Genomic DNA, 112,149 nt, shown 5'->3' with positions numbered 1-112,149 from the left:
CAGAGGCCGAACAGCTTTACGGCAAGATTCTCGACGCCAGTTGGGAGGTTTTGCTCGACAGCGGGCTGGATACCTTCACGTTCGATCGCGTTGCGCGCCATGCCCATATCGGCAAGGCCACGATCTATTCCCGCTTTGCCGGCAAGCGCGAACTGCTGGAAGCACTGGTGCATCACGCCGTGGCCAAGCGCCGCGATGCCATCGCCGCGCTGCAAAGCGACCGTTCTCTGGCAGAAACGTTTCGCCTGCGCGCCGTGGAAACGCTGGAACTGCTCCATTCCCCCGATGGCAAGCTGATGGAACGGCTGATCGACTGGCTCGATACCGAAGCCGGCAGCCCGCAGGGCGGCTATCGCGCGATGGTCTATCGCAACGCGGTCGACAAGATTCGCAGCCTGTTCGAAATGGCGCAGCAGCGGGGCGAGATCGTCATCGACGATTGCGAGAACGCCGCACGGTTCTGGCTCGAAGGCCTGTTGGGCCACTACAAGATGGCCAGTTCCGAAGGAGGCCAGGATCGCGCGCAGCACATGCGCTGGGCCGATCGCTATGTCAGCTTCTTCTTTGCCGGGGTGCGCCAGCAAGGATCGCCCGGCGCGCCGCCGCGCTGACCGATCGCATCCCGCCCTCGCCCGGCATCGGCCAGGCGCGGGCGGGAACGCGGATCAGGACTGGCGCTTGGCCTTGAGCGCGAAATCGACTGTCACACCATCGAGCAGCGTATCGGTGCCACCCCATTCACCGGTGCCGACGCCAAACGCCGTGCGTGACAGCGTGGCGGTGCCGTGCGCGGTGGCCCGATCGCCATCGATCGTCAGCACAAAGGCCAGCGGCACCGGGCGAATCTTGCCGGCCAGCGACAGCGTACCTTCGGCGACATAGTGCCCGGGCGACTGCGCGCGGAAACGCGATGCAGTATAGATCGCTTGCGGGTGAGCGGCGGCGCGGAAGAAATTGTCGCCCTTGAGCATGTCGTCGCGCTGCGCATCGCCGGTGCCGACCGAAGCCAGATCGATCGTGGCGCGCAGCGTGGAATGGGCAAGATCATCGGGCGAGAACACGATCTTGGCGTCCCAGCGGCCAAAGCTGCCGTTGATCGCGTCACCCGAATAGGTGGCGTGGAAGCCAAGCTTGCCACCGGGCGCGAGTTGCCAGGCAACCGCCTTGGCAGCAGCCTCAGCGCCGGCGGATGCATCGGCCACGGGCGCCGCCGCGCTGGCCGGCGCCTGAACCGCGGCATCGCTGGCCATATCGGTGGCCGCTTCTGACTCATCGCCATCGGGATCAGCCGACGCGGCTGCAACCGGCGCCACCGCCGGGCCACCAAACGGCCAGACCTTGGCAAGCGCCATCGCGCCGGCCGAGCAAATCAGCGCCACAGCCACACCAATGGTCAGCCCGCGGCGGGTATTGGCCGGGATCATCCGCCCCAACAGATCATCGCCCATGAAGTGATGGCGCAGCGCGCCAGCGACGTGCAGCGCGAACAGACCCAGCGTCACCAGGCCAAGTGCGCCGTGAATGGTTTCGGCCGGTTCGTGCCAGGCATGGCCCACCGGCAGATTGGGCATCGGCAGCTTGCCGAACACCATGGTCTGCATGCGGATCTTGGAAGTGGACACCATGATCCAGCCCGACAGCGGGCCCACGATCATCACTGCATAGAGCAGGACGTGCACGACCTTGACCAGCAGCTTTACCGCCGGCGCGCCTTCGGCCGGTGCCGGGCGCCGCGCCACCAGACGCACGCCCAGGCGCGCGAGGCTGAGTGCCAGGATCAGGAAGCCGACCGACTTGTGAAACTGGTAGCCGGCAAAGCTGGCCGTGCCCTTGGGCAGGTCTTCCAGCCGCCAGCCGAGCGACACCTGAAACAGCAGCAACGCCGCGATCGACCAGTGGAGGATGATCGCACTCAGGGCATAGCGCTTTGGCGACAGCCCCCGCGAAAACGTGTCATTCATGCCGCGAAAATCTCCTCATCCTCTTGGCCACCCGCGCTGTCTATAACAGGCGATTGTGGCTTTTGATATGCCCAGCCGATCCATGCCGGATCAGGTGCGATCCAACCGGTTCATGTCACCGATCGACCGCCATCGTCATCACGACGAACCAGGCTGGAGCGTGCGCTGCGGCCATGCCATGGTTCGCTGCGTCACCGCGCGTGGGCGCCCTGCCCCGCGCCATCAGGAGACCGCATTTCCCATGAGCAGCAGCCCCTGGAGCCACAGCCGCCGCGCCGGCGTCGCCGATGACGTGGACTTTGCCATTCGCGGCAATGACCTGCAGTTCGTCGAGATCGAACTCGATCCTGGCGAGAGCGCCGTGGCCGAGGCTGGCGCGTTTGTCTGGAAAGATGCCGCGATCGAGATGACCACGGTGTTTGGCGATGGCAGCGACGGCGATGGCGGCGGCTTCATGGGCAAGCTGCTGGGCGCGGGCAAGCGCCTCGTCACCGGGGCCAGCCTGTTCACCACCGTCTTTACCCACCACGGCCATGGCAAGGCGCGCGTTGCGTTTGCAGCCCCTGTGCCGGGCACGCTCCTGCCGCTCAAGCTGTCGGACCTGGGTGGCACGCTGATCTGCCAGAAAGACAGCTTTCTGGCAGCCGCGCGCGGCGTATCGATCGGCATCGCGTTCCAGCGCCGGATCATGACCGGCCTGTTTGGCGGCGAAGGCTTTGTCATGCAGCGGCTGGATGGCGATGGCTGGGTGTTTGTCCAGATGGGCGGCACCCTGGTGGAACGCGAGCTTGGCCCGGGCGAACAGCTCCATGTCGATACCGGGTGCCTGGCCGCCTATACGCCCTCGATCGATTTCGACCTGGTGCGCGCGGGCGGCGTGCGCAGCGTGCTGTTTGGCGGCGAAGGCCTGTTCTTTGCGCGGCTGACCGGGCCGGGCAAAGTGTGGATTCAGTCCCTGCCCTTTGCCCGCCTGGCCGGCCGCGTCGTCGCCGCTGCCATACCCGGCGGGGCAGCAACCGCGGCGAAGGTTCGGTGCTGGGCCCGCTCGGGGATTTCATCGACGGCAATCGCTAAGCGTTTCGGGACAGGCCCTTCGACAGGCTCAGGGCGAACGGAACTTGGGGAAATTCCCTTGGTTTCTGTTCGGGCTGAGCTTGTCGAAGCGCCATCCCACCGCGCCGCTTAGAACTGCGTGCGCACGGTCAGGCCATAGGTGCGCGGATCGCCGACCTGGCCGACGATCAGGCCGGTGTTGCCCGAACCGACTGCGAGCTGTTCGAAATAGTGCGTGTCAAAGGCATTGCGCAGCCAACCATAGATATCGAAGCGGCCCTCGCGGCGCACGCCCAGGCGGAAGTTGGTGAGCGCGTAACCTTCAATCCAGGTATAGGCCGAAGGGGTGGGGTTGGACGAAAAGCGCGAGCGATAGTTGCCATCGACGCCGAGATAGACCTGCCCTTCCCCGCCGAACGCCTGGACCGGCAGGTTGACTTCGCCGCCATAGGAGAACGACCACTTCGACACGCCGGGCAGCACCTGGCCGGAAATGTCGCACGACAGCGGGCTGATCCCCGGCGTGCCCGGCGCGGCCGGCGTGCCGATCAGGTTGCCATTGGCATCGACATTCTGGGTGCCGCCCGAAAGCTCGGGCGCGCAGGGCGCATTCTTGAAGCGGATATATTTGGCATCGGTGTAGGCCGCGTTGGAATAGAGGCTGATCCGCTCGCTCGGCCGCACCGCGAAATCGACTTCGACGCCCTGGGTGCGAACCTTTTCGGCGTTGGCGAGATAGCCGCGCAGCGCGCCCACCGTGTAGTTCGTCACCTGCGCCTGATAGTCGTTGATATCGGTGCGGAACGCCGCAACATTGAACGTGCCCTTGCGGTTCCAGAACTGCGTCTTGATGCCCAGTTCAAAGTGGTTGACGCGTTCCGGCTTGATCGTGGCAAACTGCAGCAGCGGGGTGCCATCGGTGTTGGCCGGCACGCCGTTGAGGTTGATGCCGCCCGATTTGAAGCTGCGCGCATAAGTGCCATAGACATGCACTTCGCTGGTGGGGTCCCAGGCCAGAGTCGCGTCGCCCGACAGGTTCCAATCGCTGAAATTGGCGACGAAATACTGCGGCGCGAGCACGGCCAGCTGGGCCTTTTGGCGCGCGGTGTTGTTGGTGGCAAACGTGACAAGGGCGCCGTTTCCATCGGTGACGGTGGAATTGTAGATACCGTCCTTCTTGTCATAGTTGAGGCGCACACCCGGCTGGATCGACAGCGTGTCGGTCAGCTTGTAGCCGAACTTGCCATAGATTGCCGCGCTGGTGTTCTTGAGCGTGATGTCGTTCGCGGCGGTCAGGCCGTTGAGCACGCTGGGATCGTTCGACAGCGCATTGCTCGGCGCGATCAGGAACTTGCTCGCCGCCGGGCCCTGCTGCTGAATGCCGGTGGTGTGGATCTTCTGATAGAAGCCGAATGCGCCGACGGTATAGTTGAAGCGGCCGGTTTCGCCGGTCAGGCGCAGTTCCTGGGTATACTGGTCCTGGTGCGAGGGATTGTTGGACTTGGTCGTGATCGGCAGGCCGAGGTAATCGCGGTCGTTCGACGGGTCCCAATCCCAATAGCGCCACGCCGTGATCGAGGTGATCGTGCCCAGCCCGGTCTGAATCTTGGCGCGCAGCGACACGCCGCCCACCTCGTTCTTGGCGCGCAGAGCCACGTCTTCGTCAGTCACGCGATCGAACGGATTGGTGCTGGGCACGGCATAGTTCTGCGCGGCGGCGAGCGCGGCATACTGGCGGTTAAGCGGGCGCTGGGTGGCGCCGGTGCGCACATAGACCAGCGCGCAGCAATTGGGGTTCTGCTTGTTGTAATCCCCCGCCAGCGTCACTTCGACCGTGCTCGACGGGCGCCACAGGAATTGCAGGCGCGCGCCCTTGTTGTCTTGCGAATTGATCCACTGGCGCTGCTTGACGTTATAGACCGTCCCGTCGCGCTCAGTAAACGAGCCGGCCAGGCGCACCGCCAGGGTATCGCTGAGCGGGCCGGACACTGCGCCCTTGAGCTGGACGAAACCAAGGTTGCCGGCGGTCGCCTCCAGCCGGGCCTCGGGCTCGAACGTGGGAGCGCGGGTGGTGATGTTGAGCGCGCCGGCGGTGGTGTTCTTGCCAAACAGCGTGCCCTGCGGCCCGCGCAGCACTTCGATGCGGCTCACGTCGAGAAAGTCGAACGTGGAGGACGCGGCACGGGCATAGAACACGTCATCGATATAGACGCCCACGCCCTGTTCGATGCCGTCGTTGGTCAGGCCGAGCGGCGCGCCCAGCCCGCGAATGTTGACCGAAGTATTGCGCGGGTTGGACGAATAGAACTGCAGCGTGGGCGTCAACTGCGTGAGGCGGCCAACGTTGAACGCACCGGCAGCATCGATGTGGGCGCCGCCCACCACGGTAACGGCCAGCGGCACGGTCTGCACGGTTTCGGCGCGGCGACGGGCGGTGACGACGATACTGTCATCCACCGGCGGCTGGGCAGCGGCTGGCACAGATTTGCTGGCGGCGTCTGCCGGTGCAGGCGCATCGGCGGCATGGGCCGGGGCGGCAAGCGCGAGAGCAAGGCCAACGGAAGCCACCGACGCGGCGAGATGGGCGCGAACGAGCATGCTGATATCCCTTTCGACATGCCGGACCACGCGCGCGGAGGGGTTCCGTGGCGGGTGGCGGCATGGTCTGTTGTTGGTTTTTGCCATGGCCGGCGGCCCTCCCCAGAGCCGTGGTGCCGCCATGGATTGCTTGGCGTGATCGGAAATTCTGGCGGATCAGTGATTGTTGAAGCGGCGCTTCTCGGTCACGTCGATCTGCACGACGCGCCCTTCGTGAACGGTGAGGCCGACATGGCCATAGCGCAGCCCGGCCAGGGCCTCGCGCACGCTGTCGAGCGATTGCTCGATCAGGCGGGCCTGTTCCGGATCGCGGGCGGCCAGATCTGCATTGGCAGGTGTGATGGACATCGGCTCTCTCTTGCAAAGGCTTGGGTCTTGGCCCCGCCGTGGCGAGGTGCCTGTTGCCACCTTCTTATACTCAACTTTTGCGATAGACATTAAACGAGTTGTTGGAGGCCAGATAGCGAAACTTTCGCCACGATGAACGGCGCTACGCCTCACCCGCACACCAGCAGTCTCGGCCCAGCAATGCAGACCAAGCATTTGATAATATTCATTAACAACCAGAGTCCGCAGCGGGCTTGGGCATGCGCGGCCAGCCCGCTGCGGATCGGCCGTGGGCGCGCGCCTGGGCACGCGACTCACCGGGGCCATGCTCGCAATCTAGCGTAACGACGCCCGCTGACGAGCGGGCGGGCGGCGAAGCGGGCATGATTCTCGACAAAACGAGTAGAGATTAATGCGCGGCTTGTAACGTTTCCTGACAGGGCCGCTTTGCACTTGCCAAGGCGCCGCTGCCCGTTTCTAACATCGTGCTTGTCATACAAGAGTAGCAAAGCGGAACGATGGCGCGCGGGACCGCAACAACACCAAGCAGGACAGCAATCGTGGCAGAAACCAGCGCAGCGCCAGGTGGCGTGCTGCCGATGCAGGCCCTATCCGCGTTGACCGAGGGTCCACCGCCGATGCGCTATTTCAACCGCGAGTTGAGCTGGCTGATGTTCAACCGCCGCGTTCTGGCCGAGGCGCAGAACACCAATTATCCGCTGCTGGAGCGGCTGCGCTTCCTGTCGATCTCGGGCAGCAACCTGGATGAATTCATGATGGTGCGCGTGGCCGGGATCGCCGGCCAGGTGCGGCGCGGGATCGACGAGGTTTCGATCGACGGGTTCAGCCCGGTTCAGCAGTTGCAGCAGATCCACGGCGCCGTGGAAGACCTGGTCAGCGCGCAGCGCGTGGTGCTGGGCGAACTGTCAGACCTGCTGGCCGACACCGGCATCCATCTGGTGGGCGACAAGCCCCTGCCCCGCCACCAGGCCGATTGGCTGGCACGCTATTTCACCGAGCATGTCATGCCGGTGCTTACCCCCCAGGCGATCGATCCGGCGCACCCGTTCCCGTTCATCGCCAACCAGGGCACGGGCATCCTGTTTTCGATGGTGCGGGTGGCCGATAATGACCCGGTCACCGAGATGATCCTGGTGCCGCCGGCGCTGCCACGCTTTGTCAAGCTGCCCGACGATGGCGGCTGGATCAGCATCGAGGAACTGGTGCGCCGCAACGCCGCCACGGTGTTTCCCGGCTTTCGCATCCAGGGTTCGGGCACGTTCCGCGTGCTGCGCGACAGCGACATGGAGATCGAGGAAGACGCCGAAGACCTGGTGCGCTATTTCCGCACGGCGATCCAGCGGCGGCGGCGCGGCAAGGTGATCATGCTGCAACTGCAGGATGATTTCGACCCTACGGCCGAACAATTGCTGCGCGACAAGCTGCGCCTGGACTATGCGCTGGTGGTGAAATCGCGCGGCCTGCTGGCGATGAACGGGCTGTCGCAGATCGTCGACATGCCGCGCCCGGAACTGAAATTCGAACCCTATAACCCGCGCTATCCCGAACGCGTGCTGGAACACGATGGCGATTGCTTTGCCGCGATCCGCGAAAAGGACCTGGTGATCCACCACCCGTTCGAAAGTTTCGACGTGGTGGTCGATTTCCTGCGCCAGGCCGCCGAAGACCCGGATGTGGTGGCGATTAAGCAGACGCTCTATCGTGCCGGCAAGCAATCGGCGGTGATCGCCGCGCTGATCGCGGCGGCCGAGGCGGGCAAGTCGGTCACGGCCGTGGTCGAACTCAAGGCGCGGTTCGATGAAGAACAGAACCTGCACTGGGCGAGCCAGTTGGAGCGCGCCGGGGTCCAGGTGATCTATGGCTTCGTCGACTGGAAGACCCACGCCAAGGTTTCGATGGTGGTGCGGCGCGAGGGCGATGGCTATCGCACATACTGCCACTTTGGCACCGGCAACTATCACCCGGTGACCGCGCGCATCTATACCGACCTGTCGTTCTTTACCGCCGATCCCAAGGCGGGCCGCGATGCCGGGCAGCTGTTCAATTTCATCACCGGCTATGTCGAGCCCAAGAACACCGAGTTCCTCTCCATCTCGCCGATCGGCCTGCGTCGCACGCTGTATGATTGCATCGAGCGCGAGATCGCCTTTGCCCGCGCCGGCAAGCGCGCCGCGATCTGGGCCAAGCTCAATGCGCTGACCGACAGCCGCCTGATCGAGCGGCTCTATGCCGCAGCGCAGGCTGGCGTGGACATTTCGCTGGTGGTGCGCGGCATCTGCTGCCTGCGGCCTGGCGTGCCCGGGCTTTCGGAACGGATCACGGTGAAATCGATCATCGGCCGCTTTCTGGAGCACAGCCGCATCTGGGCGTTCGGCAATGGCGCCGCCCTGCCCAACCGGCGCGCGCGGGTGTTCATCTCTTCGGCCGACGGGATGAGCCGCAACCTGGATCGCCGGGTGGAAGTGCTGGTGCCGATCCGCAACCGCACGGTGCACGACCAGATCCTCGACCAGGTGATGCTGGCCAACCTGATCGATACCGAGCAAAGCTGGACTTTGCACGCCGATGGCGATTATCAGCGGGTTTCGTGTCGATCCGATGCCGGCGAGAAACCGTTCAATGTGCACCGCTATTTCATGACCAATCCTTCGCTTTCAGGCCGCGGCGCGGCCCTTACCAAGGGGCGCAAGGTGCCCAAGCTGGCGCTGCGGCGCGGTGGCGCAACGGTCGATTGACGGCGCGATGGCATTTGGCCTGTCCCGTGGCAAAGAAGCGCCCAAGCGCGCCATTATCGATATCGGCTCCAACACCGTGCGCCTGGTCATCTATGGCCAGCCGCTGCGCGCGCCCAAGGTGCTGCACAACGAGAAAGTGACCGCGCGCCTGGGCAAGGGCGTTGCGGAAAGCGGCGATCTTTCGCCCAAGGCCATGGCCCTGGCGCTGGCCTCGCTCGCCCGGTTTAAGGCGATCCTGGCACTGCAGGGGGTGACCGAACTCGACGTGGTGGCCACCGCCGCCAGCCGCGACGCACGCAATGGCGCGGCCTTTCTCGATGCCATCGCCAAGCTGGGCTTTGCCCCGCGCCTGCTCTCGGGCGAGGAAGAGGCGATCACCAGCGCGCACGGCGTGCTGGGCGCCTTTCCCAAGGCCAAGGGCGTGGTGGGCGATCTGGGTGGTGGCAGCCTGGAACTGGTCGATGTGGACGGGCAGCGCTGCACCCATGGGGTCAGCCTGCCGCTGGGCACGCTGCGCCTGCCCGCGCTGCGCGCCGAAGGGCAGCGCGCGTTCGGGCAGAAGATCACCAAGGCGCTGGCCAAGGCGGAATGGAAAGCCACGCCGGGGCAGACGCTCTATCTCGTCGGCGGCTCGCTGCGCGCCTTTGCCCGCCACATGATGGTGGAAACGCGCTTTCCGATCGATGATCCGCACGGCTATGTCGCCGATCCCGCCCTGGCGCTGAAGCTGGCCAAGTCCTTGGCGCGGCGCAAGGGAGAGGCCGTGGCGCCGATCGCCGGGGTTTCCGGCGGGCGCCTTACCAGCCTGCCCGATACCGCCGCGCTGCTCGCCGTGCTGATCGCGCGGCTAAAGCCTGAACGGCTGGTGTTTTCGGCTTGGGGCCTGCGCGAAGGCGTGCTGTGGGAAGCCATGCCCGATGCCGTGCGCGGGCAGGAACCGCTGGTTGCCGGCGCCTCTGCCTTTGCGCAGGAACATGGCATTTCGCCCAACACCGCGAGCATGGTCGCCGGCTGGACCGCCGGCGTGGTGCAGACCGACGGGCCCGACCGGCGCGAGCGCCTACGCTTGGCCGCCACGATGCTGTGCATGGCCTCGGCCACGGTGGAGCCCAACCTGCGCGGCGACCTGGCGCACGAATGGGGCCTGCGCAAACGCTGGATCGGCGCGACCGCGCGCGATCGCGCGATGCTTGCCGCCGCGATGATCGCCAATACCGGCAAGCTGACGCTGCCCGAAGACCTCAACCTTCTCGCCACCCCCGCTTCGCTGCGCGAAGCCCAGGCCTGGGGCCTTGCCACCCGCCTGTGCCGGCGGTTCACCGTGGGCGCGCCCTCCGCGCTCAACGGCAGCACGCTGCGCCGCGAAGGCGAGGTGCTGGTGATGGAAGTGGAAGATCGCCATGCCGTGCTGATCAACGACAGCGTGGGCCGGGACTTGAAAGCGCTTGCCGCGCATCTGGGGCTGAAGGCGGCGATCAGGGAGCGGTAGGGCTCAACCCGGGCGGACGACCATCGCAAACAGGCGGTCGAGATTGAGCTGAATGTCCTGGACCGATGGATTGTCTGCGTATTTGGCCATGCCAAGCGGCAAACTCATGCTCTCGTGCAAGGCCGAAGCCTCGGCGTCGGTCAGAATATTGCGGCCGCGCAGGATATTCGCCAAGCTGACGATGCCGTTGATGGCCGAAATATCAGACGCTTCGTGCGCATCGAGCAACTGGGGGTCGATGAGGCTGGGACTATCCGTCATGAAACTGGCTCCGCCGGTTGGCGATGCCGGCAATCTTGCTGATTTTCCGGCATGCCAACGGCGCGCCGAGCGTTGGCATCGGCGCGGCCAGAGTGGCAAAGCAGGGCAGTTGCCCGCTCGGGCTCACCGCTTGATCGTGACGATCCCGACCGGCGCTGGCTTGGTCGATGGATTGGAGGCGTTAAGCTTGGGCGGCTTGGCCGCCTTGGGCTTGCGGACTTCCTTGTTGGATTTCTTTTGACCCTTGGCCATGCCAATTCCTTTTCACGTTGCGAGCAACGCTCTTTACTTTGAAGCGTATTCGCCCGGCTGTGCGCCAAAGTTGTCGCGCGCGAATGTGCGTGCCCCAGCCATGGTCTTGAACAGTTCGTCTTGCAGTGCCGCCGTGACCAACGGATACCCTTGCGAGTTGTATCGCACACTGCGCACGGTCAGCCGGAAATTGCCTTCCGCATCCTTGTTAATCAGGAACGGGCGATTTTTCGGATCAGACATTTTCGGCCTCCAGCAATGTCAATTTGGCATGTAGCGACAGATGCGGTGTGGTCGCGCGGTTGGATCAACCGCGCGACCCGCATCCATCAGGCAGCCTGGAGATTGACTGCCGAAACCTTGCCACGGCGATCGGTTTCCAACTCGTAGGAAACGCGCTGGTCCTTTTCGAGCGTGCGCATGCCGGCGCGTTCCACGGCCGAGATGTGCACGAAGGCATCGGTGCCGCCGTCATTGGGCGCAATGAAGCCATAGCCCTTGTCGACGTTGAAAAACTTTACGGTTCCGGTCGTCATATGGATAACCCTTTATCCCATGGTTTGACGGGCATGCGCCAACAGCGGCGCATCCCGGCTTCTGTAGTGCTAGAAAAGGATAAAGGGGTGGCATAAAGCTGCCGATTTATCCGTCGCATGCGACGTAAGCACAACCCTAATAACACGCTGCCGAAAAATTGAAAGGCAATTCTCGGTTTTCGCCGCATCGTGGCCGGGATTGATGCGCAATACAGCGCGCCGCGCGCAATACAGCGCGCCGCGCCGGGGGAATGCGGTAGAATTGAGCTGTGGTGCTTACAGGCCCTCCCCCAGCCCCTCCCGCCAGCGGGAGGGGTTAGGGGAGGGAATGTTTGGACTAATCAATCCGCAGCCCACCAACCCGCCGGAACAGCTCCAGGATCAGCGGATCGCGCTCGGCGCTCCTGATCGCCGCTTCGAAGCGCAGTTGCCGCTTGGGCGATGGCAGGACTTGCACCAGTTCCCCGCTCGCCAGTTCGCCGCGCACCATGGTTTCGGGCAACAGCGCGGCGCCGCTGCCCAGGCGGATGATTTCGACCAAGGCGCGGACGTTGTTGCAGGTGCGGATGACTGGCGGCGTGATGCCGTGCTGCGCGAGGGATTCGCGCATGATGCCGTGGATGGGTGAGTGTTCCGGGATCGACCACACCGGCAGCGCTTGCTTGAAGCCGCCGGCCTGCGCCGTGGCCTTGCTGGCCGCCCAGACCAGCGCGACGCTGCCCAATGGCGTGGTGCGCACGCCGGGGCTGGCGACCGGGCCGGCGAGGAACACCATGTCGCTGGTGCCGGCGAGCAGTTGCTGGAGCATGCGGGCGGTTAGGTCGAGCTCGATCTCCAGCGTCACGCCGGGCAGGTCCTGCTCCACCGCCGCGACGAAGGCGGGCAGGCAACTGGCGGCGGCGATCTCGCCGGTGCCGATGCGCACGATGCCGGTGGCGCCGCCAAAGTCGCTCGCCTTGAACAGCGCGCGTTCGAAGCCGGCCCACAGCGGCTCGAAATCGGCGACCAGGGCGCGGCCGCGCGCGGTGAGCACCATGTTGCGCCCTTCGCGGCGGAACAGATCGACGCCCAATTGCTCCTCGATCTCTTTCACGCGGGCGGAAATGGCGGGCTGCGTAGTATTGAGCCGCTCTGCCGCGGCGCGGAACGTGCCCAGGCGGGCAATCCACAGCAGGGTTTCGAGGTGATAGATGGCCAGGCGCTTCATGGGCCTGCGGTATCATATCCAGGTCTTATCATAAAAGATAACAATGTATCGCTAGTTCCGATCGATTGGCTGGCGTAAGACGGGGCATCAATGGAGAGGTGCCGATGGCCAACAAGATCTATCCCTCTGCCACAGCCGCGCTGGACGGGCTGTTGCACGATGGCCTGCTGATCGCCTGCGGGGGCTTTGGCCTTTGCGGAATCCCCGAGCGGCTGCTGGATGCGGTGCGCGAGTCCGGGGTGAGCGGGCTGACCTTTGCCAGCAACAATGCCGGCATCGACAACGAAGGCATCGGCAAGCTGCTGCGCACGCGCCAGGTCAAGAAGATGATCTCGTCCTATGTGGGCGAGAACAAGGAATTCGAACGCCAGTATCTGTCGGGCGAGCTGGAGGTGGAATTCTGCCCCCAAGGCACCCTGGCCGAGCGCATGCGCGCGGGCGGCGCGGGCATTCCCGGCTTCTACACCAAGACGGGCGTGGGCACGCTGGTGGCCGAGGGCAAGGAAGTGAAGAATTTCGACGGCCAGGACTATATCCTGGAACGCGGGATCTTTGCCGACCTGTCGCTGGTCAAGGCGTGGAAGGCGGACGAGAGCGGCAACGTGGTGTTCCGCAAGACGGCGCGCAATTTCAATGTGCCGGCCGCGACCTGCGGCAAGGTCTGCGTGGTGGAAGTGGAAGAGATCGTGCCGACTGGCAGCCTCGATGCCGATGGCATCCACCTGCCGGGCGTCTATGTCCAGCGGCTGGTCCTGGGCGCGCCCTATGACAAGAAGATCGAATTCCGCACCACCCGTGCGCGGGAGAACGCCTGATGCCCTGGACTCGTGATGAAATGGCCGCGCGCGCGGCGCGCGAACTGCAAGATGGGTTCTATGTGAACCTGGGCATCGGCATCCCCACGCTGGTGGCCAACCACATTCCCGCCGGCATGGAAGTGACGCTGCAATCGGAAAACGGGATGCTGGGCATCGGCCCCTTCCCGTTCGACGACGAGGTCGACGCCGACCTGATCAACGCCGGCAAGCAGACCATCAGCGAACTGCCGCAGACCGCCTATTTCGATAGCGCGCAAAGCTTTGCCATGATCCGGGGTGGGCATATCGACCTGACCGTGCTGGGCGCGATGGAAGTGTCGCAGGGCGGCGATATCGCCAACTGGATGGTGCCCGGCAAGATGATCAAGGGCATGGGCGGCGCCATGGACCTGGTCGCGGGGGTGAAGCGCATCATCGTGGTGATGGAGCACTGCGCCAAGGACGGCAGCTCCAAGTTCATTCCTGATTGCACCCTCCCGCTGACTGGCAAGAACGTGGTCGACATGGTGATCACCGACCTCGCCGTGTTCCAGCGCCCGGATCACGACAGCCCGTTCCACCTGGTGGAGCTGGCGCCGGGCGTGACGGCCGAGGAAGTGGCGGCCAAGACCACGGCGCATTACGTGGCGGCCTGAACTATTGCTGCGCCGCCATGGCCGCAGGGCCACTGGCGGCGCAGTGCCCAGACTACCTTTTGAACCAACATGAAAATTTGGTCATTCATCCCGATGTCAGGCCCCAGCCATTAGCCCCTGCCCCGGGACCGATGGGAAAGCGCAATCGGGAATTGACCATGACCTGGAACATCAACTTCCTGCACCCCGGCAAGGCTGTGAAGTGCGTCATCACCTCGCTCGTGCTGTCGATCCCGCTGTGGACCGGATCGCTGGTGGTGGCCAAGCTGGTGATCGTGCCCGAAGTGCGGGCGATTGCCGCACAGTGGAGCGGCGACGCACGCGCACTGGTGCCCGAAAGCGAACGCCGGGCCGAGCAGGACACCCAGCCGCTGCTGATCGCCAGCCAGCATGAGGCCCATGTGATGGCCGACGCGCTGCGCCGGATCTAGACTGCTTTACGCCTGCTGCCCCTCCACCCGGCGCAGGCGCTCTATCTCCAGCTCCACCTGGCTCATCATGCCGGTCTGCTGGCGGGCCATCTGTTCCACCGATCCCAGCAAGTCGCCAATGCGCGAGAACGAGGCGAACATCGCGCCGAGGCTGGCGGTGATGACATCAAAGCCATTGCGGGCATTGCCCAGCTTGGCCTCTGTCTGCGCGACATGGCCGCCCAGCCGGGTCATCGAATTGTCGACCTGGCCCAGCGATTCGCGGCTTTGATCGAGCGTGGTGCGGGTCATCTTGGCCAGGCTGCGCACTTCGTTGGCGACGATGGCAAAGGCGCGCCCGGCCTCGCCAGCGCGTGCCGCCTCGATCCCGGCGTTGAGCGAGAGCAGGTTGGTCTGCATGTTGATCTTGTCGATCACTTCGACGATGTCGCGCAGCTGAGCCATGGCCTGGGCGACATGGCCGAATTCGGTATCGAGCACCCCTTCCCCGTCGCTGTGGGCAAGGCCCGCCAGCCGCTGCTCGATCTCGGTGCGCATCGCATCGACATTGCGGCGCACATCCTCGGTTCCGCTGGCCACCTGGTCCAGCTCGTGCGCGAGGCGCGCGGTCTTCATCACGAAATCGGTAAGCCGGCCTAGCAACTGCTGGCGCAGCCCGTTGATCAGGCGCTGCTGGTTGAGCCGCGTTTCCACGAAATAGCGCGCGAACTGCGCATAGTGGATGGGGAACTGCTCCACGAACGGTTCGGCCAGCACCTCGCCCGGTGCCGGTTTGAAGAAGACCACCGCCGTCAAGGTCTGGTTGACGTTGATGCCCAGCAATTCGCCAAACGTGGAAAAGCCCCCCGCTGGCACATCGCCCCACAGCCCGTCGAGCGCGCCAAGCTGCGCGCCATTGCCCAGGCGGCGCAGGATGCAGTCGTTGAGCAGGGCGCCCACCGGATGCGGCTTGCCCCGCAGGAACGCCTCCAGATCGGCCCTGGTCTGGCCGGCAAAATCGGTGGCCGCCACTAGGTGCAGTTCATCGCCGGGATTGATGTCGCAATAGAAATGCACGGCGCCCGCGGCCACATCGATGCTGGAGATGGAGCGCACGAACAGCTGGTCGTTCAGGCGGATGGCAAACGTGTGCCCTTGCAGGCGCTGTTCCAGGTCGTGCGGCTGGCACCCCATCATGGCGCTGAGTGCATCGACCACCGGCACGATCTCCACCGAGCCGGGCTCCACCACCGAAGTGACGCAGCGGGTTTCGGCCGAAGCCTCCATGATGATCACGCTGCGCCCGGTATCGACGAAGTTCTGCGTCTTGAAGATGCCGAAGCGCGCGCCCTCGCGCATCTTGGCAAAGACGATAACCGCATGGTCCTGCAAGAAGCGTTCGCCGTCGAACAGCCAGGTCGCCTGGAAATCCAGCTTGCCGCCAGCCGATCCACCGATGAACACGCATGGGAAGCGGCCGCAGCGATAGACCGCTTCCATGAAGAAGTTCTCGCTGGCGGAAAGCCCGTCGATCAGGGTGAGTGCCAGCGTATCATGGTGCCGTACCGGGAAGGACACGGACAGGCGCGAGAGGTGATCGGCGATCTCGTCAACGCGGCGTTCCTGCGCCTTGGCCGGCTTGCCGGCGCGGATATCTTCGTTGGCCAGGGGAACGGCGTGGATGCTGGTGGCGGCAAACAGGTCGGGTCCGAAGACCTGCACCACCACGCTGTCCCACGCGCCATCGGCGGGGCAATAGAGCGGCCCCTGGCCATCGCCGCACAGTTCGCCCGCCGTGGTGACCGCCACCACGCGCGACGGCGCGCACAACGGACGCAAACGCTGCACCACCGTTTCGAAATCGATGTGCGGGGACACATAGGCCATGACCAGCGCTGCGGCCATATCGCCAAAACGGAAGGTTTCATGGCCCAGCCCGTGCAGCATGCTGTTGCTGCGCACCACGCGCATCGAGGGCTGCGCCAGCGGGACAAAGCTCTCGACAGGCGGCGGGGAATGGTCCCACGCCACCAGGGCGGGGGGTGGCGTGGGCGTTGCAGGGCTCCCAAAGACTTTGCGCAATCCGAACATGGTCGTCTCCGGCATTTTGGCCGGCTTAGACCCGCCATGGCCAACAAACCGTTGGGCGCCCCTGCGGAAAGTGCGTAGCCGTTCAGAGCAGGAAATCGCCCTTTACCAGCGACAGGCTGCCTTGCAGCAGCAGCGCGAAATCAGCCAGGCCATCGCCGTTGATGTCCCCCTGAATCAGGGTGTTACCGCCGGTGATGGCATAGCGCAACTCCCCCGCCACATGGTGGAAGGCGGCCGTGCCGATGAAGGCAAAGGCATCGTCGGCGCTGGTCAGGCTGTTGGCGTCGATAGGGGTCAGAACGATCAGGTCGCCCTCGGCATGCCTGAAATCGGTGATCACGTCACACGTGGCCGCGGTGGTTCCGGCAAATTCAATGACGCGCTCGAACACGAAGCGATCGGCGCCGCTGCCGCCGGTGAGCCGGTCCTGGCCCGATCCGCCGCGCAAGGTATCGGCGCCGACCATGCCGTTGATCGTGTCGTTGCCGCCGTTGCCCGACAGGATGTTGTCATTGGCATCGCCGAGCAGGGTATCAGCGTGGGCTGAACCGGTAACGCGCTCAACGCCCGAGATCGTGTCTTTGCCCAGGCCGGCGGCGGTCCCATCGCCCACCCCCGTGGCCAGGTTGACCGTGACGCCCGCGGTGGCGCCGGCATAGGTGACAAGATCGAGGCCGGGGCCGCCGACATAGCGATCGTTGCCCAGGTCATCACCAGCCAAGAAGGTATCGTTGCCATCGCCGCCCGAGAGAATATCGTCCCCCTTGCCGCCCGAAAGCTTGTCATTCCCGCCATAGCCATAGAGCCGGTCGTTGCCGGCGTTGCCATAAAGCGCGTTGTTCGCCTCGTTGCCCACCAGCGTATCGTTGCCAGCGCCGCCATAGCAATCCTCGATCGTCACGTTGTAGGCGATGCCCAGGTTGTTGGACACGCTGACATTGGTGAAACCGAGTGTGGAATAAGCGCCAGGGTGGAGATCGACCCAGCAATCGAGCTTGAATGTGCGCAGGTCGATCAGATCCTTGCCGCCGGCATCCCAGATCGTGGCGTAAAACGGGCTGCCGGGCGAATAGGCATAGGTGTTGTCGCCGGCATGATAGCTCATGTTCGCGCCGTAGATCGCCTGGATCGCGGCGATATCGTAAACCATCGGCGTCTGGATGATGTAGTCGAAGTCTTCCTTGGCCGGGTTATAGGCATAGACCCCATAGGGATCGTTGTAGGACATGATCGTGTAGTTGCGATAATCATACCCGGTAGGGATGATATTGCCTTCGGATGGATGCGCCAGGCCCAAGGCGTGGCCGATCTCGTGCATCAGCGCGGTGAAATTGTAGGTATTCACCGCATAGGAATCGCGCCCATAGAGCGGGTTGATCCAGATATCGCCGTGGCTATTGGCCAGGCCGCCAGCCGTGGCCTTGGTATAGCCCCAGGCATCGCCCACGCGCGAGGACAGGCCCAGGCGAATGTCTCCCACCGTGCCACCGGCGGTTTCGGCCACCTGCTTGAACGAAAGGTTGGCCACGTTGGACCATTGCGCAAACGCCAGGGCGACATTGGCATAGTCGCCAGACGGCAAGGCGCCGACCGTGGCTGCGGTCATTTCGGTGCCATAGCCGCTGGCAAAGGCCGAAGCGACGCCGCCGCCCCAGATGAAGCTGTAGCTGACCACCGTCTTGCCGGCAGAGACCGTGGACCACGCCAGGCGATAGGCGGGATCGGCCTGGAGCAAGGCATTGAACCGCGCGTCGGCGGTCAGCGAATAGGTCTTGACCGGCGATGCCTGGGTATAGGTGGCCACGCGTGCATTCCCGTACGGTTGAAGGCCTGCCTTGGTAGGCAAGCCCGCCGCGTTACGGGACGGACGACAGGTTCAAAGTGGAGGCGTGAGCGCTCCTCCCCCTGGCAAGGCGTCCAGGCTAGAGCACGAAATCAGTGGCGGCAAAGGCGATCTTGCCCGCCGCTTTCAGCCAGAAATCAGCCACGCCATCGCCATTGACGTCACCCTGGATCACCGTGGCGCCACCGCTGTACATATAGCGCAATTCGCCCGCCACCTTGTGGAAATTGGCGGTGCCGATGAAAGTGAAGGGATCATCGGCGTTGGCATTGGTGGTGATGGCGTCGATCTGGTTGAGCTTGATCACGTCTTTCTGCGTCTTGTTGAAATCGGTGATCGCATCGCAACTGGCCAGGTCTTGCCCGGCAAAATCGGAAATGGCGGTAAAAACGAAAGCGTCCGCGCCGGCGCCCCCGGTCAACGTGTCCTGCCCTGCCCCGCCGATCAGCGTATCGGCATCGTTGCCGCCCAGCAGCACGTCCTTGCCTGCGCCGCCGTTGAGCATGTCGTTGCCACCATTGCCTGTCAGCGTATCGTCTCCGTCGCGGCCGAACAGGGTGTTGGCGATATCGTTGCCGACCAGCTTGTCAGCCCCGCTGCCGCCGGTGGCATTCTCGATCGTGCAGTTGAAGGCAATGCCCAGATTGTTGGTCAGCGTCTGCAGGTTGTCGAACACCAGGGTGGAATAGGCACCGGCGTGCAGATCGACGCGGCACCCCTTGGAAAAGGCGCTGACATCGATCGTGTCATTGCCGCCGCCGTCCCAGATTGCGGCGAAGAACGGCGCGGTGGCCGAATAGCTATAGGTATCGTCACCGGCGTGAAAGCCGGTGTTGGCGCCATAGATCGCCTGGATCGCGGCGATGTCATAGACCATCGGCGACTTGATGAGGTATTCGGTCTGCCCCGTGCCACTGTTCACCCACCACACCCCCTTGGGATCGGTGTAGGACATGATCGTGTAATTGCGCACGTCAAAGCCCGAGGGCATCTTATTGCCTTCAAACGGGTGATCGAGGCCCAGGGCGTGGCCGACCTCGTGCATCATCGCCATGTAGTTATAGGTGCCCACGGCAAACGAGCCGTTGCCATAATTGGGCGAAATCCAGATATCGCCATGGGCATTGGCCGCGCCGTTGGAAACCAGCTTGCAATAGCCCCAGTATTGTCCGCTCACGCTGGACGATTGCGCGACGCGGATATCGCCGACGCTGCCGCTGTCGGTCTCGCTCACCTGGGTAAAGGTGATGTTGGCCACATCAGACCACGCCTGGAACGCCGCCTTGATGTTGGCGATCTGCGCGCTGGGCATGGCGCCATGGGTGGCCGCGCCCGGTTCGCTGCCATAGCCATTGGCAAACTTGCTGGCGACGCCATCGAGCCACGGGAAGCTATAGGTGATCGCCGTCTTGCCATCGGCAATGGTCGACCACTTGGAGCGGAACATGGCCTTGGAATAGAGCAAGGCGTCAAAGTATTTGTTGCCGGTGAGCGCATAGGTCGAAACGACCGACGCATCGGTATAGCTGGGCATGGGCTGTGGTCCTTGATCGCACAATGCCCGGCTGGCGGGCTTTCCATGGCGAACAGGCCACATAGACCATCAACAGCGGGTATGTTTAAGGGCACGTGCTTGCACCCAATTGGCATTATCCTGCCGTTATCCGGCAGGTTTCTGCCGGTTCAACCCGCGTTTCCCTAGGTATTCCCCCGATCAGGCGGCCATGCCGGCCGCGTGCGCGCTGGCCCAGGCCCACTGGAAATTATACCCGCCCAGCCAGCCGGTCACGTCCACCGCCTCACCGATCGCGAAAAGGCCTGGCACCTTGCGCGCTTCCATCGTGCGCTGAGACAGTTCGGCCGTGCTGATGCCGCCGGCGGTCACTTCGGCCTTGGCAAAGCCTTCGCTGCCATCGGGCATGAAATCCCAGGCATGCAGGCGCGCCTGCGCGGCGCGCAAGGCCTTGTCAGGCAGGTTGCCCATTTCAGCGGCCAGGCCAAGCTGATCGGCCAGGGCGGTGGCCAGGCGTTCGGGCAGCGCCTCGCCCAGCACGCTGCGCAGGCCGGCGCGCGGACGCTGGCGCTTGGCATCGAGCAGCCAATCGCCCTTGCGGCCGGGCAGGAAATCGATGCGCACGACCTCGCCGCGCTTCCAGTACGAGGACACCTGCAGGATCGCCGGGCCGGACAGCCCGCGATGGGTAAACAGCGCCGCTTCGGGAAACCGCGCCTTGCCGCAGCTGGCTTCAACCGGGGCGGCAATGCCGGAAAGCTCACGAAACAAGGCCGCTTCGGCCGGCAGCGTGAGCGGGACCAGCGCGGGGCGCGGTTGCACCACCTTTAGGCCGAATTGCCGCGCCAGGTCATAGGCAAAGCCGGTGGCGCCGATCTTGGGAATGGCCGGGCCGCCGGTGGCGATGACCAGCGACGGCGCGGCAAACGCGCTTTCCCCCGCGCTCACATGGAACAGGCCATCGGCGTGGCGCACCGCGGCGATCGGGCTGTTGCAGCGCACCTGCGCGCCAGCGGCGGCGCACTGGTCCATCAGCATATCCACGATCTGGCGGGCAGAGCCATCGCAAAACAGTTGCCCCAAGGTCTTTTCATGCCAGGCAATGCCATGGGCATCGACCAGGGTAATGAAATCGGCCGGGGTAAACCGGCTGAGCGCAGAGCACGCGAAATGCGGATTTTCGGACAGATAGCGATCGGGCGCGGTGTGCAGATTGGTGAAATTGCACCGTCCGCCGCCCGAGATCAGGATTTTCTTGCCTGGCTTTTCAGCGTGATCGAGCACAACCACGCGGCGTCCGCGCACAGCCGCCGTGGCCGCGCAGAACAGGCCAGCCGCCCCGGCGCCCAGGATGATCACATCGTGCGTCATGTCCGGGGCCGTGGGGGATTGGTGGAGGTTTGGCAAGAGCCTGGGCGGTTGGGGTGCAACATGCCCTCCCCCAGCCCCTCCCGCACGCGGGAGGGGAGTAGATAGGCCTCCCTCCCGCACGCGGGAGGAGGCCGCTTGCCTTAGATGTGCAGGGCGCGGCCGTAGGCGGCGAGCACCGATTCATGCATGGATTCGCTGATGGTCGGGTGCGGGAACACCGTGTGCATCAGTTCGGCCTCGGTGGTTTCCAGCGTCTTGCCCACGACAAAGCCCTGGATCATTTCGGTCACTTCGGCGCCGATCATGTGCGCGCCCAGCAGTTCGCCGGTCTTGGCATCGAACACCGTCTTGACGAAGCCTTCCGGCTCCCCAAGCGCGATGGCCTTGCCGTTGCCGATGAACGGGAACGTGCCGGCCTTGACGGTGTAACCCGCTTCCTTGGCCTTGGCCTCGGTCAGGCCGACGCTGGCGATCTGCGGGTGGCAATAGGTGCAGCCGGGGATGTTGGCGCGGTCCATCGGGTGCGGATGCACGTCCTTGTTGCCGAGTTCGGCCGCAATGGCTTCCGCCGCGATCACGCCTTCATGGCTGGCCTTGTGCGCCAGCCACGGCCCGGGCGTCACGTCGCCGATCGCCCACAGGCCCTTGGCGCCGGTGCGGCCATAGCCGTCGATCTGGATGAAGCCGCGCTCCATCTTCACGCCCTGTGCTTCAAGCCCGATGTTCTCGGTATTGGGCACGATGCCGACCGCCACGATCACATGGCTGTAATCGCCGTCGATCACCTTGCCGTCCTTGGCCTTGATCTTGGCCTTCACGCCATTGGCCGACACCGCCAGGCTTTCCACGCCCGCGCCGGTCATGATCTTCATGCCCTGCTTGGTCAGCGCCTTTTCGAGGAATGCCGAAACATCGGCGTCTTCCACCGGCACGACGCGATCGAGCATTTCGACCACGGTCACGTCAGCGCCCATGTCGTTGTAGAAGCTGGCGAACTCGATACCGATCGCGCCCGAGCCGATGACCAGCAGCTTGCTCGGCAGTTCCTTGGGCGTCATCGCATGGCGATAGGTCCACACGCGGTTGCCATCGGCCTTGGCAAACGGCAGGTCGCGCGCACGGGCACCGGTGGCCACGATCACGTGCTTGGCCGAAATCGTTTCGGTGCCCTGGTCGCCGGTCACTTCGATGCTGGTGGGGCTCTTCAAGACGCCCGTGCCCATGTGCACGGTGATCTTGTTCTTCTTCATCAGGTGCGTCACGCCCTGATTGAGCTGCTTGGCCACGCCGCGCGAACGCTTGACCACCGCGTCCAGATCGGCGCGAATGTTGTCGGCCGCCAGGCCATAGCTGGCCGCGTGCTTCATGTGGTTGAGCACTTCGGCCGAGCGCAGCAGCGCCTTGGTGGGAATGCAGCCCCAGTTGAGGCAGATGCCGCCGAGCAGCTCGCGCTCGACAATGGCGGTCTTGAGACCCAGCTGGGCGCAGCGGATTGCCGCCACATAGCCGCCAGGACCCGAACCGAGGACGATCACGTCATATTGATCAGCCACTTGGAATTCTCCTTATTCGTCAACCGGGCGGGGCCGGCCGGTGCCGTCAACGGCAACAAACGTGAACTTGGCCTGGGTGACCATCGAGGACTGCTCGCGATGGCGTTCGCGGCGCCATGCCTCGATGGCGATGGTCATCGAGGTGCGCCCGGTCTTTTCGATTTCGCCATAGACCGACACCTCGTCACCCACCTTCACCGGATTGAGGAACTGCATGCCGTCGAGCGCGATGGTGACCGCGCGCCCGCGACAACGCCGCGAGGCGATCAGCCCCGCAGCATTGTCCATCAGGCACATCAGCCATCCGCCGAAAATGTCGCCATAGGCGTTGCAATCCGCCGGCATGGCGGTGACGCGGATGGCCGGCTCGCGGCTGCTTACGCTCATGCCACCAGCGCCAACGGATTTTCGACGATCTGCTTGAACGCCTGCATCAGTTCGGCGCCATCGGCCCCGTCAATCGCGCGGTGGTCAAAGCTGCCGGTGGCGCTCATCACCGTCGCCACGCCCAGCGCGCCATCGACGATGTAGGGGCGCTGCTCGCCAGCGCCCACGGCCAGGATCATGCCCTGCGGCGGATTGATCACGGCTTCGAACTGCTTGATGCCGAACATGCCGAGGTTGGACAGCGAGGCGGTGCCGCCCTGGAATTCATGCGGCTGCAGCTTGCCTTCGCGGGCCTTGCCGGCCAGCTGCTTCATCTCGGTGGCGATAGCCGAGATCGACTTGGCCCCGGCATCCTTGATGATCGGCGTGATCAGGCCCGAAGGCGCGGCCACGGCCACCGACACGTCGACACGGGTGAAGCTGCGCAGCTCATCGCCGGCAAAGCTGACGTTGCACTTGGGCACCTGGACCAGGGCCTTGGCCAGCGCCTTGATCAGCAGGTCGTTGACCGAAAGCTTGACGCCCTGCGCTTCGAGCGCGGCGTTCAATTGGCTGCGCAGCTTGAGCAGCGCATCGAGGCGCACGTCGACCGTAAGGTAGATGTGCGGGATGGTCTGCTTGGCTTCGGTCAGGCGGCGCGCAATGGTCTTGCGCACGTTGTTGAGCTTCTGCGCTTCGTAAGGGATCCCGAAATCAGGCACGGCCGCAGGGGTCGGTGCAGCAGCCGGGGCCGGCGTTGCAGCAGCAGGCGCAGCCGGGGCAGCCGCAGCAGCGGGCGCCGCAGCCGCGCCGGGCTTGGCGCCCAGGACATCGGCCTTGGTCACGCGGCCATTCGGGCCACTGCCCTTAACGGCCGACAGGTCGATGCCCTTTTCAGCGGCGATGCGCTTGGCCAGCGGCGTGGCGATGACGCGATCGCCCTTGGCGGCCGGGGCAGCAGCAGCGGCAGGAGCGGCAGCAGGCGCAGCAGGCGCCGGCGCGCTGGCGGCCGGCGTCGGCGCGGCTTCGGCGGCCTTGGCTGGCGCGGGGGCGGCAGGTGCCGGGGCGCTGGCATCTTCGTCTTCGCCGGCAATCATGGCGATCACGGTGCCAACCTTCACGCCTTCGCTGCCTTCGGCCACGTCGATCGACACGATCGTGCCTTCGTCCACCGCTTCGAATTCCATGGTGGCCTTGTCGGTTTCGATTTCGGCCATGATGTCGCCCGAGGAAACCTTGTCACCAACCTTGACGAGCCAGCGGGCCAGCGTGCCCTCTTCCATCGTTGGGGACAGGGCGGGCATCTTGATCGCGATGGGCATGGGCTGTTTTCCGTGTCCTTGCTGACAAAAGTGTCAATTCGGTTTGCAAAACTGGTTTTTTCTCAAAAATTCGGGTTAAATCGAATTTCCGTTTCACCACTCCATTTCACCAGCCTTGCACCTTCGGTCAAGCCTCTAGCGATGCGCGCAGGCGATGATTTTTACGCATCCTGCCGTGCCCGTGCACCTCACCTATTTGCCAGAACCCCGCATTCGCGATACCACCTGCGCGAAACGGGGGCGGATCAAGCACATGCCAGACCAGCAGCGCATCTATCTGGTGATCATGGACGAGACAGAGGAAGCCGCGCGCGCCCTGCGCTTTGCCGCGCGACGCGCCGTGCGTACCAATGGCGGGGTGCATATCCTGGCGCTGGTACCACGCCAGGAATTCGTTGCCTTTGCCGGGGTGCAGGCCACGATCGAGCAGGAAGCCCACGATCGCGCCGAAGTGCTCGCCACCGCCGCGGCCGGCAGCCTCGCCAGTGAATCCGGCCTGGCGCCGCTGATCAGCGTGCGCCAGGGCAACGGCCCGCAGGTGGTACGCGAATACCTCAAGGAGCACCCGGAAGTGTCGGCGCTGGTGCTGGGCGCGGCGCAGGACAATCCTGGCCCGCTGATCACCCACTTTGCCGCAGCCGCGGGCACCCTGCCCTGTGTGCTGATGATCGTGCCGGGCGGCGTGGACGATGAGACGATCGACGCGGTGAGCTAGGTTCGGCCAGATCCTCCCCGATACGGGGAGGGGGACCAGCCGCAGGCTGGTGGAGGGGCGTTGCGGCCTGACACGCCGCTTGAGGCGGCCAATCCCCTCCACCACGCTTCGCGCGGTCCCCCGCCCCGTGCCGGGGAGGAACTTACTTGCGCTTGCCCTGGTGTCGAATGTTGCCGGGCCGGCCGCGCTGGCCGACCATGTGCTTGCCGCGGAACTTGGGCTTGGCGTCAAGCTTGCCGCCGCGCCGCTCGATACGCTGCACGCCTTCGGCCACGTCCACCGGCTCGAACTTGAGCGCGCCGGTCAGCGGGTTGGCTTCGGCCAAGCGCAGCTTGAGGATCATGCCCATGGCAAATTCCTCGCCGCTCAATTCGCCGACCAGGCGCTGCGCCTTTTCATCATAGTTGAAGCGCTCGGCGCCCAGCGTGGAGACCGGCACCAGGCCATCGCCGCCCAAGCCCAGGATCGTGGCGAACAGCCCGAATTTCTGCACGCCACTGATGCGCGTGTCGAACACCTCGCCCACGCGGGTGGACAGCCAGGCGGCGACATAGCGATCGATCGTCTCGCGCTCGGCTTCCATCGCGCGGCGCTCGGCAGCGCTGATAGCGTCAGAGACGCGGGCCAGATCGCCCTTGTCACGATCCGACAGGCCCGAGGTGGCGGGAATGGCGTGGTCACCGGGACGCGGCTGCTCCAGGCCATAGGCATCGACCAGCGCGCGGTGCACGAGCAAGTCGGCATAGCGGCGGATCGGCGAGGTGAAGTGGGCATAGCTGCCCAGCGCCAGACCAAAGTGCCCGGCATTGCGCGGGCCGTAATAGGCCTGGGTCTGGCTGCGCAGCACCGCTTCCATCACCAGCGCCTTTTCCGCCTCGTCGGTCACGTCTTTGAGCATGCGGTTGAACAGGCCCGGCGTGATCACCTGGCCGAGCGACAGCTTGCGATCGAACGTGGCGAGATAGTCCTTGAGCGCCAGCAGCTTTTCCCGGCTCGGCGGCTCGTGGATGCGATAGACCACCGGGGCGGTCTTGGCTTCCAGCGCCTTGGCCGCGGCCACGTTGGCCGCGATCATGAAATCTTCGACCACGCGGTGCGCATCGAGCCGCTCGCGCAGGGCGATCTGGGCAATGCGGCCCTTCTCGTCGAGCATCACGCGGCGTTCTGGCAGTTCCAGTTCCAGCGGATCGCGCGCGGCCCGGGCCTTTTCCAGCAGGCGCCACGCGGCCCACAGGTTCTGCAGGTGCGGCTCGGCTCTATCTTCATCAATACGGGCCTGCGCCTCTTCATAGGCGATGACTTCGTGGATGCGCACCAGCGCGCGGGTAAAGCGGAAATCCTTGATGCGGCCATCGGCGGCAATGTGCAGATGGCAGGCCATGGCCGCGCGATCGGCGCCGGATTTCAGCGAGCAGACATCGGCGCTGAGCACTTCGGGCAGCATCGGCACGACGCGATCGGGGAAATAGACCGAATTGCCGCGCTTGCGCGCATCGCGATCGAGCTGACCGCCGGGGCGCACGTAAAAGCTGACGTCAGCGATGGCGACAAGGGCGCGGAAGCCGCCCTCGCCATCGGGCTCGGCCCAGATGGCATCGTCGTGATCGCGGGCGTCACTGGGATCGATCGCGACGATCGGCAGGGCACGGAGGTCTTCGCGGTGATCGTGGCTGAGCGGCAGCTTGGCAGCGACGTGCGCCTCATCCAGCGCTTCTGGCGCAAAGGCCATCGGGATGCCGTGCTTGTGGATCGCGATCAGGCTGAACGCGCGCGGCGCCAGCGGATCGCCCAGCACTGCCGTTACCCGCATGCCCGAACGCGGGCTGCGTCCCGCCGGCTCTGCCAGCACCAGTTGCCCGGCCTCTGCCCCGCCCAGATCGGAAATCGGCGCGGCGTGGCGCTCGCGCTTGTCGATCGGGGCGAGCCAACCCTTGCCCACGCCATCGAGTTCGACCACGCCCATGACCTGCTCGCTTTGCTGCGGCAGCTTCTTCATCGGGTGGGCCAGCCACTTGCCACTGCCCGGCCCGCCAACCTCTTCGGTGCGGGCGAGTACGCGATCGCCGGGCTTGAGCGCGGCCTGGCGATCACGCGCCTTGCCCTTGGGCTCGATCACGCGCAGGCGCGGCGGCGGGCTGGCATCATCGGGCTGCCAGCTGTCGGGAATGCCCAGGACATGGCCTTCATCAATTTCGACTACGCGCAGCACCGTCACCTTGGGCACGCCGCCCATGGCGTGGAACGCGGTGCGGTTGCCGTCGATCAGGCCCTCTTCGGCCATGTCCTTGAGCAGCGCCTTGAGCGCGATCTTTTCCGTGCCCCTCAGGCCGAATGCCTTGGCAATCTCGCGCTTGCCGGCTGGCTCTGCACTCTGGGCGATGAAATCGAGCACCTGCTGGCGCGTAGGGAGTCCCGCGGGAAAATTGGTCTTGGCCATTCCAGCGCATGTGGGCGTTTGGCGCGCAAAGCGCAACCTTTGCCGCGCGCATCACGCCGGGTGCAGCACCACCACCTTGGTATCGGGGCGATCGGCGGGAATCCAGGTGAACTGCCGAAAGGCCAGGTGCCCGTCCCAGGGATGGTCGAACCGGCGCAGGCCACCTTCGCGGCCCTGCACCACCTGCTCGTCCCACAGGCTGGCGAATTCAGCGCTTTCCCCGCGCAGATCGGCCACGATCCGTTCGCTGACAGGATCGCCATGGCGCCCGGCATGATCGGCGCGGAATTCCGCAATGAGGCGGCGGGCGCGCTCGTGCCAATCGGGCAGCATGGCGCGCGCTTCGGCCCGCAGGAACATGTAGCGCAGCAGGTTGCGCTCTCCCAGATCATCGAGCCAGCCGGGAAACAGCCGCGCGGCGGCCGCATTCCAGCAGGTCGCGCGCCAGGTGCGATCGAGGCCATAGGCCGGGCCAGGCGCGAAATCGACCAGCACACGCACCGAATCGGGCGCCTCTTCCAGCGCCAGGGCGACCGGCGCCTCGGGATCGAGCCGGCCGGCCAGTTCGAACAGATAGGCGCGCTCTGCCACCGACAGCGCCAGCGCCCGCGCCAGGCGGGCGAGCGCATGGGGCGATGGATTGGCCTCGCGCCCCTGCTCCAGCCAGGCCAGCCAGGTGGTGCTGATCCCGGCACGCACCGCCAGTTCCTCGCGCCGGAGGCCGGGGGTGCGGCGGCGGCCGCCAGCCTCGGCCGGGCTGCGTTCGCGCATGGCGCGCAGGAAGCGGCCCAGTTCCAGTCTCGTATCGGTCATGGCAGCACTTATAACAGGATAAACGCCAATCTTGTAACAGGGTAAATCGCGCGCCACACCCCGCCGGGAAAGGACAGACCATGACCCAGCCCAACCACGACAGCCACGCCGACGCCCAATTCGGCAGCCGCGCCGCCGCCTATGTTTCCAGCGCCGTTCACGCCCAGGGTGCCGATCTCGCGCGCATGGCGCAGGCGCTGGCCGAACGCCGCCCCGCCCGGTTGATCGACATCGGCACCGGCGGCGGCCACGTGGCTTATGCCGCTGCGCCGCATTGTGCCGAGGTGATCGCCACCGATCTTTCCCCGCGCATGCTGGACGCTGTCGAGGCCGAAAGCGCGCGCCGTGGCATGGCCAACATCGTCACCTGCGTGAGCGCCGCCGAAACCCTGCCCTTTGCCGATGGCCATGCCGATGCAATCAGCAGCCGCTTTTCCGCGCACCACTGGAACAGCCTGGCCCGCGGGCTGGCACAGGCGCGGCGGGTGTGCCGGCCCGGCGGGCTGGCGCTGTTTGCCGATGTGGTGGCGCCGGTCCAGGCGCTGTGCGACACGCACTTGCAGGTGATGGAACTGCAGCGCGATGCGTCACACGTGCGCGATTACAGCGCCGCCGAATGGGTGGCGGCGCTGGGCCAGGCCGGCTTTGCCGTGACCGCGATCCAGCCTGGGCGCCTGCGCATGGACTTTGCCGAATGGACCGCGCGGATGGGCACGCCCGCCGCCCATGCCGCCGTGATCCGCCAGGTTCAGCAACAGTCCCCGCGCGAGGTGCAGGATCACTTTGCGATCGAGGCGGATGGCAGCTTTACCATCGACACCCTGCTGATCGAGGCGGTCGCAGCCTGATCAGGCGTCCAAATCCACTGGCTCCGGCCCGTAGCGGTTGGTGCCGGGGGTGGACGGCCGCGCCGCCACTGCCACCAGCAAGGCAAGGGCCAGCCAGCCGATCGCGGCAATGCTCCAGTTGGTGGCATGGAGCGCCGCGCCGGGGTGGCCAGGGCCCTGTTGTTGCATGACCGCCATGGTGTGCGCCACTTCGCGCGGGGCGGCCGCCAACGAGATGAGATAGGGCACGCCCGGCAACAGCGCGAACCAACCGGACAGCCCGCTATCGTGCAGGCGGCGCACCAGGCTGGACAGCAGCATGGCTGCGGTGATCAGGCTTATCACGATGCCCAAGATCATGATCTGCGGCAGCGCGGCGGTGATGTTGGCCTGTACGGCAGTGGCCGTGGCGGCAGGATCGGTGCTGTTGCGCGCGGCAGTGAAGGCCGTGTTCATCGTGCTGGCCATCAAGGGCACCGTTGCCACGGTGCTGACCGCCCAGCGCAACAGCAGCAGGAACACCGCATAGAGCCAGAACTGCTTGCGGCCATCGCGGCCGGTAAGCGTGACGAGATTGCGCAAGCCGTGCTTGATGGCGTGAAGCATGAAATTTCCCCTGTGGCCTGGTCTCCACGCAATCGTGTGGTTTAGTGCTGGGCCTGCTGTGGACCGAAACCGCCGCCCGGCACGGCCGAGGCCACCGGGCTACTGCTGCCATCGGCCGCGATCGCGCTGACGCCAAAGAACCAGTCATCGCCGCGCACGCCGGGCAGCGTGACATGGGTATCGCTGGTGGTCTGCACGGGCTTGGCCGGCCAGCCCGGTGCATCGGTGGCGCGCTGCCACACGGCATAGCGCACCGCGCCGGCCACCGGTTGCCAGGCAATATCGGTAAAGGTCTGGACCGCCGCCTTGACAGTGGCGACCGGCGGCATCGGTGCACGGGCCAGCGCCGCCAGCCCGGCAACGTTGAGGCGGGTCACCTTGGCGAGATAAGCGAAATCCATGGCATCGACCGTGTCGCCATAGGGGCGGCCCTGCTCGGTGCGCAGATCCTGGTGCTGGCGATCATAGTTTTCGACCGCGACCGAAAAGCGCACGGCGGGATAGCCCAGCGCCTCGAACGGCAGATGATCGCCGCCCCGGCCCATGCGATCGGCGCGCCAGACCTGACGCACGGCAAGGCCGGTCTTGGCCGGATTGGTCAAGCCGGCGAGCCAGCGCGAAAGATTGCGCGAGGGGCTGTCGTTCTCGCCCCCGATCGCGCGCTGCGCACGGCCGAGCGCGGCATCGCCATCGCCACGCGGCCCTTCGGAAAAGACGCGCACATGGGTATCGTCCACCAGCCCGTCAGACCCGCGCGAATTGCCGACGATATCGTTGTTGAACATGGCCTTCACCGTCCACCCCTGCGCCTTGGCGTAATCGGCCAGCAGCTTGCCGCCATAGAGCCCCTGCTCTTCGCCACTGAGCACGGCATAGACGATGGTGGTGGGAAACTTGCGCGCCGAAAGCACGCGCGCGGCCTCCAGCACCAGAGCCGTGCCCGAGCCATCATCGTTGGCGCCGGGGGCATCGGCGGTGACATTCATCACGTCGCTCACGCGGCTGTCGATATGGCCGGCGACGATGACCACCTCGTTGGGTCGCTCCGTGCCGCGCTGGATGGCCACGACATCAACGATCTTGGTGGGCGTGGGCACGCGTTCGCCGGTCACCGTGGTTTCGGGGGTGACGATGGTGAGGCACTGCCCGCAGGCCGCACTGCTCGCCGCGAACTGCGCCTTGGCCCAGGCCCGCGCCGCGCCGATACCCCGCTTGGGATCGGTGGGAGAGGACATGGTGTGCCGCGTGCCGAAGCCGACCAGGGTTTCGACATCGGCCTTGAGGCGCTGTGGCGAAACCTCTTGCGCATGAAGCGGCACGGCCAGGGCGAGGAGCGGAAGAGCAACGAGAGCGCGGGTCATGTTGCGCAAGGTAAACGAAATTTTGCGGGGCGTAAGGGGGAACATGGGACATGCCCTCCCCCAACCCCCTCACGCAAGCGGGAGGGGGCTATTCGTCGGGCGCCCCTCCGCTTGCGGGAGAGTTTTTCCTTTGCTCCCCTCCCGCTTGCGGGAGGGGTCGGGGGAGGGAATGTTTTACAAAGCGCTCAATAAGCCCGGGCGATATAGATCGTTTCCACCGCCGGCTCGCCCGTGAACGGGCAGGTACCGGTGGGTGCGGGACCATCCAGAGGGCTATTGCGGATGGTAAGCTTCAAAGCCTTGAGCTGCTCCACCACCTTGTCGAGCGCGGCGCCGGTCGGGCGCGACCAGCCCAGTTCCACCCAGCCGGGGAACTTGCGGTCTTCGGCAAAGTAGGCGGCCAGGCCATCGAGATCGGTCACGCCGCGCTCGATCTGCGCATCGCGACGCGCCTCTGCCTGGGCAAACAGCGCAGCCTGGATCGATTCCAGTTCAGCCACGGCGCTAGCGACGAAATCGTCCTTGGCCTGGCCGACGAAATTGACCTTGCCATCCTCGCGCCACAGGCGATCGCGGCGTACCGCCGAAACCTGGCCGTTTTCCGCATCGCGCCCGCCGATTTCCAGGATCAGCGGCACGCCCTTCTTGACCCAGGCCCAACGCTTGGCCGTGGCCTTGCCGGGACGCTTGTCGAGCAGGACACGCACCTTTTCATCGAACACGCTAAGCGCCGCGAGCGCCTTGCGCAGGTCTTCGCAATAGGCGAGCAGCGCTTCATCGCCGTCGTTATCGCGCAGCATCGGCAGGATCACGATCTGGTGCGGCGCCACCTGCGGCGGCGTCTGCAAGCCATCATCATCGCCATGCGTCATGATCACGCCGCCGATCAGGCGGGTGGACACGCCCCACGACGTGGTGTGGCACAGCGCCTGCTGGCCTTCCTTGTCCTGATAGCGGATGCCCGCTGCCTGCGAGAAGGTGGTGCCGAGATAGTGCGAGGTGCCGGCCTGCAGCGCCTTGCCATCCTGCATCATCGCCTCGATCGAATAGGTCGCGACGGCACCGGGGAAGCGTTCGTTTTCAGGCTTGGGCCCGGCGATGACCGGCAGCGCCAGGACGTCCTGGGCAAAGCCGCGGTACATCTCGAGCGCGCGCAGGGTTTCGTCCATGGCGTCGGCCTCGTCCGCATGGGCGGTATGGCCTTCCTGCCAGAGGAATTCGCTGGTGCGCAGGAACATGCGGGTGCGCATTTCCCAGCGCACGACATTGGCCCACTGGTTGGTCAGGAGCGGCAGATCGCGCCACGATTGCACCCAGCGCGCCATGGCCGCGCCGATCACCGTTTCCGAGGTGGGGCGCACAACCAGCGGCTCTTCCAGCTTGGCTTCGGGATCGGGCATCAGCCCGCCCTTGGGATCGGCAATCAGGCGGTGATGCGTGACAACCGCCATTTCCTTGGCAAAGCCTTCCACGTGGTCGGCTTCCTTGGCGAAGTACGACAGCGGAATGAACAGCGGGAAATAGCAGTTTTCGACGCCCGCTTCCTTGATGCGTGCGTCCATAAGCTTCTGGATGCGTTCCCAGATGCCGTACCCCCATGGCTTGATCACCATGCAGCCGCGCACGCCGGATTCCTCGGCAAGCTCGGCCTCGGCGATGACCGCCTGGTACCACTGGGCAAAGTCTTCTTCGCGCTTGATCGGCAGCGCGTGCTTGATCTTGGGCTGGTTCATGCCCTGCCGGTTAGCCGGTGCGGCGGATCGGAGCAACGCCCCAATGCACGCGCACCGGCAAAAATCGGCGGCTTACTTGCCCAGTTGATCGAGCTTCTTCTGCATTTCGGCCATCTGCTTGCGCAGTTCCGAAATTTCGCCCTCACCGCCCGTGGCAGCGCCGGCGGGCTTGTCATCCTCGCGCGGGGTGGCGCCGGGCACGAAGGCGGCGGCGGCTGCCTTAAACATTTCCATGTTGCGCTGCGCGATCTGTGCCAGCGGGTTGGATCCGATCGAATCCTCGATCGCCTTGCGCAGCTTGTTCTGGTTCTCGCGGAAGTGCTCCATCGAGGCTTCCAGATAGCCCGGCAGCAGCGCCTGCATCGAATTGCCATACATCGCGATCAGCTGGCGCAGGAAGTTCGTCGGCAGCATCTGCTCGCCGGCAGCTTCTTCTTCCATGATGATCTGGGTCAGGATCGAATGGGTCAGATCGGCGCCACTCTTGGCGTCGATCACTTTGAACTCGACATTTTCCTTCACCATCTGGGCGAGGTGATCGAGCGTGATGTAGCTGGACGTCCGCGTGTTGTAGAGACGGCGGTTGGCGTACTTCTTGATGATGACGGTATCGCCGTCCTTAGCCTGATTTGCCATTTTTATCGGACCCCCGCTGGGAATGTCTTACACGATTAGCAGATGCAGTATGTGCGGCGCAATATGAGTTAATCAAGGTGTAAGACATGCTTTGTCGCGCAAAAATCGGCGGCCCAGCAGGGTAAGCAGCTCATATTGGGACAACCCGCTGATTTTGGCGGCTTCTGGCAGATTATAAGCCACGTCGAGCCAGTCCCCTTCAACCAGCGCGGGCGCATCTGTTGCGTCCACTATGGTCATATCCATCGAAATCCGGCCAATCACTGGCAAGGTCTTGCCCTGCCACAGAAATTCGCCCTTGCCCGACCATGTGCGCAGATAGCCGTCGGCATATCCCAGCGCGACCACCGCGGCTGCAACAGGGCGATCGGCGGTAAACGTGGCATTATAGCCGACATGATCGCCCGGATGGAGCTGGCGCCGCTGGATCACGGCCGCCTGCGGCCGCGCCACCGGGGCGATGACGCTCGCCAGTTCGCTGCGCACAATGCCGCCGTATAGTGCAATGCCGGGCCGCGTGACATCGGCATGCCAGGCTGCGCCCAGCGCGATGCCGGCGCTGTTGGCAAGGCTGTAGCGCCGCGCCTTGATCTGGGCGCGTACCGCCTGAAAGCGGGCGAGTTGCTGCGCATTCTGCACCACATCCTCGTCCGCGCTGGCCAGATGCGAAATGCAGCAGTCGATATCGAGCGCCGCCAAGCCGGGATCGCCCAGATCGGCCATCGGCAGGCCCAGGCGGTTGATCCCGGTATCGACCATCAGGTCGCAACGCCCGCCGCCCGCGGCCAGCCAGCGCTGCACCTGCGCCAGGGAGTTGAGCACCGGGGTAACGCCGCTCGCCTGGGCATAGGCGACGTCGGCCGCGTTCATCGGCCCATGCAGCACGTGGATCGACGCGGCCGGAACATGGGGCAGCAGATCGGGCACTTCGCACCAGTGCGCCACGAACCAGTCGCGGCAGCCGGCCTGCGCCAGGACCGGCACCACCCGCGCCGCACCCAGGCCATAGGCATCGGCCTTGACCGCAGCGCCGGCACGCGCGGCGCCGCTCAGGCGATCGAGCGCGCGCCAGTTGCTGGCCAGGGCCGTGGCATCAAGGGCAAGCCGCAGCGCGGCAGGGGGCAACGGAACGGAAGAAAAAACAGACAACGTTCGATCAAATCCTGATGGATGAAAGCGTTTCAGGCTGGCTCGTCCTGCGGCAGGCCGCCCTTGAGACCCCACAGCGACACCACCAGGGCCACCAGGACGACAACCCAGGTATACCACAGCCCGGCATAGGGATCGCCAGTCTTGGCGATGATGAGTGTGGAAAGAAACGGCAGGAAGCCGCCGAAATAGCCAGTACCGATGTGATAGGGGATCGACAGCGAGGAATAGCGGATGCGCGGCGGGAACATTTCGCAGAGCGTGGCCGCCACCGGTCCATAGGTGGCGCCCGATAGCGCCATGAGGCCGAACAGCACCAGCACGACCAGGATCGCCCGGCCTGGCGTGGGCGTAATACGCGCCAGATCATAGCCGGCCTTGCCCAGCAGGCCTTCCAGCGCCTTGCCGCGCGCCTTCTTGTCGGCCCAGGGATAGGCTTCCAACGGCAGGCGCGCAGCGCCGGCGTGCAGCGAGAGCGTGGCAGCATGTTCGAGGCGATAGGGCACGCCGGTGGCGGTGAGATCCGACAGCAGCTTGCCGCACTGGCTAGCCTGATCGATGGCAAAGGCTTCATAACGGCAATCGGGGCCGGCCACGACCACGGGCAGCTCACGCGCCTGGCGCGCGAGATGCGGATTGGCGAGGGCGCCGATACCCCAATAGAGCGGGAACAGCAGCACCAGCGTGGCGACATAGCCCCACACGATCGGCGCCTTGCGCCCCACGCGATCGGAAACGTGGCCAAAGAACAGGAACGAGCCGACGCCGAACAACGCGGCGATGCCGACGATGATCTCGGCCGCCGTGTCGTTCATCCGCATGGCGGTTTTCAGGAACGTCAGGCTGCTGAACATGGCGGTGTACCAGATCACCGTCAGCCCGGCGGCAATGCCGAACAGCGCGACGAGCAGCCGCTTGCGGTTGCCCGGTGCGGTCATGCATTCGATAAAAGGATTGCCGGCCAGCTCGTTTTCCGCCTTCATCGCCTGGAATACCGGGCTTTCCGAAAGCTTGAGCCGCATCCACAGCGAGATTGCCAGCAGCGCCAGGCTGAGGATGAACGGCACGCGCCAGCCCCACGCGGCCCACAGTTCCGGGCCGAATGCCGCCTTGCAGCTGAGCACCACGACCAGGCTGAGGATGAAGCCGCCGACCACGCCGGCCTGGATGAAGCTGGTGAAGAAACCGCGCCGTTCGGGCGCGCAATGTTCCGCGACATAGACTGCCGCGCCGCCATATTCCCCGCCCAGGGCAAGGCCCTGCGCCACGCGCAGCAGGATGACCAAGGCTGGCGCGGTATAGCCGATGCTGGCGGCCGAGGGCACCAGACCCACGCCCGCCGTGGCCACGCCCATCAGCGCCACAGTCGCCAGGAACGTGTATTTGCGCCCCAGCCGATCACCCAGGAACCCGAACAGTACAGCGCCCAAGGGGCGAAAGCCAAAGCCCACGGCAAAGACCAGCCAGAACAGCAGCAGTTCGAGCGTGGCATTGCCGGTGGGAAAGAACGCCTTGGACAGGATCGTGCCCAGCGTGCCGTAGATGAAGAAATCGTACCATTCGAACACCGTGCCGGCGGAACTGGCAGCAATCACCAGCCGAATGTCTGCCGCGGTCGGTTCCGCGTGGGTGGTGTTCATGGTGTGCAATTTCCCCCGGGGCACTGTTATCCGGGAATGCCTTAGCCTGCCTTGGCCGGCTCCGCCAGCGCTGCCAGCGCCGCGTCCCACGCCAGCACGATCGCGCCGTGGCGGCCGGGATAGTCGCGCGCGTTGCGCAGCAGGCCGATGCCCGGCCAATCCGGCTCGCCTCCCTCGCCCGCCAGCCATGCGCCCAGTTCGGCGCGCGCCTGCGTCAGGCTTTCGGCCGTGTGCCCAATGGCGGCGGCGGCAAAGACCTGGGCGGCGGCCTGCCCCACGGCGCAGGCATGGGGGCGCAGGCCGATGCGGCTGATCTGGCCGGCGTCGTTACGGGCCAGGCCGATCTGCAGCGTGCTGCCGCAGGCGCGCGAACGCGCCTCGCCCACCAAAGGCAGGCTGTCGTCCCACGGCCATTGCGCCAGCGACATGGCCGCAGCCAGCACCTCGGGCGTGTAGAGAACGGTGGCGCTCATCTCAATTGTCGGCGCTGACCGCATGCTTGCGGTGATGCGCGGCTTTCTTGTGCGCGGCGGTGCTGGGCTTGGGCGTAGCATCGCCATCAGGCGCGTTGGGATCGTCGGCAGCCTGGGCCGCAGCATCGCGCCGCTCGGCAATCATCGCCACCAGTTCCTCGCTCGCGGCATTGAGGAAGGGATAGGTGCGCGCCGCCGTGATCCATTCCGGCCGGCCCTTGACGCCCCAGACGACGTCATAGGCAAAGACCAGCAGCGAAAAGCCCAGGACCATGAGGATTGCGCCTTTGACCGCACCAAACCCGAAGCCGAGCAGCCGATCGATCGGCCCCAGCATCGAATCGCGGCTGGCCGCACCCATCTTGCGCGCGATCAGGCGCATCAGCCCCCAGGGCACGACCATCAACAGCGCATAGGCAAGAACGCCCGCGCCGGTTTCGGTCTTGAGGTGGGGTTTTAGTGCCTCGGTCAGCGGTTCAAGGCCATAATGCACCGCCACCAGGACGATGCACCATGCCGCAAGCGACAGCACCTCCTCCACGAAACCGCGAAAGAAACCGCCGATCGCGCCGACCGCGACGACCAGGAAGACAACATAATCGAAGCCGGTCATATCCCGGCGATTAAGCGCCGGTCATCACCCGGTCAACGAGATTTGGGAGCAGGCGGATCGGGGAATAGCGCAAACCCTCAACCTTTTCCGCCGCGCCATCGGGGCCGTGCAACTGGGTAAAGCCCAGCTTGGCCGCCTCGCGTAGGCGCACGCCGGAATGCGCGACGGGGCGCACTTCACCGGCGAGCGAGACCTCTCCGAACCAGGCGGTGCCGGCAGACAGGGGCCGATCGGCCAGTGCCGAGACCAGCGCGGCGGCCACCGCAAGATCGGCCGCGGGATCGGTCAGGCGATAGCCGCCCGCCACGTTGAGATAGACTTCGGCCGAGGAAAAGCTGAGACCGCAGCGCGATTCGAGCACGGCGAGCAGCATCGCCAGCCGCCCCGAATCCCAGCCGACCACGGCGCGGCGCGGGGTGGCGCCGCTGGCAAGGCGCACGGTGAGCGCCTGGATTTCGACCAGGACCGGCCGCGTACCTTCCAGCGCCGGAAACACGGCGCTGCCCGGCACCGGCTCTTCCCGGCCCGACAGGAACAAAAGCGAGGGATTGCCCACTTCCTCCAGCCCTGCCCCGGCCATGGCGAAAACGCCAATTTCATCCACTGCGCCAAAGCGGTTCTTGATCGCGCGCAGGATGCGATACTGGTGGCTGCGCTCCCCTTCGAAGCTCATCACCACGTCGACCATATGTTCGAGCACGCGCGGGCCCGCGATCGAACCATCCTTGGTGACGTGGCCGACCAGTACAAGGGCCACGCCGTTTTCCTTGGCGTAGCGGATCAGCTCGAACGCGCAGCCGCGCACCTGGCTGACCGTGCCGGGCGCGCCCTCGATCTGATCGGAATGCATGGTCTGGATCGAATCGATCACCAGCAGGGCCGGCGCGTCCATGCTGCCGAGCGTGGTGAGGATGTCGCGCACCGAGGTGGTGGAGGCGAGCCGGATCGGCGCCTTGCCCAGCCCCAGCCGATCGGCGCGCAGGCGGATCTGGTCCGACGCCTCTTCCCCGCTGATATAGACGACCATGCCGCCGCTGTTGGCGATGCTGGCCGCCGTCTGCAGCAGCAGGGTGGACTTGCCGATCCCGGGATCGCCACCCATCAGGATGGCCGAGCCCGGCACCAGCCCGCCGCCCAGGGCGCGATCGAATTCAGCCAGGCCCGTCTTGCGCCGCTGCGGCAGGGCAACCGGGCTATCGAGCGAGACGAACTGCACCGCGCGGCCGCCGCTCGACAGGTCATGCTTGGCGGAAAACACCGTCTGCGGCGCTTCTTCCACCAGGGTGTTCCATTCGGCGCAATCGGGGCACTGCCCCTGCCAGCGCGGAGAGACACTGCCACAGGCCTGGCAGATATAACGACGTTTGGGCTTGGCCATGAGCCCGCGCTAACGCGAACAGAGCAAGAACGCAAGCGCCGGATGCCGCCATTGCGGCATCAATGGGCGGCGCGCATTGCCCGGGCCGAGAGCAGCACGCCCAGCCCGCGACCGACCAACAGCCCCGACAGCGCGCCCCGCACGAGCGTTTCTGCCAGGCGCAGCGCGGGTTGATGCGCCGTGACGGGATCGACCGCATCGAACACCGCCATGCCATAGCGCAGCGCAAAGATGACGAGGATCAGCGCAAAGATCAGCCAGCTCCCGCGCAGATGCAGCCGAACCGGCGGCCCCGGCTCGGCCCGCAACAGCAGGTGATGCCCCAGCGGCCGGCCGACCAGCCCGCCCAGCAGCAACGCGGCCACCCACACGGCCACTTCCAGCGCCGTGGCATGCGCCGCAACCAATCCGACCACGCCGAGGACAACGATCAAGCCCGGCAACACCAATGGCCCGGCCAGGCCGGTCGTGCGCGGACGGGTAGCCTGCCATGCCCGCAACAGCACGAGGCCAAGGACGAACCAGACATAGACCGGGGTATGCGAAGCGATCGCCACTGCGCTTTGCAACATACTCGTGCATCTCCATTTTTCGGACGCGACAGGATGAGCCGTGGGCTATATCCCTGCCCGCGCGCCAGGCGATCGGAAATCTGCCAACGACATTGGCGAAGGGAAAAGCAGCCGCGCCTATTCGCTGAACGTCGAGCGCTGTGCGGCTTCCACTTCTTCGAGATAGCGGCGGCGGGCGTGGCGTTCGGTGATCACCCCCTGCACGACGCCCACGCCATCGACCACAGCGATTTCATCGGCGGCATATTCGTCGAACAGGGCCAGGACCGCCTTGATGTCTGATGCCGGGCCAAGCGTGACGCCGGTCAAGCCGGCCAGGGCGTGCAGGCGCATGTCGGGCGCGAGATCGGGGCGATAGGCCGCTGCCGTGGCCATGATCCCGCGATAGTGCCCCTCATCGTCGACCAGAACCGCCTTGCTTGCCGAGCCGAGCGGCATGCGCGTGCGGAATTCCTCGATCGTCAGGTCTTCGGGCATCGACACCCAGTCGCGGCGCATGATCCGGCCGGCCGACAGGTTGAGCATCCAGCCGATATCGCGCGGGCCGCGAATGTTGCTGCCGCGCACATGCAGGCGCCAGGTGGAGAACGAATAGCCGAACACTTCGCGGGTCAGCGTGCCCGAGACCAGCGAGGCGGTAAGGACCACGCCCATCAATGCGAAATCGTGTGTGATTTCCAGCATGAGCATGGCGAGCGTCATCGGCCCACCGACAATCGACACGCTCAGCGCCGCCATGCCGACCAGCGCCGCGTCGGTGGGATCGAGCGAGAGGCCGGGAAACAGCTGCCCGGCGATGATCGAAAAGGCCTGGCCCACCACCGAACCGAGAAACAGCGAGGCGAAGAACAGCCCGCCGCGAAAGCCGCTGGACAGCGCGACGACACAGGCGGCAATCTTGGCCAAGAGCACCAGGCCGAGGAAATCCAGCCCAGGCCGCAGTGCCAGGTTGAGATGCAGCGCGCCGTGTCCGGCCGACAGCGATTGCGGCGTCAGCAGCGCGAGCGGCACCAGCAGGAAGCCGCCCAGGATCGGCCGCCAGCGCGCCAGCCACTTGAACCGCGCCAGCGTCAGTTCGGCCGCCGTGACCAGGCGCATGACGATGATGCCGACCACCGCTGCCGCCAGCCCCAGCACGCCATAGGCCAAGTAATGCTCGAACGTGAGGCTGCGGCCCACGGCCGTGGTAGCGATCAGCCAGGGTTCGCTGCCCATCAGGCGCGACATGCCAGCCGCGGCCAGCGCCGCCGCCATGACCGGCGCCACCGCGCCGGGCACGAACGAACCAATCACGATCTCGAACGCATAGAACGCGCCGGCGAGCGGCGCATTGAACGCCGCGCCTACCGCCGCGCCGGCCCCGGCACCCACCAGCGTGCGCAGATCGTTGCGGCGCAGCTTCATCGCCTGGCCCAGCACCGATGCCATGCCACCGCCCATCTGGGCATAGGCCGCCTCGAGCCCGACCGAAGCGCCGACGCCGTTGGAAATCACCGTCTGCCCGGCAATGATCAGGTTGTCGGCGGGCGGAATGCGCCCACCATGCAGCGCATTGGCTTCGACCACGTCGATCAGCGGGCGATTGCGACGGCGCAGCCAGCGCGCCCATAGCGCGAGGACGAGGCCGCCGAGCGGCAGAGCGAGCAGTCGCCAGGGATGGCGGATTTCCGCCAGCGCGCTCAGCCGGTTGCCCTCCAGGCCATAGAACACCTGCTGCATGGCATGGGCGATGAAACTGAGCAGGTTGGTCGAAAGGCCGGCCAATGCCCCGGCAATCGCCGCCAGGACGATGAAGGCGGCTTCCCGCTCGCGCAGCAGACGGCGCAGGCGCACGACCAGCTTGATCAGCGTGTTGGACAATGTGTGGGAAATGCTGCGCCGGGGCGAGGAAGAGCCGGAATGGGGCATCGGTCAACCCGCGATCGAGAGCCGGAACAGCATGGCCGGAAAATGGTGCCCCTGGCCCGACTCGAACGGGCACGTCTTTCGACAACCGATTTTGAGTCGGTCGCGTCTACCATTCCACCACAGGGGCACTGCGGCTTGCCGGGGCGCTTTAACCGCCCCGGCAAAAAGGTTCAACCAACTTTCAAGCCTTGATGGCAGTTGCCACCAGCTTGTGCAGCTTGGAATGCATCGCATCGTTGGCGGCCAGCACGGTTGCGTCGCAGATCGGCTGCGAACGGCCGCGATAGTCCGACACGAAGCCACCGGCTTCACGCACCAGAAGGCACCCGGCGGCCGTGTCCCACGGCTTGAGGTTGCTTTCCCAGAACCCATCATAGCGGCCAGCGGCAACCCAGGCGAGATCGAGCGACGCGGCGCCAAAGCGGCGGATGCCCGCCACGCGCATGCCGATTTCGTGATAGATGCGCGTCCATTCGCCCATGTCGCCATAACCCAGGAAGGGAATGCCGGTGGCAACGACCGCATCTTCGAGATTGCGGCGGGCCGAAACGCGCAGGCGGCGATCCTGCAACCAGGCGCCACGGGTCTTTTCGGCCCAGAAGCTTTCGTCGGTCATCGGCTGATAGACGATGCCGGCAATGACATCGCCCCAACCCGAACCATCCAATGCCGGTTCCTGCACCGCGATCGAGATCGCGAAATGCGGGATGCCGTGGAGGAAATTGGTGGTGCCATCGAGCGGATCGATGATCCAGCGCGGCTTGGAGGCATCGCCTTCGACGACGCCACCTTCTTCCATCAGGAAGCCCCAATCGGGGCGCGCGGCGCGCAGTTCCTCGTAGATCGTCTGCTCGGCAGCGCGATCGGCCTTGGACACGAAATCGGCCGGGCCCTTGCGGCTCACCTGCAGGTGCTCGACTTCGCCAAAGTCGCGGCGCAGGCGCGTGCCAGCCTTGCGGGCGGCACGCTCCATCACCCGGACGAGACCGGAAATCGCCATGAGATCAGCCCGCCTTGCCGACGTAGGAACGCTCGTACACGTCCACCACGATGCGCGTGCCGCTTTCGATGTGCGGCGGCACCAGGATGCGCACGCCATTGTCGAGCACGGCCGGCTTGTACGACGAAGAGGCGGTCTGGCCCTTCACCACGGCATCGGCTTCGACGATCGTGGCTTCGACGGTTTCGGGCAGTTCGACCGAAATCGGGCGCTCGTCATACATTTCGAGCAGCACGGTCATGCCGTCCTGCAGGAACGCAGCGGCATCGCCGAGAAGATCGCTGGGCAGCGTGATCTGGTCGTAGGTTTCCACGTCCATGAACACCAGGTCATCGCCCTCGGCATAGAGGAACTGGAAGTCCTTGGTATCGAGGCGCACGCGCTCGACCGTGTCGGCGCTGCGGAAGCGCACGTTGGTCTTGCGGCCATCAATCAGGTTCTTCATTTCGACCTGCATGAACGCGCCGCCCTTGCCGGGCTGGGTGTGCTGGGTCTTGGCAACCTTCCAGATGCCTTTTTCGTATTCCAGGATGTTGCCCGGACGGATGTCCACGCCGCTGATCTTCATGATGGAAAGAGCCCTGACCAAAGTAGGAAAGGCCGCGCCTTAGCCGAGGTGGCCGATTGCTTCAAGCCGCTGATGCATGCTAGCCGGTGCACCATGACCATGCGCGCACGCAATGCCTCGCTGGCGGCCCTTGCCCTGATGCTGGCCGCATCCACCGCTTCGCTGCCGGCCCATGCCGTGCCGGGCGGCGATCTGGGCACGCTGCACAACGGCCGCTGGACCTGCGAACAGGGCGGCGATGCCGCGATTCTGCCGCGCCATGTGCCCGACCAGGAATTTCGCATCATGCCCGATTCCAGCTATCGCACGCCCGATGGCAAGGGGGGCGGCACCTATATCCTGCTGGGCCGGGCGATGAGTTTTACCTCTGGCCCCTATTACGGCCGCACGTTTCAGGCACAGGGCCCGAACACGGTGCTGCAGCTGGATGCCAACGGCAAGCGCACCGGTGTGCGCTGCACCCGCACCGGCGCGCCCAGCGGCGGCTTTGCCGATGCGCCCGAAGCCGGCGTGAACGGAGCCAACTGATCGCTGTTGCCGCCGGCCCACACACGGGGCCGGCGACCCTAAGTCACATGCGGGCGCCGCGCGCCATGCGGGCATAGGCAAAGGCGATCAGCGCGCCAAACAGCGCCAGGCCCAGCGGCATGGCCCAGGCATTGTGCGCCACCACTGTCATAATATCGGCCTTGCCACTGCCCGCCACGATCGCGGCAAAGGCAATGTTGAACAGCCCGTCGCCCACGATCAGGCCGGTGGCAGTGAGCACGCCCATGCGCTCTGCGAGGGCAGGATCGCGCTGGCCCATGGCCCAGCGGTTGTAGAAATGGCCAAGCACCGCGCCCACCACCACCGGCAGCGTGGTCGGCATCGGCAGATACATGCCCATGCCCACGGCCAGCGGCGGCAGCGAACCCTTGCGCGTGGCGCGCAGGCCTTCGTCGATGGCGATGGCCGCCGCGCCGATGCCCGCGCCCAGCGCGATTAGCTTCCAATCAAGCCCCTGGCCCAGCACACCCTGGATGATCGCGGAAATCAGCGCGGCCTGCGGGGCGGCCAGTGCCTCTGGCCCGGCGCCCGGCGCGCCGGCAAAGCCGAACGTGCCGTTGAGCAGGGTAAGGATTGGCGGGATCACCACCGCGCCGAACACCACGCCCAGCACCAGCGCCACCTGCTGCCGCCACGGCGTGGCGCCAACCAGTTCGCCGGTCTTGAGATCCTGCAGGTTGTCGTTGGAAATGGTGGCGACACCAAACACCAGTGCCGTGACGAACAGGGCAAAGGCGACCAGCGCCTTGCCGGCCGCCGGATCGGCCACATGGCCGAACAGCGCCAGCATGACCAGCGCGATGCCCAGCGCGGCAAGAATGCCCACGCCCGAAATCGGGCTGTTCGACGCACCGATCAGCCCGGCCATGTAGCCACAGACCGAGGCGATGACGACACCGGCGACCAGCACATAGGCCACGGCCGCCACCAGCGTGGGCACGAGGTGATCAGCCACCGGGCCGCCGCTGGCAAAGCCGGCCAGCAGCGCGGCGATCGGCAGCATCAAGACCACGATGGTGCCACCAACCAGGCCGATCGGCAGATCGCGTTCGGCCAGGGCCACCCCGGCATAGCCATCGGCAGCGCGGGCGCGGCTGGCGGCTAGCGCGCCGGCAATGCCGCGCACGATCGGGCCGATCACGCGCAGCAGGGTCCAGATCGCGGCAACGCCGATCGTGCCAGCACCGATGAAGCGGATCTTGGCGCGGAACACGCCGGAAACGAAATCGGCCAATTCGGTGCCGGCGGGCGCGCCGACGGCGGTGTAGATTGGCAGCAGGACGCCAAAGCCGATGATTACACCGGTCAGGATCGCGAGGCCCACGGCCAGGCCCACCAGGTGACCCACGCCGATCAACGCCAGCGACAGGCCACCGCCAGCGGTTGTGGCGCCCCCGGCAAAGCGGAACACGCCGCTGGCCTCTTCGGCCACCAGGCCCAGCTTGGCGAGCAGGGGATAGGCGACCGAAAGCCCGGTGCCAGTGGCAACGGCGGCAAGACCGCGCCGGTTTTCCTCGACGCCGCCCTCACCCGCGCCAACCTTGAGCACTTCGGCCGCAGCAACGCCTTCGGGATAAGGCAGATCAGAACCGGTCACCAAGGCGCGGCGCAGCGGCACGGAATACATCACGCCCAGGATGCCGCCGATGGCGATCACCGCCACCGATTGCCAATAGGGAAAGCCGCTCCACCAGCCGACCATGACCAGGCCCGGCAGCACGAAGACGATGGCCGAGAGCGTGCCTGCCGAACTGGCGATCGTCTGGACGATATTGTTTTCCTGGATGGTCGATCCGGGCAAAAGGCGCAGGATCGCCATGGAAATCACCGCCGCCGGGATGGAGGTGGCGAACGTCAACCCGATGCGCAGCCCAAGATAGACGTTGGCTGCGGTAAAGACCACCGTCAGCACCGCGCCCAGCGCGACACCGCGCCACGTCAATTCGCGGGGATTGCTGCCACTTGCCACCATTGCATCCTTCTTGCCGCCATATTCTCTTTGATGCCTGCCGTGTGGCACGGGCAGACGGCAAAGGAAAGATGGCGCCAAACGAAGATCAGGCGACGAATTCGACCTGGGTTTGCTGGTCGACCATCTCGGACAGGCGCGCTGCATCCCAGTTGGTCAGCCGCACGCAGCCGTGGCTCTCGCTCTTGCCGATCGCGGCCGGCTCGGGCGTGCCATGGATGCCGTAATGCGGTTTGGACAGATCGATCCACACCACGCCGACCGGGCTGTTGGGGCCAGGCGGCAGCATCGCCTCGGGCTTGGCATCCGAAACGTCCCAGAACAGCGCGGGGTTGTAATGGTACTTGGGATTGCGATCGATGCCGTTGATCTTCCACTTGCCCAGCGGCAGCGGATCGTGCTGCGAGCCGGTGGTGACAGTGAACAGCGCGACCAGTTCGTCCTGGCTGTCATAGACCGACAGCGTGCCGGCCTTGCGGCTGACGACGATGCGCGCGGCGTGGGGCTGCTGCGTGCCCACGCCCAGATCGGCCAGGGTCTGCCGCCAGGCGGCATTGCTGACCTGCGCCGGATCGATGGCATCGGCGCCCACGTTGGGCACGCGCAGCTTTGACCCGGCGGCGAACGGCGGCGCGCCGGGATTGAGCGCGTGAAGCACTTCGGGCGTGGTGTGGAACCGCTCGCCCAGCTTTTCGTCAAGGCTGGCATAGCCGAGCGTCGGCAGCTTGGCCTGGGCCGAAGGATCCTTGGGCAGAGGCGCAAACGGGCCGGCGGCAAAGCTGGCCGGGATGGTCACCACGCGGGTGGCGGGAATGTTGCTCTGCCGCGAAAAATAGGCGCGGGTGGCATCGTCCAGCGTGCCCGTCGCGTTCAACTGGTTCGCCTGCTGATAGGCGCGCAAGGCATTGCGCGTGGCCGCGTTCAGCGTGCCATCCACCACGCCGGGGGAGAAGCCGGCGCGATCGAGCAGCACCTGCATCTGCATTTCCGGGCGCGCAACATCATCGGGATGGGCGGCCGGTTCGCCAGGGCCAGCGTCCTGCGACGCCATGCTGTCGGCGCCGGGCAGATTGGCCGTGGCGCTGGCAGTGCCGCTGGCGCCATCGTCGGGCGTGGATTGGTTGCAGGCCGTGGTAGAAAGGGCAAGGGCAACAAGGGAAAGTGCGGCGAAGGGGGCAAGCCGGCTTTTGCGGGTCATCAGGTCTCCGTGAACGGGGCAGCCGCCACGAGCGTGTGTTGGCGCAGCGCTGCCACGCCAAAACCGCAATCTTTCCTGATGGTTCCCGCGTTCGCGCAATCAATCCGGTTCGACGTCGGCGTCGTCGGCGCGAAGATCGCCCAATCCTTCGGTTTGGCGCGGCGGCGCTTCGCGAATGGCGCGCAGGAAGGCGGATACGGCGCCCGCTTCGTCAAGGCCCTGGGCATTGGCCCAGACCGCGCCGCTCACCGCCAGGAAATCGGCGCCCGCCGTAACCAGCGGCGCGCAGTTTTCCGGGGTGATGCCGCCAATCGCCACACAGGGCAGTTCGAACACGGCAGACCACCAGGCCAGCAGTTCCGGCGCGGCGCGGTGCTTGGTTTCCTTGGTACCGCTGGGATAGAACGCGCCAAACGCCACGTAATCGGCGCCGCCCTCGCCCGCTTCCATCGCCAGGTGGCGGCTGGCATGGCAGGTCACGCCGATCTGCACATCGCGGCCCAGGCGTTGGCGCGCATCGGCCACGCTGCCATCGTCCTGCCCCAGGTGCACGCCATCGGCGCCCAGGCGCTTGGCCAGGCTGACCGAATCGTTGACGATGAACGCCACGTCGCGATCGGCGCAGATGCGCTGCAGCGGATCGGCCAGCTTGGCCGCGGCATGCTCGTCCACATCCTTGACGCGAAACTGGAACGCCGCCACCGGCCCGGCATCGAGCGCGCGGGTCAGGCGTTCGGCAAAATCGCCCTCAACATTGAGGGGCGAGATCAGGTAAAGATGGCTGGCAAGTTTGGTCATGGTCGCCGCCCCTACCGGTTTCGCCGCGAAACGTCCATCTTTGCGCGAAATCGCCCGGGAACCGGCGCGGCGGGCGATGCATTGGCATGGGCATGAGGACCCTGCCCCCGCTGCTGCCGCTGCTCTCGCTTATCGCCATTGGCGCCTGCGCCACCCTGCCCCAATCGCCGCGCGGCGATGGCATGGCGCGGCTGGGTGAAGCGACGCGGGTGGGCAGCCAGACGGTGCGCCCGCTATCAGTGGTGGAAGACAGCCGCTGCCCCGAAAACGCCCGGTGCATCACCTCCGGTCGTCTCATCGTGGCCACGCGGGTCGGTCGCGAAACGCGCAACCTCGAACTGGGCAAACCCGATGCCTCGGGCGTGACGCTCGATAGCGCCGAACCCGCCAAGCGCACCGACAGGCGAATCCTGCCGGGCGCATGGCGGTTTCATTTCCGCGTGATTACGCCGTAACCAGCTTCTGGGTAGAGCCGGCAAAGATTTCATCGATGGCGCCGCCCAGCGCGGCATCGAATTCCGCGTCAGTCATCTGGTAGCGCAGGTCTTCCAGCAGCGCGCGGCTGAAGCTGGCGATGATGCCGCGGTTCTTCGACAGTTCCACGCACGCCTCGGGCCGGGCATAGCCGCCCGAGAGCGCAACCACGCGCAGGACCGCCGGGTGATCGACCAGCGCGTCAAACGTGCCGGGCACCTTGGGCAGCGATAGCTTGAGCATGACCTTGGTGCCCTGGGGCAAGGCATCGAGTGCCTTGAGGATCTCGTCGCGCAGCAGCGTGTCGCAGGCTTCGCGCGTTTCGCTCTTGATGTTCACTTCCGGCTCGATGATCGGCATCAGGCCACCGGCCAGGATCTGCAGGCCCACTTCGAACTGCTGCTTGACCACGGCGGCGATGCCTTCGGCATTGGCCGAATTGATCACCGAACGCTCCTTGGTGCCGAACACGCCCAGCGCCTTGGACCGCGCCACAAGCGCGTCGAGTTCAGGCATCGGCTTCATCAGTTGCACGCCGTTGGCTTCGGTTTCCAGGCCCTTGTCGACCTTGATGAAAGGCACGATACCCTTTTCGATCAGGGCGGTGGGCACGGGCTTGCCATCCACGGTGCCATCCATGGTGCGTTCGAACAGGATGGCGCCAATCACCTTTTCGCCGTTGAACACGCCCGAACGAATGATCCGGCTGCGCATCTCGTGGATCAGGCCGAACATTTCCTCGTCGTTGGAATATGCGCTTTCCTCAACGCCATAGCCCTTGAGCGCCTTGGGCGTGGACCCGCCGCTCTGGTCCAGCGCGGCGATGAAGCCATGTCCGGCGGCCATCTTTTCGGTCATTTCAGCGTGGTTCATGATCGGTCCTGTGGATCTGGGGCAGCAGCGCACGGGCGCCGCAAATCAGGTGAGCGAATCTGGCTGCGCATACCTATGCACACCCACGCAATAAACAGGCGCGCGCTGCACTGCAACACGCGCCTGTAAAAAAGTTGCGATCAGCCTTCGAGAGCCGCCACGCCGGGCAGTTCCTTGCCTTCCATCCATTCGAGGAAAGCGCCGCCAGCGGTTGAAATGTAGGAAAAATCACCCGCCACACCAGCATGGTTGAGCGCGGCGACCGTGTCCCCGCCCCCGGCCACCGAAACCAGCGAGCCTTCCTTGGTCAGCGCGGCGGCCGTCTTGGCCAGCGCCACCGTGGCAGCATCGAAGGGTGCCATTTCGAACGCGCCCATCGGCCCGTTCCACACCAGGGTGCGGCAGGTCTTGAGCACGTCGCCCAGTGCTTCGACCGCTGCCGGCCCCACGTCGAGGATCATTTCGTCAGCGCCCACTTCGTGCACGTTGGCAGTGCGCAAGCTGGGCGGATTGGCGGCAAATTCCTTGGACAGGACCACGTCATAGGGCAGGTGCACGGTGCAACCGGCCTTGTCGGCGTTGTCGAGAATTTCTTCCGCGGTGCCGGTCAGGTCATGCTCGCACAGCGACTTGCCCACGTCCACGCCGCGCGCGGCCAGGAAGGTGTTGGCCATGCCGCCGCCGATGATCAGGTGATCGACCTTGGCCACCAGGTGCTTGAGCACGTCGAGCTTGGTCGAAACCTTGGCCCCGCCGACCACGGCGGCCACCGGCTTCACCGGCTTGCCCAGCGCCTTTTCCAGCGCTTCGAGTTCGGCCTGCATGGCGCGACCGGCATAGGCGGGCAGCACCTTGGCCAGGCCTTCGGTAGAAGCGTGGGCGCGGTGCGCGGCGGAGAACGCGTCGTTCACATAAGCCTGGCCCAGCTTGGCGATCGCGGCAACCAGTTCGGGATCGTTCTTTTCCTCACCCTTGTGAAAGCGGGTGTTTTCCAGAACGGCGATCGTGCCATTGTCGAGCGCGGCCACCGCAGCTTCCGCCTCGGCCCCGGCGCAATCGTCGATGAAGGCGACCGGACGGCCCAGCACGTGGCTGAGCGCGGGCAGCACCTGCTTGAGCGAATTGGCCTCGCTGCGTTCGCCCTTGGGGCGGCCGAAGTGCGCCAGCACGAGCACCTTGGCGCCCTTGTCGGCCAGTTCGGTCAGGGTCGGCACGGCGGCGCGCAGGCGGGTGTCGTCGGTCACCTGGCCATCGGCCATCGGCACGTTGAGATCTTCGCGCACCAGCACGGCCTGGCCAGTAACGTCGCCCAGATCATCGAGAGTCTTGAAAGTCATGGGCCTATACCCCTGTTCCATAAGGAAAAGGCCCGGCGCCCGCCTCTGCCTTGTGGGCAGACGCGCGGGCACCGGGCCTTCGCATTCAGGTGATCAGATCAGCTTGCCCATCGCGCCGGCCGTATCGACCATGCGGTTGGAGAAGCCCCATTCGTTGTCGTACCACGACAGCACGCGCACCAGCTTGCCATCGATCACGGCCGTTTCCAGGCTGTCGACCGTCGACGAGTGAGCATCGTGGTTGTAGTCGATCGAGACCAGCGGTTCTTCGCTATAGGCCAGCACGCCCTTGAGCGGGCCTTCGGCCGCTGCCTTGAGCAGCGCGTTGACTTCTTCCTTGGTCGTGTCGCGCTTGGGCTGGAACGTGAGGTCCACCACCGAAACGTTCGGCGTCGGCACGCGGATCGCCGAACCATCGAGCTTGCCCTTGAGTTCGGGCAGCACTTCACCCACGGCGCGGGCAGCACCGGTGGTGGTGGGGATCATGCTCATCGCCGCGGCGCGCGAACGGCGCGGGTCGGAGTGGATCTGGTCGAGGATCTTCTGGTCGTTGGTGTAGCTGTGCACCGTGGTCATCAGGCCACGCTCGATACCGATGGCATCGTTGAGCACCTTGGCGAACGGCGCCAGGCAGTTGGTGGTGCACGAGGCGTTCGACACGATCACGTGATCGGCGGTCAGCTTGTCGTGGTTCACGCCGAACACGACCGTCAGGTCAACGTTCTTGGCCGGAGCCGAGATCAGCACCTTCTTGGCGCCGGCTTCGATGTGCTTCATGCCGCCTTCACGGTCGGTGAAGAAGCCGGTGCATTCCAGGGCGATATCGATGCCCAGTTCGGCGTGCGGCAGCTTGGCGGGATCACGCTCGGCGGTCACCTTGATGCGCTTGCCGTCGATCACCAGGTCGTTGCCATCCACTTCCACGGTGCCGGGATAGGCGCCGTGCACGCTGTCGCGCTTGAACAGCAGGGCATTGGCCTTGGCGCTGGCGAGGTCGTTGATGGCGACCAGTTCCAGGCCGCAGTCGGGCCGTTCGAGAATGGCACGTGCCACGTTGCGGCCGATGCGCCCGAAACCGTTGATTGCAACCTTGGTCGCCATGGTCTTACTCCTTAGAATTGAAGACACCGGATGGATGGGGGTGACTTGGAGCCGAGCGGCCCGGGTGCTTACCCGAGCCGTTCGAGAATTTGCGGCACGATCTTGGCAGCCGTCAGGCCGAAGTGATCATACAGCACGGGGGCCGGCGCCGAGGCGCCAAAGCTGTCGATACCGATCGTCAGGCCATCGCCGACATGCTTCTGCCAGCCGAACGTGGTGCCCGCCTCGATCGAGACCTTGAGCACGTCGGCCGGGATCACGTCAGCCTTGTAGGCGGCGTCCTGTGCCTCGAACAGTTCCCAGCTTGGCATCGACACGACATCGGCGCCAATACCCTGTTCTTCCAGGGCCTTGGCCACGTCAACCGCGATCGCCACTTCCGAACCGGTGGCCAGCAGCACGACCTTGCGCGCAGCACTGGCGGCAACCAGGCGATAGGCACCCTTGGCGCTCAGCATCGCGCCATCGTGGCGCAGCTGCGGCAGGTTCTGGCGGGTCAGCGCCAGGACCGAAGGCGTCTGCGGCGACGCCAGCGCCAGGTTCCAGCATTCGGCGGTTTCCACCGCATCGGCCGGGCGGAACACCTGCAGATTGGGGATCATGCGCAGGCTCATCACCGTTTCGATCGGCTGATGCGTGGGGCCATCCTCGCCCAGGCCGATGGAATCGTGGGTGAGCACGTAGATCACCCGCGCGTGCTGCAGCGCCGACATGCGGATCGCGTTGCGGCAGTAATCGGCAAAGACCAGGAACGTGCCGCCATAGGGAATGATCCCGCCGTGCAGCGCCATACCGTTCATTGCCGCAGACATGCCGAATTCGCGAATGCCATAATAGACATAGCGCCCGGCATAGTCAGCCGGCCCGAACGGCGTGGTGGCCTTGGTCTTGGTGTTGTTGGACCCGGTAAGATCGGCCGAACCGCCAACCATTTCGGGCACCAGCGGAGTGAGCACTTCCAACGCCAGTTCCGATGCCTTGCGCGAGGCGATGTTCTGGGTCTTGCCCAGCCATTCGCCAAAGATGCGGCCCGCTTCTTCGCCAGAAGGCAGTTCGCCGGCCATGCGGCGCATCAGTTCGGCCCCTTGCGGATTGGCCGCCAGGCGCGCTTCCCATTCGGTGCGCAGATCGCGGCCGGCATCGCCCGTGGCGCGCCAGTTGGCCATGATATCCTCGGGGATTTCGAACGGCGCGGCCGTCCAGCCCAGGTATTCGCGGGCGGCGGCGATTTCGTCCTTGCCCAGCGGCGAACCATGCACGTTGTGGCCGCCCTGCTTGTTGGGCGCGCCCTTGCCGATCACCGTGCGGCACGAGATCAGCGAGGGGCGGTCATCAGCCATCGCCGCGGCAATCGCGCGCTCGATATCGGCGAAATCGTGGCCATCGCAGTCTTCGGTGTGCCAGCCGCTGGCGCGGTAGCGGGCCAGAACGTCTTCGCTGGTGGACAGCGAGGTATCGCCGTCGATGGTGATCTTGTTGTTGTCCCACAGCACGATCATGCGGCCCAGGCCCAGCGTGCCGGCCAGGCCCACGGCTTCGTGATTGATGCCTTCCATCAGGCAGCCATCGCCAGCCACCACCCAGGTGCGGTGATCGACCAGGTCATCACCGAACTGCGCATTCAAGTGGCGTTCGGCCATGGCCATGCCCACGGCCATGGCAAAGCCCTGGCCCAGCGGGCCGGTGGTGCATTCCACGCCAGGCAGCAGGAAGTTTTCCGGGTGGCCCGCGCAAGGGCTGTTCAGCTGGCGGAAGTGACGGATGTCATCCATCGTCGGCTGCTGATAACCCGACAGATGCAGCAGCGCGTAAAGCAGCATCGAGCCGTGCCCGGCCGAGAGCACGAAGCGATCGCGATCGGGCCACTTGGGCGCGGCAGGATCGAACTTGAGAAAGCGCGACCACAGCACCGTGGCAACATCGGCCATGCCCATCGGCATGCCAGGGTGGCCGGATTCCGCTGCCTGGACCGCGTCCATCGCCAGCGCACGGATCGCGTTGGCCATGGGAGCCAGCGCGGTCGGATCGCTTGTCATCTTCGGGTTGGTGTCCTTACTCGCGCGCCCGGCGCGGCCGGGGCGTCTGATTCGGGGAAATCGGGGTCTCTTTGGTTCCCCGGCTTGCCAGCGTCAAGCGCGGCGTCGGCCATGGCAGGTGATCAGGACCATACCCGGCGATGGCCCGTGCCGTTTGACAGCGCAATCGGTGCCCTGGCTGGCATGACCCGCCCTTTTGTATGCACAGGGGAACTTGCAGGCCACGGCCAGTGTGATACCGGATGAAACATGGCAATCATGGACGGCACTTCGGCAGCGCGCACTGCCACCGACGGCACAGGCACAGATGGCACCGGCGATCTCTTTTCGGCGATCGAGCGGGTCGAACTGGCGCTGGCCCGGCTGGAAGAGGTTGTCGCCCGCCGCGAGGCCGAGGCGGAAAGCGCAGCAGCGCACAGCGCGCAGGCCGAACTGAGCGAGTTGAAATCGCGCCACCGCAAGCTGCGCGAACGCGTCAGCGAGGAATTGCAGCAGCTTGACCTGCTGCTGTCGAGCCTGCCGCAGTAACAGCGCCGCATCTGATCAGCCTCATCCGATCAGGGGCCAGGGGAACAACGAGCATGCAGATGACGAACGTGACTCTGGCCATCGGTGGACGGTCGCTGACCATTTCGGTTGCCGCCGGGGAAGAAGCCCACGCCGAAATGCTGGGCCGCATGATCGACGATCGGGTGCGCCGCCTGGGCAACATGGCCACGCAGGGTGAAGCGCGCATGCTGCTGTTTGCCGCGCTGATGCTGGCCGACGAACTGCATGAGGTGCACAGCCGCCCTGCCCCGGTTGCGCCGGCCGAACCGCCCGCTCCGCCACCCGCTCCGGCTGCGCCGCCGCCCGAATTGATCGCCCGCGTGACCAATCTCGCCGAACGGGTGGAAAACCTGGCGCAAAAACTGGCGCTGCCCCTTGAGCCTGATGCCGCGAACGCCTAAATTGCATGGTGACGGGTTCTGCCCGGCACGCGCCGCATGAAACATCCCTGAGGCTATAAGCAAATCCAAGGGGGCTGTCCCTACCTGGGCCCTGGCACAGGCACATGGTCCCCACCTGACGTTGAGGCGTCAGAGGATTTTCCCGGAGAACGACCCATGGTGGGCCCGTCACCCCCCCCATTCCCGGACGAAGACAACGCCGTGGCCGCCAAGCAGGCCCTGCGCAAGGACCTGCGGGCCCGGCGCCGCGCCCATGTCGAGGCACTCGATCCGCGCACCCGCGCGCTGCTGTTCCGCCGCCCGCCCGCGCCGCTGATGGCGCTGATCCCGGCCGGCGCCACCGTCGCGCTATACAATGACAGCCAGTGGGAAGCACCCGCGGCCAGCTATGCCACGTTCTTCCACGAGGCCGGCCACGCCGTGGCGCTGCCGTGGTTTGCCGATCGTGGCGCGCCGATGCAATTCCGCCAATGGCTGGTGCCGCCGCTCGACGATGTGCTGGAACCCGATCCCTGGGGCGTAAAGCAGCCAGCCGCCGATGCGCCGCTGCTTACGCCCAGTGTGTTGTTCGTGCCGCTGGTGGGCTTCACCGCGCAAGGCCAGCGCCTGGGCCAGGGCGGCGGGCATTACGATCGCTGGCTCGAAGCCCATCCCGATGCCGTGCCGATCGGCATGGCCTGGGACGCGCAATGCGTCGACAGCCTGCCGCGCGAGGTGCATGATCGCCCCTTGCGCGCGGTAGTCACCCCCACCCGCCTCTACGGTCCGTTCTGATGGGCGAGCGCCAACCCCACTTCAATCCACCGCCGCCGCCGACGTGGCGCAAGCCGGTGGGCATCCTGGCACTGATCGCCGCGCTGGCGATCTATGGCGGGGTGGTCATGGGCCTGGGCGAACAGATCGGCCGCCTGCCAGTCCTGGTGCAAGTGCCGATCTACTTGGTGCTGGGCACGATCTGGCTCTTGCCGCTGCGCCGCTTCCTGATCTGGATGGAAACCGGGCGCTGGGGCTAGGCCACGCGGACAGGAGGGGCTGACCGTCAGCGCGCCGAGCCATTGATGCCGGAAACGAAAAAGGCCTCCCGAAGGAGGCCTTTTTGAAAATCCACCAAGTGGCGCGAGTGACGGGGCTCGAACCCGCGACCTCCGGCGTGACAGGCCGGCACTCTAACCAACTGAGCTACACCCGCGTGCCCTTGGGGATTGCGCCTCTAAGACGCGGCCGATATGCTGTCAACTGCCAATTTGCTGTTTCCAGCCTTGGCGTGAAAGCCTTGTTCGAGCAAGGTTTTCGTTGACCAACAACATCTTACCCAAGGGGTGGCGCGAGTGACGGGGCTCGAACCCGCGACCTCCGGCGTGACAGGCCGGCACTCTAACCGACTGAGCTACACCCGCATTCCCCTTGGGGTGAGGCGCCTCTATGCCGGGCGGCGGCAGGTGTCAACAAAGGGTCATGCAGAATTTTCGCACCAAGCTGTGCAAAACTTGATCGGCACCCCGCAAACGCGGCGCACCTTACACGGCGACCGGGGCGGCCAGATGCCCTTGCGGATGATAGCCCTCCACCACGAAGTCCTCGATGCGATAGTCAAAGATCGATTCCGGCCGCCGTGCGATGGCCAGGCGGGGATCGCCCGACGGCACGCGCTGCAACTGCGCCTCGATCAGATCGGCGTGGTTGAGATAGAGGTGGGTATCCCCGCCCATCCACACCAGTTCACCCGGCTCAAGATCGCATTGCTGGGCCAGCATGTGCACGAACAGCGCCGCGCCCCACAGGTTGAACGGCAGGCCCAGCACCACATCGCAGCTGCGCTGATAGAGCACGCAAGACAGGTGATTGCCGGCCACCTGGAACTGATAGGTCTTGTGGCACGGCGGCAGGGCCATGGCGTCAAGCTCCGCCACGTTCCACCCCTCCACGATATGGCGGCGGCTGCCGGGATTGTGGCGCAGGCTTTCGACCAGGCCAGCCACCTGATTAACCCCCTGCGTGCGGCGGCGAAACAGGCCGTCCTGGCCGGCTGGCTCATAGACCGGCCAATCGACCCACTGCTTGCCATAGACCGGGCCGAGATCGCCCCACTGCTCGGCAAAGGCGGCATCAGCCACGATCCGCGCGGAAAAATCGGCGCGGCTGATATCCTCGCCCGTTTCGCGGCGATAGCGATCGAGCGGCCAATCGGTCCAGATTTCCACCCCTTGCGCGCACAGGGCGCGAATATTGGTATCGCCGGTCAGGAACCACAGGAATTCGCGCGTCGCGGTTTTCCAGAACACCCGCTTGGTCGATAGCAGCGGAACGCGGCCCTGCGACAGATCGAAGCGCAATTGCGTGCCAAACACCGCGCGGGTGCCCACGCCGGTGCGGTCCATCCGCTCGTCACCCTGCGTCCAGATCTGGCGCATCAGGTCAAGGTATTGCCATTCGAAGTGCGGGCTGTGGGATTCGGTGGGGCTCATCATGCCCACAGCCTTAGAAGTGCATGCAAGAATCGCAAATAGTGGCAAGCCTCACCGGGCGTTCACCGGAAACGAAAAAGCCGGCCCGAAGGCCGGCTTTTCATGCCCCTGCAATGCAGGGAAAATAAGTGGTCGGGGAGAGAGGATTCGAACCTCCGGCCCCTGCCTCCCGAAGACAGTGCTCTACCAGGCTGAGCTACTCCCCGACCGGAGCGGTTCGGGCTAGGCCGTCCCCGCTGGGCAGGGCCGCCCTATATGCGGGCGATTCCGCACGCGCAAGCCCTGTTTCAAAAACTTATCAACAGTTTGTATGTTCTTCATATAAAACAATGAATTAGAAGCATACATCAGCCCAGCGGCACCCCTTCGATAGTGATGCGATGCATCTCTCGGCGGTGGCCATGGTAATCGTTATAGGCGTAATGCCAGGTCGCGCGGTTGTCCCAGAACGCGATCGAGCCGGGCTGCCAGTGGAAATCCTCGTGGAATTCGCTGCGGCGCGCATGATCATAGAGCCTGGCAAGCAGATCGGCCGAGGCCGCGTCTGACAGGCCGAGCACGCGCACGGTGAAGCTTGGGTTCACATAGAGCGCGCGCTTGCCGCTGAGCGGATGGGTGATGACTACAGGGTGCACCGGATCGTCGAGCACGTCGGCGGCGCCCGCGTTGCCGATGCGGCCATCGCGGCGAGTATCCTGCAAGGCTTCATAGGCAGCGGCCTTGCTGCCAAAGACGTGGCGGGCCGAATGCACCGCGCGCAGGCCATCGACCTCTTGCCGCAACGCTGCCGGCAACGCGTCATACGCCGCATACATCGAGGCAAAGGCCGTGGCCCCGCCGTGCGGGGGCAATTCTCGCGCCACCAGGATCGAGCCCAGCGCCGGTTCGGCATCATAGGAATGGTCGGTATGCCAGCCGCCACCGATATTGTGCTGCTGTTCCGGCTCTTTCACCACCAGCGCGATTTCGGGATAACGCGGATGGGCCGCGAAAAAGCGGTTGATGTTGATCGGCCCCCAGGCACGGGCAAAGGCGATGTGCTGCTCTTCGGTGATCTGCTGATCGCGAAAGAACACCACGCCATGTTCGGCAAAGGCTGCGCGGATCGCCGCAAAGTCAGCCTCTGCCAGCGGGCGCGCGAGATCGACGCCGAGGATTTCGGCACCGACGCGGCCATGCTTGCGAATTTCGAAAGTCATGCCGGCACCTCTTGAGCGGGAGCAGATCGCGGGCCAGCCCCGGGCCGGAACGGCAGGGGGCCTTCCGCTTCACGCACGGCGCGGACCGCCGGCCGCGCCTCGAAACGCGCGGAGAACGCCGCAAGCGCAGGAAGATCGGCCAGGGCCGGACCAAAATGCGGGACATAGCTGGCAAAGACGCCGAGATAGGCGTCGGCAATGGTGAAGCGATCGCCCACCAGCCATTCCGCCTCGCCCAGGCGATCCTCGATCGGCTGGAACGCTTCACGCAGGCGGCGCCGGGCGGCCTGGCGGATGCCCTCGTGCGCGGCTGGATCGTCGGAATAGAGGTGCGGGCGATTGCCCACCCGCTGCGTCGCGCCGTGGATCTCGCTGTTGATATAGCCGATCCAGGCCTGGATCTGCGCCCGCTCGACCGTGCCGGCCGGCGCGAACAGCGCGGTGCCGGGGCGCTGGTCAGCCAGGAACGGCAGGATCGCGGCATTTTCTCCGATGACCGTGCCATCGTCGAGCACCAGGGCCGGAATGCGGCCGAACGGGGTCAGCGGGGCGAGATCGTCTCCCCCCGGCCCCAGCCGCAGCAACCGAACAGGCACGGGCAGATCAAGCTCGCGGATGATGACATGGGCCGGCAGGCTGGTCGCGCCGGGAGAGGCTAGCAATTGCATCGAGCCAGAGTTTCCTTGGGATGGCCGAACGGGGAGCGGGCAACCCTGCCCCCTCCCCGCGCGGTGAGAATGACCTGGTGGCCGTCAGGCCGGCTGGCTGGCGGTAGCGCGTTCCTGCCGCGTGTTGCGGCTTTCGCGGCCATCGATGCCCACCGGCACATCCCCCGCGACCGTCGCGCGGCGCAGCGTGCGGCGCTGCAAGCCGAAATCGGCGATCGCTCGGTGCTGCGTGCTGCGGTTGTCCCAGAAGGCCACGTCACCGGGCTGCCAGCGCCAGCGTACGGTGTTTTCCGGCTTCGTGATGTGGTCTTGCAGGATGTTGAACAGCCGCGCCGAATCCGCCTCGCTCAGGCCGACGAAGCGCTTGACGAAGTGGCCCAGCAGCAGGCTGCGCTGCCCGCTGACGGGATGGACGCGCACCACCGGATGCTCGGTTTCATAGATCGTCGAGGCGAACACCGACTTGTGATAGAGCGTGCGCTCCTTGGCCGTGTCGCTGGCATCGGCCGATGTGCCAGCCGCCGCGAGCGTGGCGGCGTAATCGTAATCGTTGCTGTGCACCGCCCACAGGTTGTTGACCAGTTGGCGCAACGGTTCGGGCAGGCCTTCGTAGGCCGTCTCGCCATTGGCCCACAGCGTATCGCCGCCCGCTTCGGGAATGGTGATGCCGCGCAGGATCGATGCCTTGGGATAGGCCGTCAGGAACGTGACGTCGGTATGCCACGATGACGCGGCATAGCCTTCCTTGCTGTCGAGTTCGAGCAGGTAGCGCGAGCCTTCGGCAACCGGCACCGTGGGGTGGGCAACGGGATCGCCGAACAGCGCGGTCAGCGCCTCGTGCTCGGCATTGTCGAGGTGTTGTTGCCCCCGGAAAAACAGCACCTTGTGCCGCACCAGCGCAGCCTCGATCGCCTTCACGGTGGGGCCGTCGAGATCGCCCGACAGCGCCAGGCCGTGAACCTCGGCACCGATGCGGCCGGTCACGGGGCGGATATCGAGCGGGGACACGGGGTCTTTGGCATTGGGATAGCTGGCAACGATGGTGGCCATGGGGATTCTCCTGAACATGGGCCGCGCGCAAGGCATCGCCCGGCAATGGGCCGGCGCGCGCGAACGAAGGGATGGAACGAGAAAGTCAGGTTTGGCGGCGGCGCGGATCACGCGCCGCGCGTCAACACATTCGTTGGGTCTTGTGCATCGTATCACCTCGATCGGATGGAGGGATCACGAAGCCTGGCGATGTCGCCCCAGCGTTCGCGCGCTTTAGCCGTTGGTATCGCGGAGCAAGCTGCTTCCCATCAAAAGCCGCGGGCCGATGGTTCGGGCGCAAGGCCCGCTTTTCCTGGCCGGGGAAAAGACTTTCGAACTATCTCTACTCTATCGCTTGACTATAACATGGCAAGCCCGGATCGCTGGGGATGCGCCCAAGTTTTGCGTGGCCACTCCCAAGCGGAATTATCCCTGCGAGCCGCGATCGGCCTGCGCCAGCCAGCGATCGCGACTGGCATCGGACACCAGCCCCGCTGCATCGCGCGCAGCCAGCTGGCGACGGATATCGCCATGGCGCCGCTCGTCGATCGGAAAGCCGTGGATCACCGCGGCCGAGATCACGTGGCCCAGCGCCGGTCCCAGGGCGAACAGCCACTTGAGATGTTCCAGCACGCCGGCCGGATTGGCCCCGCGCGGATCAAACCCGATCCACGCGGCCAGCGGCAGGGCCACACCGATCGCCAGGGCCACGCCAGCCTTGTCAGACAGCGAGAACACCGAAAAGAACAGGCCGATGCGATCCTCGCCGGTGCGCAGGCGATGATAGTCCGCCACGTCCGCCACGATCGAGCGCAGCATGAGATTGCCCGAGCCCTGGGCCAGCCCCTGCGCCAAGGTCAGGGCCAGCAGCAGCACGACAGAGCCCGGCGCCAGCGCGAGGAGTGCCAGGTTGATCGCCACCTGGGTCAATTCCCCGGCGACAGCAGCGCGTTCCTTGCCCACGCGGCGGCCGATCGCCAGCCACAGCGGGCAGGCAAAGATGCCAAACACATATTGCAAAAGGAACAGCCCCGGCGCCCAGGCCGGATGGCCCATGTAAAAGCTGATGAAGAACACGAACAGCGCGGTGCGCACGCCCTGTGCCAGCCGCACGGCAAAGTTCGAGGCCAGCACGCGCAGCAGCATGCCTTCGCCAAACACCAGGCGCAGCGTATGCCACACCCGCACCGGATCTTGCGCGCCGGCCGGCGGGGGCGGCTCGGGCAGCGCGCGCAGCCCCAGCGGCAGGGTGATCAGCAGCAGGGCAAAGACCATCGCCCCCATCGCCGCCAGTTCCAGCCGCGGTTGCCCGGCCAGCCGCGTGACCAGCAGGCTGGGCAGGACCAGCGCCAGCAACAGCGCCACGCAGGTCAGCGCCTGGCCATAGGTGGTGATGCGCGTCCGCTCATGATAGGCGCCCGAAAGTTCGCCCATCCAGGCGGCCAGCGGCGTGGCCATCATCGAATAGCCGAGATAGAGCACGAACAGCGCAGCCGACAGCGCCAGCGGGCCAAACCAGGCCGGCGGCAGGAACACCGGCACCGCGCCGAGCGCAAAGATCGCGGCCCCCACCGCAATCCACGGCCGGCGGCGGCCCCAGCGGCTGCGCGTGCGGTCAGACAGCAGGCCGATCGCCGGATCGATCACCGCATCCCACAGCCGCGCCAGCAGGAAAATCACCCCCACCGTGCCCAGCGAAAAGCCGAACGCGCTGGCATAGAGCGGCGGGACATAGGTGCTGAGCGGCACTTCCACCGCGGCAAGCGGCATGCCCAGGCTGGAAAAGGCAATCAGCCGCGCCGGGCCAAGCCGTTTGGGCGCTGCGGCGGGCGGCGCGCGCCCGGCGGCATCGAGGGCAAGCGTGCTCATGCAACAAGCTCCTTCGTCTGGGGGGAAAGCGGCGCAGGAAAGCCGGCATCGGGCCGCGCCAGGCCAAGGTTTTCGCGCAAGGTGGCGCCTTCGTATTCCTCGCGAAACAGGCCGCGCCGGCGCAGTTCGGGCAGGACCAGTTCGATCACGTCGTCAAGGCCTGCGGGAAAGATCGGCGCCAGGATGTTGAAGCCATCGGCCGCGCCATCCTTGAACCAGGCCTGAAGTTCGTCGACCACTTCGGCGGGCGTGCCCACCAGCACGAGATGCCCGCGCGCGGCCGACATGCGCGAGACCAACTGGCGCACGCTCAAGCCCTGGTCCAGCGCGAGGTCGTAAAACAGCTTTTGCCGGCTCTGCCACCCTTGCGTGAACGGCGGCGGTGGCGGCGGCGCGTCGAGATCGACGGTGGTCAGATCCCAATCGAGGAAGGTGCGGATCGAGGCGAGCGCGCCGGCCACATCGACAAAGGCCTGCAAGCGCGCCAGCTTGGCCTCGGCGTCTGCCCGCGTGGGCGCAACATAGATGCTGACACCGGGCATCACCAGCAGGCTGTCACGCGACCGGCCTAGTGCCTGCGCCTTGTCCTTGAGGCCTTGGGCAAAGGCCCTCGCTGCGGCGCGGCTTTGCTGCGCGGTAAACACCACCTCGGCGGTGGCGGCGGCCAGCGCCTGGCCATCATCAGACGATCCGGCCTGAACGATCACCGGATGTCCCTGCGGCGGTCGCCCGGTCTGCAACGGGCCGGCCACGCGGAAGTGATTGCCAGCATGATCCACACGGCGCAACCGTGCCGGATCGTAATAGCGGCCGCTGGCCTTGTCGGCCTGGATGGCATCGTCGGCAAAGCTGTCCCACAGCTGCTTGACCACCGCCACATGCTCGGCCGCGATGGCATAGCGCGCGGCGTGCGCGAGTTGATGGTCCAGCCCGAAGTTCGCCGCCTCGGCATCGCTGCCCGATGTGACGAGGTTCCACCCGGCCCGGCCGCCGGAAAGCTGGTCGAGCGCGGCAAACTTTCGCGCGACATGATAGGGCTGGAGATAGGTGGTGGAGACCGTGGCGATCAGCCCGATATGGCTGGTGTGCGTGGCCAGGGCCGACAGCAGCGTCAGCGGCTCTCCGGTATAGACAGGTGCGGTATAGCTGATCGCCTCGGGCGTGGCGCCGAACAGCGCCACGTTGTCGGCCAGGAACACGGCATCGAACTTTGCAGCTTCGGCTTTTTGCGCCAGATCGCGCCAGTATTCGAACCGGAACGGCGCGCGCGGATCGACATCGGGATGGCGCCAGGCGGCGGCATGATGCCCTACGCCGAACAGGAAGGCGCCCAGCTTCATCTGGCGTTTGCCGCCGGCCTGGCGATGTGCGGTATCGTGGCTCATGGTCAAAACGTCCGCGTGATGGTGCCGCCGAACGTGCGCGGATTGCCATAGACCTCGATCACCGGGGCCGAGGCACTGGCCGCGCCATAGGAGACGGCATAGCGTTCGTTGGTCACGTTCTTGGCCCAGGCCTGAAGCTGCCAGCGGTTGTCCTGCGTGCGCAGGCCCAGCCCGACGTTGGTGATCGCCACCGGCGCCTGCCAGCCATAGACCGAGCGCGGGTTGATATAGGCAATCCGGCTTTTCCAGCTGGTGTTGGCATAGCCGGTGAGGTTCCATTCCCCACCGATCGGCTGATCAAGATCGATGCCGCCCTGCACCGTCCACTTGTTGGAACCAGCCACCTGATAGCCGGTGAGCGACAGGGGCCGCGCGGCGCCGCCATTGGCCAGCTGGAATTCCAGCGGGGCGGGCGCATCGGCATAATCCAGGTACTTGGCGTCGTTATAGGCAAGGTTCGCGTTGAACCCCAGCGCCGGCACCGGGCGCCAGGTCGCCTCGAACTCGAACCCGCGCAGCCGCACCTTGCCCACGTTGGCGAGATAGGTGCCGAACGAGGCATTAGCCTGATCGACGCGGGTCCCCTGATAATCGGTGATCGTGTTGTTGTAGAGGTTGAGGTTGACGGTGGCCTTGCCGCCGGCCCAGCTGGTCTTGATCCCGGCCTCGAAATCGGTGGACTTTTCCGGCCGCGTGATCACCAGCGCGGCCTGGCTGGCCGTGGCCGAAGTATTGGCCGCGCCCGATTTCTCGCCATGGCTGGCCGAGGCATAGAGCAGCACGTTGGGCGTCACCTGCCAGGCCGGATTGACCAGCCAGGCCAGCGAGCCACGGCTGACCTGATTGGCCAGTGTATAGGCGCCGGCCGCGCTGCCGCTGGTCCCGCCGAGGTTGTTGAGCAGCGCCTGTCGCGCCGTGGCGCCGGCGGGGTTGAGCGCGCCGGTGCCCAGGGCATAGCCGGCAATATTCACCTGCTTCTTCTCCCAGGTATAACGCAGGCCGCCGGTGAGCGAGAAGGTGGACGTGAGATGCGCGGTCACCTGGCCAAAACCGGCCAGGCTATCGATCGTCAGGCGGCCATCGCGGTCATACTCCAGCCCGTCGATGAACGAGGACGGCACCCCTGCCCCCAGGAAAAACGTCGAGGCGTCTGATCCAAAGATCGTGCGCAAGTTGCTGCGCAGCTTTTCGTGCAGGTAAAACGCGCCCACCTGCCAATCGATCGTGCTGCCCTTGGCCGAGGCGAGCCGCAGTTCCTGCGAATACTGATTGACGTCAACATCATAGCCCGCACGATAGATATCCAGCGGAGTATAGTCGCTGTCGTTGTAAGGCCGGAAATAGAGCCGCCGCCACGCGGTAACGCCGGTCAGGTTCACCCCGCCCAGATCCCAGTTGATCTCGTTGGAAAGACCATCGGTCTTGGCGATCAGGCGATCCTGGTTGTTGAGGTTGGCGTTGTAGGGGCCGTTGAGATTGGGGGTATAGCCAAACCGCGCCAGCTTGGCGCTCCAGCTGCCCGCGCGCGGCGAATTGACCGTGCCATCGAGGTTCAGGTTCTGCGTCACGTCCGCCACTGGCGGGTAGAAATTGTTGTATTCGTTGGATTCGTAATGTTCGGCGATCAGGCGCGAGGACACAGTGGCGCTGGGCGTAAACAGCAGTTGCCCGCGCGCCGACCAGCGATCGTTGCCCAGCAGCTTGACGCCGTTATAGGCGTTGGTGATCCAGCCACCGCCCTTGCTTTCGGCAAAGGTCAGGCGATACGCCAGCTTGTCATCGATGATCGGCCCGGTGGCATTGGCGCGCAGCTGCACCGCATCGTAATTCCCATAGGTGGCTTGCAGCGTATAGGAAGGCTCGAACTGGGGCTTGGCCGTCTGCACGATCACTGCGCCGATCGTGGTGTTCTTGCCCAGCAGCGTGCCCTGCGGCCCGCGCACCACCTGGATGTTTTCCAGGTCGACGAAATCGAGCCAGGAAAAGCCCACGTGGGTGAAGAACACGTTGTCCACGATCAGGCCAACGCCGCCTTCGGCGCCATCGTTGCTGGCATTGCCGCCCAGCCCACGAATGTAGAGCCCGGAAACGCGAGTGTTCTGCTGCAACGCGCCGAAATTGGGCACGCGCAGAGCAAATTCGCTCACCCGCTCGATCCGCTTGGAGGTCAGCTCCGCACCGGAAATGGCTGAGATCGCCAGCGGTACGTCCTGCAGGCGCTCCTCGCGATGGCGGGCGGTGACAGTGATGGCATTGGCATCGGGCACATCCGGGCTGGCTGGGTCGGCGACCGGTGCCGGCGCCTGTTCGGCCGGCGCCGCCGCAGTTTCGGCTGCCTGGGCCAGGCTTGGCAAAGCCAGTGCGGTGGAGGCGAGCAGCAGGGCGCCCAGGCCCGTGGCCGGGCGGGTGGCATGGAAAATCGACATGAAAAAGCGGTCCCTCATGGACTGGAGGCGCAAGGCGGCCTGCCGCGTGCGGGGCATCGCCGCGCGGCCTTGCGCAATCTGGATATGATTATAGTCAGGCCCAGGCGCAGCCGTGGTCTGCACGGTGGCTGGGCGCGGGCGTTATGCCGCTATCGTGTGCATTGCATCGTATCACCCCTGAAACAGCGGGGAACACGAAGCCTGGCGATGTCGCCCCAGCGTTCGCGCGCTTTAGCCGTTGGTAACGCGGAGCAAGCTGCTTCCCGATCAAAAGCCGCGGGCCCGTGACGGCCCATTGCGGCCGGCGCAGCATTGGGCCAGGCCGCTGCGTCTTGATCTCTATTTATTTGATAGACTTTGTACCGTCAAGCAATGGCGTGGGATGAAAGCGGCAAAGCAATTCTTGGGCACGGCCAAGCCAGGGTGCCCCCAACGGTTCCCTGCCCTTTCGGGAACCACGCGGCCCGCCCGCTGGTTTTGGGAAACAGTCCAGCAATCAAACCAGAAAGAACCGCGGCCATGGACCGGATTTTCACCGCATTTGCCAATCGCGTTTCGGCCTTGGCGGGGCAACCGGCGAGTTTCGCGCTGGCCACGCTGATCATCGTCGTCTGGGCCGTGTCGGGCCCGATCTTCGCCTGGTCAGACACTTGGCAGCTGGTGATCAACACCGGCACCACCATCGTCACGTTTCTGATGGTCTTCGTCATCCAGAACGCGCAAAACCGCGATGCTGCGGCGATGCAGGCCAAGCTGGACGAGCTGATCCGCGCCCTGGAAGGCGCGCGGGGCGATTTCATCGGGATTGAGCATCTGTCTGACAGCAAGATTTCCGATATCCGCACCGCGCTGGAACAGGAAAGCGGTTGCGACACCGACCAGGCCAGCATCGAAGAAAGCGTGGAGGTGCTGCTGCGCCGCCGCTGACAACTGCAAATGACACGATTGGCGACAAAAAACGCACAGACATGCCCTTTTTATCAATGGCATCACCTGCATCAAACTCTTTCAGATGAAACCGCCTTCGTCTAGGTTGCGCGCCGTTGAGGGGTCAACAAGGATGAATGCAACTGTGAAACTTCGCATGATGGTCTTGGCATCGACGGCATTGGCCGTGGCGGTGCAGCCGGCCCTGGCCTCTCCGGCATCTTCCGCAAAGCACAAGCCCACTGCCTCCGGCGCGCAGAGCGGGCCGATCGGCGGCTGGGGTGTCGATCTTTCCGGGCGCGATCTTTCGGTCAAGCCGGGCGATGATTTCGATACTTACGCCAACGGCAAGTGGAAGGCGCGCACGCCCATTCCCGAAGACCGGCCCAACATCGGCACGCTTGCCCTGATCGACGAGCAGGTGCAGGCGCAGATGAAGGATCTGGTCGCCGCCATGCCCGCCACCAGCCAGGTCGGCGCGCTCTATGCCAGCTTCATGAACGAGGCGGCGGTCGAGCAACGCGGCCTTGCCCCGCTTCGGGCCGATGTCGCCAAGGTCATGGCGATTGCCGACAAGACCGCCTTTGCCCGCGCCATGGGCGGAACCGAAGGAAACTTTGGCATCAGCCTGGTCGATTATGGCGTGGGGCCCGATACTGCTGATGCAGGCCTTAATGTCCTGTCGCTGGGCCAGGGCGGTTTGGGCCTGCCCGAACGCGATTATTACCTCAAGCCCGCTTTCGCGCCGCAGCGCGAGGCCTATGTCGCCTATATCACGCGCACGCTGCAGACGCTGGGCGTGGCCGATCCGGCAGCAGCGGCCGCAAAGATCATGGCCTTTGAAACCGAGATCGCCACGCGCAGCTGGGATATTGCCCGCCGCCGCGATCGCAGCGCTACCAATAACCCAATGTCATCGGCCGAATTTGCCGCCTATGCGCCCGGGATCGACTGGACGGCCTTCTTCGAAGGCGCGCACATCGCCCCGCAAAGCCGCATGATCGTGCGCGAGAACACCGCGATCCGCGATCTGGCGGCACTCTATGCCAACACCCCGCTCGACACGCTCAAGCTGTGGCAGGCGTTCCACGTGGCCGACCAGGCTTCGCCCTATCTGACCAAGGCGATGGTCGACAGCCGCTTTGCCTTTACCCGCACGCTCACCGGGGTGGGCCAGCTCAAGCCACGGTGGAAGCGCGGGCTCGATCTGGTCAACAGCCAGCTGGGCGAAGCGGCCGGCCAGGCCTATGTCGCGCGCTATTTCCCGCCATCGTCCAAGGCGCGGATGCAGGAACTGGTCGCCAACCTGCGCGCCGCCTTTGAAAAGCGCATTGCCGCCAATCCGTGGATGAGCGCGCCGACCAAGGACGCTGCGCTTGCCAAGCTGGCGCGGATCGACGTGATGGTCGGCTATCCCGACAAGTGGCGCGATTATTCGGCGCTGGTGATCAAGCCTGACGATCTCTACGGCAACGTTACCCGCGCCGCGCGCTTCAATGCCGACTATGCGATGGAAGACCTGGGCAAGCCGGTGAACCGCAAGAAGTGGGGCATGAACCCGCAGACGGTGAACGCCTACAACGGCGGCGCCAAGCTGCAGATCGTGTTCCCCGCCGGCATTCTCCAGCCGCCATTGTTCGATCCGCGCGCCGATGATGCCGTCAACTATGGCGCCACGGGCGCGATCATCGGCCACGAAATCAGCCACAGCTTTGACGATCAGGGCCGCAAGATCGACGCCAAGGGCGCCATATCCGACTGGTGGACGCCCCAGGATGCCGAGCGTTTCGAGGCGGAAGCCAAGGTCTTTGGCGATGAATATGCCCGCTTTGAAGCGGCGCCGGGCGCCTTCATCAATCCCAAGCTGACGATGGGCGAAAATATCGCCGATCTTGCCGGCCTGCAGGTGGCGCTCGATGCTTATCACAAGTCACTGAACGGCAAGCCCGCGCCAGTGATCGACGGGCTGACCGGCGACCAGCGCTTCTTCCTCTCGTTTGCCCAGGCCTGGCGCGCCAACCAGCGCGTGGATTCGCTGCGCAACCAGGTCACCACCGACCCGCACAGCCCCGCGCGCTTCCGCATCCTCGGGCCGCTGCCCAATATCGAAGCGTGGTATCAGGCCTTTGGCGTCAAGCCGGGCAACACCATGTACATCCCGCCCGAAAAGCGCGCCAAGCTGTGGTGAGCTAGGTAGAGAAAAGCCCCCTTCTCTTCAGAGGAGGGGGTTTGGGGGTGGTGCAAGGCCATACGCAAACGCGCGCCTGCACCATTCGAATTTTCAGCTAAATCCGCTGGTCAACAGCAAATTTCAGGGGTGGTTTCCACCACCCCCAACCCCCTCCTCTAAAGAAGAGGGGGCTTTTTTGTGCCTCAATCCAGCTTGGCGCGGATCTTGGCGATCAGCTTGGCGATGCGATCGGCCGCTTCGGTGAAGGTTTCCACATCGGCGCGGTTGTTGTTGCCGCGCGCTTCCTTGGCGGATTCGAGATAGCCTTCCAGGTCCACCTCGAGCGCGTCGACGATCATTTCGCCTTCATCTTCGCTCAGCGTCAGCTTGATGGTCTTGTCCACAATCGGTTCCTTCGGATTTTTCGGAATGGAAAACCCCGGCCAGCCTGCGCCAGCCGGGGTTGAAAAGTTGCGATCAGCAGCAGGCTCAGGCCGCCAGGCCGTGGCAGTGCTTGTACTTCTGGCCCGAGCCGCACGGGCAAGGCGCGTTGCGGCTGATGCCCTGGCCGGCATAGGGATCTTCGCCCGCCGCCACAGCAGCGCCCGTCGCCTGGCCGCCACCGAGCGCGCCGAGCATGGCAGCAGCGCCAGGCACCTGCGGCACGGCATCGTTTTCACCGGTGAACGGATCGATGTGGCTGGTGAGGAAATCGGGCAGTTCGGGCAGCTGGAAGTCTTCCATCGGCTGCATGCGGATTTCGCTGATCATCAGAATGCGCGTCACGTCCTCGCGGATCGCGTCGAGCATCTTTTCAAACAGGCCAAAGGCTTCCTGCTTGTATTCATTGATCGGCGTCTTCTGCGCATAGGCGCGCAGGAACACCACCTGGCGCAGCGCGTCGAGCGTGGCGAGGTGTTCCTTCCAGTGGTGATCCAGGCGTTCGAGCAGGATCGACTTTTCCAGGTTGCCCCACGATGCACGGTCCACCGTGTCGAGCTTGGCCGCCATGTGCGCATCGGCCAGCGCGATCAGGCGCTCGCTGATCAGCTCGGCTTCCACCGCGTCTTCTTCCAGCCAGTCATCGAGCGGCGGCGTCATGCCCAGTACGTCGGCCACGCGTTCCTTGAGGCCGGCGATATTCCACTGTTCGGGATAAGAACCCGGCGGGCAGGCATCACCAACCATGGCATTGATCGTGTCGTGGCGCATATCCACCACAACATCGTCCACCGCATCGGCATCCATGATGTCGGCGCGCTGCTCGTAGATCACCTTGCGCTGGTCGTTCATCACGTCGTCGTATTCGACAACCTGCTTGCGGATATCGTAGTTGCGCGCTTCCACCTTCTTCTGCGCGGTCTCGATCGCCTTGGACAGCCACTTCGAGCCGATCGCCTCGCCATCGGCAAGGTTGGAATTCATCATGCGGGCAAACAGCGTGTCGGGCCCGAAGATGCGCAGCAGATCGTCTTCCAGGCACAGGTAGAACTTCGACAGGCCCGGGTCACCCTGGCGGCCCGAACGGCCACGCAGCTGGTTGTCGATGCGGCGGCTTTCGTGCCGCTCGGTGCCGATCACGCAAAGGCCGCCGGCTTCCAGCACCTTGGCCTTTTCCGCGTCGATCTCGGCCGCCATGCGCGCGATCGCGGCATCGCGCTCCGGCCCTTCGGGCACGTCGCGCAGCTCGTCCTCCATGCGGAATTCAAGGTTGCCGCCCAGCTTGATGTCGGTGCCGCGCCCGGCCATGTTGGTGGCGATGGTCACCGCGCCAAGGCGGCCGGCCTGGGCCACGATGTGCGCTTCCATTTCGTGGAAACGGGCATTGAGCACCGCGTGCTTGACGCCTTCGCGGTTGAGGAACTCGCTCAGCAGTTCCGACTTCTCGATCGACACGGTGCCGACCAGCACCGGCTGGCCGATCTCGTTCTTCTCGCGGATCAGCTTGGCGATCGCGGCAAACTTGTCGAGCGTGTTCTTGTAGAACTCGTCTTCCTCGTCCACGCGCTGCACCGGCACGTTGGTGGGAATGGTGACGACATTCATCTTGTAGATTTCGAAGAACTCGGTCGCCTCGGTCGCGGCCGTCCCGGTCATGCCCGAAAGCTTGGGATACATGCGGAAGTAGTTCTGGAAGGTGATCGAGGCCATGGTCTGGTTTTCAGGCTCGATCTTGACGCCTTCCTTGGCCTCCACCGCCTGGTGCAGGCCATTGGACCAGCGCCGGCCATCCATCATGCGGCCGGTGAACTCGTCGATGATGATGACCTTGTCGTCCTTGACGATGTAGTCGATGTCACGCTTGAACATGACATTGGCTTTCAGCGCCTGGTCGAGGTGGTGCACCACCATGGTGTTTTCGACGTCATAGAGGTTGGAGCCAACCAGCAGGCCATCTGCCTCCAGCGCGCGCTCCACCCATTCCACGCCGTCTTCGGTCAGGGTGATGCTCTTGGTCTTTTCATCGGCTTCATAGAGCGACGGATCGATCTGCTTCACCACCGCATCGACCGAGATATAGAGGTCGCTCTTGTCGTCGGTGGGGCCGGAAATGATCAGCGGGGTGCGCGCCTCGTCGATGAGGATCGAGTCCACTTCGTCGACGATCGCATAGTTGAACGGCCGCTGCACCATCTGCGAGCGTTCGTGCTTCATGTTGTCGCGCAGGTAGTCGAAGCCCAACTCGTTGTTGGTGGCATAGGTGATGTCGGCCTCATAGGCCTCGCGCCGCTCATACTCGTTGAGGTTGGGCACGATCACGCCCACCGTCAGGCCAAGGAACTTGTAAAGCACGCCCATCGTCTCGGCGTCGCGCTTGGCGAGGTAGTCGTTCACGGTCACGACGTGAACACCCTTGCCTTCCAGCGCATTGAGATAGACCGCCAGCGTCGCCACCAGGGTCTTGCCTTCGCCGGTGCGCATTTCGGCGATTTCGCCACGGTGCAGCACCATGCCGCCGATCATCTGCACGTCAAAGTGGCGCATGCCCATGGTGCGCACGGCCGCTTCGCGCACCGTGGCAAAGGCTTCGGGCAGCAGGTCATCGAGGCTGGCGCCCGCTTCGAGGGCAGCGCGGAACTTCACCGTCTGCGCGGCAAGCTGCTCATCGCTCATCGCCTGCACTTCCGGCTCGAAAGCGGCGATCTTTTTCACCTGCTTGTCGAGCGACTTGACGTAGCGATCGTTGGACGAACCGAAAATGGACTTGGCAAGGGCGCCGAGCATGGCGGTGTTTCCTGTTATGCGAATGGGTATGGCAAGTGCCGGGCGCGGGCCGTGATAAAATTCGGGCGCGCATCGGGCCGGCAACGCGAAAGTCAGGGATTGGTGCCCGCAACGGGGCAGCAGCGCGGCTTATTCGCGCGCGCGGTCGCTGCGATAGGTGGCGGTGCTGGCCAGCGCGAACGGCGCAAACATCGCCGGCACGGCCTGCTGCGCCACGTCGAAAACCGGGCGCGCAGCGCGCACCCGCGCCGCCTGGACCACGCAATGCGCGGCCACCGGGGCCACTGCCAGCCCGGCATGCTCGGCGCCCGCCACTTCGGTGCGCGTGGTGGCATTGGCCACCTCGGGCAGCGACAGGCCGCTGAGCAGGGCAAACAGGACAAGCAAAAAGCGCATTGCGATGGGAGATAGGGAACGGCTCGCCGCGCGTAAAGCGCAATCGGCAGATTTTGATTCAACCCAAGCGCTGGAACGCACGCTCAGGACGCATCGTCCACGGCGATGGTAAAGGTTACCGTCACCCGCTTGGCAACGGTTCGGCCGGTCGTGTCCTTTGCCGGGGCAAACCGCTTGCCCACGGGGCAGGAAATCAGGCCGGTCCCCGGCGCGACCTCATGCCATCCACCGCCATTTTCAGACGCCTCGCAGCGCAACACCTTGCCGTCGGCACCAACCACGAACGCCATTTGCTGCTTGGTGGGCGCCGGAACAACATTGAGGCCGTTGCCGCCTCCCCCACCGGGCAGGCGCCAGTTGATGGAACTGCGAAAGGTATCGCCCACCGGCTTGCCATGCTTGGTGCCGGGCACGAACCGCGCCCGTGCCATCAGTATCCGGCACGTGGTATCATCCAGCTGCGACGAACCGCTGCTTACCGTCACTTCGCACGTAGTGGGCATGCCGGTGGTGTCATAGGTCAGCGCAAAGTGGACTGCGCCCTGTTCGGCATTGCGCAGTGCGCTGGCCGGATAATCCGCCGCCGAGATCCATGTCCCGGGATTGGTGACAGGCCGCCCCGGGGTCGAGTCTTGCGCCAGCGCCGGCATCCCGATCAGCAAACCGATGGCCAGGCTCGTCGCCGTCAGTTTCCGCGCCATTGCCCCGTTCCCTGTCCCTGATGCGTTGTAGCCACCGTGATGATGCGCGAACGCGGGCGCGTCAACCGGGATGGCGCGGTTCATGGCACATCGTCGACCGCAACGGAAAACGTGGTGGTCACGCGCCGCGCCACGGGCTTTCCGCCAGCATCGCGCGGAATGGGGAATGTCTTGCCAGCCGGACAGGCGACCAGGCCGGAGCCAGCTGCCACCTCGTGTCGTTTGCCATCGTTTTCCACCGCCTCGCACCGCGCCACCGTGCCATCGGCGGCAATGGTATAGACCAGTTGGCCCTTGTACGCGGTCGGCAGCGTCGGCGGCGTGTCGGCATCTTCGCCGTCGTCGTCGGTGTCGGGAATGCTCCACCGCACCGAACTGGTATAGGCGCTCGCCACCGGCTTGCCATTGCGGGTGCCGGGTATGAAGCTGGCCCGCAACAGTAACACCCGGCAGGTGGTGGCATCGAGATCGGCATAGCCGCTGCTTGCCGTCACCTCGCAATCGGTCACCTTGCCCGTTTCGTCATAAGTCAAGCGGAAGCCGGTCGTGCCGGTATCGTTGTTGCGCAGCGCCGCAGGAGGATAATCGTCAGGCAAAACCCATTGCCCGGCATCGCCATTGGGCTTGGCCGGTGTTTCGACCGGCGGGCGCGATCGCGGGCGCGCCATCGCCGCACCCGGCGCGCAGAGCATTACTCCCAAGCCGATCAAGACCGCGTGGCGCATCGCATGCTGCATGTGTCTGTTTCCCCGTTTCACGGCAAAGTGATGCCGGTGCCACATTCTTGCGTCAATTGTCTGCCCAGCGGCGTGCCGCGGCCGGCTCAGCCATGGACGGCGGGAAATCGAATCGCTAGGGAACGCGGCCATGTCAGACGCCGTTTCCCCGCTCGCCTCGCCCTTCCCCGCCCTGCCCGCGATTGCCGGCGTGACCCCGCGCGTGGCCCGTGCCGGGTACAAGGATTGGGGACGCTGTGACCTCACCTATGTGGAGCTGGACGAAGGCACGGCCGTGGCCGGTGTGTTCACCCGCAATGTGTGCTGTTCCTCGGAAGTGGAGCTGGGGCGGCAGAATGTAGCACAAGGCGCCGCGCGCGCGCTGGTGGTCAATGCCGGCAATTCCAACGCCTTTACCGGCTATCGCGGGCGCGAGGCGGTGGAAGCGATCATGGACCAGGTCGCCACCCACCTGGGCTGCGCGCGCGAGGCAGTGTTCGTCTCGTCCACCGGCGTGATCGGCGTGCCGCTGCCCAAGGACAAGGCCCGCGCCGGGATCGAAGCGGCGCTGCTGGCCCTGCCCTGCACCTGGGAAGAGGCGGCCAACACCATCGGCACGACCGACACCTTTGCCAAGGGCGCCACGGCCACCGCGATCGTGGGTGACACCACGGTTACGCTCTCGGCGATCATCAAGGGTTCGGGCATGATCGCGCCCGACATGGCAACGATGCTGGGCTATATCTTCACCGACGCTGCGGTGTCGCCAGCCTTCCTGCAGGAATGCCTGTCGGCCGCGAACCAGCGCACGTTTTCGTGCATCACGGTCGATAGCGACACCTCCACCAGCGACACGGTCATGGCCTTTGCCACCGGCAAGGCGGGCAACGCCCCGCTTACCAGCCGGGACGACGTAGGCGGTGAAGCCTTTGCCGCCGCGCTGGAACAGGTGTGCCGCGAACTGGCGCATCTGGTGGTCAAGGATGGCGAAGGCGCGCAGAAGTTCATTGCCGTGGCCGTTTCCGGCGCTGTTTCCGACGAAAGCGCGCGCCGTGTTGGGCTGGCGATTGCCAATTCCCCGCTGGTAAAAACCGCCATCGCCGGCGAAGACGCCAACTGGGGCCGCGTCGTCATGGCCGTGGGCAAGGCCGGCGAGCCGGCCGACCGCGATCGCCTGTCGATCGGCTTTGGCGGCACCTGGGCGGCCAAGGATGGGCAGCCACTGGCCGATTACGATGAAGCGCCGGTGGCTGCGCACCTCAAGGGCCGCGAAATTTCGATCGAGGTCGACCTGGGCCTCGGCCAGGGCCGCGCCACGGTGTGGACCTGCGACCTGACGCACGGCTACATCTCGATCAACGCCGATTACCGGAGCTGAGCTGCCATGCTGATCATCTGGGGGCGGATCAATTCGCACAACGTGAAAAAGGTGGTCTGGGGCGCGTACGAATGCGGCCTGGATTTCGAGCGGCGGGATATGGGTGGTAGCTTTGGCTATACGCCTGAATACCTGGCAAAGAATCCCAACCGCCTGGTGCCGATGATCGAGGACGGCAGCGTGGCGGTATGGGAATCGAACGCGATCCTGCGCTATCTGTTCGCCGCCCATGCGCCGCAGCTGTGGCCGACCGATCCGGCAATCCGCGCGCAGGGCGACCAGTGGATGGACTGGCAGTTCCTCTATGCCGATGCGCAGCGCGACGCATTCCTGGGCTGTGTGCGCGGCGGCAAGGATGGCAGCGATCCGGTGGTGGCCAAGTCTGCCACCGCCTGCGCCGCGCTGATGGCGATGGTCGACGCGCAACTGACGCGCCAGCCGTTCCTGTCGGGCGACAGCTTTGGCGTGGCCGATATCCCCATGGGCACCTATGCCCACACCTGGTTCAGCCTGCCGATTGAACGGCCGGCCCTGCCCCATGTGGAGGCGTGGATGGAACGGCTGCGTACCCGTCCCGGCTTCCAGGCCATTGCCGCGGTGCCGTTCACATGAGCTGGACGCCCGAGATCGACGCCGTCGTCGGCGCGCTGATCGCCCGCGTGGCGCAGGAAGCCATCGCCCCGCGCTATCGCCAGCTTTCAGAGGCTGACGTGATCAACAAGGCCGTCAACGACGTGGTCACCGTGGCCGATACCCACGCGGAACGGCTGCTGAGCGAGGGGCTGGCCGCGATCCTGCCCCAGGCCACTATCGTGGGCGAGGAAGCCGCCCATGCCGATCCGGCGCTGATGGAACGGCTGGGCGATGGGCTGTGCTGGATCATCGATCCGCTCGATGGCACCAACAATTTCGCTGCGGGCAAACCGCCGTTTGGCGTGCTGATCGCGCTGGCCGAGCATGGGCAGTGCGTGGCGGGATGGATTCACGATGTGCCATCAGGCCGGCTATGCACCGCGCAAATGGGTCGGGGCGCATTTGTGAATGGCGAGACGGTGCGCGCCACGCCCACCAGCCAGATTCCGCCGGTCGCGGCGATTTCCACGGTATTCATGGACGCGGCCCAGCGCGAGGCGATGCGCCAGCATATCCTGCCGCATTACAGCGTCGTGGACATCCCACGCTGCGCGGCAGAACAATATCCGCGCCTGGTGCTGGGGGTGAATGATGTCTCGATTTTCGAGCGCACCCTGGCCTGGGACCATGCCGCCGGGGTCTTGTTCGTCAACGAAGCCGGCGGCAAGGCCGCGCGGCCCGATGGGCGGCCCTATCGCGTCGATCAATTAGGCGAAAAGGGCCTGATTGCCGCCAGCACGCCGGCGCTGTTCGATGCCATGGCGGAACGGCTGGCGGGTTTGTAATTGCCCCTCCACCACCCGCACTGCGGGTGGTCCCCCTCCCCGCCTTCGGCAGGGAGGATAAAGAAGATCCTCCCCACACCGTGGGGAGGTGGCAGGCCGCAGGCCTGACGGAGGGGCTGTCCTGTAACCCTTACAGAACGCTTTCCAGCCAACCCTTGAGCTGGCTCTTGGGCGCGGCGCCCAGCTTTTGCGCCACCGGCTTGCCATCCTTGAACAGGATCAGCAGCGGGATCGACTGCACGCCGAAATCGCTGGCGATGGTGGTGTTTTCCATGATGTCCACCTTGGCGATGGTCACCTTGTCAGCCAGTTCCTCGGCGATTTCTTCCAGCGCCGGGGCGATCATCTTGCACGGGCCGCACCAGTCGGCCCAGAAATCCACCAGCACGGGCTTATCGGACTGAAGGACTTCGGTGGAAAAGCTGGCGTCGGTGACGGCTTTGGTGGACATGAAAGAAACTCCGTTGATCAGTTGGAATGGTATCTAGGATTTGCCGCGCGCTTGGCAACCGGGATGCGCGAAAGGTTTGTTGGGGGCGCCCCTGCAAAAGCTATGTCGCGGCCATAGGGCGGTGCCGCGCCAGGACCTCGGCGGGAATAGCGATCAGTTGCGGGGCGTGGGTATAGAGCAGCGCCGCCTCCACCACGCGATCGGGATGGATCGTGGCCAGCGCGGCGGCATAGGCCGCCATCTGCCGCAGATAGGCCGCCGGAACATCCGCCAGGCTGGCCGGCGGACGCCGCGCCGTCTTGAAATCCACGATCAGCACGCGATCGGGTGCGATGAGCAGGCGATCAATCGTGCCCGATACCACGCGGCCTTCGACCACGGCGGCCAGCGGCACTTCGGCCAGCGATCCGGGGCCGAATACCGCCTGCCAATCGGGATGATCGAGCACGGCAAGCGCGGCACGCAGCATGTCGGCATGGGCATCAGCGTCAAATTCCGCGCCCTGCCGCGCCAGCCAGGCCAGCGCCGCTTCGGCCCGCTCGGGCGCTGCCACCGCAGGCAGCCGCTCGATCAGCCTGTGGATCAAGGTACCGCGCCGCGCCGCCAACAGCGCGCCGGGCCCGGGCCGCGTGGGCGGATCGGGTGCCTCGTCCTCGCCCAGCGCCGATGGCGCCAGCGGGCGCGGTGGGCGCGGTTCGGGGCCGATCGGGGTGGTAAGCCAGGGCGGCAGCAGCGGCAGCCCCAGGTTTTCCACCGTACGCGGCGCTTCCACCACCGGCGGACCGGGTATGCCGATGCTGCGCGCGCCGTCCCAGATGGCATCCGGCTCCCACGCCTCGTCCTCGCCGAACAAGGGCGCAAGCTGGGCATACCAACTATCGGCGGGCAGTTCCTTGCGCGAGGGTGGCCAGGCGCCAGCGATAAACAGAGCCTCTTCGGCACGGGTCAGCGCGACATAGAGCAGGCGCCAATGTTCCGCGCGCTCTTCCCGTGCAGCCTGCTCTTCTGCGGCGCGGATCGGCGGGGCCTTTTCTTCCTTGCGCAACGCGGGCAGCGGCACGCTGCGCGGGCGCTGGCCCGGCCCGTGCTCCACCAGCTCGCTGCCCCGCGCCAGGGCCGCATCGGGATCATCGGCGGCATCGGCCAGAATCACGATCGGCGCCTGCAGCCCCTTTGATCCGTGCACGGTCATTACCCGCACCAGATCGGCGGCCTGCCCCGCCTCGCGCTTCAATTCGCCATCGCCGCTGTCGAACCATTGCACAAAACCGACCAGGCTGGGCACCTGGCCCGTGGCATAGGCCATTGCGGCGTTGAGCAGTTCGTCGATCGGATCGTTGGCCTCACGCCCCAGCCGCGCCACCAGCTTGAAGCGTGCCCGCCACGGCCCCACCAGCAGCCAGTGCAGCAGTTGCGCTGGCGGTTCGAAATCGGCGCGGCGCAACAGGTCGAGCAATTGCTCCACCGTCTGCACGGTCGCGGGATCGCGGCTGTGCGCCAGATGCGTCCACAGCCGCACGCCATCCTTGCGATAGCCGCGCTCGAGCAGGTCTTCCTGGCTCCACGCGATCAGCGGCGACACCAGCAGGTTGGCGAGGTTAAGATCATCGAGCGGCTGCGCGCAGAACCGCAGCGCGGCCATCAGATCCTTCACCGCCAGCGGCGCGCCCAGCCGCAGCCGGTCCACCCCAGCCACCGGTACGCCGCGCGCATGCAGGCGTGCCACGATCAGCCCGGCCAAGTCCTTGCGCTTGCGCACCAGGATCATCACGTCGCCGGCACGGGCATTGCGCGGGGTGCCCTTGTGCAGCGGGAATCCGGTATCGAGCCATTGCCGCACCTGCCGCGCCAACCGGTCGGCCAGATCGCGATCGGGGCGCGAGAGCCAGTTTTCGCCGCCCTCCTCGCCCGCTTCGGGCAGGTCTTCCTCGTCGCCGGCGCCCTCGCCCACCGGCCGCCACAGCCGAACCAGGCCCGGCCGCACATCCCCGACATGGGGTTCGGGCGCTTCGGGCAGGCCAAAGCGATCAGGGCCGATGGCGGCAATCGCGCGATCGACAAACGCCAGGATCGGCATCGCCGTGCGATAGGATTGCCCCAGGCCGAGCGAGAGCAGCGCGCGCTCGGGCTCGTCCATCGCCTCGGCCAGGCCAGCCAGTTCGCGCCGCACCCGCTCGCGCGCCTTGGCAAAGTTTTCCGGGCTCGTGCCCTGGAAACGGAAGATCGCCTGCTTGTAATCGCCCACCACGAACAGCGTGCGCGGGTCTCGCTGGCTTTGTCCCTGGCCGGAAAAGAAATCCTGCACCAGGCCATCGAGCACGATGCGCCACTGCGCCTCGTTGGTATCCTGCGCCTCGTCCACCAGCACGTGATCAAACCGGCGATCGAGCTTGTAGCGAATCCAGTCGGCCGTGGTGCGTTCGGTCAACAGCGCGGCGGCGGTGCGGATCTGGTCGTCGAAATCGATGAAGCCTTCGCGCGCCTTCGCCGCCTCCCACGCCAGGGCAAAGCGCCGCCCCACGGTGAGCGCGGGATCGAGCAGCGCCGCCAGATTGACCAGCGCGAGGCGATCGCGCAGCGCCGTAATCCCGGCGATAACCCGCGCCTGGTAATCGGCATAGGCCGGCTCGTGCTTATCCAGGTTGCGGGCAGATTTCGCCTCGCCCTTGGTCGTCAGGAACAGCTTGGCAAAATCGTCGATCCCCGCGAGGCGCGCCTGCGGATCGGCGGCGAGCCAATCGCCCATTATGTTTGCAGCCGTCGCGCCAGTCGGCGTGCCCCAAGCCGCATTGGCGGCCATGCAGCACCGCACCGAGGCTACGTCAAACGCATCGTCGGCACAGAGCGCAGCCACGCCGCTGCCATCCTCGTCTGCCGCCAGGCCCAGCATCTGGTTGATGCGCGGGCGCAGCGGCGGCCGCCACGCGCCCGGTTCCTGCCACAGGTCTATCGCCTTGGCACAGCGCAGCAGAAAGCCGATGACGCTGCCCTGGTCCATGCGCAGCGCCAGATGGGCCAGCGCATCGAGCAGGCCCTCGTCACCCGCTTCCTCTGCCTCCACCAACATCTGCGCCAGCACTTCGCGCACCAGCAGTTCGCGATCGCGGTCTTCCATCGCGCGGGTGCCGGGCAACAGGCCCGATTCCACCGGAAAGGCCGACAGCAGCCACTGCGAAAACGCGTGGATCGTCTCGATCCGCAGGCCGCCGCCCGGGCAATCGAGCACGGCGGCAAAGCGGCTGCGCGCCCGCGCCAGGGTTTCCGGGCGTGCGTCTGCGCCGATCGCCTCCAGTTCCTGGAACAGCGCCAGATCATCCAGCCGCACCCAGCGCGCCAGGACATCGTTGACGCGGGTGGCCATTTCCGCCGCCCCCGCCTTGGTAAAGGTCAGGCACAGGATATTTTCCGGCTCCACCCCGTCTTGCAGCAAAAGCCGCAGCACGCGCGCCGAAAGCACCTGGGTCTTGCCCGTGCCGGCCGAAGCGGACAACCACACCGTGCGATGCGGCGCCACCGCGCGCGCCTGGTTGCCCTTGAGGGGATAGACCTTGCTCATGCGCTCTCGCCCCCGCCGCGCCCCTGCCACTCTTCCAGCCGCATGAGTTGGTCATAATCGGCATAGCTGGGCAAATCGGGATTGAGCCGCGCGACGAACGGCTCGTTGCCCAGAATCCACCGGGCAATCGCCTCGTCCAGAAAGCGGCGGGTTTTGGGCAGGAAATCCTCGCGCGGGATGCCCGATTTGCGCCGACCTTCCAGGATCGGCTCTTCACGATAGCCAAAGCCGCGCTCGCGGTTGCGCGCCAGCGACCAGTATTCAAAGCGGGTCGGCTCGCCCTCCACGGTCACGCGGCCGTCCTTGTCCTTGAAGCCGCCAGCCTGGGCGATCAGGCCGACGAGCCCCAGTTGCAGGGCAAAGCCTTCCTGCACCATCCGCCCCGATGGCGGCGTGCCGGTCTTGTAGTCGACGATCGCCAAGGTGCCATCGGGCAGCAGGTCGATACGGTCGGCGCGGCCAAAGATGCGGATGCCGTTGACCTGCGTATCGCCCCAGCATTCGAACGCGGCCACGCGGCGCCCATCGGCCAGCAGGCTTTCCTGCTCGTCCTCGATCCAGGCCAGCGCAGCAGTCAGGCGCGGGCGCCACAGGCTGCGCATGAACGGGTGCGCGCTCATTTCCGCCAGCTTGCGCTCGGCCAGCGGCACCAATTCGCCCGGCGGAGCCCCGGCCTGGTGCCACTCTTCGAGAATGGCGTGCACCGCTGTGCCGCGCCAGGCCGGGGTGGGATCGGCATCGCGCGGGTCCAGGCTCCTGAGGCCAAGAATGGCCGAGGCATAGAACTGATAGGGGTCTGACCGCAGGCGGTCGAGCGCGGTCACGGCAATATCGACGCGGCGTTGCTGCGGCGATGGCATGGGGCGCGGGCGCGGATAGGCGGCGGCCTGGGGCGCGGCGTCCAGCGCCTTGGCCAGGTCGACCGCGTCGCGTTCCCACGCCACGCCATCTTCGCCCAGCATGGCGCGGATGCGCAGCAGGAAGCGCGACGGGATCGCCGGGCCACCTGCGTCGCGCTCGGCAAAGCTCAGCACCACCTCAGGCGCGCCCAGCATCGCGGCCAGATCGTGCGCCGCCAAGCCGATGCGGAAATCGGCGCCGGGAATGCCCAGCGCGCGCAGCACCGGCGGTGCCAGCAGCGGATCGGGCGCGGGCGATGCGGGCCACGACCCTTCGGTCATGCCCGCGCAGATCACCAGGTCGGCGCGGCTCATCCGCGCTTCGAGCAGGCCATAGATCGCCAGGCGCGGATGGCCGCCATAGGGCGGGCGCACCGAAATCTCGTCCATCGCATCGCGCAGCAGCGCCGGCACTTCGGCCGGATCGACCGGTAGGCCGCCGGCCTGCGCCGCCGCATCGCGCCACTGTTCGACAAACTGCGCCAGGCACCGCCCATCGGCATTGGCCCAGAGCGCCGGGCCACACAGCGCCTCGGCCATCTCGGCCAACAGGTCGATGCTGGCGCCCAGCGGCAGCGCGGCATGGCCGGCCAGCAGCGGCGCAAGCAGCATTTCCACCCCGTCCCACCACGCGGCAAGGCCGGGAAAGCGCTTGTCCCACTTGCGATCGGGATCGCGAATGGCATCGCGGATCGGCTCCAGCCCCGGCCCGGGGCGCGGCCCGCGCAGCACCATGTCCAGTTGCCGCACCCGCTCCAGCCAAGCCGCGCGGCCTTCCCCGGCCATGACCAGCGGGTGGCCGAGCAGCGCCAGCAAGCCCACCGGCGCGGCGCGTTCTGCCCAGGCCTGCGCCAGTTGCAGCAGCAGGCGCCCGGCCACCGTCTGCGGCAATGGCCGGCCGGCGGTGTCATCGGCGGCAATGTTCCAGCGGCCCAGATGGGCGATCACCCGCTGCGCCAGGCCGCGATCAGGGGTAACCACCGCCACGCGCCGTTCGGGCACGGCCAGCGCCTCGCGCACCAGCACGGCAATCGCCTGCGCCTCTTCCTCGGGATGGGCGCTGTGCATCAGGCGCACACCGGCCAGGCGCCGTTCGGCCGCCGCCAGTTTCACCCAGGCCGTGCTCGCCTCGGGCGGCAGGAACAGGTTGGAAATGGCGCGGCTGCGTGCGGGCGGGGCCGCAGCGATGCCGGCGCGGTGCCAGTTGCGCACATCGTCGCGCGACAGGCCCATGCGATGCAGCAGCAGTTTCAGGTGGTATTGCGGATGGGTGACCTGGTCGCCGCGGCCAAACGGCGGCCCGCCCGGTTCCTCGCTGGCGCCGGCCTGGCCCAGCGCGTCCCAAACCTCTGGCTCCAAGGCCAAGTCAAGATCGGGCAGCACCACCGCGCCCTGCGGCAGATCGGCCACGGTACGCAGCAGGCGGGCGATCGCCGGCGCGGCAGAGGTGACCCCGGCGGCGATCACCGCATGGAACGGCGGAGCGGCGCGCCACGCCTGCGCCGCATGGGTCAGCAGCAGGTTGCGCCGCACCGGCGCATCCACTTGCCCGCGCGCATCCAGTTCGAACTGCCAGCGCACCTGCACCCGCGCGAACAGGCGCAGGCTGTCCTGCCAGTGTTCGGCCAGTTCGGGCAGCATGTCGATCGTCAGCAACTGTTCGGGACTGACCTCTTCGGCGGCCAGCCGATCGAGCGACTGGGCGAGGCTCCGCGCCTGGCGCAGCAAGCCTGCCTCGCCCCGCACGATGCCCAGCGCGGCCAGTTCCTCGCGCAGGATCTCCGCCAGGCGCAGCAGGCGCACCACCGGATCGCAGGCCGGTGGTGCCACGGTTCCGCCGCCAAGGGGATCGAGCAGCGCGCCGAGCGTCTCGTCGAGATCGAGATCGCCCACCACCGCCATGCGTGGCAGCAACAGCCCGCCGCCAGACGCGCGAATGAAGGCCTCGGTCAGGTTGCGCACGGCGCGCTGGCTGGGCAACAGCAGCGTCAGCCGGGCCAGGCCAAACGTGTCTTCGCGATAGCGCGGGATCAGCCCGGCGACCAGCGCATCGGCAAATCCCCGGTGCGCGGCAATGGTATAGACGCTGGGCCGGGCGGCGCCCGCCATCAGTATTGCGTCAGTGCGGCTTGGGTGGGGGCAATCATTTCCGGCGCGCCCACTTCATACCACAGCCCAGTGTGCGGCAGGCCATAGAGCCGCCCTTCGGCAATCGCCCGGTCCCACAGGCGCCCGGTGGAAAAGCTGCCCTGCGGCGCATCGCGCAACAGCCGGCGCGACACGATCTGGATGCCGGTGAAAATATAGGGCGCCACCCGCCCCGGCTTGCGTCGCGAAACCAGGCCCATCTGGTCGATATGGAAATCGCCCATTCCGGTATAGTTGAACGCCTGCGCATGGCTGACCAGCAGCAGCAGCGCGTCCATCCGCTCCTCGTCCCAGAAATCGCCGAGCGCAGCAAAGGCATTGCGCGGCCCATCGAGCCAGATGTTGTCGCTGTTGAGACAGAAGAACGTGTCACGGTCGATCAGCGGCAGCGCCTTGACCAGCCCGCCGCCGGTTTCCAGCAGCGTCTCGCGCTCGTCAGACACCATGACCTTGGGCACGTCACGCGCCAAGACATGGGCTTCGAGCTGGTCGGCCAGGTAGTGCACATTGACCACGGCGCGGGTCACGCCGGCTTCGGCCAGCTTGTCGAGCGCATGGTCGATCAGCGGCTTGCCCGCCACGCGCACCAGCGGCTTGGGCCGGGTGACGGTCAGCGGCCGCATTCGCTTGCCGATGCCGGCGGCCAGCACCATCGCGGTGTCAGACACCAGCGGCTTGCGCGGATCGCGGCTCATTCGGCAAAGCTCCCACCCAGGCGCCCGGCCGGATCGCGCAGCTCTGCCGGGATATTGGCATCGAACCACGCCGCCACCGGGGCCAGCGCGGGATGGGCCAGGTCGCGTTCCAGCATGGCCCAGACGCGGGGAATGTAATCGAGATAACGCGGCTTGCCATCGCGCTTCCACAACCGCACGAAAATGCCCACGATCTTGGTGTTGCGCTGCGCCCCCAGGCGGGCATAGTCGGCCAGGAAATCACCCTGCGGCTGCGCCTTGGCCAGGTAATAGTCCAGCATGCGTGCCTCTAGCTCGGGCGAAACGGTGCGCCGCGCATCCTGCAACAGCGATACCAGATCATAGGCCGGGTGCCCGGCCAGCGCGTCCTGGAAATCGAGCAGGCCTTGCTGATCCAGCCCGCCCAGCAGCATGATATTCTCGGCGTGATAATCGCGCAGCACGGTCACGCCCGGGCGCTGCGCCGGCAGCAACGGGGCCAGCACCTGTTCCCATGCCGCCTGGAACCCTGCCACATCGACATAGATCGCCCGCGCCGGGCAGAACCATTCGATGAACAGCCGCACCTCGCGCATGTATTCGGCCATGCCATAGGCGGTGAACGGCCCGGCCGGCAGTTGCGCCAGTTGCACCAGCGTATCGATCGCGGCGCGATAGACGGTATCTTCGTCCTGTGGCCAGGCATCGACATATTCGCGCATGCGCGTGTCGCCAAAGTCTTCGAGCAAGACCCAGCCTTGGGCGGCTTCCTCGGCCAGGATTTCCGGCGCGCGCAGGCCATTGCCATCAAGCCAGCGCGCGGCGCGCAGGAACGGCTGCGGGTCTTCCTGCGGCGGCGGCGCATGCATCAGCATCGCGCTCTGCTCGCCCCGGCGCACGCGGAAATAGCGGCGGAAAGAGGCGTCGCCCGGCAAGGGTTCGATTCTTGCGCCCGTCCAGCCCGCGCGGGCGAGGAAAGCATCGATTCCGGCAGGAAGAGTGCTGGTCATGGCAGCCGCTCTAACCACCCCTTGCCGGCCAAGACAATGGCCTGCCGCCCGTTTTCCGCGATTTCCAGACGCAGCGTGAGGCAATCGGGCTCATGCCCGAAACCGCCGGCATGATCAGGCCATTCGGCGATCAGCACCGCCCCATGGCGATAGTCATCAAGCCCGATCTCCTCGGCCTCTGCCGGGTGTTCCAGGCGATAGAAATCGGCATGGACCACTGGCAGGTGCACCTGCGGCGGATCATAGGTTTCGATGATGGTAAAGCTGGGCGACGGCACATCGCCGGCATAGCCCAGCGCGCGCAGCAATTCGCGCGCCAGCGTGGTCTTGCCCACGCCCAGTGTGCCTTCCAGCGCCAGCACGTCTCCGGGCCGCAGCTTTGCCGCGATACGGGTGGCAAGGGCTTGGGTGGCGGCGATATCGGGAAGCGGGATCGTGGTCATGGGGCATCGCGCTAGAGAGAAGCGGGACCCCGGATCAAGTCCGGGGTGACGGTAACCAGGGAAGTATGTCTATCATATTCCCGTTGCCCCGGACTTGATCCGGGGCCCTTCACGGCGCTTGCCATCACGGCAGCGTCACGATGGCACTGGTGCCCTCGCCCGGTTCGGAAACCAGTTCGAAGCGGCCGCCATGCGCATCGATCAACTGGCGCACCAGAGGCAGGCCCAGCCCCTGGCGCCGCTCGGCCGTGCGGCCATCTGCGGCGAGCTTCAAGCCCTCCATCGCGCGGGCCAGCGCCGCTGCATCCATGCCGCGGCCATTGTCGGAAATCACCACGCGCAGATCGCGCGCGCCGCGCGTGCATTCCACCAGGATGCGGCCACCCGCCGGGGTTGCAGCAATGGCATTGTCGATCAACTGGCCAAACACACGGCGCAACCGGCGCGCGTCTCCGGTTACCTTGCCCACGGCCTGGTTGCCGCGCAGATCGAGCGCCAAGCCGGCCGCGTTGATCCGCTCGGCGCGCTCGCGCACCACGTCGGCCAGCAAGGGGAACACATCCACCGCATCCCGCGCCAACGGCAGCATGCCCGCCTCGCTCTGCGACAGGTCGAGCACGTTCTCGATCTGCTCGCCCAGCCGCTCCACCGACGAGAGGATCGCTGCGACATAATCGCGCGCCTGCGGCGTCAATTCCCCGGCCAGCCCGCTTTGCAGCATTTCAGCAAAGCCGCCGATAGAGTTCAGGGGGTTGCGGAATTCATAGCTCATGTTGGCGATGAACCGCGTCTTGACCGCGTCCGCCTCGGTCAACGCGGCATTGCGTTCGCGCAGCGCGGCCTCAGCCTTTTGCGAATCCGTGATGTCGAGCACCGTCAGCAGGCCATTGCCATCGGGCAGCGGCACGCCGGCAAATTCCAGATGGCGCCCATCGGCCAGTGACAGCCGGCCGCTGGTCTGCTTGCGCTCCAGCGTGGCGGCCTGGATCACCTGGCCGATCATGCCCACTTGCGCCGGGCGCTTAAGCAGGCCAGCCAGCCGCGTGAGCAGCAAGTCGGCGCGCGGATGGCTGCCGAGGAATTCCTCGTCCAGTCGCCAATCCTGGATAAAGCGCCGGTTCCACAGCTGCAGGCGGCTGTCTGGCCCGAACACGGCGAGCGATTCAAACAGGTTGTCGAACGTGGCGGTGCGGGTGCGCAGCAATGTGTCGCGCGTGGCGGAAAGCTGCAGCTGCTCGGTCTGGTCTTCAAAGATCAGCAGCAGGCCGCCATCGGGCATCGGCTGGCCCACCACGCGCAGATGCGTGCCATCGTGCAGGTGCCAAGGCTCCTCGCGCGGTTCGCGCGCCAGGAACCAGGCCTGCCGCTCGCGCCGCCATTGCGGAAAATCGCGCACTTCGGGCAGCTTGCCGCCGTCGCGCAGACGATCGAGCACGCGATCGAATGGCGGCGTATCGTTGACCCAACTCGGGCTGATGCCAAAGATGCGCAGGAACGGCTGGTTGGCAAAGACCAGGTTGCGGCCAGCGTCAAACTGCGCAATCGCGGCCGACAGCGTATCGAGCATCTGCCGCTGGGCATCGCGGAAGCGGCGAAACTGGCGGGTCAATTCCTCCATCTGCTCGATATCGACGGCATAGCCGGCCACGCCTTCGCCAGCGATCGGCAGGTCGCTGACGCGCATGGTGCGGCGCTGGCCATTCACCGTGGCGGAAACCACGCGCTCGGCCGGGCGGCGCTGGGCAAAGACATCGGCGGCAATGTGCGCCGCGCTCAGGCCGTCGACCGGCTCGACCAGTTCGATACCCTGTTCCACCACGGCTGCCGCGCTCGCCGCGCCCACCGCCCGCACATAGGCGGTGTTGACCAGGCGCAGGCGCATCGCCGCATCGCGAAACCACATCGGCAGGGGCGCGGCTTCGATCAGGCCGGCCAGCCCGGAAAAATCGGCATGGGCCTGCTCTGCCTCGGCACGCAGGGCGCGGATTTCGGCTACGCTGTCGGTCGCGTCGAAAAACCACAGCAAGGCCGCATCGCCCGGCGCGATCTGCGGATCGGCCAGGCTGCCGCGCACCGCCAGGGCCGTTACCCCGCCGCGTGGCACCAGCGAAAGCGCGAGTGGCGCACCGGTTTTTTGCGTGTGGCGCACCGCATCGGCCAGCGCCGCCAGGCTTTCGGCGTCGAGCCCGCGCCCTTCGCCGCTATCAAGCTCGGTCAGATAGCCCGGCATGGCATCAAGGCCCATCCAGCCGGCCAGGCGCGAGGCGCCCTCGATCCGCCCATCGGCGCGCACCAGCAGCGGCAGGGCCGGCGCTTCATCCACCATGCGGGTCAGCTTGCGGGCCAGCCGCTCGGCATGTTCGGCGCGGCGCATGCGCGCCCGCGCGGCCAGCACGGCCCATCCCGCCGCCAGCGTCCAGCCTGCCAGCAGCAGCGCCACGGCAACGGTCACGGCAACAGCGGCAGGCGAATGGGACAGCATCACCCCTTGGCTAGGCTGCACGCGGGCGAAATACAACCGCAACCCGCGCGAAATTCGCCCGATCCCGCGCAAGTATCCGCGCAGCAAAACGCCCCACATCCCAAGGGATGCAGGGCGCTTGCAGCCATGCCCGACACGCAGCCGGTCATGTATCCGGGATCAATAGCGATAGTGATCCGGCTTGAACGGCCCCTGCGGGGTCACGCCGATATAGCTAGCCTGCTTGTCGCTCAGCTTGGTCAGCTTCACGCCCAGCTTTTCGAGGTGCAGCGCGGCGACCTTTTCATCCAGGTGCTTGGGCAGCACATAGACGTCGTTCTTGTACTGATCGGCCTTGGTGAACAGTTCGATCTGGGCCAGCGTCTGGTTGGTGAAGCTGGCGCTCATCACGAAGCTGGGGTGGCCGGTGGCGCAGCCCAGATTCACCAGGCGGCCCTTGGCGAGGATGATGATCTGCTTGCCGTCCGGGAATTCGACCAGGTCGGTGCCGGGCTTCACTTCGGTCCACTTGTAGTTCGACAGGGCCGAAATCTGGATTTCGCTGTCGAAGTGGCCGATGTTGCACACGATGCTCATCGGCTTCATCGCCTTCATGTGCTCGGCGGTGATCACGTCTTCGTTGCCGGTGGCGGTCACGAAGATGTCGGCGCGGGTGACGGCTTCTTCCATCGTCACCACTTCATAGCCTTCCATCGCCGCCTGCAGCGCGCAGATCGGATCGACTTCGGTGACCATCACGCGGGCGCCGCCATTGCGCAGCGAAGCGGCCGAACCCTTGCCCACGTCGCCAAAGCCGGCCACGCACGCAACCTTGCCGGCCAGCATCACGTCAGTGGCGCGGCGGATCGCGTCAACCAGCGATTCCTTGCAGCCATAGAGGTTGTCAAACTTCGACTTGGTCACCGAATCGTTCACGTTGATCGCCGGGAACGGCAGCTTGCCGTCCTTGGCGATCTGGTAAAGGCGGTGAACGCCGGTGGTGGTTTCTTCCGAAACGCCCTTGATGGCCTTGACGCTCTCGGTCAGGTAGCCGGGCTTGGCCTTGAGGAACGCCTTGAGCGCGCGGCAGAATTCGATTTCTTCGGCGTTGCTGGGCTCGAACAGGGTTTCGCCCGCTTCCACGCGCGCGCCCCACAGCGCGAACATGGTGGCGTCGCCGCCATCGTCCAGGATCAGGTTGGCAGTGTCATCGCCCCAGTCGAAGATGCGGCCGACATAGTCCCAGTAATCCGCCAGGCTTTCGCCCTTCACGGCGAACACCGGAATGCCCGCTGCGGCGATCGCGGCGGCGGCATGGTCCTGCGTGGAATAGATGTTGCAGGTGGCCCAGCGCACATCGGCGCCCAAGGCAACCAGCGTTTCGATCAGCACGGCGGTCTGGATCGTCATGTGCAGCGAGCCGGTGATGCGCGCGCCCTTCAAGGGCTGCGACGCGCCGAATTCCTGCCGCAGTGCCATGAGGCCAGGCATTTCGGTTTCGGCAATGGCGATTTCCGCGCGGCCGAAATCGGCCAGGCCGAGATCGGCGATGACATAGTCCTTGTTCGCTTCGAGCGCGCTGGCCACGAGGCATCTCCGTACAAAAGGGCGTCTGAACGCAAAAAAGACCCGCCAGGGGCAGGCCGCTGATGGGCCGCTCTTAGCCGCTCCGTCTGCACAGGGCAACGTTAATATAAAGAAGTCTTTATATCGGCATTCCTACCGATGCTGGCCAACCCGCAATCTTGGTGCCGCCACCTGCCGCCACGCGGCAACGCGAATTTCCCCACGCCCTGCCGCGGGCGGCGGTTGCACGCCCCTGCCCTGCACCTATATCCCCACCCGGCCGCCGCTCCCTCGTGGCGGGTGACAATGAAAGGAATTTGGGGATGACGATCACTGTTGGCGAAACCCTGCCCGATGTGAAGCTGGTCAAGGCCACGAAGGACGGCCCCGAAGCCGTCCAGTCGGCAGAATACTTCAAGGGCAAGCGCGTCGCCCTTTTTTCGGTGCCGGGCGCTTTCACCCCCACCTGCTCGGCCCGCCACCTGCCTGGCTATGTCGACAAGGCCGCCGAACTCAAGGCCAAGGGCATCGATGAAATCGCCTGCACCGCGGTCAACGATCCGTTCGTGATGAAGGCCTGGGGCGAAGCCAGCGGCTCGCCCGAGGTGACGATGCTGGCCGATGGCAATGGCGATTTCGCCAAGGCGCTGGGCCTGACGATGGACGGCACCGGGTTTGGCCTGGGCCTGCGCGGCCAGCGCTTTGCCGCCGTGATCAACGATGGCGTGGTCGAACAGCTCCACGTCGAAGCGCCGGGCGACTTCAAGGTCAGCGCGGCGGAATACGTGCTCGAAAAGCTGTGAGCTGATACCGGCGCACCGGCTGCCTCCGCGATGGGGCAGCCGGCGCTGCCGGCGATCAATAGCCCATCAAGCTCATCACTTCCTTGCGGCTGCGCGAATCCGCCAGGAAGCAGCCCAGCAGCCGGCTCGTCACCATGCCCACGCCCGGCGTACGCACGCCGCGCCCGGTCATGCAGCCATGCTGCGCCTCGATCACCACGGCCACGCCTTGCGGGTGGAGGTGATCCCAGATGCATTGCGCGACTTCGGCGGTCAGCCGTTCCTGGATCTGCAGCCGCTGGGCATAGCCGTGCAACACGCGCGCCAGCTTGGAAATTCCCACCACGCGGTTTTGCGGCAGATAGGCGATCGATGCCTTGCCGGTGATCGGCGCCATGTGGTGTTCGCAATGCGATTGGAACGGAATGTCCTTGAGCACGACGATCTCGTCATAGCCGCCCACCTCGGCAAAAGTGCGCGTGAGGTGCACTGCCGGATCTTCGGCATAGCCCTGACAATATTCCAGCCACGCCCGCGCCACGCGCTTGGGCGTATCGATCAGGCCTTCGCGCGCTGGATCGTCACCAGCCCATTCGATCAGGGTGCGGATCGCCTGCTGCACATGGGGCGGCACCGGCACCTTGCCGCGCGCGGTATCTTCGTCATCGCCATGATCATGGCCGCAGCCCGGCAAATTCGTCATACTGGTCCCGTCCTCAATGCCCGGACAACGCGGCCCGTGCGTCAATCCTGTGTCGCGTTGCCGCGCCGGCGCCGCAACTTTGCCAGCTTCCTGCCCAGCCCGCCACGCCACAGGCGCCCGCGTTGGTAGAAGGCCAGCATTTCCTCGGGGCGCTCGGGGTCGAGCGCTTCGGAATCGGCCAGGGCCTGTTCGGCCTCGGTCAGTGGCCGAGGCACGAACGGCCGCAGATGCCGCCCGCCCGCCTTGGCCGACTCAGCCGCCAGCGCAGCCATGCTGCCGCCATCGGCCAAGGCCGCCGCTACCTGCTCTTCGGCCAGTCCGCAATGCTCTGCCAACAGCGAATGGCGCAAGGCGCGGATTGCCGGCATGGCGTGGTCGTTACCCGGCCGGCCCGCATCGATGAACACGTCGCATTCGCTGTCCAACCCCATCGAGCGGTTGTTCATGTTGGCAGAGCCGATGCGCAGCACCTGATCGTCCACGATCATCAGCTTGGCATGGACATAGATCGGCGTTCCCCCTTTGGTGAACGGATGCCAGATCGAAAAGCGCCCATGCGGATCGTGGCATTTCACCGCTTCGAACAACTGGATGCGGGCCAGGTCCATCGCCGCCTGCTCCAACCATCCGTCCGACTCTTGCGGCATCACCAGCACGACTTCGGGCGCGTCGGGCGCATCGAGCCGCGCGGCCAGCGCCTCGGCCACGCGGCGCGAGGCGAAATACTGGTTTTCGGCATAGATGAAGTGCTTTGCTGCGGCAATCTGGCGGCAGAACAGCGCCTCGATTTCGCGCACTTCGGCAATATTGGCATAGGGTGAGCGCGTGCGGGCAATGCCCACTTCCACATCGGTGAACTGCGCCACGATGCCATTGGGCCACGCGCTTTCCGCCTGGGGGCGGCAGGGCTCAAGATGGCGCCCACCGGCCTGGTGCCAGCGGGTGCGGCCAAATTCGCCCAGCGCCGCCGCCACCGGCCCTTCCAGCAGCATCGTGCAATCGTGCCATGGGCCATAGGGCTGGCCACCGGGCCGCCGCCGGCGGGGATCGTCATCGATATGGTCGCGCGTGTCCCAGCGGTCACCGGCCATGTCGATCCCGCCACACACGGCAAAACAATCGTCAATCACCGCGATCTTCTGGTGATGGCTGCAGCCGATCGGATGGGCCGCGTCCAGCTTGTAGCCGATGCGCGGATGGCGCCACCAGCGGAACAGGTCAACCACCATCGACCCGCGCATGAGCGCCTTGAGCGCGCCGAAATTCCATTTCAGCACCAGAACTTCCAGCCCGCGGCGGCGGTTGGCCAGCCACACCACGAAGGCGCCCAGCCGCGCCGGCGCCACGCGCTTGCGCGGCAGGTTCCACCAGCGCCGCCCGTCGCCGATCAGGATGCGCGTGTCGAAATCCCAACCGATCAAGTGGATGCGCTGGCGCGCCGCCAGCATCGCATCACGCATCAGGGCAAAGTAATCTGCCGCATCGACCACGGCATGGGCACGCGTTGCGCGGGCATAGCGCCACACGCCTTCTTCTATCCCTTCCTCGCTGCCGAGACGAACGGCTGAATCGGACGGCGCAACGCCGGACGCGGGATCGCGTGGCCCCTCTGGTGCATTCATACCCGCGCAACGCCGGGACGGCGCAGAGGTTCCACCCTATTCCAAACGATCGCACGTGCCTCGTTCGAGCAGCACGAAGTTATTGGTTCGTCACGGCTTCCTGCCGAGGGATAACCAGTTCATCGGGATGGGCCACATTGAGATCGGCGCGCAGGAGTTCGCCCACCAGATCAGGATCGGCATGCTTGGGATCGAGCAGATTGACCCGGTTTTGCAGGCGATCACGCTCTGCCGAAAGCTGCGCCACTTCCTTTTGCCGCTGCTCCAGCGTGTGGGCATTTTCGCTCCACGCCAAGAGCCCGCTCGGCCCCGCCACGGCCCAGGCGCCGATCAGCAGCAACGCGATCAGCGCCAGCGACTCGGTCACGCTGTTGCGAGGCAGTTTGAGGTTGGGGCGACGCCGCTTCATAGCGTCAAGAAGAATCACATTTGGCCAGTCAATGCAAGCGCATCGCGACGGAAAAACCGCAGAATTTCGCGGCGTCCGGCGATGGCCCTTCCGCCCTCACACCTGCCCCCGTTAACCACGGCAGACCCTGCCCTTCCAGCACGATGCCTGCCGCTGCGTAGCAATGCGTTGGAAAATTTCGCGAGACATTAACCGGTCGGCAGCACTTGCCGATGCATGATCGCCGCCGGGGTGTGGTGCGTGACAGCGCCACGGCAACGGGAAGGTTCAGGTTTCGATCATGCTTTTGGGTTGGTTGCGTCAGCGCTTGAAGGCCTATCGCGGCAGCCGCGGCCAGCACCGCGCGCAGGGCCCTGCCCGCGGCTTCATGGGCCGCTTGGCCAAGGACCGGGCTGGCAATGCCCTGGCGATCATGACGCTGACGGCATTCACGATGATCACGCTGGCAGGCCTGGGCATGGACATGTCGCGCGCGTATCTCACCAAGACCAGCCTTCAGGACGCCTGCGACGCAGGCGTGCTCGCCGGACGCAAGGCGATGGCGGCTTCGGGCGTCTATGGCGCGGCCGAACAGGCCAAGGCCAACAAGATGTTCAACTTCAACATCAACGAAAACCGCACTGAAAGCTCTGCCGCGGTTTTCACCACCAGCGCCGATACCACCGGCCACGTCAGCGGCACGGCCAGCACCACGATGCCGACCACGCTGATGAAGCTGTTCAACTATTCCAGCCTGCCGATGACCGTGGAGTGCAGCGCTGAATTGCAGATGGCCAATGCCGACGTCATGTTCGTGCTCGATACGACCGGGTCGATGGCCTGCAATGTGTCGGGCGGCAATTGCTATAGCGGTTCGGATTCCAAGATCGTCGGCCTGCAGAACGCGATCCGCTCGTTTTATACCACGGTGGCGGGTGCGGTGGTCGACAAGGTCAACACCCGCGTGCGCTTCGGCTTCGTACCCTATTCCATGACGGTCAACGCCAAAGGGCTGCTGACGTCGGGCGCGATGCCCAGCAGCTATTTCGTCAACAGTTCGCCCTATATCACCCAGCTGGTGCAATTCAGCACCACGCCGATCACCGTGAACAAGCAGACGCGATATCCCGCGATCAGCTATCGCTATGCCCAAACGACCATGGACGTCACCGCGTTCAAGGGGTTTGGATCGGTCCCGCTGGCGACGGGCGTAACGCTCTATAACGGCAACAACGCATCCAGCGCGTCCTACGTCACGACCAAGCCATCCAGCACCAATCCCTACTACACCATCCGCGACCTCGCCACCGGCACCACTGCCACCGGCACGGTGGGCAATGTAACTACCACCAGCTATACCTGGAGCGGCTGCATCGAAGAGCGCAACACGGTGCCGCAGCTGTCGATGTCGCCCATTCCCAGCGGCGCCTACGACATGGACGTGACGAGCGCGCCGACCAACGACGCCACCAGCTGGAAGCCCTATCTGGAAAGCCTCGAGTTCTATCTCAACGGCTATTCCATGCCGCTCAACACGACCACCGACATGTCCAACCAGACAGGCTACTGCCCGCAGTCGATGCTGCCGTTCACCACGGTGGATACCACGGCGCCGCAAACCGTGCCGACTTGGCTGAACAATTACGTCAACAGCCTCTACGCCAACGGCGGTACCTATCACGACATCGGCATGCTGTGGGGCGCGCGCCTGGGCAATCCCAACGGGATTTTTGCCAGCAACGTCAATGCCGGCAATCTGCCCTCGGTCAGCCGCCACATCATCTTCATGACCGACGGCACCATGGAAAACTATCCCGCCAACTATACGGCGTGGGGCGTGACGCAATACGATGGCCGCGATGCGCCCACCTCCACCTCGGCCTCCAGCCTCGTCAACTATCACAACAACCGCTTCCTGGCGGCGTGCACCCTGGCCAAGAACATGGGCTATACCATCTGGGTCATCGGCTTTGGCCAGACCCTGACAACCCAGATGCAGGCCTGCGCCACGGCCAACCGCGCCTATTACGCATCCAATACCACGGCGCTGACCACCACCTTCCAGTACATCGCCGGCCAGGTGGCCAACCTGCGGCTCAACAAATGACCGGCCTCGCGCTTCGCCAGATGGTCCGCCGGCTGCGGCGCGATGCCCGGGGCGTGACCGCACTGGAATTTGCGCTGGCTGCGCCGGTCATGCTGCTGATCATGGCCGTGTTGCTGGAGTTGGGCCTGGCCTATTATGTGCAGGCCGTGTTGACCGGCACGATCAACGCCGCCGGGCGCGATTCCTCGCTGCAAAGCGCGCAAACCTCGACCACCACCATCGACAGCGAGGTCACCACGCGCATCCAGCATGTCGTGCCATGGGCCACGGTATCGTTCTCGCGCCGCAACTATACCGATTTCACCAACGTCGGTCAGCCCGAAGTCTTCACCGATTCCAACAAGAACGGGCAATACGATCAGGGCGAATGCTTCAACGATGCCAATGGCAACGGGGTCTGGGATGCCGATATGGGCAAGACCGGGCTGGGCGGCGCAAACGACGTCGTGCTCTATACCGTCACGGTGAACTATACCGCGCTGTTCGGCTTTTCCAGCATGCTTGGCCTGCCAACCAACATGACGGCGAGCGCCAGCACGATCTTGCGCAACCAGCCCTTTGCCACGCAGACCGTTCGTACGGTGACCCAGATATGCTGAAGCGTCGCTCTCTCTTCCCGCTCCTGCGCCGTCTCGCGCGCAATACCAGCGCGGTTACCGTCGTCGAACTGGGCGTCAGCCTGCCGTTCGTCATGGTCATGGCCCTGGGCTCGATGGAAATGGTAAACCTGGGCATCCTGCATGTCCGGCTCAACCAGTTGGCCATTTCGGTGGCCGACAACGCTTCACGCGCCAAGCAGTCGGTGGTGGGCGGCGCGCCGATGTTTCGCGAATTTGACGTGAACCAGGTATTCACGGGCGCCGCGCTTTCGGTGGAAGACCTCAATTTTCCCGTCAACGGCCGGGTGATCCTCTCCAGCCTGGAAACCAACAGCTCGGGCGGCCAATGGATTCACTGGCAGCGTTGCTGGGGCAGCAACAAGTACGTCTCGCGCTATGGCGTCCAGGGCACGGGCAGCACCGGCACCAGCTTTGCCGGCATGGGGCAGCCCACCCCCATCACGGTCGAAAGCCCTTATGCGATGATGTACGTCGAAGTGGCCTACAACTACCAACCCTTGTTTTTCGGCACGGTGTTCAAAACCACCGTTATCCGCAAGGACGCGGCGATGTATGTTCGTGACGATCGCGATCTGACGCAGATCTACAACCCGGCGCCCGCGGTCACACCGGCAACGTGCTGAGCGTTTCAACCGCTTTGTGATTGTCACCTTCGTGGTTAGACGCCATGAGCCGCGGCCATGTCGCTGACGATTGTCCATGCCGCCGAACCGACCCCTGCCCAGCGCGAAGCGATCCTGGCGCCGCTGCGCGTGTACAACGTGCGCGAAGGGGGTGATCCGGGCCTGTCGTCCCTCGCCCTGATGCTGACCGATGCCGACGGCGTCGAAGTCGGCGGCCTGTGGGGCAAGATTTCCTACGACTGGCTGTTCATCGAGCTGCTCGCCGTGCCTGATGCGCACCGTGGCCAAGGCCATGGCGAAGCCTTGATGCACCAGGCCGAAGCGCATGCCCGGGCGCAGGGCTGCGTCGGCATCTGGCTCGATACTTATGCATTCCAGGCGCCGCGCTTCTATGAAAAGCTCGGCTATGCCGTGTTCGGCCAGCTTGATGACCATCCGCGCGGGCAAAGCCGGTTCTTTCTGCAAAAGCGGCTTTAGGCGGCGCACGGCAACCTTTCCTGCACGATTGCCGGCGTACACCACACACCGTGATCAGCCTGACGGCTGCGGGGGAAGTGCCGGCGCATGTTCAAGACACTCGTCAAAACCGGCCGCAACACCGGCCACGCCCTGCGCATGATCGGCGCGTTCGGCTCGGCCATCCTGTGGGGCGTCAGCGCCTGGCAATTGCAGGATGCCGGCCCGGATGCCGGGGCGTTTGGGGTGGGACAATCCGCGGTCATCGGCGTCTGGGCCCTTGCCGCCGCATCGGCGCTGGGCGGCCTGATTTCGCTGCGCCGCCTGATGCAACCGGCGCAAACGCGGCCGCGCGCCACCGCTGCGCCCGGCCTGGAAGACTTGCCAGCCAAATCCGATTTCGATCCCGACGCCATCATCGCGCGCCATCTGGCCCAGCGCGCCAGCGCGCCGCCACCGCCGATCGAGGACAACGCCGCCCAACCGGCAACACCGCGCCCTGTATTCGGCCGCAAGGGCATCGGCAGCCCACGCTGATCGCGATTGCAAAAAAGCCGGCCCTTGGCAGGACCGGCCCGGTGTTGGTGCGCCCGACGGGATTCGAACCCATGGCCCCCAGATTAGGAATCTGGTGCTCTATCCTGCTGAGCTACGGGCGCCCGCGCCTCTCTTAGGGGCGTGGCTGCGGCAAGGCAATGTGCGTTTGCGCAGCCCTGCCCGCACGGGCCAGGCCCGTGGTCAGTTCGCTTCGCCCGGCGGCACCACGGGGATCAGCAGCGGCGCCACGGCAATGCCTTCGTCCAGCAATTCCCGCGCTTCTTCCGCCGTTGCCTGGCCGTGGATCGGCGTCGCGTCCTTGTCGCCATAGTGCATGGCGCGGGCATCGTCGGCAAAGGAATCGCCAACCCAGGTCGATGATTTGATTGCCTCCGCTTGGGCCAGGGCCACGGCGCGCAACATCGCCACGGCCTCTGGCGGCAGCTTTGCTGGCGGGGACGGCTTGGCTGGCGCCGCAGCGGCGGGCGCGGCGGGTGCAGCGTCCGCCGGGCTTGGCACGGGCAAGGCCGGCGCCTGGTTGCCCTTGCGCCCCACGGCCGGGGCCATCACCGCCTTGATCACCTCGCCGCTGCCACACATCGGGCAGGTGACCAAGCCGCGCTCCTGCTGGCGCGCATAATCGGCCGACGAGGCGAACCACCCTTCGAAACGGTGCTGGCCGCCGGTGCATTGCAGATCGAAGACAATCATGGTGCGCGCGATATGGGCACGGGGCGCTTGTTGGCAAGACTGGGCAGTTGCTGGCGCACCGCAGCCAGGCGCCCCAGGTCGATTTCCGCAAGACCCAGGCCGGTATTGCCGCCCATGTCGAGCAGTACATCGCCCCAGGGATCGACCACCAGGCTGTGGCCATAGGTTTCGCGCCCGTCTTCATGCCGGCCGGTCTGCGCTGCGCTGATCACGAAGGCGCTGGCCTCCACCGCGCGCGCGCGCTGCATCAGGTGCCAGTGCGCGGCACCCGTGGGCACGGTGAAGGCGGCGGGGATGGCGATGCAATCGCAGCGCGCCTGGCCCAATGCCTCGAACAAGGCCGGAAAGCGGATGTCATAACAGATCGCCAGACCCAGGCGGCCGACCGGCGTTTCGACCGTGACCACCGCCTCGCCAGGGCGATAGGCGGCCGATTCGCGCCAGGTTTCGCCCGTGGCCAAGTCCACGTCGAACATGTGCATCTTGTCATAGCGGGCCGCGATCTGGCCGGCGCCGTCGATCACGAAGGCGCGGTTGGCCCAGCGTGCGTCGCCGCCCTCTGCCGGCTGATCCGGCCGGATCGCGAGCGAGCCCAGATGCACCCATATGCCGTGGCGTGCCGCCGCCTCTTGCGCGGCAGCCAGTACCGGATTGGCCGCTTCGGCCACGATATGCGGCGTCGCGCGGGCGCGATCGCGATCGATCAGCCCGGCCATTTCCGGGGTGAACAGCATGGCGGCCCCTTCCCCGGCGGCGCTGGCGGCGGCATCGGCAATGGTCGCGGCATTGACCAGCGGATCGATGCCGCTGGTCATCTGCAACAGCGCCACGCGCACGGGCGCGTTCATGCCCAAGGTCAGGCCAGGCCGAGCAGCGCGTCGAGCTTGCCGGCGCGGTCGAGCGCCTGGAGATCGTCGCTGCCGCCCAGTGCCTGATCATTGACGAAAATCTGCGGCACGGTGGCAGCACCGGGTGCCCGCTCGACCATTTCGGCGCGCTTGGGGCCGCCCATGGTCACGTCATATTCTTCATAGCTCACGCCCTTTTCATCGAGCAGGGCCTTGGCGCGCACGCAATAGGGGCAACCCCACTTGGTATAGATTTCGACCTTGGGGCTTGGGGACTGAGTCATGTTCGCTCCGATGAAATTGGTGAAACCGGGGGCCTTGAAATGCGCGGTGCAGCCCACACATGGTCGTTTGTGACGTGCGCCGCAAGACGGGCACGCCATGTTAAACCCGCCCCAGCGCCGGAGTTTCCCGGGCAGGGGCATGTGCAGATTGCTCTGATTGAGGATATTGCCATGAACCGTTTTGATTTCACCCCCTATCGCCGCACCACCGTGGGTTTCGATCGCCTGTTCGACCTGCTCGAACGCCAGGCCCGCGCCAATGCTGGCGATAACTATCCGCCCTTCAACATCGAGCGCCAGGGTGAGGATGCCTATCGCATCACGCTGGCCGTGGCCGGTTTCAAGCCGGAAGACCTCGATATCACCGCGCAGCAGAACCTGCTGGTGGTCAAGGGCAGCAAGGCCGATCTGACCGACAAGCAGTACCTGCATCTGGGCATTGCCAACCGCAGCTTCGAACGCCGCTTCGAACTCGCCGATTTCGTGCGGGTGAGCGCGGCCGACCTCGCCGATGGTCTGCTGACCATCGACCTGGTGCGCGAAGTGCCCGAGGCGATGAAGCCCAAGAAGGTGATGATCGGCAACCAGAAGGCCCTGTCGGTGGTGGAAGGTGGCGACGCCAGCGCGGCCGCCTGATCCATTGACCTGAGGAAACGCGAAGGGGCGCTGGCCAATACGGCCAGCGCCCCTTTTTGCGTGAGTTTGGGTTTGTGCAAGGCTTCGCACCACCCCCAACCCCCTCCTCTAAAGAGGATGGGGCTTTTCCCGTTTGCTCCCCGCCTCTTTAGAGGAGGGGGCCAGGGGGTGGTGGACGCCTGAAACGAAACTAGAAAATCAAACCAGCCGCGCCTGCTTCACTGCAGCAGCGATAAAGCTCTTGAACAGCGGGTGCGGATCGAACGGGCGGCTCTTGAGTTCGGGGTGGAACTGCACGCCGATGAAGAACGGATGATCGGGACGCTCGACGATTTCGGGCAGCAGGCCATCGGGCGACATGCCCGAAAAGCGCAGGCCGCCCTGCTCCAGCGCATCGCGATAGGCGACGTTCACTTCATAGCGGTGGCGATGGCGCTCGCTGATCGTGGTGGCGTCATAGATGCTCGACACATGGCTGTTGCCGGCCAAGTGCGCTTCATAGGCGCCCAGGCGCATGGTGCCGCCCAGATCGCCACCGGCTTCGCGCTTTTCCAGGCCTTCGGCGGTCATCCATTCGGTGATGATGCCCACCACCGGCTCCTTGGTCGGGCCGAACTCGGTGGAAGACGCCTCGGCGATGCCGGCGGTGTTGCGCGCGCCCTCGATGCAGGCCATCTGCATGCCCAGGCAGATGCCGAAGAACGGCACGTCGCGCTCGCGGGCAAAGCGCACGCTGGCGATCTTGCCTTCCGAGCCACGCTCGCCAAAGCCGCCGGGCACCAGGATGCCATGCATGGGTTCAAGGTGCGCGGCAATCTCGCTGTCTTCGCGCTCGAACAGTTCGGCATCGATCCAGCGCACGTTGACCTTGACGCGGTTGGCCATGCCGCCGTGGGCCAGCGCCTCGTTGAGCGACTTGTAGGCGTCCTGCAGGCCGACATACTTGCCGACCACGCCGATCGTCACTTCGCCTTCCGGGTTCTGATAGCGATCGACGATATCGTCCCACACCGCCAGGTCCGGCTGCGGTGCCGTCATGCCGAAATGGCGCAGCACTTCGGCGTCGAGGCCCTCGGCGTGATACTGCAACGGCACGGCATAGATGCTGCTGGCGTCAAGCGCCGGAATCACTGCCGATTTGCGCACGTTGCAGAACTGCGCGATCTTGGCGCGCTCGCCATCGGGCAGCGGCTTTTCACAGCGGCACAGCAGGATATCCGGCTGGATGCCAAGGCCGGTCAGTTCGCGCACGGAGTGCTGGGTCGGCTTGGTCTTCAGCTCGCCAGCGGCCGCGATATAGGGCACGAGCGTCACGTGGACGAAGCAGGTCTGGTCGCGGTCCAGCTCGTTATGCAGCTGGCGCAGCGCCTCGATGAACGGCAGGCCTTCGATATCGCCCACCGTGCCGCCGATTTCGCACAGCACGAAATCGAGGTCTTCGGTTTCCGCCTGGGCAAAGTCCTTGATCGCGTCGGTCACGTGCGGGATCACCTGCACGGTTGCGCCCAGGTAATCGCCACGGCGTTCCTTGGCGATGATGTCGCGATAGATCCGGCCCGAGGTGATGTTATCGGCCTGACGGGCCGAAACGCCGGTGAAACGCTCGTAGTGGCCAAGGTCAAGGTCGGTCTCTGCGCCGTCGTCGGTGACGAAGACTTCGCCGTGCTGATACGGGCTCATCGTGCCCGGATCGACGTTGAGATAGGGATCGAACTTGCGGATCCGCACTCGATAGCCACGTGCCTGAAGCAGCGCCGCGAGGCTTGCCGCCATGAGACCTTTGCCGAGCGAGGAGACCACGCCGCCGGTGATAAAAATGTACCGCGCCATGGGAGTTGGGCCTTAGCGTCAGAAGGGAGGGGAGCGCAAGCAGAACCGACGCCGAACAGCGTGGCAATCCACAGGCGCAAAGCGAACCGCAATACCACGCATGCCCGTTGCGGGCACGCGCAGGCATCACGAAAGGGACCGCAAAAACAAAACCGGCGCCCCCGCCTGCGGGGCGGGGAACGCCTGGTTTCATGCTTGCATAGGGTTACTGCTTGGCGGCACCACCAAGCGGATCGGCCGGCGCAGCAGGGGCTGCCGCCGAAGGATCAGCCGCCGGGGCAGCGGGCGCAACCGGCTGCTGGGCCTGGCCGGCCAGCGGGTCGGCCGTGCGCTGGAGCGAAGTGTCGAGCGTGCGGCTGCCACCGGCGTTGACGGCCATGGCCGCCAGCACGATGCTCAGCCCGACGAACAGAACCGCCAGAATCGAGGTAACGCGCGTGAGAAAATCGGCCGCGCCGCGTGCCGACATGAAGCCGGCCGGGCTGCCGCCCACGCCCAGGCCGCCGCCTTCGGACTTTTGAATGAGAATCACGCCAACCAGGGCGGCAGCCACCAGCGCCTGGATAACGGTGAGGAAGATAAAGAGCGACATGAGGTTCCGCCTGAAACTGTTGCGGCGCACTTAGGGCGCCGGGCGCCCTTGCGCAAGGGGCCGAATTTTGCGCTCAGCCTTCGCCGGCGCCAGCGGCCGCCACGATCGGCAGGAAGGCATCGGCCGTCAGGCTTGCCCCGCCAACCAGCGCCCCGCCCACCTCGGGCGCAGCCAGCAATGCAGCGGCGTTGCCGGCATTGACGGACCCGCCATAGAGGATGCGCGGGCGTGCGCCGGCTTCGTCATAGGCGGCATGAAGCCGCGCCCGCACTGCGGCGTGCATGGCAATCACATCCTCGACATCCGCCACACGGCCGGTGCCGATCGCCCATACCGGTTCATAGGCAACGGCCAGCTTGCCACCGGCGACGGCTTCTAGTGCCGCTTCGCCCTGCGGCAGGGAATGGTCGACCTGGCTCGCCACCACATCTTCGGCGCGGCCGGCGTCACGCTCTTCCAGCGTTTCGCCCACGCAGATGATCACGCCCAGCCCGGCCGCCAGCGCGGCATCGGCCTTGGCGCGCACCAGCGCATTGCTCTCGCCATGATCGCGGCGGCGCTCGCTGTGGCCCAGGATCACGAAATCGGCACCGATATCGGCCAGCATGGCGGCCGAAACATCACCGGTATGAGCGCCCTTGGCCTCGGTATGGCAATCCTGCCCGCCCACGCCGATGCCGGTCACGGCCTCGCGCAGCAGGCCGATCAGCGGGAACGGCGGCGCCAGGGCGATATCCACCTGCGGATGGCGGGCAGCAGCGCGGTCGATCGCGCGCGCCTCGGCCAGCATGGCCCGGCTGCCGTTCATCTTCCAGTTGCCGACGATATATGGTCGTTGCGCCATGGCTGGCTTTGATCCCTCGTTCTGTGTGCCCCGCCGAAAATCGGGATTGCCGCGCCGATTGTTATGCGGTGGCGCGTTGTCAGGCCCGATTCCGTGCCAACCCCCTTGCCTGCAATTGCCCCGCCAGCGCAAGGCCCCCGCGATGAAGTGCTTGGGCGGCATGTGCCCTGCCAGAGGCATTGCGGGATCGGTCCAAGCCTCCTAAGGCAGGCCAATCCAAGTCATCAGGCGGATTTGATCGCATCCCATGCTCTCGCTGTTTCGTAAACTGATCCATTCCCGCATCGGCGCGCTTTTCGCCCTGGTGTTCATCGGTCTTCTTGCCCTGGCCTTTGCCGGCGCCGACGTGAGCGGCCTGCGTGTCGGCCAATCTTCGGACGGTGAGGCAGCAGCCAAGGTTGGCCATGCCAAGGTTGGCGTGGACGAGTTGGGCAAGACCATCACCACCGCGTTCGAGCAGGAGCGCGAGCAGAACCCGACGCTGACGATGCGCCAGTTCCTGGCCCAGGGCGTGATGAACGATGCCCTCTCCGGCCTGGCTGATCGTGCCGCGATGCAGGAATGGGCCGCCAAGAACGGCATGGGCGTCAGCGATCGTCTGGTCGACAGCGAAATCGCCAAGCAGCCCGCGTTCCAGGGCCCCGATGGCAAGTTCAGCGACGCGGTCTATCGCGCGTTCCTCGCCCAGCGCGGGATGACCGATGCCGCCGTGCGCAAGTCGATCACGCAGAGCCTGATCGCCCGCCAGGTGCTTTCGCCAGTCGCGCCAGGCGCCGCCATGCCCGCCTCGGCCGTGGCGCGCTATGCCGCGATGCTCAAGGAAAAGCGCGAGGGCGACATCGCCTTCCTGCCCAGCATCGCCTTTGCCGGCAAGGACAAGCCGAGCGATGCCGTGCTGGCCACCTATTACAAGGCCAACGCCGCCCGCTATCAGCAGCCCGAGCGCCGCACCGTGCGCTATGCCGTGATCGACGAAGCGAGCCTGGCCAACGTGCCCGCTCCCAGCGACGCTGACATTGCCGCGCGTTATAAGGCCAAGGCCGATGTCTATGCGCCCAGCGAAACCCGCACGGTAACCCAGGTGGTGGTGCCGACCGAGCAGGCCGCCCAGGCTCTGGCCGCGCAGGTTTCTGCCGGCACCAGCATCGAGGCCGCTGCCCGTGCCAAGGGCCTCGCCGCCAGCAAGATCGCCGATCTCACGCGTGACAAGCTCGCCGCGCAAAGCTCTGCCGCCGTGGCCGATGCCGTCTTCGCCGCCGCCCAGGGCAAGGTGGCAACGCCGGCCAAGAGCGGACTTGGCTGGCACGTCATTCGCGTCGATGCCATCGTCAAGAAGCCGGGCAAGACGCTGGAACAGGCCCGCCCCGACCTGGTGGCGGAACTGACCACCGAAAAGCGCCACGCTGCGCTGCTCGATCTGTCTTCCCGCCTGGAAGAGCAGTTCGAAAACCACACCGGCCTCGCTGATGTGGCCAAGGCCCAGGGCGTGACGCTGACCACCACCCCCGCCCTCACTGCCGATGGCAGCGTGTTCGGCCAGCCTGGGCAAAAGGCCCCGGCCGATGTTGCCGCCCTGCTGCAAGGCGCCTTTGCGCTGGAGCATGAAGGCGAAGGCCAGGTTGCGCCGCTCGCCGATGGCAAGCGCATCGCGATCTTCGACGTGGGCCAGATCATGCCTGCCGCCCCCGCGCCGCTTGACCAGATCAAGGACCAGGTCACGCGCGACTATGCCACCGAACAGGGCGCCGCCAAGGCCAAGGATGCCTCGGCCAAGGTGCTCGCCGCGATGGCCAAGGGTGCTTCGCTGGCCGACGCGCTCAAGGGTCTGGGCGTGACTCTGCCGCCCGCGCAGCCGGTGGCGATCACGCGCGAACAGCTTGCGGCCATGCAGCAAAGCGGCCGCCAGCTGCCCCCGCCGCTGGTGCTGCTGTTCGCCATGTCCAAGGGCACGGCCAAGCCGCTCGCCGCACCGGGCAATGCCGGCTTCTACGTGGTTTCGCTCAAGACGGTGACGCCCGGCGTCATCCCCGCGGGCGATCCGTTCCTGGCGCAGGCTGGCAAGCAGTTCGGCCTCGATATGGGCCGCGAAGTGGCCGAGGAACTGCGCACCGCAATCCGCAACCAGGTGGGTGTGACCCGCAACGAAACCGCGCTGCGTGCGCTCAATACCAAGCTTGTCGGTAACCAGTAAGACCATGACCACGATCCTGTCGCGTCCTGCGCCAACCGGCGCCCAGCCCGAAAACAGCGCGGCGGCCCTTGCCGCGCTGGCGGCCGGAAAGCCCGCGCTGGTCTGGCGCAAGCTGATTGCCGACAGCGAAACCCCGGTCAGCGCCGCGCGCAAGCTGTTCGAGCCGGAACGCGGCGATTTCCTGCTGGAATCGGTCCAGGGTGGCGAAGTGCGTGGCCGCTACAGCCTGGTCGGGCTCGATCCCGATCTGGTATTCCGCGCCACGGGTGAAACCGCGCAGATCAATGCCGCCTGGCAGACCGATCGCGCTGCCTTCGCTGCGCTTCCCGGCAACAGCCTGGCGGAACTGCGCGCACTGGTCGAACGCTGCCGGATCGACGTGCCCGAAGGCCTGCCGCCGACGCTGGCCTGCCTGGTCGGCTATTTCGGCTATGAAACCATCGGCCTGGTGGAAAAGCTGCCCCGTGCCGAACAAAGCGCGCTCGAACTGCCCGACATGCTGTTCGTGCGGCCGACCGTGCTCCTGGTGTTCGATCGCCTGACCGATGAACTCACCGCCGTTGCCCCGGTCTGGGCTGAGGGCGGCACACCGCAGGCCTTGGTCGAGCGTGCGACTGATCGCATCGATGCCACGCTGGCGCGCCTGCATGGCCCCCTGCCCGCAGATCCGCGCCTGCCCGAAACCATCGATCTGGTGCGCGAGCCGCAGATGGCGCCCGAACGCTATGGCCAGATGGTGGCCCGCGCGCGCGACTACATCACCGCCGGCGATATCTTCCAGGTGGTGCTGGCGCAGCGCTTTACCGCGCCGTTCCCCTTGCCGCCCATGGCGCTCTATCGCGCGCTGCGGCGGATCAACCCCTCGCCGTTCCTCTATTTCCTCGATCTGCCCGGCTTTGCCCTGATCGGATCGAGCCCGGAAATCCTGGTGCGCATCCGCGATGGCGAAGTGACCATCCGCCCGATCGCCGGCACCCGCCCGCGCGGCGCCACCCCGGCGGAAGACCGCGCCAACGAGGAAAGCCTGCTGGCCGATCCCAAGGAACGCGCCGAGCATCTCATGCTGCTCGATCTGGGCCGCAACGACGTCGGCCGCGTCGCCGCCGCTGGCACGGTCAAGGTCACCGAAAGCTATACGATCGAACGCTATAGCCACGTGATGCACATCGTCTCCAACGTGGTCGGCCAGCTTGATGCCAAGCGGGCGGATTCGGTCGATGCCCTGCTCGCCGGCTTCCCCGCCGGCACCGTGAGCGGCGCGCCCAAGGTGCGCGCGTGCGAGATCATTGCCGAACTCGAACCCGAAACGCGCGGCGCCTATGCCGGCGGGGTCGGCTATTTCGCGCCCGATGGCTCGGTCGATAGCTGCATCGTCCTGCGCACCGCCGTGCTCAAGGATGGCGTGATGCACGTCCAGGCCGGTGCCGGCATCGTGGCCGACAGCGACCCGGCCGCCGAACAGCGCGAATGCGAACACAAGTCTGGCGCCCTGTTTGCCGCCGCGCGCGAGGCCATCCGCGTAGCGGCAGAGCCGGCGTTCGGGCAATAGGTATTAGACCATGATCCTCGTCATCGACAATTACGACAGCTTCACCTGGAACCTCGTCCACTACCTGATGGAACTGGGCGCGGAAGTGAACGTGGTGCGCAACGACGCGCTGACCGCTGCCGAAGCGCTGGCTTCGGGCGCCAAGGGCTTCCTGCTCTCGCCCGGCCCCTGCACTCCCAACGAAGCGGGCGTCAGCCTCGATCTCGTCGGCGCGGCAGCGCAAGCGGGCATGCCGCTGCTCGGCGTGTGCCTGGGACACCAATCCATCGGCCAGTATTTCGGCGGCAAGGTCGTGCGCGGCGGCCTGATGCACGGCAAGACCTCGCCCGTCACCCACGATGGCACCGGCGTGTTCGCCGGCCTGCCTTCGCCCTTTACCGCAACGCGCTATCACTCGCTGGTGGTGGAAGACGTGCCCGAATGCCTGATCGTCAACGCGCGGTCGGATGATGGCCACACCATGGGCTTTCGCCACGCCAGCCTGCCGATCCACGGCGTGCAGTTCCACCCGGAAAGCATCGCGACCGAGCATGGCCACGCCATGATCGCCAATTTCCTGGCACTGTGCGGGATCGCTGCACGGATGCCGGCATGACCGTGCTGCCCCGGGTCGGGGAAATCCCGCTCGATCAGGATGAAGCCGAAGCTGCCTTTGCCGCGATCCTCGATGGCCAGGTGGCAGACGATGCGACCATCGCCTTCCTCGTCGCGCTGTCCGATCGCGGCGAAAGCGCCAGCGAAATTGCCGGCGCGGCCCAGGCCATGCGCGCGCGCATGATCAGCATTGCTGCGCCCGAAAACGCCATCGACGTCTGCGGCACCGGTGGCGACGGGCACCACACCTTGAACGTGTCCACCGCGGTAAGCCTGGTTGTTGCCGCCTGCGGCGTGCCAGTGGCCAAGCATGGCAACCGCGCCGCCAGTTCCAAGGCCGGCGCTGCCGATACGCTGGAGGCGCTGGGCCTCAACCTCGATCGCGCGGTCGAAACGGCCGAGGAAACGCTGGCAGACCTTGGCATCTGCTTCCTGTTCGCCGGCAAGCACCACCCTGCCATGGGCCGGATCATGCCGATCCGCCGCGCCATTGGCCGCCGCACGATCTTCAACCTGATGGGCCCGCTGGCCAATCCCGCCGGGGTGCAGCGCCAGCTCGTCGGCATTGCCCGCCCCGCCTATGTGCCGATCTATGCCGATGCCCTGGCGCGGCTTGGCACGGCGCGCTCGTTCGTGGTTTCGGGGGATGAAGGGCTCGACGAATTGAGCCTGGCCGGCGGCAATGAAGTGGCCGACGTGCATGGTGGCGCGATCCTCATGCACCGCATCGCGCCGGGCGACGCTGGCCTGGCCACCGCACCGGTGGATGCCATTCGCGGCGGCGACGCTGCCTATAACGCCGCTGCGCTCCAGGCGCTGCTCGATGGCCAGCCCGGCCCCTATCGCGATGCCGTGCTGTTCAACGCCGCGGCCGCGCTGATGGTCGCCGGGGATGTCACCGACTGGCACGAAGGCGTTGAAGAAGCTGCCGAAACCATCGACAAGGGCCTGGCCCTTGGCCTGCTGCGTTGCTGGATCGACGCGCTCAAGTAAGGCTCTGTGCACATGACCGACAAGCTTACCGAAATCTGCAACACCAAGCGCGCCGAAGTGGCCCAGCGCAAGGCCACTACGTCGCTCGCTGACCTGGCCGCCCGCGCCGCCACGCAAACCGCGCCACGCGGGTTTGAGGCGGCCCTGCGTGCCTGCGCTGCCAGCGGTTTTGCCCTGATTGCCGAAATCAAGAAAGCCAGCCCCTCCAAGGGCCTGATCCGCGCCGATTTTCAGCCGGCTGACCATGCTCGCGCCTATGAAGCCGGCGGCGCCGCGTGCCTTTCGATCCTGACCGACGCGCCCTATTTCCAGGGCCATGAAGACTATCTCGTCGCCGCCCGCGCTGCCTGTGCGCTGCCGGTACTGCGCAAGGATTTCATGGTCGATCCCTGGCAGGTGGCCGAAGCCCGCGCGATTGGCGCCGATGCCATCCTGATCATCGTGGCCGCGCTCGAGGATGCCCAGATGGCCGAGATCGAAGCCGCCGCGCGCGAGCACGGCATGGACGTGCTGGTCGAAGTGCATGACGAGGCCGAGATGGAGCGCGCCGCGCGCCTGCATTCCCGCCTGATCGGGGTGAACAACCGCGATCTCAAGCGCTTCGTCACCGACATCTCCAATACCGAGCGCCTGGCCCCGCTGGCGCCCGCTGGCACGCTGCTGGTGGCCGAAAGCGGCATCAACACCCACGCCGATCTCGTTCGCCTGTCCGCCTGCGGCGCGCGCACGTTCCTGGTGGGTGAAAGCCTGATGCGCGAGGCCGACGTGGCCGCCGCCACCCAGGCGCTGCTGCAGGGCTGACCCCAGCTTGCCGCCGCCCGCACCGCGCAAGCTGTGGTTCGATGGCGGCTGCCGGCCCAACCCCGGCCGCATGGAAATCGCCGTCGTCACCGGCGGCCGCACCTGGATTGTCCACGATTGCGGCCTGGGTGACAGCAACCGCGCCGAATGGCTGGCCCTGCTCGGCGCGATGGACCTGGCCCGCCGACTGGGCGAAACAGACGTGGTGCTGTGCGGCGATTCCGCCTTCGTGATCGACCAGGTCGCCGGCCGCACCGCCGCCCATGCCGCCACGGCCGATTGCCTTGCCGCTTATCGAGACAGCCTCGTTTCATTTTCGCGCGTGCGGCTGCGCCATGTCGGCCGCGCACAGAACCTTGCCGGCATTGCCCTTGAATATCGCCGCGCCGGCCTCCCCCCGCCACAGCCGCTGGCCGATGAACAGGGCTTGCGCCTTTCCCTGCGCATGGCATGAGCGGGGGATGACAGAGCTTACCCACCTCGATGCCCAGGGCCATGCGCGCATGGTCGATGTCGGCGCCAAGCCCGCCACCCAGCGCGTGGCCGTGGCGCGGGGCATGATCCGCATGTCGGCCACGGCACTGGCCGCGATCCGCGACGGCACCGTGCCCAAGGGCGATGTCCTGGCCACCGCCCGCATTGCCGGGATCATGGCCGCCAAGAAAACTGGCGAGCTGATCCCGCTGTGCCACCCGCTTTCGCTCGATGCCGTGGCGGTGGAATTCGGCTTTGTCGACGGCGGGGTGGAATGCACTGCCACTGCCTCTCTCACCGCCAAGACCGGCGTAGAAATGGAAGCAATGACAGCCGCTTGCGTGGCATTGTTGACAATCTACGACATGGCCAAGGCCGTGGACAAGGGCATGGTGATCGAGGCCGTGCGCCTGGTCGCCAAGCGCGGCGGCAAATCGGGCGATTGGTCCGCGCCATGAATGCCCCGCCGCGCCAGCCGCCCCTGCCGCTCGAACAGGCCCAGGCCCGGCTCATCGCCCTCGCCCCACGCCTGCCGATCGACCATCGCGCCACGGCAGAGGCGCTGGGTCACTATCTCGCCGCGCCGCTCGTCGCCGCGCGCACACAGCCGGCCACCGCGCTTTCGGCGATGGATGGCTATGCCCTGCGCAGCGCCGATCTGCCCGGCCCATGGACCGTGGTGGGCGAAAGCGCCGCTGGCCATCCCTATCCCGGCACGATAGCGCCCGGCCAAGCCGTGCGGATCAGCACGGGCGCGGCGATGCCCGCAGGCGCCGATTGCGTGTTGCTGCAGGAAGACTGCGCGCGCGATGGCGCCGCGCTCGCCATCACCGGCACGCCGCCGCAACCACCCTCGCGCCATATCCGCCCGGCGGGCATGGATTTTGCCGCGCAAGACCCCCTGCTGCCCACCGGCACGCGGCTGGGCGCGGCGCAGATCGCGCTGGCCATCGCCGCCGGGCATGGCCACGTGCCGGTCTGCCGCCGCCTGCGCCTGGCGGTGATCGACAGCGGCGACGAACTGGCCAGCGCCGGCCACGCCCTGCAAAGCCACCAGATCCCGGCCAGCAATGGCCCGATGCTCGCCGCCATGGCCGCCGCCCTGCCGGTAGACGTGCAGCGCATCGGCCCGGTACCCGATCGGCTCGATGCCCTGGCCGCCGCGCTCGATAGCGCGCGCGAGGCTGATATCGTGGTCACCAGCGGCGGCGCCTCGGTCGGTGATCACGATCTGGTTCGCCCGGCACTGGAGGCAGTGGGCGCGCGCATCGATTTCTGGCGCGTGGCGATCAAGCCGGGCAAGCCGCTGCTGGTGGGGCAACGCAGCGCCAAGGGCCGCGCCGCGCCGCAGGTGATACTGGGCCTGCCGGGCAACCCGGCCTCGGCCTATGTCACCGCGCACCTGTTCATGCTGCCCCTGCTGCGCGCCGCGCTGGGCGCCGCCCAGCCGCTGCCCAGCCCGCTGCACATGCCACTGGCCCAGCCGATGCCGGCCGGTGGCGGGCGCACCGAATTCCTGCGCGGCCATTGGGATGGCGTTTCCGTCACGCTCGATCCGTTGCAGGATTCCGGCGCGATCGCCCCCATTGCCCGCGCCAATTGCCTGGTGCAGCGCGAGGCCGGCGCGGCGATGCAACCAGAAGGGAGCAAGGTGCCGATCTATCTGCTCGAATTTGGCGGATTTGCTTGACGGGTTCGGTTTGGTTGCTTATTCGTTCCGCATTCGTTCGCCATAGGAGACTTGCGGATGCTCACGCGCAAGCAGCACGAACTGCTCTCGTTCATCCAGACGCGCCTTGATGATTCCGGCATTTCCCCTTCGTTTGAAGAAATGAAGGAAGCGCTCGACCTCAAGTCCAAGTCTGGCGTGCACCGCCTGATCTCCGCGTTGGAAGAACGCGGCTTCATCCACCGCCTGCCCAACCGCGCTCGCGCCCTCGAAGTGATCCGCGAGCCGGAAAGCCTCGCAACCAAGGCCGCCGCGCGCAATCCCGCGCCGCGCCCCGCCGCCCCTGCGTCCACCACCCCGCGTCCGGCGCCAGTGGCCGCGAACGACGTGATCGAAATCCCGCTCCACGGCCGCATCGCCGCCGGCGCGCCGATCGAGGCACTGGAAGGCTCGGCCATGCTGCCCGTGCCCGCCGCCCTGCTCGGTTCTGGCGAGCACTATGCGCTGGAAGTGTCGGGCGATTCGATGGTCGACGCCGGCATCCTCGACGGCGACTACGCCCTCGTGCGCCGCACCAACACCGCCCGCGACGGCGAAATCGTCGTCGCCCTGGTGCGCGGCGAGGAAGCGACCCTCAAGTACCTCCACCACGAAAAAGGCCGCATCCGCCTCGACCCAGCCAACGCCGCCTACAACCCCCAGTTCTACGCGCCCGACGAAGTGGAAGTGCAAGGCAAGCTGGCGGGGCTGCTGCGGCGGTATCATTGAGAGTGGTGCTTGAAGGCTTGCGCGCTGACCGAACACGCGTTTACGCACACGCCCTTCAACTGTCTAATGTTGGGCGTGACTTCTTGGTGGGCAGCGGTCGATCTGGAAAGCCTGCCTCGCTTTGCGCATGCTTCACTGTTCTGGATCGATAATCTGCAATGTCTTCAAGTGGGACGAGTACGAACCCGCTGGCGCGGGAGTGGTGCATGTTTTGAGGCCTGGCCAGTAATCGGCGGTCTGGGGCTAAGTTGAGGTGTGGGCCAAGTAGGTA

At 65.7% G+C, this 112,149-nt stretch carries 101 protein-coding genes, 5 tRNA genes and 1 pseudogene (1 of these 107 only partly in view); 36 read left to right on the top strand and 71 right to left on the bottom strand.

Annotated features, from left to right (window positions below):
• On the top strand, nucleotides 1-611 hold the 3' portion of the coding sequence (locus ABIC78_RS05875) for a TetR/AcrR family transcriptional regulator (protein ID WP_231627559.1). The gene continues 109 nt to the left of window position 1, outside the view; only the last 611 of its 720 coding nucleotides appear in the window; the start codon falls outside the window, past its left edge; its stop codon occupies nucleotides 609-611.
• A gap of 54 nt (nucleotides 612-665) precedes the next feature.
• Here ABIC78_RS05875 and ABIC78_RS05870 read toward each other — a convergent pair whose 3' ends face one another.
• A complete protein-coding gene (locus tag ABIC78_RS05870; RefSeq protein WP_354488261.1) occupies nucleotides 666-1,961 on the bottom strand; it encodes a cytochrome b/b6 domain-containing protein in 1,296 nt (431 codons plus the stop codon).
• A 241-nt stretch (nucleotides 1,962-2,202) separates the two neighbouring features.
• Between ABIC78_RS05870 and ABIC78_RS05865 the strand changes: the two are divergent.
• Nucleotides 2,203-3,035: pseudogene (locus ABIC78_RS05865) on the top strand (AIM24 family protein).
• A gap of 108 nt (nucleotides 3,036-3,143) precedes the next feature.
• Here the strand turns inward: ABIC78_RS05865 and ABIC78_RS05860 are convergent.
• Both ABIC78_RS05860 and ABIC78_RS05855 read right to left on the bottom strand, forming a co-directional pair.
• On the bottom strand, nucleotides 3,144-5,612 hold the full coding sequence (locus tag ABIC78_RS05860; RefSeq protein WP_354488259.1) for a TonB-dependent receptor: 2,469 nt from the start codon (nucleotides 5,610-5,612) through the stop codon (nucleotides 3,144-3,146).
• A gap of 156 nt (nucleotides 5,613-5,768) precedes the next feature.
• Nucleotides 5,769-5,960, bottom strand: coding sequence for a YezD family protein (locus ABIC78_RS05855; protein ID WP_062782575.1), 192 nt, complete (start codon nucleotides 5,958-5,960; stop codon nucleotides 5,769-5,771).
• A 578-nt stretch (nucleotides 5,961-6,538) separates the two neighbouring features.
• Here ABIC78_RS05855 and ABIC78_RS05850 point away from each other — a divergent pair.
• Nucleotides 6,539-8,695, top strand: coding sequence for an RNA degradosome polyphosphate kinase (locus tag ABIC78_RS05850; protein ID WP_354488815.1), 2,157 nt, complete (start codon nucleotides 6,539-6,541; stop codon nucleotides 8,693-8,695).
• Nucleotides 8,696-8,702: 7 nt separating this feature from the next.
• On the top strand, nucleotides 8,703-10,184 hold the full coding sequence (locus tag ABIC78_RS05845; RefSeq protein ID WP_354488257.1) for a Ppx/GppA phosphatase family protein: 1,482 nt from the start codon (nucleotides 8,703-8,705) through the stop codon (nucleotides 10,182-10,184).
• A 3-nt stretch (nucleotides 10,185-10,187) separates the two neighbouring features.
• Here ABIC78_RS05845 and ABIC78_RS05840 read toward each other — a convergent pair whose 3' ends face one another.
• The 5 genes from ABIC78_RS05840 to ABIC78_RS05820 form a co-directional block, all read right to left on the bottom strand.
• Nucleotides 10,188-10,445, bottom strand: coding sequence for a hypothetical protein (locus tag ABIC78_RS05840; RefSeq protein ID WP_022677084.1), 258 nt, complete (start codon nucleotides 10,443-10,445; stop codon nucleotides 10,188-10,190).
• Nucleotides 10,446-10,568: 123 nt separating this feature from the next.
• Nucleotides 10,569-10,697 carry a hypothetical protein gene (locus tag ABIC78_RS05835; RefSeq protein WP_255352173.1) on the bottom strand — a complete coding sequence of 43 codons (129 nt, stop codon included), beginning with the start codon at nucleotides 10,695-10,697 and terminating at the stop codon, nucleotides 10,569-10,571.
• 33 nt (nucleotides 10,698-10,730) lie between these two features.
• A complete protein-coding gene (locus ABIC78_RS05830) occupies nucleotides 10,731-10,940 on the bottom strand; it encodes a hypothetical protein (protein ID WP_062782566.1) in 210 nt (69 codons plus the stop codon).
• A gap of 86 nt (nucleotides 10,941-11,026) precedes the next feature.
• Nucleotides 11,027-11,233 (bottom strand): cold-shock protein, encoded by a 207-nt coding sequence (locus ABIC78_RS05825; RefSeq protein ID WP_022677081.1) that lies wholly within the window; start codon nucleotides 11,231-11,233, stop codon nucleotides 11,027-11,029.
• A gap of 337 nt (nucleotides 11,234-11,570) precedes the next feature.
• Nucleotides 11,571-12,440, bottom strand: a complete 870-nt coding sequence (locus ABIC78_RS05820; RefSeq protein WP_022677080.1) for a LysR family transcriptional regulator — start codon at nucleotides 12,438-12,440, stop codon at nucleotides 11,571-11,573.
• A gap of 104 nt (nucleotides 12,441-12,544) precedes the next feature.
• Between ABIC78_RS05820 and ABIC78_RS05815 the strand changes: the two genes are divergently transcribed.
• From ABIC78_RS05815 to ABIC78_RS05805, 3 genes are all read left to right on the top strand, one after another.
• Nucleotides 12,545-13,255 carry a CoA transferase subunit A gene (locus ABIC78_RS05815; protein ID WP_022677079.1) on the top strand — a complete coding sequence of 237 codons (711 nt, stop codon included), beginning with the start codon at nucleotides 12,545-12,547 and terminating at the stop codon, nucleotides 13,253-13,255.
• Nucleotides 13,255-13,893: a CoA transferase subunit B gene (locus tag ABIC78_RS05810; RefSeq protein WP_022677078.1), complete on the top strand. Its 639-nt coding sequence runs from the start codon at nucleotides 13,255-13,257 to the stop codon at nucleotides 13,891-13,893. The genes ABIC78_RS05815 and ABIC78_RS05810 overlap by 1 nt, the downstream gene beginning before the upstream one ends.
• A gap of 158 nt (nucleotides 13,894-14,051) precedes the next feature.
• Nucleotides 14,052-14,324: a hypothetical protein gene (locus tag ABIC78_RS05805; RefSeq protein WP_022677077.1), complete on the top strand. Its 273-nt coding sequence runs from the start codon at nucleotides 14,052-14,054 to the stop codon at nucleotides 14,322-14,324.
• A gap of 6 nt (nucleotides 14,325-14,330) precedes the next feature.
• Here the strand turns inward: ABIC78_RS05805 and ABIC78_RS05800 are convergent, their stop codons facing one another.
• From ABIC78_RS05800 to ABIC78_RS05770, 7 genes are all read right to left on the bottom strand, one after another.
• On the bottom strand, nucleotides 14,331-16,409 hold the full coding sequence (locus ABIC78_RS05800) for an FIST N-terminal domain-containing protein (protein ID WP_354488251.1): 2,079 nt from the start codon (nucleotides 16,407-16,409) through the stop codon (nucleotides 14,331-14,333).
• A 67-nt stretch (nucleotides 16,410-16,476) separates the two neighbouring features.
• The gene (locus tag ABIC78_RS05795) at nucleotides 16,477-18,198 is read right to left on the bottom strand and encodes a M10 family metallopeptidase C-terminal domain-containing protein (protein WP_354488249.1); all 1,722 of its coding nucleotides are present in this window, start codon (nucleotides 18,196-18,198) and stop codon (nucleotides 16,477-16,479) included.
• A 118-nt stretch (nucleotides 18,199-18,316) separates the two neighbouring features.
• Nucleotides 18,317-19,771 carry a M10 family metallopeptidase gene (locus ABIC78_RS05790; RefSeq protein WP_354488247.1) on the bottom strand — a complete coding sequence of 485 codons (1,455 nt, stop codon included), beginning with the start codon at nucleotides 19,769-19,771 and terminating at the stop codon, nucleotides 18,317-18,319.
• A gap of 180 nt (nucleotides 19,772-19,951) precedes the next feature.
• Nucleotides 19,952-21,121: a BaiN/RdsA family NAD(P)/FAD-dependent oxidoreductase gene (locus tag ABIC78_RS05785; RefSeq protein WP_354488245.1), complete on the bottom strand. Its 1,170-nt coding sequence runs from the start codon at nucleotides 21,119-21,121 to the stop codon at nucleotides 19,952-19,954.
• Nucleotides 21,122-21,261: 140 nt separating this feature from the next.
• Nucleotides 21,262-22,674 (bottom strand): dihydrolipoyl dehydrogenase, encoded by a 1,413-nt coding sequence (gene lpdA / locus ABIC78_RS05780; RefSeq protein WP_354488243.1) that lies wholly within the window; start codon nucleotides 22,672-22,674, stop codon nucleotides 21,262-21,264.
• A gap of 12 nt (nucleotides 22,675-22,686) precedes the next feature.
• On the bottom strand, nucleotides 22,687-23,061 hold the full coding sequence (locus ABIC78_RS05775) for an acyl-CoA thioesterase (protein WP_022677071.1): 375 nt from the start codon (nucleotides 23,059-23,061) through the stop codon (nucleotides 22,687-22,689).
• Nucleotides 23,058-24,362, bottom strand: coding sequence for a pyruvate dehydrogenase complex dihydrolipoamide acetyltransferase (locus ABIC78_RS05770; protein WP_179562949.1), 1,305 nt, complete (start codon nucleotides 24,360-24,362; stop codon nucleotides 23,058-23,060). Before ABIC78_RS05770 ends, ABIC78_RS05775 begins: the two co-directional genes overlap by 4 nt.
• 253 nt (nucleotides 24,363-24,615) lie before the next feature.
• Here ABIC78_RS05770 and ABIC78_RS05765 point away from each other — a divergent pair, with 253 nt between their 5' ends.
• Nucleotides 24,616-25,077, top strand: a complete 462-nt coding sequence (locus tag ABIC78_RS05765) for a universal stress protein (protein ID WP_062783000.1) — start codon at nucleotides 24,616-24,618, stop codon at nucleotides 25,075-25,077.
• A gap of 142 nt (nucleotides 25,078-25,219) precedes the next feature.
• On the opposite strand, the gene ABIC78_RS05760 is transcribed toward ABIC78_RS05765, so the two are convergent.
• Together ABIC78_RS05760 and ABIC78_RS05755 are read right to left on the bottom strand one after the other, a co-directional pair.
• Nucleotides 25,220-27,514 (bottom strand): ribonuclease R family protein, encoded by a 2,295-nt coding sequence (locus ABIC78_RS05760; RefSeq protein ID WP_354488241.1) that lies wholly within the window; start codon nucleotides 27,512-27,514, stop codon nucleotides 25,220-25,222.
• A 51-nt stretch (nucleotides 27,515-27,565) separates the two neighbouring features.
• Entirely contained in the window at nucleotides 27,566-28,327 is a 762-nt protein-coding gene (locus tag ABIC78_RS05755; RefSeq protein ID WP_107717205.1) for a helix-turn-helix domain-containing protein, read from the bottom strand.
• Between the two features lie 80 nt (nucleotides 28,328-28,407).
• Here ABIC78_RS05755 and ABIC78_RS05750 point away from each other — a divergent pair, with 80 nt between their 5' ends.
• Complete coding sequence (locus ABIC78_RS05750) at nucleotides 28,408-29,175, top strand: class I SAM-dependent methyltransferase (RefSeq protein ID WP_354488238.1); 768 nt, start codon at nucleotides 28,408-28,410, stop codon at nucleotides 29,173-29,175.
• Here ABIC78_RS05750 and ABIC78_RS05745 read toward each other — a convergent pair whose 3' ends face one another.
• The 14 genes from ABIC78_RS05745 to efp form a co-directional block, all read right to left on the bottom strand.
• Complete coding sequence (locus ABIC78_RS05745; protein WP_354488236.1) at nucleotides 29,176-29,760, bottom strand: DUF805 domain-containing protein; 585 nt, start codon at nucleotides 29,758-29,760, stop codon at nucleotides 29,176-29,178.
• Nucleotides 29,761-29,801: 41 nt separating this feature from the next.
• The gene (locus tag ABIC78_RS05740; RefSeq protein WP_354488234.1) at nucleotides 29,802-31,121 is read right to left on the bottom strand and encodes a M28 family peptidase; all 1,320 of its coding nucleotides are present in this window, start codon (nucleotides 31,119-31,121) and stop codon (nucleotides 29,802-29,804) included.
• 185 nt (nucleotides 31,122-31,306) lie between these two features.
• Nucleotides 31,307-32,854: a proline--tRNA ligase gene (gene proS, locus ABIC78_RS05735; protein WP_354488232.1), complete on the bottom strand. Its 1,548-nt coding sequence runs from the start codon at nucleotides 32,852-32,854 to the stop codon at nucleotides 31,307-31,309.
• A gap of 72 nt (nucleotides 32,855-32,926) precedes the next feature.
• Nucleotides 32,927-33,490, bottom strand: a complete 564-nt coding sequence (gene phaR / locus ABIC78_RS05730; RefSeq protein ID WP_354488230.1) for a polyhydroxyalkanoate synthesis repressor PhaR — start codon at nucleotides 33,488-33,490, stop codon at nucleotides 32,927-32,929.
• 72 nt (nucleotides 33,491-33,562) lie between these two features.
• On the bottom strand, nucleotides 33,563-34,639 hold the full coding sequence (locus ABIC78_RS05725) for an alanine racemase (RefSeq protein ID WP_354488228.1): 1,077 nt from the start codon (nucleotides 34,637-34,639) through the stop codon (nucleotides 33,563-33,565).
• 32 nt (nucleotides 34,640-34,671) lie between these two features.
• A complete protein-coding gene (locus ABIC78_RS05720) occupies nucleotides 34,672-36,279 on the bottom strand; it encodes an MFS transporter (protein WP_171799676.1) in 1,608 nt (535 codons plus the stop codon).
• A gap of 41 nt (nucleotides 36,280-36,320) precedes the next feature.
• A complete protein-coding gene (locus tag ABIC78_RS05715; protein ID WP_309804297.1) occupies nucleotides 36,321-36,752 on the bottom strand; it encodes an iron-sulfur cluster assembly scaffold protein in 432 nt (143 codons plus the stop codon).
• A gap of 1 nt (nucleotide 36,753) precedes the next feature.
• Nucleotides 36,754-37,365: a CvpA family protein gene (locus ABIC78_RS05710; protein WP_168351178.1), complete on the bottom strand. Its 612-nt coding sequence runs from the start codon at nucleotides 37,363-37,365 to the stop codon at nucleotides 36,754-36,756.
• 10 nt (nucleotides 37,366-37,375) lie between these two features.
• Nucleotides 37,376-38,743, bottom strand: coding sequence for a DNA repair protein RadA (radA, locus tag ABIC78_RS05705; RefSeq protein WP_168351179.1), 1,368 nt, complete (start codon nucleotides 38,741-38,743; stop codon nucleotides 37,376-37,378).
• A 59-nt stretch (nucleotides 38,744-38,802) separates the two neighbouring features.
• The gene (locus ABIC78_RS05700; RefSeq protein WP_354488225.1) at nucleotides 38,803-39,315 is read right to left on the bottom strand and encodes a DUF6622 family protein; all 513 of its coding nucleotides are present in this window, start codon (nucleotides 39,313-39,315) and stop codon (nucleotides 38,803-38,805) included.
• A gap of 117 nt (nucleotides 39,316-39,432) precedes the next feature.
• Nucleotides 39,433-41,223 (bottom strand): chloride channel protein, encoded by a 1,791-nt coding sequence (locus ABIC78_RS05695; RefSeq protein WP_082349785.1) that lies wholly within the window; start codon nucleotides 41,221-41,223, stop codon nucleotides 39,433-39,435.
• A 43-nt stretch (nucleotides 41,224-41,266) separates the two neighbouring features.
• A tRNA-Leu gene (locus ABIC78_RS05690) sits at nucleotides 41,267-41,350 on the bottom strand.
• Nucleotides 41,351-41,404: 54 nt separating this feature from the next.
• On the bottom strand, nucleotides 41,405-42,223 hold the full coding sequence (locus ABIC78_RS05685; RefSeq protein WP_354488222.1) for an inositol monophosphatase family protein: 819 nt from the start codon (nucleotides 42,221-42,223) through the stop codon (nucleotides 41,405-41,407).
• A 4-nt stretch (nucleotides 42,224-42,227) separates the two neighbouring features.
• A complete protein-coding gene (gene efp, locus ABIC78_RS05680; protein WP_022674910.1) occupies nucleotides 42,228-42,791 on the bottom strand; it encodes an elongation factor P in 564 nt (187 codons plus the stop codon).
• A gap of 93 nt (nucleotides 42,792-42,884) precedes the next feature.
• On the opposite strand from efp, the gene ABIC78_RS05675 reads away from it, so the two are divergent.
• A complete protein-coding gene (locus ABIC78_RS05675; protein ID WP_354488220.1) occupies nucleotides 42,885-43,319 on the top strand; it encodes a hypothetical protein in 435 nt (144 codons plus the stop codon).
• Nucleotides 43,320-43,362: 43 nt separating this feature from the next.
• On the opposite strand, the gene ABIC78_RS05670 is transcribed toward ABIC78_RS05675, so the two are convergent.
• From ABIC78_RS05670 to thiE, 3 genes are all read right to left on the bottom strand, one after another.
• Entirely contained in the window at nucleotides 43,363-45,309 is a 1,947-nt protein-coding gene (locus ABIC78_RS05670) for an OPT family oligopeptide transporter (RefSeq protein ID WP_245652412.1), read from the bottom strand.
• Nucleotides 45,310-45,397: 88 nt separating this feature from the next.
• On the bottom strand, nucleotides 45,398-46,507 hold the full coding sequence (locus ABIC78_RS05665) for a L,D-transpeptidase family protein (RefSeq protein ID WP_354488218.1): 1,110 nt from the start codon (nucleotides 46,505-46,507) through the stop codon (nucleotides 45,398-45,400).
• A 99-nt stretch (nucleotides 46,508-46,606) separates the two neighbouring features.
• Nucleotides 46,607-47,305 (bottom strand): thiamine phosphate synthase, encoded by a 699-nt coding sequence (gene thiE / locus ABIC78_RS05660; protein ID WP_354488216.1) that lies wholly within the window; start codon nucleotides 47,303-47,305, stop codon nucleotides 46,607-46,609.
• A 92-nt stretch (nucleotides 47,306-47,397) separates the two neighbouring features.
• Here thiE and ABIC78_RS05655 point away from each other — a divergent pair, with 92 nt between their 5' ends.
• Nucleotides 47,398-47,760 carry a hypothetical protein gene (locus ABIC78_RS05655; RefSeq protein ID WP_168351184.1) on the top strand — a complete coding sequence of 121 codons (363 nt, stop codon included), beginning with the start codon at nucleotides 47,398-47,400 and terminating at the stop codon, nucleotides 47,758-47,760.
• Here ABIC78_RS05655 and ABIC78_RS05650 read toward each other — a convergent pair.
• The 4 genes from ABIC78_RS05650 to tkt form a co-directional block, all read right to left on the bottom strand.
• Entirely contained in the window at nucleotides 47,750-48,652 is a 903-nt protein-coding gene (locus ABIC78_RS05650; protein ID WP_171799670.1) for a fructose bisphosphate aldolase, read from the bottom strand. The two genes, ABIC78_RS05655 and ABIC78_RS05650, sit on opposite strands and share 11 nt — an antisense overlap.
• 140 nt (nucleotides 48,653-48,792) lie before the next feature.
• Entirely contained in the window at nucleotides 48,793-49,989 is a 1,197-nt protein-coding gene (locus tag ABIC78_RS05645) for a phosphoglycerate kinase (protein ID WP_354488213.1), read from the bottom strand.
• A gap of 93 nt (nucleotides 49,990-50,082) precedes the next feature.
• Complete coding sequence (gap, locus tag ABIC78_RS05640; RefSeq protein ID WP_022674902.1) at nucleotides 50,083-51,090, bottom strand: type I glyceraldehyde-3-phosphate dehydrogenase; 1,008 nt, start codon at nucleotides 51,088-51,090, stop codon at nucleotides 50,083-50,085.
• A gap of 68 nt (nucleotides 51,091-51,158) precedes the next feature.
• Nucleotides 51,159-53,126 carry a transketolase gene (gene tkt, locus ABIC78_RS05635; RefSeq protein ID WP_107717216.1) on the bottom strand — a complete coding sequence of 656 codons (1,968 nt, stop codon included), beginning with the start codon at nucleotides 53,124-53,126 and terminating at the stop codon, nucleotides 51,159-51,161.
• A 249-nt stretch (nucleotides 53,127-53,375) separates the two neighbouring features.
• Between tkt and ABIC78_RS05630 the strand changes: the two genes are divergently transcribed.
• The 4 genes from ABIC78_RS05630 (at nucleotide 53,376) to ABIC78_RS05615 (ending at nucleotide 55,089) form a co-directional block, all read left to right on the top strand.
• Nucleotides 53,376-53,654 carry a hypothetical protein gene (locus ABIC78_RS05630; protein ID WP_107717217.1) on the top strand — a complete coding sequence of 93 codons (279 nt, stop codon included), beginning with the start codon at nucleotides 53,376-53,378 and terminating at the stop codon, nucleotides 53,652-53,654.
• A 59-nt stretch (nucleotides 53,655-53,713) separates the two neighbouring features.
• Complete coding sequence (locus tag ABIC78_RS05625; RefSeq protein WP_107717218.1) at nucleotides 53,714-54,076, top strand: cell division protein ZapA; 363 nt, start codon at nucleotides 53,714-53,716, stop codon at nucleotides 54,074-54,076.
• Nucleotides 54,077-54,277: 201 nt separating this feature from the next.
• A complete protein-coding gene (locus tag ABIC78_RS05620; RefSeq protein WP_354488210.1) occupies nucleotides 54,278-54,850 on the top strand; it encodes a 5-formyltetrahydrofolate cyclo-ligase in 573 nt (190 codons plus the stop codon).
• On the top strand, nucleotides 54,850-55,089 hold the full coding sequence (locus tag ABIC78_RS05615) for a DUF2842 domain-containing protein (protein ID WP_179562916.1): 240 nt from the start codon (nucleotides 54,850-54,852) through the stop codon (nucleotides 55,087-55,089). The genes ABIC78_RS05620 and ABIC78_RS05615 overlap by 1 nt, the downstream gene beginning before the upstream one ends.
• A 99-nt stretch (nucleotides 55,090-55,188) precedes the next feature.
• On the opposite strand, the gene ABIC78_RS05610 is transcribed toward ABIC78_RS05615, so the two are convergent.
• From ABIC78_RS05610 to ABIC78_RS05565, 10 genes are all read right to left on the bottom strand, one after another.
• A tRNA-Asp gene (locus ABIC78_RS05610) sits at nucleotides 55,189-55,265 on the bottom strand.
• Nucleotides 55,266-55,396: 131 nt separating this feature from the next.
• A tRNA-Asp gene (locus tag ABIC78_RS05605) sits at nucleotides 55,397-55,473 on the bottom strand.
• A gap of 120 nt (nucleotides 55,474-55,593) precedes the next feature.
• A complete protein-coding gene (thyA, locus tag ABIC78_RS05600; protein WP_354488207.1) occupies nucleotides 55,594-56,544 on the bottom strand; it encodes a thymidylate synthase in 951 nt (316 codons plus the stop codon).
• A gap of 126 nt (nucleotides 56,545-56,670) precedes the next feature.
• Nucleotides 56,671-56,747 (bottom strand) — tRNA-Pro (locus ABIC78_RS05595).
• Between the two features lie 141 nt (nucleotides 56,748-56,888).
• A complete protein-coding gene (locus tag ABIC78_RS05590) occupies nucleotides 56,889-57,740 on the bottom strand; it encodes a TauD/TfdA dioxygenase family protein (protein ID WP_354488205.1) in 852 nt (283 codons plus the stop codon).
• Nucleotides 57,737-58,408, bottom strand: coding sequence for a glutathione binding-like protein (locus tag ABIC78_RS05585; protein ID WP_354488203.1), 672 nt, complete (start codon nucleotides 58,406-58,408; stop codon nucleotides 57,737-57,739). Before ABIC78_RS05585 ends, ABIC78_RS05590 begins: the two co-directional genes overlap by 4 nt.
• Nucleotides 58,409-58,492: 84 nt before the next feature.
• The gene (locus ABIC78_RS05580; RefSeq protein WP_354488201.1) at nucleotides 58,493-59,458 is read right to left on the bottom strand and encodes a TauD/TfdA dioxygenase family protein; all 966 of its coding nucleotides are present in this window, start codon (nucleotides 59,456-59,458) and stop codon (nucleotides 58,493-58,495) included.
• Between the two features lie 405 nt (nucleotides 59,459-59,863).
• Complete coding sequence (locus ABIC78_RS05575; RefSeq protein ID WP_354488199.1) at nucleotides 59,864-61,306, bottom strand: MFS transporter; 1,443 nt, start codon at nucleotides 61,304-61,306, stop codon at nucleotides 59,864-59,866.
• On the bottom strand, nucleotides 61,303-62,691 hold the full coding sequence (locus tag ABIC78_RS05570; protein ID WP_354488197.1) for an LLM class flavin-dependent oxidoreductase: 1,389 nt from the start codon (nucleotides 62,689-62,691) through the stop codon (nucleotides 61,303-61,305). Before ABIC78_RS05570 ends, ABIC78_RS05575 begins: the two co-directional genes overlap by 4 nt.
• Before the next feature lie 2 nt (nucleotides 62,692-62,693).
• Nucleotides 62,694-65,117 (bottom strand): TonB-dependent receptor, encoded by a 2,424-nt coding sequence (locus ABIC78_RS05565; protein WP_354488195.1) that lies wholly within the window; start codon nucleotides 65,115-65,117, stop codon nucleotides 62,694-62,696.
• 519 nt (nucleotides 65,118-65,636) lie between these two features.
• Here ABIC78_RS05565 and ABIC78_RS05560 point away from each other — a divergent pair.
• Both ABIC78_RS05560 and ABIC78_RS05555 read left to right on the top strand, forming a co-directional pair.
• A complete protein-coding gene (locus tag ABIC78_RS05560) occupies nucleotides 65,637-66,044 on the top strand; it encodes a low affinity iron permease family protein (protein WP_168351195.1) in 408 nt (135 codons plus the stop codon).
• Nucleotides 66,045-66,189: 145 nt separating this feature from the next.
• A complete protein-coding gene (locus ABIC78_RS05555; protein ID WP_354488193.1) occupies nucleotides 66,190-68,232 on the top strand; it encodes a M13 family metallopeptidase in 2,043 nt (680 codons plus the stop codon).
• 185 nt (nucleotides 68,233-68,417) lie between these two features.
• Here ABIC78_RS05555 and ABIC78_RS05550 read toward each other — a convergent pair whose 3' ends face one another.
• From ABIC78_RS05550 to ABIC78_RS05530, 5 genes are all read right to left on the bottom strand, one after another.
• Complete coding sequence (locus ABIC78_RS05550; RefSeq protein WP_022674887.1) at nucleotides 68,418-68,618, bottom strand: hypothetical protein; 201 nt, start codon at nucleotides 68,616-68,618, stop codon at nucleotides 68,418-68,420.
• An 85-nt stretch (nucleotides 68,619-68,703) separates the two neighbouring features.
• Nucleotides 68,704-71,439, bottom strand: coding sequence for a preprotein translocase subunit SecA (gene secA, locus ABIC78_RS05545; protein WP_062782476.1), 2,736 nt, complete (start codon nucleotides 71,437-71,439; stop codon nucleotides 68,704-68,706).
• 129 nt (nucleotides 71,440-71,568) lie between these two features.
• Nucleotides 71,569-71,835 carry a hypothetical protein gene (locus ABIC78_RS05540; protein WP_022674885.1) on the bottom strand — a complete coding sequence of 89 codons (267 nt, stop codon included), beginning with the start codon at nucleotides 71,833-71,835 and terminating at the stop codon, nucleotides 71,569-71,571.
• 83 nt (nucleotides 71,836-71,918) lie between these two features.
• On the bottom strand, nucleotides 71,919-72,536 hold the full coding sequence (locus tag ABIC78_RS05535) for an energy transducer TonB (RefSeq protein WP_158441924.1): 618 nt from the start codon (nucleotides 72,534-72,536) through the stop codon (nucleotides 71,919-71,921).
• Between the two features lie 80 nt (nucleotides 72,537-72,616).
• On the bottom strand, nucleotides 72,617-73,273 hold the full coding sequence (locus ABIC78_RS05530; RefSeq protein WP_169047989.1) for an energy transducer TonB: 657 nt from the start codon (nucleotides 73,271-73,273) through the stop codon (nucleotides 72,617-72,619).
• A gap of 130 nt (nucleotides 73,274-73,403) precedes the next feature.
• Between ABIC78_RS05530 and argJ the strand changes: the two genes are divergently transcribed.
• Genes argJ through ABIC78_RS05515 form a run of 3 tightly spaced genes read left to right on the top strand, consistent with a single transcriptional unit; the run spans nucleotide 73,404 to nucleotide 76,048 of the window.
• Entirely contained in the window at nucleotides 73,404-74,630 is a 1,227-nt protein-coding gene (gene argJ, locus ABIC78_RS05525) for a bifunctional glutamate N-acetyltransferase/amino-acid acetyltransferase ArgJ (protein WP_354488189.1), read from the top strand.
• Nucleotides 74,631-74,636: 6 nt separating this feature from the next.
• Complete coding sequence (locus tag ABIC78_RS05520) at nucleotides 74,637-75,242, top strand: glutathione S-transferase family protein (RefSeq protein ID WP_354488187.1); 606 nt, start codon at nucleotides 74,637-74,639, stop codon at nucleotides 75,240-75,242.
• Nucleotides 75,239-76,048, top strand: coding sequence for an inositol monophosphatase family protein (locus ABIC78_RS05515; protein WP_354488185.1), 810 nt, complete (start codon nucleotides 75,239-75,241; stop codon nucleotides 76,046-76,048). Before ABIC78_RS05520 ends, ABIC78_RS05515 begins: the two co-directional genes overlap by 4 nt.
• A gap of 130 nt (nucleotides 76,049-76,178) precedes the next feature.
• Here the strand turns inward: ABIC78_RS05515 and trxA are convergent, their stop codons facing one another.
• The 8 genes from trxA to ahcY all read right to left on the bottom strand — a co-directional run bounded on the left by trxA (nucleotide 76,179) and on the right by ahcY (nucleotide 89,277).
• Nucleotides 76,179-76,499, bottom strand: coding sequence for a thioredoxin (gene trxA, locus ABIC78_RS05510; RefSeq protein WP_022674879.1), 321 nt, complete (start codon nucleotides 76,497-76,499; stop codon nucleotides 76,179-76,181).
• A 100-nt stretch (nucleotides 76,500-76,599) separates the two neighbouring features.
• The gene (gene addA / locus ABIC78_RS05505; protein WP_354488183.1) at nucleotides 76,600-80,055 is read right to left on the bottom strand and encodes a double-strand break repair helicase AddA; all 3,456 of its coding nucleotides are present in this window, start codon (nucleotides 80,053-80,055) and stop codon (nucleotides 76,600-76,602) included.
• Nucleotides 80,052-83,063 (bottom strand): double-strand break repair protein AddB, encoded by a 3,012-nt coding sequence (gene addB / locus ABIC78_RS05500; RefSeq protein WP_354488181.1) that lies wholly within the window; start codon nucleotides 83,061-83,063, stop codon nucleotides 80,052-80,054. Before addB ends, addA begins: the two co-directional genes overlap by 4 nt.
• Nucleotides 83,063-83,797 (bottom strand): nucleotidyltransferase family protein, encoded by a 735-nt coding sequence (locus tag ABIC78_RS05495; protein ID WP_022674763.1) that lies wholly within the window; start codon nucleotides 83,795-83,797, stop codon nucleotides 83,063-83,065. The genes addB and ABIC78_RS05495 overlap by 1 nt, the downstream gene beginning before the upstream one ends.
• Nucleotides 83,794-84,786, bottom strand: coding sequence for an aminoglycoside phosphotransferase family protein (locus tag ABIC78_RS05490; protein WP_354488178.1), 993 nt, complete (start codon nucleotides 84,784-84,786; stop codon nucleotides 83,794-83,796). Before ABIC78_RS05490 ends, ABIC78_RS05495 begins: the two co-directional genes overlap by 4 nt.
• Nucleotides 84,783-85,229 (bottom strand): tRNA (adenosine(37)-N6)-threonylcarbamoyltransferase complex ATPase subunit type 1 TsaE, encoded by a 447-nt coding sequence (tsaE, locus tag ABIC78_RS05485; RefSeq protein WP_054131004.1) that lies wholly within the window; start codon nucleotides 85,227-85,229, stop codon nucleotides 84,783-84,785. The genes ABIC78_RS05490 and tsaE overlap by 4 nt, the downstream gene beginning before the upstream one ends.
• A 124-nt stretch (nucleotides 85,230-85,353) precedes the next feature.
• On the bottom strand, nucleotides 85,354-87,711 hold the full coding sequence (locus ABIC78_RS05480; RefSeq protein ID WP_354488176.1) for a sensor histidine kinase: 2,358 nt from the start codon (nucleotides 87,709-87,711) through the stop codon (nucleotides 85,354-85,356).
• 159 nt (nucleotides 87,712-87,870) lie between these two features.
• A complete protein-coding gene (gene ahcY, locus ABIC78_RS05475) occupies nucleotides 87,871-89,277 on the bottom strand; it encodes an adenosylhomocysteinase (protein WP_022675552.1) in 1,407 nt (468 codons plus the stop codon).
• Nucleotides 89,278-89,579: 302 nt separating this feature from the next.
• Between ahcY and ABIC78_RS05470 the strand changes: the two genes are divergently transcribed.
• Entirely contained in the window at nucleotides 89,580-90,059 is a 480-nt protein-coding gene (locus tag ABIC78_RS05470; RefSeq protein WP_054131002.1) for a peroxiredoxin, read from the top strand.
• Nucleotides 90,060-90,114: 55 nt separating this feature from the next.
• Here ABIC78_RS05470 and folE read toward each other — a convergent pair whose 3' ends face one another.
• The 3 genes from folE to ABIC78_RS05455 form a co-directional block, all read right to left on the bottom strand.
• Nucleotides 90,115-90,741 (bottom strand): GTP cyclohydrolase I FolE, encoded by a 627-nt coding sequence (gene folE, locus ABIC78_RS05465; protein ID WP_054131001.1) that lies wholly within the window; start codon nucleotides 90,739-90,741, stop codon nucleotides 90,115-90,117.
• A 41-nt stretch (nucleotides 90,742-90,782) separates the two neighbouring features.
• Nucleotides 90,783-92,267 carry a phospholipase D-like domain-containing protein gene (locus ABIC78_RS05460; RefSeq protein ID WP_354488173.1) on the bottom strand — a complete coding sequence of 495 codons (1,485 nt, stop codon included), beginning with the start codon at nucleotides 92,265-92,267 and terminating at the stop codon, nucleotides 90,783-90,785.
• 175 nt (nucleotides 92,268-92,442) lie between these two features.
• Nucleotides 92,443-92,772 (bottom strand): FtsB family cell division protein, encoded by a 330-nt coding sequence (locus tag ABIC78_RS05455; RefSeq protein WP_043608143.1) that lies wholly within the window; start codon nucleotides 92,770-92,772, stop codon nucleotides 92,443-92,445.
• 280 nt (nucleotides 92,773-93,052) lie between these two features.
• On the opposite strand from ABIC78_RS05455, the gene ABIC78_RS05450 reads away from it, so the two are divergent.
• The 5 genes from ABIC78_RS05450 to ABIC78_RS05430 all read left to right on the top strand — a co-directional run bounded on the left by ABIC78_RS05450 (nucleotide 93,053) and on the right by ABIC78_RS05430 (nucleotide 97,094).
• Nucleotides 93,053-94,858, top strand: a complete 1,806-nt coding sequence (locus ABIC78_RS05450; protein WP_354488171.1) for a TadE/TadG family type IV pilus assembly protein — start codon at nucleotides 93,053-93,055, stop codon at nucleotides 94,856-94,858.
• Nucleotides 94,855-95,457, top strand: a complete 603-nt coding sequence (locus ABIC78_RS05445; protein ID WP_054131000.1) for a TadE/TadG family type IV pilus assembly protein — start codon at nucleotides 94,855-94,857, stop codon at nucleotides 95,455-95,457. Before ABIC78_RS05450 ends, ABIC78_RS05445 begins: the two co-directional genes overlap by 4 nt.
• Nucleotides 95,451-96,101 (top strand): TadE/TadG family type IV pilus assembly protein, encoded by a 651-nt coding sequence (locus ABIC78_RS05440; RefSeq protein ID WP_022675545.1) that lies wholly within the window; start codon nucleotides 95,451-95,453, stop codon nucleotides 96,099-96,101. Before ABIC78_RS05445 ends, ABIC78_RS05440 begins: the two co-directional genes overlap by 7 nt.
• Nucleotides 96,102-96,158: 57 nt before the next feature.
• Nucleotides 96,159-96,578 (top strand): GNAT family N-acetyltransferase, encoded by a 420-nt coding sequence (locus ABIC78_RS05435; RefSeq protein WP_022675544.1) that lies wholly within the window; start codon nucleotides 96,159-96,161, stop codon nucleotides 96,576-96,578.
• 87 nt (nucleotides 96,579-96,665) lie between these two features.
• Nucleotides 96,666-97,094: a hypothetical protein gene (locus ABIC78_RS05430; RefSeq protein WP_354488168.1), complete on the top strand. Its 429-nt coding sequence runs from the start codon at nucleotides 96,666-96,668 to the stop codon at nucleotides 97,092-97,094.
• 45 nt (nucleotides 97,095-97,139) lie between these two features.
• On the opposite strand, the gene ABIC78_RS05425 is transcribed toward ABIC78_RS05430, so the two are convergent.
• The 4 genes from ABIC78_RS05425 to grxC form a co-directional block, all read right to left on the bottom strand.
• Nucleotides 97,140-97,216 (bottom strand) — tRNA-Arg (locus tag ABIC78_RS05425).
• A 79-nt stretch (nucleotides 97,217-97,295) separates the two neighbouring features.
• Nucleotides 97,296-97,805 (bottom strand): DUF1178 family protein, encoded by a 510-nt coding sequence (locus ABIC78_RS05420; RefSeq protein ID WP_354488166.1) that lies wholly within the window; start codon nucleotides 97,803-97,805, stop codon nucleotides 97,296-97,298.
• Nucleotides 97,802-98,653 (bottom strand): carbon-nitrogen hydrolase family protein, encoded by an 852-nt coding sequence (locus tag ABIC78_RS05415; RefSeq protein ID WP_354488164.1) that lies wholly within the window; start codon nucleotides 98,651-98,653, stop codon nucleotides 97,802-97,804. The genes ABIC78_RS05420 and ABIC78_RS05415 overlap by 4 nt, the downstream gene beginning before the upstream one ends.
• 8 nt (nucleotides 98,654-98,661) lie before the next feature.
• Nucleotides 98,662-98,937 (bottom strand): glutaredoxin 3, encoded by a 276-nt coding sequence (grxC, locus tag ABIC78_RS05410; protein WP_171792427.1) that lies wholly within the window; start codon nucleotides 98,935-98,937, stop codon nucleotides 98,662-98,664.
• Between the two features lie 171 nt (nucleotides 98,938-99,108).
• Here grxC and ABIC78_RS05405 point away from each other — a divergent pair, with 171 nt between their 5' ends.
• Entirely contained in the window at nucleotides 99,109-99,573 is a 465-nt protein-coding gene (locus tag ABIC78_RS05405; protein ID WP_354488162.1) for an Hsp20 family protein, read from the top strand.
• A gap of 198 nt (nucleotides 99,574-99,771) precedes the next feature.
• On the opposite strand, the gene pyrG is transcribed toward ABIC78_RS05405, so the two are convergent.
• The 3 genes from pyrG to tpiA form a co-directional block, all read right to left on the bottom strand.
• Nucleotides 99,772-101,403: a CTP synthase gene (gene pyrG, locus ABIC78_RS05400; protein WP_022675538.1), complete on the bottom strand. Its 1,632-nt coding sequence runs from the start codon at nucleotides 101,401-101,403 to the stop codon at nucleotides 99,772-99,774.
• 205 nt (nucleotides 101,404-101,608) lie between these two features.
• Nucleotides 101,609-101,995, bottom strand: a complete 387-nt coding sequence (secG, locus tag ABIC78_RS05395) for a preprotein translocase subunit SecG (protein ID WP_022675537.1) — start codon at nucleotides 101,993-101,995, stop codon at nucleotides 101,609-101,611.
• A gap of 73 nt (nucleotides 101,996-102,068) precedes the next feature.
• Nucleotides 102,069-102,839 (bottom strand): triose-phosphate isomerase, encoded by a 771-nt coding sequence (gene tpiA, locus ABIC78_RS05390; protein ID WP_062782424.1) that lies wholly within the window; start codon nucleotides 102,837-102,839, stop codon nucleotides 102,069-102,071.
• Nucleotides 102,840-103,086: 247 nt separating this feature from the next.
• On the opposite strand from tpiA, the gene ABIC78_RS05385 reads away from it, so the two are divergent.
• The 9 genes from ABIC78_RS05385 to lexA are packed head-to-tail and all read left to right on the top strand — an operon-like array spanning nucleotide 103,087 to nucleotide 111,878.
• A complete protein-coding gene (locus ABIC78_RS05385; RefSeq protein ID WP_354488158.1) occupies nucleotides 103,087-105,030 on the top strand; it encodes a peptidylprolyl isomerase in 1,944 nt (647 codons plus the stop codon).
• A gap of 4 nt (nucleotides 105,031-105,034) precedes the next feature.
• The gene (gene trpE / locus ABIC78_RS05380; RefSeq protein WP_354488156.1) at nucleotides 105,035-106,579 is read left to right on the top strand and encodes an anthranilate synthase component I; all 1,545 of its coding nucleotides are present in this window, start codon (nucleotides 105,035-105,037) and stop codon (nucleotides 106,577-106,579) included.
• Between the two features lie 10 nt (nucleotides 106,580-106,589).
• A complete protein-coding gene (locus tag ABIC78_RS05375; RefSeq protein WP_054130993.1) occupies nucleotides 106,590-107,174 on the top strand; it encodes an anthranilate synthase component II in 585 nt (194 codons plus the stop codon).
• Nucleotides 107,171-108,166, top strand: a complete 996-nt coding sequence (gene trpD, locus ABIC78_RS05370) for an anthranilate phosphoribosyltransferase (RefSeq protein WP_354488154.1) — start codon at nucleotides 107,171-107,173, stop codon at nucleotides 108,164-108,166. Before ABIC78_RS05375 ends, trpD begins: the two co-directional genes overlap by 4 nt.
• A 12-nt stretch (nucleotides 108,167-108,178) precedes the next feature.
• Complete coding sequence (gene trpC, locus ABIC78_RS05365; protein WP_354488152.1) at nucleotides 108,179-108,967, top strand: indole-3-glycerol phosphate synthase TrpC; 789 nt, start codon at nucleotides 108,179-108,181, stop codon at nucleotides 108,965-108,967.
• Between the two features lie 7 nt (nucleotides 108,968-108,974).
• A complete protein-coding gene (locus ABIC78_RS05360) occupies nucleotides 108,975-109,421 on the top strand; it encodes a reverse transcriptase-like protein (RefSeq protein WP_354488150.1) in 447 nt (148 codons plus the stop codon).
• A gap of 7 nt (nucleotides 109,422-109,428) precedes the next feature.
• On the top strand, nucleotides 109,429-109,899 hold the full coding sequence (moaC, locus tag ABIC78_RS05355) for a cyclic pyranopterin monophosphate synthase MoaC (protein WP_043608145.1): 471 nt from the start codon (nucleotides 109,429-109,431) through the stop codon (nucleotides 109,897-109,899).
• Nucleotides 109,896-111,131 (top strand): molybdopterin molybdotransferase MoeA, encoded by a 1,236-nt coding sequence (locus ABIC78_RS05350; RefSeq protein ID WP_354488148.1) that lies wholly within the window; start codon nucleotides 109,896-109,898, stop codon nucleotides 111,129-111,131. The genes moaC and ABIC78_RS05350 overlap by 4 nt, the downstream gene beginning before the upstream one ends.
• A gap of 57 nt (nucleotides 111,132-111,188) precedes the next feature.
• Nucleotides 111,189-111,878, top strand: coding sequence for a transcriptional repressor LexA (gene lexA, locus ABIC78_RS05345; RefSeq protein ID WP_354488146.1), 690 nt, complete (start codon nucleotides 111,189-111,191; stop codon nucleotides 111,876-111,878).
• Nucleotides 111,879-112,149 lie beyond the last annotated feature (271 nt).

It is taken from the genome of Novosphingobium sp. 1529 (assembly GCF_040544855.1).
GTDB lineage: Bacteria > Pseudomonadota > Alphaproteobacteria > Sphingomonadales > Sphingomonadaceae > Novosphingobium > Novosphingobium capsulatum.
This window is presented reverse-complemented; position numbering and strand designations above follow the sequence as displayed.

What these genes read in the sequence shown, in the direction of transcription:
- ABIC78_RS05700 (WP_354488225.1), bottom strand. Translation starts at nt 39,315, where the DNA reads ATGTTGCAAAGCGCAGTGGCGATCGCTTCGCATACCCCGGTCTATGTC.
- ABIC78_RS05760 (WP_354488241.1), bottom strand. Translation starts at nt 27,514, where the DNA reads ATGGCCAAGACCAATTTTCCCGCGGGACTCCCTACGCGCCAGCAGGTG.
- secA (WP_062782476.1), bottom strand. Translation starts at nt 71,439, where the DNA reads ATGCTCGGCGCCCTTGCCAAGTCCATTTTCGGTTCGTCCAACGATCGC.
- thiE (WP_354488216.1), bottom strand. Translation starts at nt 47,305, where the DNA reads ATGACCAAACTTGCCAGCCATCTTTACCTGATCTCGCCCCTCAATGTT.
- ABIC78_RS05650 (WP_171799670.1), bottom strand. Translation starts at nt 48,652, where the DNA reads ATGAACCACGCTGAAATGACCGAAAAGATGGCCGCCGGACATGGCTTC.
- ABIC78_RS05570 (WP_354488197.1), bottom strand. Translation starts at nt 62,691, where the DNA reads ATGAGCCACGATACCGCACATCGCCAGGCCGGCGGCAAACGCCAGATG.
- ABIC78_RS05440 (WP_022675545.1), top strand. Translation starts at nt 95,451, where the DNA reads ATGCTGAAGCGTCGCTCTCTCTTCCCGCTCCTGCGCCGTCTCGCGCGC.
- ABIC78_RS05870 (WP_354488261.1), bottom strand. Translation starts at nt 1,961, where the DNA reads ATGAATGACACGTTTTCGCGGGGGCTGTCGCCAAAGCGCTATGCCCTG.
- efp (WP_022674910.1), bottom strand. Translation starts at nt 42,791, where the DNA reads ATGAAGATCAGCGGCGTGGACATCCGTCCGGGCAACATCCTGGAATAC.
- grxC (WP_171792427.1), bottom strand. Translation starts at nt 98,937, where the DNA reads ATGACTCAGTCCCCAAGCCCCAAGGTCGAAATCTATACCAAGTGGGGT.
- ABIC78_RS05840 (WP_022677084.1), bottom strand. Translation starts at nt 10,445, where the DNA reads ATGACGGATAGTCCCAGCCTCATCGACCCCCAGTTGCTCGATGCGCAC.
- tkt (WP_107717216.1), bottom strand. Translation starts at nt 53,126, where the DNA reads ATGACAAGCGATCCGACCGCGCTGGCTCCCATGGCCAACGCGATCCGT.
- folE (WP_054131001.1), bottom strand. Translation starts at nt 90,741, where the DNA reads ATGACGAATTTGCCGGGCTGCGGCCATGATCATGGCGATGACGAAGAT.
- ABIC78_RS05685 (WP_354488222.1), bottom strand. Translation starts at nt 42,223, where the DNA reads ATGGCGATTTCCGGTCTCGTCCGGGTGATGGAGCGTGCCGCCCGCAAG.
- radA (WP_168351179.1), bottom strand. Translation starts at nt 38,743, where the DNA reads ATGGCCAAGCCCAAACGTCGTTATATCTGCCAGGCCTGTGGCAGTGTC.
- moaC (WP_043608145.1), top strand. Translation starts at nt 109,429, where the DNA reads ATGACAGAGCTTACCCACCTCGATGCCCAGGGCCATGCGCGCATGGTC.
- tpiA (WP_062782424.1), bottom strand. Translation starts at nt 102,839, where the DNA reads ATGGCGCAACGACCATATATCGTCGGCAACTGGAAGATGAACGGCAGC.
- trpC (WP_354488152.1), top strand. Translation starts at nt 108,179, where the DNA reads ATGACCGACAAGCTTACCGAAATCTGCAACACCAAGCGCGCCGAAGTG.
- ABIC78_RS05455 (WP_043608143.1), bottom strand. Translation starts at nt 92,772, where the DNA reads ATGAAGCGGCGTCGCCCCAACCTCAAACTGCCTCGCAACAGCGTGACC.
- ABIC78_RS05715 (WP_309804297.1), bottom strand. Translation starts at nt 36,752, where the DNA reads ATGAGCGCCACCGTTCTCTACACGCCCGAGGTGCTGGCTGCGGCCATG.
- ABIC78_RS05560 (WP_168351195.1), top strand. Translation starts at nt 65,637, where the DNA reads ATGGACCGGATTTTCACCGCATTTGCCAATCGCGTTTCGGCCTTGGCG.
- lexA (WP_354488146.1), top strand. Translation starts at nt 111,189, where the DNA reads ATGCTCACGCGCAAGCAGCACGAACTGCTCTCGTTCATCCAGACGCGC.
- ABIC78_RS05665 (WP_354488218.1), bottom strand. Translation starts at nt 46,507, where the DNA reads ATGACCCGCAAAAGCCGGCTTGCCCCCTTCGCCGCACTTTCCCTTGTT.
- ABIC78_RS05830 (WP_062782566.1), bottom strand. Translation starts at nt 10,940, where the DNA reads ATGTCTGATCCGAAAAATCGCCCGTTCCTGATTAACAAGGATGCGGAA.
- ABIC78_RS05535 (WP_158441924.1), bottom strand. Translation starts at nt 72,536, where the DNA reads ATGGCGCGGAAACTGACGGCGACGAGCCTGGCCATCGGTTTGCTGATC.
- ABIC78_RS05515 (WP_354488185.1), top strand. Translation starts at nt 75,239, where the DNA reads ATGAGCTGGACGCCCGAGATCGACGCCGTCGTCGGCGCGCTGATCGCC.
- ABIC78_RS05645 (WP_354488213.1), bottom strand. Translation starts at nt 49,989, where the DNA reads ATGACTTTCAAGACTCTCGATGATCTGGGCGACGTTACTGGCCAGGCC.
- addB (WP_354488181.1), bottom strand. Translation starts at nt 83,063, where the DNA reads ATGGCGGGCGCCGCCCGGCCCAGCGTCTATACCATTGCCGCGCACCGG.
- ABIC78_RS05695 (WP_082349785.1), bottom strand. Translation starts at nt 41,223, where the DNA reads ATGCCCCATTCCGGCTCTTCCTCGCCCCGGCGCAGCATTTCCCACACA.
- ABIC78_RS05445 (WP_054131000.1), top strand. Translation starts at nt 94,855, where the DNA reads ATGACCGGCCTCGCGCTTCGCCAGATGGTCCGCCGGCTGCGGCGCGAT.
- ABIC78_RS05575 (WP_354488199.1), bottom strand. Translation starts at nt 61,306, where the DNA reads ATGAGCACGCTTGCCCTCGATGCCGCCGGGCGCGCGCCGCCCGCCGCA.
- addA (WP_354488183.1), bottom strand. Translation starts at nt 80,055, where the DNA reads ATGAGCAAGGTCTATCCCCTCAAGGGCAACCAGGCGCGCGCGGTGGCG.
- gap (WP_022674902.1), bottom strand. Translation starts at nt 51,090, where the DNA reads ATGGCGACCAAGGTTGCAATCAACGGTTTCGGGCGCATCGGCCGCAAC.
- ABIC78_RS05435 (WP_022675544.1), top strand. Translation starts at nt 96,159, where the DNA reads ATGTCGCTGACGATTGTCCATGCCGCCGAACCGACCCCTGCCCAGCGC.
- ABIC78_RS05800 (WP_354488251.1), bottom strand. Translation starts at nt 16,409, where the DNA reads ATGCCGGAGACGACCATGTTCGGATTGCGCAAAGTCTTTGGGAGCCCT.
- ABIC78_RS05815 (WP_022677079.1), top strand. Translation starts at nt 12,545, where the DNA reads ATGGCCAACAAGATCTATCCCTCTGCCACAGCCGCGCTGGACGGGCTG.
- ABIC78_RS05810 (WP_022677078.1), top strand. Translation starts at nt 13,255, where the DNA reads ATGCCCTGGACTCGTGATGAAATGGCCGCGCGCGCGGCGCGCGAACTG.
- trpE (WP_354488156.1), top strand. Translation starts at nt 105,035, where the DNA reads ATGACCACGATCCTGTCGCGTCCTGCGCCAACCGGCGCCCAGCCCGAA.
- ABIC78_RS05720 (WP_171799676.1), bottom strand. Translation starts at nt 36,279, where the DNA reads ATGAACACCACCCACGCGGAACCGACCGCGGCAGACATTCGGCTGGTG.
- ABIC78_RS05785 (WP_354488245.1), bottom strand. Translation starts at nt 21,121, where the DNA reads ATGACGCACGATGTGATCATCCTGGGCGCCGGGGCGGCTGGCCTGTTC.
- ABIC78_RS05765 (WP_062783000.1), top strand. Translation starts at nt 24,616, where the DNA reads ATGCCAGACCAGCAGCGCATCTATCTGGTGATCATGGACGAGACAGAG.
- ABIC78_RS05855 (WP_062782575.1), bottom strand. Translation starts at nt 5,960, where the DNA reads ATGTCCATCACACCTGCCAATGCAGATCTGGCCGCCCGCGATCCGGAA.
- ABIC78_RS05710 (WP_168351178.1), bottom strand. Translation starts at nt 37,365, where the DNA reads ATGACCGGCTTCGATTATGTTGTCTTCCTGGTCGTCGCGGTCGGCGCG.
- trpD (WP_354488154.1), top strand. Translation starts at nt 107,171, where the DNA reads ATGACCGTGCTGCCCCGGGTCGGGGAAATCCCGCTCGATCAGGATGAA.
- ABIC78_RS05630 (WP_107717217.1), top strand. Translation starts at nt 53,376, where the DNA reads ATGGCAATCATGGACGGCACTTCGGCAGCGCGCACTGCCACCGACGGC.
- ABIC78_RS05850 (WP_354488815.1), top strand. Translation starts at nt 6,539, where the DNA reads ATGCAGGCCCTATCCGCGTTGACCGAGGGTCCACCGCCGATGCGCTAT.
- ABIC78_RS05540 (WP_022674885.1), bottom strand. Translation starts at nt 71,835, where the DNA reads ATGCGCTTTTTGCTTGTCCTGTTTGCCCTGCTCAGCGGCCTGTCGCTG.
- ABIC78_RS05655 (WP_168351184.1), top strand. Translation starts at nt 47,398, where the DNA reads ATGAGGACCCTGCCCCCGCTGCTGCCGCTGCTCTCGCTTATCGCCATT.
- ABIC78_RS05770 (WP_179562949.1), bottom strand. Translation starts at nt 24,362, where the DNA reads ATGCCCATCGCGATCAAGATGCCCGCCCTGTCCCCAACGATGGAAGAG.
- ABIC78_RS05585 (WP_354488203.1), bottom strand. Translation starts at nt 58,408, where the DNA reads ATGCAATTGCTAGCCTCTCCCGGCGCGACCAGCCTGCCGGCCCATGTC.
- ABIC78_RS05405 (WP_354488162.1), top strand. Translation starts at nt 99,109, where the DNA reads ATGAACCGTTTTGATTTCACCCCCTATCGCCGCACCACCGTGGGTTTC.
- ABIC78_RS05805 (WP_022677077.1), top strand. Translation starts at nt 14,052, where the DNA reads ATGACCTGGAACATCAACTTCCTGCACCCCGGCAAGGCTGTGAAGTGC.
- ABIC78_RS05825 (WP_022677081.1), bottom strand. Translation starts at nt 11,233, where the DNA reads ATGACGACCGGAACCGTAAAGTTTTTCAACGTCGACAAGGGCTATGGC.
- ABIC78_RS05415 (WP_354488164.1), bottom strand. Translation starts at nt 98,653, where the DNA reads ATGAACGCGCCCGTGCGCGTGGCGCTGTTGCAGATGACCAGCGGCATC.
- ABIC78_RS05490 (WP_354488178.1), bottom strand. Translation starts at nt 84,786, where the DNA reads ATGACCAGCACTCTTCCTGCCGGAATCGATGCTTTCCTCGCCCGCGCG.
- tsaE (WP_054131004.1), bottom strand. Translation starts at nt 85,229, where the DNA reads ATGACCACGATCCCGCTTCCCGATATCGCCGCCACCCAAGCCCTTGCC.
- ABIC78_RS05745 (WP_354488236.1), bottom strand. Translation starts at nt 29,760, where the DNA reads ATGCTTCACGCCATCAAGCACGGCTTGCGCAATCTCGTCACGCTTACC.
- ABIC78_RS05430 (WP_354488168.1), top strand. Translation starts at nt 96,666, where the DNA reads ATGTTCAAGACACTCGTCAAAACCGGCCGCAACACCGGCCACGCCCTG.
- proS (WP_354488232.1), bottom strand. Translation starts at nt 32,854, where the DNA reads ATGAACCAGCCCAAGATCAAGCACGCGCTGCCGATCAAGCGCGAAGAA.
- argJ (WP_354488189.1), top strand. Translation starts at nt 73,404, where the DNA reads ATGTCAGACGCCGTTTCCCCGCTCGCCTCGCCCTTCCCCGCCCTGCCC.
- ABIC78_RS05495 (WP_022674763.1), bottom strand. Translation starts at nt 83,797, where the DNA reads ATGAGCCGCGATCCGCGCAAGCCGCTGGTGTCTGACACCGCGATGGTG.
- ABIC78_RS05675 (WP_354488220.1), top strand. Translation starts at nt 42,885, where the DNA reads ATGACCATGCGCGCACGCAATGCCTCGCTGGCGGCCCTTGCCCTGATG.
- ABIC78_RS05625 (WP_107717218.1), top strand. Translation starts at nt 53,714, where the DNA reads ATGACGAACGTGACTCTGGCCATCGGTGGACGGTCGCTGACCATTTCG.
- ABIC78_RS05420 (WP_354488166.1), bottom strand. Translation starts at nt 97,805, where the DNA reads ATGATTGTCTTCGATCTGCAATGCACCGGCGGCCAGCACCGTTTCGAA.
- ABIC78_RS05615 (WP_179562916.1), top strand. Translation starts at nt 54,850, where the DNA reads ATGGGCGAGCGCCAACCCCACTTCAATCCACCGCCGCCGCCGACGTGG.
- ABIC78_RS05385 (WP_354488158.1), top strand. Translation starts at nt 103,087, where the DNA reads ATGCTCTCGCTGTTTCGTAAACTGATCCATTCCCGCATCGGCGCGCTT.
- ABIC78_RS05835 (WP_255352173.1), bottom strand. Translation starts at nt 10,697, where the DNA reads ATGGCCAAGGGTCAAAAGAAATCCAACAAGGAAGTCCGCAAGCCCAAG.
- ABIC78_RS05590 (WP_354488205.1), bottom strand. Translation starts at nt 57,740, where the DNA reads ATGACTTTCGAAATTCGCAAGCATGGCCGCGTCGGTGCCGAAATCCTC.
- ABIC78_RS05820 (WP_022677080.1), bottom strand. Translation starts at nt 12,440, where the DNA reads ATGAAGCGCCTGGCCATCTATCACCTCGAAACCCTGCTGTGGATTGCC.
- ABIC78_RS05375 (WP_054130993.1), top strand. Translation starts at nt 106,590, where the DNA reads ATGATCCTCGTCATCGACAATTACGACAGCTTCACCTGGAACCTCGTC.
- ABIC78_RS05530 (WP_169047989.1), bottom strand. Translation starts at nt 73,273, where the DNA reads ATGCAGCATGCGATGCGCCACGCGGTCTTGATCGGCTTGGGAGTAATG.
- pyrG (WP_022675538.1), bottom strand. Translation starts at nt 101,403, where the DNA reads ATGGCGCGGTACATTTTTATCACCGGCGGCGTGGTCTCCTCGCTCGGC.
- ABIC78_RS05520 (WP_354488187.1), top strand. Translation starts at nt 74,637, where the DNA reads ATGCTGATCATCTGGGGGCGGATCAATTCGCACAACGTGAAAAAGGTG.
- ABIC78_RS05480 (WP_354488176.1), bottom strand. Translation starts at nt 87,711, where the DNA reads ATGCTGTCCCATTCGCCTGCCGCTGTTGCCGTGACCGTTGCCGTGGCG.
- ABIC78_RS05470 (WP_054131002.1), top strand. Translation starts at nt 89,580, where the DNA reads ATGACGATCACTGTTGGCGAAACCCTGCCCGATGTGAAGCTGGTCAAG.
- ABIC78_RS05860 (WP_354488259.1), bottom strand. Translation starts at nt 5,612, where the DNA reads ATGCTCGTTCGCGCCCATCTCGCCGCGTCGGTGGCTTCCGTTGGCCTT.
- phaR (WP_354488230.1), bottom strand. Translation starts at nt 33,490, where the DNA reads ATGGCAAATCAGGCTAAGGACGGCGATACCGTCATCATCAAGAAGTAC.
- ABIC78_RS05845 (WP_354488257.1), top strand. Translation starts at nt 8,703, where the DNA reads ATGGCATTTGGCCTGTCCCGTGGCAAAGAAGCGCCCAAGCGCGCCATT.
- ABIC78_RS05565 (WP_354488195.1), bottom strand. Translation starts at nt 65,117, where the DNA reads ATGTCGATTTTCCATGCCACCCGCCCGGCCACGGGCCTGGGCGCCCTG.
- thyA (WP_354488207.1), bottom strand. Translation starts at nt 56,544, where the DNA reads ATGATGAGCCCCACCGAATCCCACAGCCCGCACTTCGAATGGCAATAC.
- ABIC78_RS05450 (WP_354488171.1), top strand. Translation starts at nt 93,053, where the DNA reads ATGCTTTTGGGTTGGTTGCGTCAGCGCTTGAAGGCCTATCGCGGCAGC.
- ABIC78_RS05740 (WP_354488234.1), bottom strand. Translation starts at nt 31,121, where the DNA reads ATGACCCGCGCTCTCGTTGCTCTTCCGCTCCTCGCCCTGGCCGTGCCG.
- ABIC78_RS05580 (WP_354488201.1), bottom strand. Translation starts at nt 59,458, where the DNA reads ATGGCCACCATCGTTGCCAGCTATCCCAATGCCAAAGACCCCGTGTCC.
- trxA (WP_022674879.1), bottom strand. Translation starts at nt 76,499, where the DNA reads ATGTCCACCAAAGCCGTCACCGACGCCAGCTTTTCCACCGAAGTCCTT.
- ABIC78_RS05790 (WP_354488247.1), bottom strand. Translation starts at nt 19,771, where the DNA reads ATGCCCAGCTATACCGATGCGTCGGTCGTTTCGACCTATGCGCTCACC.
- ABIC78_RS05755 (WP_107717205.1), bottom strand. Translation starts at nt 28,327, where the DNA reads ATGACCGATACGAGACTGGAACTGGGCCGCTTCCTGCGCGCCATGCGC.
- ABIC78_RS05750 (WP_354488238.1), top strand. Translation starts at nt 28,408, where the DNA reads ATGACCCAGCCCAACCACGACAGCCACGCCGACGCCCAATTCGGCAGC.
- ABIC78_RS05775 (WP_022677071.1), bottom strand. Translation starts at nt 23,061, where the DNA reads ATGAGCGTAAGCAGCCGCGAGCCGGCCATCCGCGTCACCGCCATGCCG.
- ABIC78_RS05350 (WP_354488148.1), top strand. Translation starts at nt 109,896, where the DNA reads ATGAATGCCCCGCCGCGCCAGCCGCCCCTGCCGCTCGAACAGGCCCAG.
- secG (WP_022675537.1), bottom strand. Translation starts at nt 101,995, where the DNA reads ATGTCGCTCTTTATCTTCCTCACCGTTATCCAGGCGCTGGTGGCTGCC.